Source organism: Clostridium tetani (assembly GCF_900167265.1).
Taxonomy (GTDB): Bacteria; Bacillota; Clostridia; order Clostridiales; family Clostridiaceae; genus Clostridium_G; species Clostridium_G tetani.
Genome location: NZ_FUWT01000002.1, coordinates 115,344 through 230,686 on the forward strand (window position 1 = coordinate 115,344; position 115,343 = coordinate 230,686).

Here is a 115,343-nt window from a genome sequence, read left to right on the forward strand (position 1 = left end):
ACAAATGTTTCAGATTTAAATAATGATATTGAAGAAGTTTCAGCAACTACAGAAGAACTTTCTGCTAATATAGAACAAACTGCGGCTTCAGCTGAAGAAATGTCAGCAACTTCACAGAATATAGAAAAATCTATTCAATCTATTGCACAAAAATCACAAGAAGGTGTATTTCAAGCAGGGGAGATAAATAAAAGAGCAGAAGATACAAAGAAAAATATACAGGTTTCTCAGGAAAAAGCAGAAGAAATACTTACAAATACAAAAACAGAACTTGAGAAGGCTATAGAATCATCAAAGGTTGTAGAACAGATAAATATACTTTCAGAATCTATAATGAATATAACATCACAGACAAATCTTCTTGCATTAAATGCAGCTATTGAAGCTGCAAGAGCAGGAGAAGCAGGAAAAGGTTTTTCTGTTGTAGCTGAAGAAATAAGGGAACTTGCAGAACAATCTAAGGATGCAGTAACAGAAATACAAAGTATAACAAATAAGGTAATAGAATCAGTAAAAAGTCTTTCTGATAGTTCAAGTAATCTATTGACTTTTGTGTCTACAGATATAAAAAATGATTATAAGACTATGCTAAATGTGGTAGATAAATATAATGGAGATGCTAATTTCATTGATAGTATTGTAACAGAATTTACTTCAACCTCAGAGGAACTCTTGTCATCTCTACAGGATGTACTTAGCACCATAGATGGCGTGGCACAGGCTTCAAGTGAAGGAGCTGGAGGGACTACAGACATTGCAAATAAAATAATAGAAATTAGTGATAAATCAAATGATGTTCTACAGGAGGCACTAAAATCAAAAGAAAGAGCTAATAAATTAAAAAAAGAAATTTCTAAATTTAAAATATAAGGATAGAAGATGGTATCTTAAAATCTACTTTAAGATACCATCTTTTTATATTATTATTAAAGAATATACAATGTTTTAAAAAGATTCTATAAGTACATCCATAGTTCCACCACAAACCATGCCCTCAGATTCTGCCCTATCACCTGTCATATCGAAATGTTCAATTAAAAATCCTTTATTTAACATAACTTTTTTTGAACTAGATATAACAGTTGCTTCACTACAACCACCACCTATAGTTCCTAGGGTTTTTCCATTAAAATCAACTAACATTTTTGCTCCGGCTTTTCTAGGAACTGATCCTTTAGAAGATAATATAGTTAAAATAGCCCTAGGAATTTTAGACTCGCAAGACAGTTCCATTGCTATATCCTTATCTAATTCAGGAAAGTCAAAATCTTTACCAAGTTTTTTAATAATGTCTTTATTTTTAAAGCTGATAAGTTGTGATAAAATGGAGATGGCGATTTCATCGGGAGTAATAGCAGCTATATCAAGACCTATAGGTGAGTTAACGGAATCTATTTTATTTTTAGGAAAACCTTCTTTCAATAATCTATCTAATATACTCCTAACCTTACTTCTAGAACCTATCATACCAACATATTTAACATCATAATTTAAAATCTTACGTAAAACCATTTCATCATGTTTATGTCCCCTTGTTATAATAACAATAAAATCAGATTCTCTAAAATCGATTAAATCAAATGATTTAGAAAAAGATTCACAAATAACTTTTTCTGCTTCAGGAAAACGTGATTTATTGGCAAAGGATAATCTATCATCTATAACAGTAATAGAAAATCCTACCCTAGAACTGAATTCCACTAAAGGTTTTGCTATATGACCACCACCAAAAATAATCAAGCGAGGTTTTGGAAAAAAAGGTTCAACTAAAATGGAGTTATTCTTATCTATAACAATAGTGTTAACTTTTCCAGTATTAAAAGAATCAAGAACTGTTTTGTAAACATTATCATTTAAAGAAAAAGAATTTTTCTTTAAATCTTTTTCCGTTAAAAGAATTTTGTTTGATATAGAACCATAATTATTATTGTGAAAATTAAGATAAGTTAAAACAGCAGAGTGAGTGCCTTCATTGATTTTAGCCAACAATTTCTTGTATAAGATTTCAAACATTTCATTGTCCTCCTTAGTGTGATATTTTAATTAATAAACGCTTATTATGAAAATATTATACCAAAGTTTACATTTTGTTTCCAGTAAATTACAATTAACTATTTAGAAATCCAATTTTTATATTGGACAAGATTTTAAAATTCAAATATAATTATGATTATATTGAAAGTAACGGTTACAGGTTTTAATATTACGAACTTTAACTATCCAGAAGAGGGACTTTAGCAGTTAACAAAACCTTATGTGAGTTTATACAACACTCTTGGTTTTATATAATGTTTGTATTGTAATAAATTCAGAGGTTGTATAAATGAAATATTATTCTATAGGTCAATTTTCAAAATTAATAGTAGAAATTCCTCAAACATTGAAGGGTTAGGATAAAAAGGGATTAAGGAGTTACTAAAAGATGATATTAGCAAATAAAGTCAGATTATATCCAACAGAAGTTCAAGAACAAAAACTATGGCAATCCGCTGGAACAGCAAGGTTTATTTATAATTGGACTTTGGCTAAACAAGAAGAAAATTACAAAGATGGTGGTAAATTTATTAAAGATGGTGGTCTAAGAAAAGAAATTACTAAATTAAAGAAAACAGAAGAATATAAATGGCTTAACGAAGTATCAAACAATGTAACAAAACAAGCTGTAAAAGATGCTTGTAATGCTTATGAAGGATTCTTTAAAGGGTTAGCTGATAAACCAAGATTTAAGAGTAGAAGAAAAAGCAAACCTTCATTCTATAATGATACATCAAAACTTAAAGTTAAAATTAAATCGGTTAATATTGAAAAAGTAGGTTGGATAAAAACATCAGAACAAATACCTATGAATGTTAAATATACTAATCCAAGGGTAAGTTTTGACGGAAAGTATTGGTATCTATCAGTAGGTATTGAAAAAGAAAATCCTATAATAGAACTAACTGATGAAAGTATAGGCATAAAGGATTTAGCGATATGTTCAAACGGAATGACCTTTAAAAATATTAATAAAACAAGAGTAGTTAAAAAATTAGAAAAAAGATTACGTAGATTGCAACGTAAAATATCTAAAAAATATGAGTTAAATAAAGAAGGGAGGAAGTTTGTCAAAACTTGCAACATTATAAAACTTGAAAAGAAAATTAGATTACTTCATAGAAGATTATCTAATATTAGGAACAATCACTTACATCAAGCAACTACAAAGATAGTGAAAAACAAGCCATCAAGAGTAGTTATGGAAACACTTAATATCAAAGGTATGATGAAAAATCGCAATTTATCTAAAGCTATAGCTAAGCAAGGACTATATGAGTTCAAAAGACAACTTCAATACAAATGTAAGTTCTATGGAATTGAATTTGTTGAAGCAGATATTTGGTATCCATCATCAAAAATATGTAGTGAGTGTGGATATAAAAAGACTAAATTATCGCTATCAGAAAGAACTTATATCTGTGAGGAATGTGGCGCAGTAATTGACAGAGATTTTAATGCTTCAATTAATTTAAGCAGATATTCAGCATAACTACTTAAACAGTTATGTTTGAGGTGTAGGATTCGTTGTATCCGAAGTTAAGCCCTCGGAGTGCTATACAAACCAAAGTAGCTATGGCAAAATGGAGTACATTGAACAGGGAATTAAACAAACTTATAGAGTTTTATAAGGTTTTGGCAACGGTTCAAGATATGATAACTAAGGTAGCTTCTCATAGTATGATTGGTGATCTTAATAAATATTAACAGGTGTCCATGATTGATGGTATACCTTCTGGTAAGATTAATGGAGGGGGTTTTTATATGAAAAAAATATTATTATTATCTACAGGGGGAACTATTGCTTGTTCTAAAGGAAATGAGGGACTTGCACCCTCCCTTACGGCAGAAAGTCTTTTAACCTATACTAAAGAAATACAAGATATATGTTACATTGATACTATGCAAATATTAAATATTGATAGCACCAATATGCACCCAGAATACTGGGTACATATTACTGAATATATTGAAACAAACTATAATAACTATGATGGATTTGTCATAACTCATGGAACAGATACTATGGCGTATACTGCAGCGGCGCTTTTTTATATGATACAAGATTCCCATAAGCCAATAGTTATTACAGGGGCACAAAGACCAATTACATTTAAAGAAACAGATGCAAAAAGAAATTTGGTGGATTCTATTAAATTTGCATGCAATGGAATAGGTGGAGTATTTATTGTATTTGATGGTAAAGTAATTTGTGGATCTCGTGCTGAAAAGTTAAGAACCAAAAGTTATAATGCCTTTGAGAGCATAAACTTTCCTCATTTAGCAACTATTGAAGGAAATAGAATTAAATATAATGATAAAATTTCAATTTGTAAAAAAAAGAAAGAACTTGTTTTTTATAAAACTTTATGTACTAATATTTTTTTGCTAAAACTTACTCCTGCAACGGATCCTGACATACTTAATTATCTAAGTGATAAATACTTAGGCATAATTATAGAAAGCTACGGTAGTGGAGGAATTCCTTTTAAAGATAAAAAAGACTTTCTATCTAAATTAAAGATGCTAGATCAAAAAGGAAAAATTGTAGTTATAAAAAGTCAGGTTCTATTAGAAGGCACTGATTTAAGTCAATATGAAGTTGGACAAAAGGCCTTAAAATATCCAATAATACCTGCCTATGATATGTCAACAGAGGCAATAGTTACAAAACTAATGTGGGTACTTGGACAAACAAAGGATAAAGAAAAAGCAAGGGAAATGTTTTTAACACCTGTAAAAAATGATTTAATTATTGAAAATATTCAACAAGAAATGGCTAAATAGATGGGGATGGTTAATTCATTTCTAGTTGTTTTATCGGGTAATGGTAATGGGAGGATTAAAATGAAAGAATGTACTTGCGGAAGATGCCAGCATAATATTTGTGCGAAAAAAGTTCCTATATTCTCTTCTTTGTCTGATGAAGAATTAATAAAAATTGTAAATATGACAGGACATGAAGCTTTTAAAAAAGGAGAAATTATTTGTAATGAAGGGCATAAATCAGAAACATTAATTATTATAAATGAGGGAAAAGTAAAACTTTCTAAACTTACTAAAGATGGAAAAGAACAAATAATTCACATACTTTCAAATGGAGATTTCTTTGGAGAGTTAAACCTATTTAATGATAATGAAAGTTATAATTTTTCTGCTTATGCCATATCTGATGTGAAAATATGTACCCTTACAAAAAAGAAAATGGATGAAATTTTAATAGAAAATCCAAATATATCTTTAAAAATATTGAAAGAAGTAACTAAAAGATTAGCAGAAACAGAAACTTTAGCTCAAAATTTAGCTACTAATGATGCAGACATTAGAATAGCTCATATGATATTAGAATTTGGTGAAAAATATGGAATAAATAAAAAACAAAGTATAGAAATAAAGTTGCCTATAAATAGAGAAGAAATGGCAAACTATGCAGGTGTAACAAGAGAAACTATAAGTAGAAAACTATCTAAATTTGAGGAGTTAAATATTATAGAACTTGTTGGCAATAAAATGATTATAGTTAAAGATGAAGATGCTCTAAAAGAACTTGCAGAATAGATTATTTTAAGAGAAGCTATAGCTTTAAGAAATGTAACCATAATATATTGTTTTAAAAATAAAAAGTTTAATACAATATATTGTGGTTTTTATTTTTTGTGGAGCAGATTCTTTTATTTATTTTTTAAAATTTGATTTGAATCATATTTTTAAATCCCGGTAGTTTATATAATAAAGCCATAACAAACGAGGAAATAAGTAAAATAATATAAACAATAATAAGAAATTTGGGGGTAATAAATATGATGAAAAATGTAATAATTAAAGAAAAAATTTATTTAGTAGGAAAAATTGATGATAGGGATGTACCATTTCATAGATTAACTTTAACAAAGGGAACAACTTATAATAGCTATCTTTTGCTTACAGAAAAACCTACAATTATTGATACTGTAGATATAAGTTTTGGAAGGGAATATATTCAAAGTCTAAAAAACTTAATAGATTTAGATAAAATTCAATATATAGTAATAAACCATACAGAACCAGATCATTCAGGAGCTTTAGGAAGTCTTGCTTACAATGCTAAAAATGCAACTATTGTTTGTACAGATAAAGCAGTTGATCAGTTAAAAGCTATGTATAAACTTTATAATAGAAATTTCTTAGTAGTTAAAAATGGAGATACTTTAGATATTGGTGGGAAAACTCTTGAATTTATAAAAACACCGTATCTTCATACAGAAGAAACTATGGTAACCTTCACTAAAGAAGATAAAATATTATTTCCATGTGATATATTCAGTACTCACATATCAAATTATGAATACTTTAACGATAAAGCTAAAGAGGACATATTAGAGGATTTTAAAACATATTACAGTTTAATAATGCATCCTCACAGAAGATATGTACAAAATATGATAAATAAAATAGAAAATTTGGATATAGAAATTATAGCACCATCCCATGGTTTTATATTAAGGGAAGATGTTAAAAAATTTATAAATATATATGATGAAATGAGTAAAAATACAAATATAGATAAAAAAGTTTTAATATTGTATTCTACAATGACAAACAATACTAAAAAGATTTCAGAACTAATAAAAGAACATTTTGAAAGGGATAGTATAAATACAGAATTAATTAACGTTAATAAAACATCAGATGAGGAGATATTTAAAAAAGTTAAAGAGTCAGATGCGGTGCTTGTTGGAACATCAACAAAATACGGAGATATGATAGGAAGACTAGAAGATATTCTAAAAAGTTTAAAGGATATGGATTTAGAAAATAAAATAGCAGCAGCATTTGGATCTTATGGATGGAGCGGAGAAGGTATTGAAGTTGTACAGGATTATTTAAATGAAACAAATATGAAAGTTTTAAGTACTTCATACATTATAAAATCCACAGGAATGACAGACGTGAAATTTCCAATAAGAATTAAATTTTCACCAGAAGAAAATGATAAAGAAGAAATAAAGAAAACAACTACATTTATAGTAGACTTGTTATTAAATTCAATATAAAAGTTAGGAGGAAATATTATGAAAAATATTATTAATATAAATCAAAAACTTGGAGAAGTTGTTTCTATATTTCCAGGTTCAAGTAGAATATTTAATGATGCTAAAATAGATTATTGCTGCGGTGGACATGATACTCTAGGGGAAGCTTTAAAGGGAAAAGGAATGAATTTAGATGAATTCATACAAAAACTTAATGAAGAATATGAAAAGTTTATAAGTTCTAATGAAGAGCATATAGATTGGAGAAAGGAAAAACCTGTAGTTCTTATGAGGCACATAGTAGATACTCATCATGATTATACAAAAAAGGAACTTAAAGAAATAGATGGATTACTATCAAAAATATTAAAAGTTCACTTTGAACATCATGGAGAAGAATTATTAAAAGTTCATAGACTGTTTGGACTTTTAAAGATAGAATTAGAAGAACATTTAATAAAAGAAGAAGAAAATCTATTTCCATTAATAGAAGAATATGAACTAACTAAAAATAAAAATGTAAAAGAAGAAATAGATAAATTTATAAAAGAAACAGAAAATGAACACGATGAAGCGGGAGATATATTAAAAGAATTAGAAAAAATAACAAGAGACTTTACAGTACCAGAAGGGGTTTGTACAACATTTAAACTAACCTATGATAAAATTCATGCCTTAGAAAAAGATTTATTTATTCATATATATAAAGAAAATAGTGTGTTATTTAATATGTTCTAAAAATGCTTTATGAGGAGATGATTTAGATGGATAATAAAAGAATTGAAGAACTAAAAGAAGTTTTAAAAAGTTTAAATAAGATTGGAATAACAGAAGAATTGAGAAAAGAAGCTTTGGATATAGTAAAAAATATTAATCCTATAGAATTATCTATAGCAGAACAACAGCTTATAGAAGAAGGAATGAATCCACAGGATTTAAGACATTTATGTGATATTCATATGGAAGTTTTAAAAGATGAATTAACCAAGGTAAAGGCTAGTACAAGTAAGGGACACGTGTTATACACTCTAATAGAGGAACATGATAAAATTTTAGATTTCTTAAAGGAATTGGAAGAAGTAAACTCAAATATACAAAAAACTGAAAATTATGATGAAGCTAAAGATGAAACTCATAGACTTTATAATTTAGCAGAAAGTATACTAGATGCAGAGAATCATCATCAAAGAGAAGAAAAAGTTTTGTTTTTAGAAATGGAAAAAAGAGAAATAACAGGACCTACAAGAATAATGAAAATGGAACATGATGACCTAAGAGCTAAAAAGAAAGAATTAAAAATGCTTTCTAAAAGTGTAGATACAATGGATTTTCGTGAATTTAAAAGTAAAGTGGATGAAGTATCTAAATATATAATTTTTAATTTAAGAGATCATATATTTAAAGAAAATTATATTTTATATCCATCAGCACTAGAGGCTATAAAGGATAAAGATATGTGGGATGATATGAAAAGAAGATGTGATGAAGTAGGATATTGTAGCTTTACTTTTTCAAATTAAATTTGAATGATAAAAGATTTTGAATTAAGATTCCAGTGAAAAATTTATTTTTACTGGAATCACATTTTTTTTTGTATACTTTCCTAGGCTATCTTGAACATCTAAAAAATAATATGAAATACATATATTGACTATGGGTGAAAGATATGCTATATTTATATCGATAATGATAATCAATATCATTATCGATATAAATATAGGAAAGGGAAAGGGGAGAAAAATGAATTCAAAAAAAATAATAAGTTTTATTATGACTACAATGATTATGTGTAGCACAACGGTACTTGCAGAATCCAAATCTGAATTTAAGAGGAAAAGAATTTATGGAAGCAATAGGTATGAAACTTCTATAATGGTAAGCAAAGAAGGATGGGACAAATCCTCTTATGCTGTAATTTCAAGAGGAGATAACTTTGCAGATGCCCTTTGTGCAGTACCTTTATCAAAGAAATATAACGCACCAATATTGTTAATTGGAAAGGATAAATTGAATAATAATCTTAAAAGTGAATTAAAAAGATTAAATGTTAGTAAGGTATTTATCACAGGTGGAGAAGGAGTTATAAGCAAAACACTTGAAGGAGAAATAAAAAATATACCTAATATAAAAGAAGTAAAAAGATTAGGTGGAAAAGATAGATATGAAACTTCTAAGCTTATAGCTGAGAGTGTGGGATGTAATGGAGAAATAGTAGTAACAGCAGGAACAAATTCATCAGATACTTTATCTATAAGTCCTATAGCAGCAAATAAAAATATGCCTATTTTATTAACGGCTAAAGATAAAAATTTAATGCAAAAATATTTAAAAAGCAATAAAGTCAATAAGACTTTTGTAATAGGTGGAGAAAAATGTGTATCTAAGGAAATAGAAAATATATTACCAAATGTTGAAAGAATATATGGTGAAAATCGTTATGAAACTAATGAGAAAATAATAAAGAGATTTTCTAATAGCTTAGATTTTAAAAATGTATATATAGCTTTAGCACAAAGTCAAAGGGGCGATGAATTTGCTGATGCTCTATCTTCAGCAGCATTAGCAGCACAAAAAAATAGTCCTATAATTTTAATCTATAAAGATATTTATAAAAATACAAAAGATATATTAAATACAAAATTATCTAATGAAAGTATAGTTTCAATTCTTGGTGGAGAAAAACTTATATCAGATAATATTCTAGATAATTTAGCAATTAGTAAAAACTTACAAACTAAAGATAAAGACAATAAATCATCAGGTTCAAGTAGCACATCAAGTTCAAGTTCATCAACAAAACCATCTAAAAAGGATACAGAATATAAAGTAATCGTAGAACCATCTTTTCCAGGTGCCTTTACATATGACTTAAAGGTTATTGGAGATAATGGTGAAACTCTTAAAGGGTATAAACTTTTATATGATGGCGATATAATAGCAGAAGATGAAGATAATGATGGAATGGTAAGAATTCTTACTATATTCTTTGGAAAAGACTCAGATAAAGCAAAATTTAAGATTGTAAAAGGCGAGAAAGAAATTTCATTTACTGGACTAAAGTAAATAGGAGGTAAAATAATGGAAAATAAAAAGAATAGTGTGAAAAAAAAGATATGCTCAGCAGCTATATTATCAATGATGATTTTGGGAATGTGTAGTTCGGTTTTAGCAGCACCTATATCTAAGATTCAAAATATACCTAACAATTCATTAGTGATTGGAAAATGCTTATTTAGACTGGACAAAGTAACAAGTAATGAATATAATTTAGGTTCTTTTGTACAAGCATCAAAAACAGTAGACGATAATAATGGCATTTATTACAAACACAATGGTAAATGGTATACAGATAAAGATATTAAAAATCTTGAAAGTTTAAAAAAAGCTGAAGGATTAAATGCAATTCCCAATGATATTTTAAAAATAGATGGAAAAGATGTCAAAGACGAAACCAAACTAGAACCTAAAGATGATGGTAAAGAAATCAAAGATGAAATTAAACCAGGATCTGAAAATGGAGATAAAGAAATTAAAGACGAAACCAAACCAGAACCTAAAGATGATGGTAAAGAAATCAAAGACGAAACTAAACCAGAACCTAAAGATAATGATATAAAAAAGGATTTTCATATCATAGATGCAGAACACTCATGTATAATGAATATTCACTATGTAAATTATGCCGTTGTAGTGCTTAAAGAAGATAATTTTAATGATTGTAGTTTTTATATTGATGGTAAAAAAGTAGTTCCTAAAAAAGTAAATGAAGAAGGAAATATAATAAAAATAGAATTAAAAGATAGAAAAGACAAAAGTCTCATGGTAGAAAGCCAAGGCAAAAAAGAAGAGATAACATTAAAATATAAAAATTTCTAAAAATATTAAAAAGGAGAAATATTTATGAATAAAAAGAGTAAGGGTTTATTAGCGCTGGCTACAGCAGGGTTAATTATTTGCAATTTAAGTACTGTATTAGCAGCGCCTAGTGAAATTTATGGATATAAAAGATTAGCAATATGGGACTTTCATGAAGATGATTATGATAAGTATGGAAATGTAAGAATAACACCAGATAGTACTATATTTGATACTAATGGTAAACTACCTTTTAAATCTAAAGTTGATGGAATATCTTCTTCCAGTATTCATAGAACAAGACCTATGTTAAGAAGCAAAAAGTCAGGTAATTTATTAGAAACAACTAAACATAAGAAAAATTCTAAAAAAGTAGATGCTATATCAGGTGCAACTAAACATAAAGATAAGGACAAAGGTAGTAAACCAGATGTTATATCAGGAGCATCTAATTTTATATCAGCTGATGTAGTTTATGATTTTGATATGTTATCAAATGCTGTTATTTTAAAAAATCTTGGAGTAGAAGACAAAAATATAGATAAAATAATAAATAATTGGAATACCACTACAAGAACAGCAATTACTAAACATGGTATAGGTTTAGGAGAAGGTCTTGGCATAGATTATGATGCCTATATTAATAAAGCTACAGAAGAGTATATGAATGGAAGAGATTTAAGTTTTGAAGATTTTGCTAAAAATAATAAAAATAAAACAAGACATTTACCATATAAAGCAAAATATATATTGGAGGATGGAAAGTATGGTAGACAGACCACAGTGTCTGAAATCAATGCATTAAATGCACCAAATATAAATGCTAATAATGAAAATAATATATTAGGACAAGATTTAGTATTAAACTTTGAGAATAATGAAAAATGGGCTAATGCTATTACAGATATACAAATTGGAGACCAAAATTCTAACTTCAATATTAAAACTATAATGAAAAATGATTTGGAAATAAAGAGTGATGAAATAAAAATAAAATCAAGTAACCTAAAATTAGGAGAAAATATATTAAAAATACATGCTAAGGGATATAGAACAGTTACAATAAAACAAAATATAGTTAAAGGTAAAGTAACCCCTAAGTTACAAGATAAATATTATATTAATGATTATGTTTCAATAGCTAATTTATCAGAACAATATTTAAACAGTATAAGAAATATAACTTTAAATGGAAAGATACTAGCAGATAAACAGTGGAGTGTTGACAAAAGTAAAGAAGAATTAATATTGCATAAGGATTTATTTAAAGAAGCAGGTCATTACAAGGTTAATATAGACACAAATAAGGATTTTGATGTTATATTCATTAATGTAGAAGTTAAAAATCCAAATGATACAACAACTCCAGATATTGTTGATACAAAACCAGCAGAAAAAGTATTACCAAAACTAATAGCTAAAGATACAAAAAAAGGAACAGATGATATAAATATAAGATTTAAAACTAATAAACATTGGGAAGAATCTATATATAAAGTTCAAAAGATAGACATAGCTCCAGGACTATATAAAGATCTACAGTTTATAGTAACTTCGGGTCAAATACTTGTAAAACAAAATAATGATTTTTATAAAAATGGTGAATATAGATTAAGAGTATTTGCTAAAGACTATGACCCTGTTGATGTAATTGTTAATTTATATAATTCTCATCCAGAATTAACTTTAGAATCTGTTCCAACTATGGGAAAAGTTTTTACTATAGGAATGTCTAGAAATACTTTTGATTATGATTGGATAAGTAATATTAAAGAAGTATATATAGATGGAAAATTGTTAGATCCTGATAAAGAATATTTAAAAGCAATTGAACGACTAGAAATAAAACCAGGTGCTGTTACTAAGGCTGGAAAGCATACAATAACAATAAAATCTAAAGGATTTAATGATGCAGTAAAAGAAGTTGTTTATTTTAATGAAGATGGAACAAGACCAGATGTAGGCGTTATATCAAAAGAAGAAGAGCTTTTAAAATCTGCACCAGAAAATGTAACTATAAATATAAAAGAAGTTCAAGCGGGAGGAGCTTTAGTAATTAATAATGCTTATTATGGAGATTATAAAGTTAAATCTATAACTTTAAATGGAAAGGAACTTGAATATCAAAAGGATTTTACAAGTAGTATTTTAGGCAACATTATGATATCAGAAAATGTTTTAAATAAAGTAGGAGAAAATACTATAGTTTTACATGTAGATGGTTATGAAAATAAAGAATTTAAGATAGAAGTTAAAGATAGCAATAAAAAAACAAAAGTTAATCTTGAAGACGATAATAGTAAAGAAGAAATCAGAAATGATAGTAAGACAGAAGAACCAGATGTAACTAAACCTGGAAAACCCGAAATAGAAAATTTAAAACCAGTATCTGATAGTGTGAGACTACTTGATAATAAAAATGAATTTAATATAGGAGAACAAGTAAGTATAACACTAGGATTTGATTTTGGATATAATGTATCTAGCGTCTATTTAAATGGTTCAAAATTAAATAAAGATAACTGCTCCATAACACCTTTAGGAATATCAATAAAAAATAATGTTCTAAATAAAGTTGGACAAAATACTATAGTATTAAAGGCTGATGGTTATGAAGATAAAGAATTTAATATAGAAGTTAAAGATGTTAATAGCAAAGCAGAAATAGAAAATGGTAGTAAGACAGGAGAAAAACCAGATGTAGATACAATACCAATAGAAGAAGTATCATTAAAATCTGTACCAGAGGATGTAACTTTAAATATAAAAGAAGTTCAAGTAGGAGAAGCTTTACTAATTAATAATGCTTATTATGGAGATTATAAAGTTAAATCTATAACTTTAAATGGCAAAGAGCTTGAATATCAAAAGGATTTTACAAGTAGTATTTTAGGCAACATTATGATATCAGAAAATGTTTTAAATAAAGTAGGAGAAAATACTATAGTTTTACATGTAGATGGTTATGAAAATAAAGAATTTAATATAAAGGTTAAGGATAAATCTAATAATTAATATCAGGATTTTAAAATTATTTTTATAAACTATCTTGACATTTAAATTTTAAAGATGTATTATATAAAAAACAAATTCCCAAACAAATTCTGTGAAGAGAAAAAGTAAAATATATTATTGTTCCAAAGAGAGTTGGTACTTTGCTGAAAGCCAATGTTCAAAATATATTTGAAAATCATCTCTGAGAAGTAAAACTGAATTTTTTAGTAAGTTTTACCGGAAGTTTTCGCCGTTAAAAGAAAAGCGTATTATTTAGTACGTAACTGAGAGCTATGAAAATATAGTTTATATTTATTATATATTTTTATAGAATTAGGGTGGTAACGCGATTAAACCTCGTCCCTTTTATTGGGAACGAGGTTTTTTTATATATTTTTTAAACAAAATAAATATAAGGGGGGGATTTTCAATGGATATAGAAGGAGACATTAATATTAAGGGCAAAGATTAAAAAATAATAGGGGGCTTTAAAATGAATAATTTATCAAAAAAGGACTTATTACTTATAGGGTTAATGTTATTTTCATTATTTTTCGGAGCAGGTAATTTAATATTTCCACCTTTCTTAGGTCAAGCAGCAGGGGGAAACACTTGGATAGCCATGGGGGGCTTTTTCGTTACAGCAGTTGGATTTCCTATACTTGGAGTAATAGCAGTAGCAAAATCAGGTGGACTTCATGAATTATCAAAAAAAGTACATGGAACTTTCGCAATGGTATTTACTGTTTTAATATATCTTTCAATAGGACCATGTCTTGGAATACCAAGGGCAGGAAGTTTACCTTTTGAGATGGCAGTAGCACCATTTTTACCAGAAGGATTTATATCAAATACCTTGGCATTATTTTTATATACACTTTTATTTTTCACAGTGGCATATTGGTTATGTCTGACACCATCAAAGCTTGTAAATCGTATGGGAAAAGTATTAACACCTACACTATTAACATTAATAACAGGTATATTTTTAGCAAGTTTATTAAACCCATTAGGGGGATATGGAGAAGTAACAGCAGAATACACTTCACCTCTTGTTAAAGGATTTTTAGATGGATATTTAACAATGGACACAATAGCGGCTTTAAATTTTGGTATAGTAATATCTTTAGCAGTAAAAGAAAAAGGAGTTAAAGGTAAAAAAGCCATAGTTTCAAATTCAATAAAGGCAGGACTTTTAGCAGGAACCTTATTAATAGCTATTTATTCAATGCTTGCACATTTAGGGGCAACGAGTGGTGGAAGATTTGGTCAAACAGAAAATGGGGCACAGACCTTAGCCAATATAATGTTATATATATTTGGAAAACCAGGAGTAGTACTATTAGCAGTAACATTTACTCTTGCGTGTTTAACAACCTGCGTTGGACTTATAACTTCTTGTAGCCAATACTTTACAACTATAATGCCAAAATTTAAATATATAACCTTTGTAAGAGGACTTACTCTTTCAAGCATGTTACTTGCAAACATGGGACTTACAAAAATACTCGCAGTATCTGTACCAGTACTAAACGCAATTTATCCAGTAGCTATAGTACTTATATTACTTTCCATGGTAGATTCATTTTTTCAAGAAAGTTCAGTTGTATATATTTCTACAATAGCATTTACTAGTGTTGTAAGTGTATTACATGCATTAGGTGGAGCAAGAGTAAATTTAGTATTTGTGGAAAATTTATTAAGTAAACTACCTCTTTATTCACAGGGGCTTGGCTGGGTTGTACCTTCAGTAGTAGGATTTGTTCTAGGAATAGCTTTTAAATTAGTTAAGAATACTGTTAATGGAAAGGCATTAGGTGTTAGTGAATAGCAAATAGGGACATTATATCTTATCAGTGAAAAATTGAGAAGTTTTTTTCAGTTTATATAAATGAAAAATCCACCAGTTTATTTGGTGGATTTTTATAAATTTATTTATTTTTAAAACCTTTTGCCAAATAGTATAAAGTTTTTACTGGTACTCCAGTGGCACCTTTTTGAAGATAACCATTTTTAGAAGAAAGATATGCAGTACCTGCAACATCAAGATGAACCCATGGAGTATTACCTACAAATTCTTGAAGGAACATACCAGCGGTAATAGCTCCAGCTTCTCTACCAGAACTATTTTTTAAATCACCAAAAGTTCCTTTTATAAGTTCTTTGTATTCATCATTATTTGGAAACTCCCAAACAGGTTCTCCCGCACATTCAGAAGCCTTTTTAACATTATCCATAAGGTAGCTATTATTTGTAATAGCTCCTGTATTTATACTTCCTAAAGCTGTTACACATGCACCAGTAAGAGTTGCAATATCTATTATTTTATCAGCTTTCACAACATCAACAGCATACCATAGTGCATCAGCTAGGGTTAATCTACCTTCAGCATCAGTGTTTAGAATTTCTATAGTTTTACCTGACATAGAGCTAATAATATCTCCAGGTTTATAAGCTCCACCTGAAATCATATTTTCGCAAGCTGCAACTATTGCCACCACATTAACCTCAAGTTTTGACATGGCAATGGCTTTCATTGCACCTATAACAGAGGCTGAACCTGCCATATCTGAATGCATATTAATCATGCTACTAGTAGGTTTAATAGAATAACCACCAGAGTCATAGGTTAATCCTTTTCCAACAAGGGCTAATTTTTTATCTGAATTAGAATTACCCTTGTAATTCATAACTATAAGTTGAGATTCTTCAAAGGATCCTTTAGAAACAGCTAAAAATGCTTCCATACCAAGCTCTTTTATTTTTTCTTTTCCATAAATTTTTACTTCAACTCCAAGGGACTCTAATTGGTTTTTAGCATTATTTGCAAGGACAGTAGGTGTCATGTATATAGCAGGTTCATTTACAAGATTTCTTGCTAAAAAAATACCTTCTATAAGGTTTTTACTTTCATTTATAGTATTAATAGTTTCTTCTTTTTTTTCTTCTAATATATCAAGATAAACATTTTTTATACTAGGACTAATTTTCTTTTTAGTTAAATATTTTTCAAAACTGTATTCTGATTGTAGCAAACCTTCAGTGATAGATTGAACTATACTTTCATATTTAAGGTTTTTAAACATAGGTATAGAAATTTTTATACTTGTAACTTTAAATTTCATTAATTCTTTACCAGCATTAAAGAAAGCTTTTCTAAGGGAATTAGCAGTTGTTTTTTCTTTTTCCCCAATTCCTAATAGTATAAATTTATCTTCAGAATGCGAAATGTGGGAATATACTTCACCTAAATCCCCTTTAAACAATTCTTTTTCTTTTAGATAGCTATATAAATCATTAGCTTCTTCTACTTTTTCTGCATTTTTGTAAACAAGTATTATTTTAACTTCTCCGTCTTTTCCAATATGAAACTTCATAAAATCACTCCTTTCTAGTATTTATTATAATTTTACCAAATTATGAATATAATCTCAAATATAAGGTTATATTTAAAACAAATAGTTTTCTAAATTAAAACTTTAAATATAAAATAAATTAATGTATAATAATTATTAACTGGTAATAGATATTATTTAAAATAAAAATGGTAAATATGAAAAGTTAAAGGTAGGTTTAAATATATGAATAAACAGGATATTGGATTAATTGGTTTATCTGTAATGGGAAGTAATTTAGCATTAAATATGGCAGATAAGGGGTATAAAGTTGCTATATTTAATCGTACCACTACAGTAATAGATGAAGTATTAGAAAAATATAAGCATTCTAACTTATTTGGGAAATATAGTTTAAAACAATTGATGGACTCCCTTGAAAGACCAAGAAAAATTATAATGATGATTAAATCAGGGGAGCCTGTAGATATGCTTATTGAACAAATATTACCTTATTTGGATGAGGAAGATATTTTAATTGATGGCGGAAATTCTTATTTTAAGGATACTCAAAGAAGAAGTAAATATTTAAAAGAAAAAGGAATAAAATTTTTAGGTGTTGGAATTTCAGGAGGGGAAGAAGGTGCAAGATTTGGTCCTGCTATAATGCCGGGAGGAGATTTTGGCTCTTATGAAAAAGTAAAATGTATTTTTGAAGATATTGCAGCAAAGGTAAATGGTGAACCCTGTTGCAATTATGTAGGAGAAAATGGAGCTGGACATTATGTTAAGATGGTGCATAATGGTATAGAATATGCTGATATGCAGTTAATTAGTGAAGCTTATATGCTATTAAAACATTTAGGAAAGTTTAATAATAAAGAATTACATGGAATTTTTGCAAAATGGAATGAAGGGGAATTAGAAAGTTATTTAATTAAAATTACTTCTAATATATTTACAGTAAAGGATAGAGAAACTAATAATTATCTTTTGGATATGATTTTAGATAAGGCATCTCAAAAGGGAACTGGAAAGTGGACTAATATGGAAGCAATAGATTTAGGGGTAGATGTATCCATTATAACAAGTGCTTTAAATGGTAGATTTATGTCCAATTTAAAAGAAGAAAGATTAAGAGCAAGTAAAATCTTAAATGGTAAAGTAGAAAGTTCTATTAATATAGAAAAAGAAGAATTTGCAGAACTTGTAAGACGTAGTTTATATTTAAGCAAGATAGCATGCTATGCACAAGGATTTCAATTATTAAAAGTTGCTTCAAAGACTTATAACTGGGATTTACAATATGGAAATATTGCAAGGATTTTTAGAGGTGGATGTATTATTCAAGCTAGATTTTTAAAGGATATAATTAGTGCCTATGAAGAAAATAATAATGCTTGCAATCTAATGATTACAAAGGTTTTTTCAAAGGTTATAAATGAATATGATAAGAGTTTGAGAAAGACTATATCCATTGCAATTAATCAGGGAATTCCTGTAACTGCTATGAGTAGTGCCCTAGGATATATGGACACATATAGAAGTTACAATTTAGGTGCAAATTTAATACAGGCTCAAAGGGACTATTTTGGAGCACATACTTTTCAACGCATAGATAAAGAAGGAAATTTTCATTATGATTGGGTGAATAACTATGAAAAATAAAGCCATTACCATATTTGGGGGAACAGGAGATTTAGCCTATCGAAAATTATTCCCTTCTCTATATAATTTATATATGTTAGGGAGTATTAATGATGAATATTCTATTATAGGAATTGGTAGGAGAGATTATACAAAAGAGGATTATTTAACTTATATTCAAGCAGGAGTTAAAAAGTTTGCCAGAATAAATTATAGTGATGATAAGTTTGATAAGTTTTCTAAAATTATAACCTATTATAAAATGGATATTCAAAAGGAAGAAGAATATAAGGGTTTAATTAAATATTATAAAGATAAAGATATTATTAAAAATCATATTTACTATTATGCAGTTGCACCAAGATTTTTTATTCCAATAACTAAAGGATTAAAAAATAATAAATGTTACCTTAAAGATGCAAAAGTTATTATTGAAAAGCCTTTTGGAGAAGATTTAGAATCAGCTACTTACCTAAATGAACAGCTTTCTTTTGTATTTAAGGACAAGAATATTTATCATATTGATCATTATTTAGGCAAAGAAATGATACAAAATATTATAAATATAAGATTTGCCAACGCAATATTTAAAGGAATTTGGAACAAAGATTTTATTGAGAATATACAAATTAATGCTTTTGAAAGCATAGGTGTTAACAATAGAGGTGGCTATTATGACCAAAGTGGTGCATTAAAAGATATGGTTCAAAATCATCTATTTCAATTATTGTCCATAGTAGCTATGGAAGAACCCAAAGAATTTAATAGTGATTTTATTCATGAAGCTCAACTCAAGGTATTAACTGAAATGAAGCCAATAGAGGATAGGGATATTGATAATTACTTAGTTATGGGTCAATATGAAGGATATAGGGAAGAAAAAGATGTTAATCTAAAATCAAAAACAGAAACTTATGTTGCTATGAAAATAATAATTGATAATGAAAGATGGCAAGGTGTACCTTTCTATATTCGTACAGGTAAAAAGCTAAATAAGAGAGAAACGGAAATTATAATTAAATTTAAATCAACAAATAAAAATATAGAAGGAAATTTATTAATTATAAAAATTCAACCAGATGAGGGAATTTATTTAAAATTTAATATAAAGAAACCTGGTACTGTGGATGAGATTCAAAAAGTAAGTATGGATTTTTGTCAAAGCTGTATTTTAGAGAATAGAATTAATACGCCAGAAGCCTATGAAAGATTATTAAAAGCATGTATGGATTCAGATAGAAGTTTATTTTCAAAATGGGAGCAAATTGTAGTAAGTTGGAAATATATCAACAAAGTTTTAGAAAGTTATAGATCTTATTCAAATAAACTTTATAGGTATAAGCCGGAGACAATTGGACCAAAGGAGGCAGAAGAGTTAGTTAAAAAGGATAATCATTATTGGATAAATGATGAAAGTAATAGTTGCTTAAAACAAGGAGAGGATAGTTAATGAAAATTATAGATATCTCAAAAACAATTTCAGAAGATATGATTGTTTATAAAAATAGGGATTCAAAACGTATTAAAAGAACTATAGCTATGGATTATGAAAAAGGGCATTATTATGAATCAAGAGTAGACTTTGATATGCATTGTGGCACACACATAGATGCACCTCTCCATATGATTAAAGGTGGAAATACTATTGAAAATATAGACTTATCTAAAGTTATTGGACATTGTAAGGTATTTGATCTGACTAATATTGAAAAGTATATTGTAAAAGATAATATTAAAGATTTAGATATTAAAGAAAATGATATTATTATTTTTAAAACTAAAAACTCCTATGACATAGAATATAATCCTAAATTTGTATATGTCGAAGAAGATGCGGCAAAGTATCTTGTAGATATCGGAATTAAATGTATAGGCATTGATGCTATGAGTCTTGAGAGAGACAAACCTCATCACCCATCACATAAGGTAATTTTGGAAAAAGGTATTGTTATAATTGAGGATTTACAATTAAAAGATGTGAAAGAGGGAAATTATTTTTTGAGTTGTTTACCACTTAAAATTAAGGGGAGTGAAGCAAGTCCTGTAAGAGCTGTACTAATTAAAAATTAAATAAAATATAGATAAAAGTTGTTTTAGGATAAATTAGTAATTAAAGACCATAAGTGAATTAATTTCATTGATGGTCTTTTGTTTTTTAAAACTTAAGTTGTAAACCATAATGAATAATTATGTTGACAATATTAAATTTTATATGCTAAAATTAGCATTGCTAAAAATAATTAAAGGAGATGAGAATTATAGTTATCAGTTCAAAAACAAATTCTTTAATAATGTGTGCGTTATTTGCATCACTTGTAGCTATAGGTGCATTTATTCAAGTGCCTGTTCCATTTATGGATTATTTTACTCTTCAGTTTCTATTTGTAGTTCTTGCAGGATTAATTTTAGGACCATCAAAAGGAGCTGTATCTGTAGGCATATATGTTCTAATGGGGCTTTGTGGTTTACCAATATTCGCAGCTGGAGGCGGCTTGACTTACATTGTAAAACCTAGTTTTGGTTTTTTATTGGGATTTATTTTAGCGGCATGGGTAGCTGGACTTGTGTCCAATAAACTTAAAGAATATACCTATAAAAATATGTTAATGGCATCTTTTGCAGCATTAATAACTGTATATACAGTGGGTATCATATACAAATATTTTATTCTAAATTATTATATTTCAACAAAAGTGGCATGGTCAGTGCTATTAATATCATGTTTTCCTGTTGATATTCCAGGAGATATACTTCTATGCATTTTAGGAGCATACTTGGCAAAAAGATTAAATACTATTGTAAGGTTTTCAAAATGAGTAAAGGGGTTTTTATAACTGCAACAGGTACTGATGTAGGCAAAACTTATATCTCCGCTTTGCTGGTAAAAAAATTAAAACAGCAAGGAATTAATGCTGGATATTATAAAGCAGCTTTAAGTGGAGGAGTAATGATTGATGGTAATATAGTTGCAAAAGATGCAGAATATGTTTTAAAAATGTCCAAAATAGATAAGAATCCAAATGATTATGTATCATATATTTTTAAATTATCAGCATCACCACACCTTGCTGCACAATTTGAGAATACAGAAATTTTAATGAGTAAGATTGTGAATGACTTCGAAGGTATAAAGAATGAATTTGATTATGTTACAATTGAGGGGAGTGGAGGTATCATTTGCCCCATATTTATAGGAGAAAAACCAATAATGTTAATAGACATAATAAAACAACTTAATCTTGATATTATTATTGTATCTAATTCAGAACTTGGAACAATAAACTCAACTATGCTTACAGTGGAATATGCAAAACAAAATCATATAAATATTAAGGCTATTATTCTTAACAATTTTGATTCTAATAATATAATACATATTGACAATAAAAGGGTAATAAAAGAATTAAGTAGACTTACAGTGTATACCTGCGGAACTAATGTAAAAGATTGTGAGATTTCATTAGAAGACATATTAAACTTCTATACTGATGTATAATTTAATATAGAAGAAAAGATAATGACAGTATAGTTCCTTTAATTAATATATCTATTTTAATTAAAGGAACTATAGAAAGTTAATTAATGTATTTTTGTGAGTATATTTATATAAAATGGTTTTGTATTTATCACTATTTTAGACGGATATTGTAATCTAATATACCTTTTAGCATATAGTTATCCATTTGTTTTATATCTATTGCGAAATCTGTTTCATTAAACAATAAAGCTACTGCAAATAAATTAGCTTCATACTCATTGACACCGTTATGGTTATCATTAAATTCATTAATTATTTTATTTCCATGCATTAAGGCATGGCCTAATTCATGTGCACATAAGACCTTTTGTGATTTTAAAGTAAAGTGACTATTTAACCTAATAACAGGTTTTTTTCCAATCCTTGTAGTATATGCTGCGTATATATTTGGCTTTAAGTTTGTGTAATTAATATCTATCCCAAGCTTATTGCAAATTTCAATTGGATTTGTGGTATATTGTTTTTTTAGAGATTTTGCTAATTTTATAATTTCATCTTGTCTCATAAATTTCCCCCGCAATTGTATATTAATTTTTGTTTATAGTTAATAACTATTTATTATATTTAGAACCTAAAGTCTTCAATACTCCTAATAAGTCATTTCCAAATTCAACAATTTCATCATCACTCATTTTATTTACGTCAAAACCACCAAATCCCATAATAACTGGTTGATTTAGTATGAATTGCATAGCAGATTCAGCAGTTTTAAATTCTCCATCAAAATAGTCTTCTTTAAATGAACAATGGTGTTTATCATCCCAATCAGCTAATTTATCATAATTAATTGGTTCAGATTTCATTAATTCATCTATTGTAACTTCTAATGCATTAGCTAATTTTTTCAATATTGTAATAGTTGGATTTTGTTTTTCACCTCGTTCTAATGCACTTATATAACTAGCGTTTACTCCACTAATCCTAGATAGCTCATTTACTCCCAACCCTTTTTGTTCCCTAATTCTTTTTATATTTGCATCAAACATTTTAAAATCTCCCTTGTAAACAACATATTCTATAAGTGTATTCTTATAGAATATATTATATCCTACTGGAATATAAGTCAATAGTTAAATTGGAAAATTAGACATAAAACTTGAAAATAATATATAAATTAAAGATTAAGCTGCAGATAACGAAAATAGAAATTGTATGTGCATGCATAAAAACTATAATAAAAAAGAGGATGATATTATGAAATCAATAAAAACAAGATTAATAGCTATATTTGCAGGATTAATACTAGTACTATCATTGGGATTAGGAGCTGTATCTGTTAATATTGCTAGTAAAAACTTAACAAAAAATGTCCATAAAAATTTAGAAGAAATGGCAATGAAAGAGGCAAAATGTATAAGAATAATATGTGGTGCTGAAACAGGGTATATTGATGGTATAGCTCAAAATAGCATAATTTTAGATGAAAAAGTATCTTGGGAGGAAAAGGTAAATTATTTACAAAAAGAGGCTGAAAGAACAGGTCATATAAATTTTGGGTTTATAGATAAGAATGGGAAAGCTACCGTTTTTAATAAAGAAAAAGAAAGTTTATATGTTAATGATTTAGATTATTATAAAAAAGCTATAAATGGTAATCGTTCTACATCTGATGTATTTATAGATAAATTTACTGGAAAACCTATAATAATTTTTGCAACTCCAATTAGAGAAAATGGTGTAATTAAAGGAGTGTTTTACGGCATAAGAGATGGAGAGTTTTTAAGTAGCATTGTTAGTAAATTTAAATATAGAAAAACAGGATATTCATGTATTATTAATAATAAAGGCGTATCTATAGGTGATAGAAATAAAGATTTAGCTTTAAAACAACACAATTTTATAGAAGCTGCAAAAGAAAATTCAGATTCACAACAGCTAGCAGATATTATCAAAAATAAGATGATAAGAAGAGAAGTAGGCAGTGGGGAATATTCTTATCAAGGAAAAGAAAAAATAGTAGGGTTTGCCCCTATAGAAGACACTCCTTGGATTATGGCAGTAGGATTAGAAAGTAAAGAAGTTTTCAATAGTATATATGAATTAAGAAATCTATTAATTCTATTTTCTATAATAGCAGTTGCAATAGGGATATTTATTACTTATATGGTGAGCGGAAGTATTGCAAAACCAATAACATTATTAACTACTAATATTGAAAAAGTTGCTAATTATGATTTAACTTTTGTGCAAGATGAAACATCAAAATATTTAAACAGAAATGATGAAATTGGAAAAATTGCAAGTGCTGTTACAGTTATGCAAAATAATTTTAAGTCCCTTATAAAAAATGTGGAAGAAGCATCTAACCAAGTATCTGTATCTTCTAAAGAATTTACAGCAACTAGTCAGCAAGCCTCTAATATTTCTGAGGAGATAGCTAATACAATAGAAGAAATAGCAAGAGGAGCGGCAAGTCAGGCACAAGATGCAGAACAGGGGGCTAATTCTATGGAGGAATTAGGATATCTCTTAGAGGTAGAACAAGCCTATTTGAAAGAATTAAACATTTTTGCAGATAAAGTTGTTGAACTTAAAAATGAAGGAATCAGCACTGTAGGAAATTTAGTCCAAAGTTCAAAAGACAATAGAGAAATATCAAATGAAATTAGTGAAGTGATTGTAAGCAGTAATGAAAGTGCAAAACACATACAAAAAGCTAGTGAAATGATTCAATCCATAGCAGAACAGACTAATTTATTGGCTTTAAATGCAGCAATAGAGTCAGCTAGAGCAGGAGAAGCAGGCAAAGGATTTGCAGTGGTAGCAGATGAAATTAGAAAACTTGCTGAAGATTCCAATAAGTTTACAATTGAAATTAAAGACATTGTAACTATTCTTACAGCAAAGACCGGAAATGCTGTTTTAGGTATGCACAAGGCTGAAGAAATTATAAATAGTCAAAATGTATTAGTAATGAAAACTGAGGAAAAATTTAATGGTATAGCAGATTCTATAGAAAAAGCAAAAGAAACAATAGAAAACTTAAATGTATTCAGTAGAAAAATGGAGAATAAGAAAAATGAAATGCTAGAACTAGTTCAAAATTTATCATCTATAGCTGAAGAGAATGCATCAGGAACTGAAGAAGCTTCCGCATCTATAGAAGAACAGGTAGTATCTGTAGAGGAAATAGCAACTTCTAGCCAACACTTAGCAGAATTAGCTCAAAATTTAAATCAATTGATAATGAAATTTGAAATATAAAAATTAATAGGCTATATTAAAAGGATAAAACAATTGAAAGCTGTAATGAACTTAAGCTCTAGATCTTTAAATAGATCTAGAGCTTTTTTTAGAATTTAATATTTTACCCTTATATATGGTTTTTGAATTAATCTCTATTTTAAAATCTCTTTCATATTTTTTAATTAATGATAATTCTTTATCTGTAACTATAGAAATTGCAGTACCAGTCTCTCCTGTTCTGCTAGTTCTTCCTACTCTATGAAGATATTCTTTAGGGTCAGAGGGTAAATCTAAATTAAATATATGTGAAACATTTTTAATATCTAGTCCTCTAGCGGCAATATCAGAAGCCACTAAAAGTTGAAGTTTACCACTTCTAAATCCTTCTAGAGCTTTTTGTCTATCTTTTTTTGAAGAACTTCCATGTATTCCTTCAGCTTTAATTTTATGATATTTAAGTTTAGCTGTAATGATTTCAGTTTCATCACTTTTATTTATAAATACTATAGCTTTTTCTGGATTTATGGATGCAACCAATTTTCTTAAAACTTCAATTTTATCTCTTTGATCTGATATAAAATACATATGAGTAATATTTGGATTTATTGCATTTTCAGATTTAGCTTTTATAAACTCAGCATCCTTCATTAAACCTTTGGCTACATTTAATGTTTTTTCATTTATAGTTGCAGAAAAAACCATTAATTGTCTATCTCTCATAGTGGTTTTAATGACATCTTTTATACTAGATAAATTACTGTGATCAAGTAATTTATCACCTTCATCTACTACAATGGTTTTAATAGTATGTGCACTTATTTTCTTCTTTTTTATAAGTTCCAAAATCCTCCCGCTAGATCCTACAATTACATGAGGTTTTTCTTTAAGTTTTTCAATTTGTCTTTTTACATTTGCATTTCCTATTATAGGTGTAGAAGTCACAGAAACTTTGGAGTTTCCAGATAAAAGTTGTATTTCCTTATTTATTTGCATAGCAAGCTCATGAGTTGGTGCTAATATTATTGCCTGCATCTCACGTTTTGAAGTGTCTATCTTTTGAAATATAGGAAGTAAATATGCAAGTGTCTTTCCACTTCCGGTTGGTGATTGACCTATTACGTCTTTATTTTCAAGAGCTAAAGGTATTGTTTTTATTTGAATATCTGTTGGTTTATTTATTCCCTCTTGTTTAAGTCCTTCTATTAGGTTTTGATTTAATCCTAACTTATCAAATGATTCTATCATTTTCTATCTCCTTATTATGAAATTTATTGAATAAAACTACATTTTTTAGCACTTTACTAAACTTATATAAGTTTATACGTAGTATAGTATTTTGTCAAACAAGTTATAAATATGAAACAAGCCCAATCTTTTAAATAAGAAAGGGCTTGTAATTTTTATATTGTATTTACCTAAATGAAGTATTTAATGCTTTAAGCAATACTCTTATATCATATTGATGCGGAGTAACAGGTGCTATAGGTTTATTAAGACCTAATAATTTATAGACAGCAATTCTTGCTGAACGTACTGAATACTCTTCTGTAAATACCATATCCTCAGGGATTTCACAAAATTGACCAATCATAGCAAGGTTAGTTGAACCTTTAGGAACAACCTCAGGTCTATCTTTTTTAGCACGTGGTTGGAATTGAGAATCTATATATGGCATCATACAAGGAATAACTATGGTATTTTCCATAAGTTCATCTAAATCATCTTCAAAATGTAAGTGATGTATAAGCTCATATAGTAATTCCTCACCTGTACATTCACACATTGGCTTCTTTACATAATCTCCTATATTGTTTGTATAAAGACCATATCCCCAAAGAATTGTAGTATCTTTTGGTTGATTTTTAAAGTGTGGTTGTGCAGCTACAACTATAGACATTAACCAAGATGAATCTTTAAATGTAACTAAAGCACCGCTACCTGGCTTATTACGTGTATAAGCTTCTATTCTATTAAGTAATTTAGAGCCTTTGCATGTAACGGTGAAAGATTCCCAATTTGAAAGTTCAGGGTTTCCAAAGAATGGTTCAGGATTACCAAGCCCAGGCTTCTTTGAAGCAATATTTTCCCATAGTATAGCAGATGGTCCTTTACCAAGCATGTCTGGAGCTTTATGTGTAGAGCCGATACTTGCACTATCAGTCATGCAACCATTTGTAACAAGTACAAGATCACCTTCATTTAATTTTAATACATCTGGCTTTCCATCTTTTTCATAATGGATAGCAGTAACAGTTATGCTATCGTCATCTTTAAAATCAAGATCAGTTACTGTACATTTTAAGCTAAAATCAACATGAGCCTTATCAAGATAATCTTTAATTGGTAATATTATAGATTCATATTGATTATAAGGAGTTCTTGTTACACCTTCAAGTGTTTGAATACGAGAAAATTCAAGTATCATACGAAGCATATAACGTTTAAACTCAATTAAACTGGACCACTTTTGGAATGCAAATGTTGTTTGCCACATATACCAGAAATTAGTTTCAAAGAAATGAGGAGTAGAAGCAAACCAGTCACATATACGTATATTATCTATTTTTTCTTCAGGGGTAACAATAAGTTTTAAAAGAGCCATACGATCTTCATTATTAAAGCCCATTGACATAACGTCTTGTATAGTACCATCTTTATCAATTAATCTTGCATTAGCGTGTGTTGGATTTGCATTATCGAATTCAATAATTTCATCACGTACTGACATACCTTCGCGCTCAAGTGATGGTATTGAAGATAATAAATCCCAAGTGTTTTCATAAGTTTCATCATTAAGCATTCTTCCACCACGTGCTATAAAGCCATCCGAAGGATCTCCAGCACCGTCATTACTACCACCAAGAATATTCATACTTTCAAGTATATGGATGTTTTTTCCTGGAAATTCACAATCACGAACTAGAAAAGCTGCACCAGCTAAAGAAGCAAGACCACCGCCTACAAAATAAACTTGTTTGTTTTCATATTCTTTTTTCATAGTTATTACCTCCATATAATAATTAGCATTTAGTAAAATAAAATTGTTTACTATTTTAAATAAGTCCGTTTAAACATTTTTTAGTTTGCGTTTAATATAAACTTTTATGCTTGAAACTAAGAAGTCAACTTATGTTTTTACTATATATCTTAAGGAAGTAATTTAATATAGACAATCCTAGGTGAGTGTATAAAATTTATACACTCACCTAGGATTGTCTAATAAATTTTATAAAAAAGTATTATTTTTGCTCATATTTTTTTAGAGCTTTTTCAATGTCACCTTCAATTAATGTATTTAATTTTTCAATAATAATTTCAGGAGATTCCTTCATTCCATTTTTCATCCACATTATAAGCAAGTTTACAAAAGCATAGGTATAAAAATTTGCAATAAATTTTTTATCTTCATTTAAAACATCCATACCTTCTGAAACTTCATTGATTACTTCCATAAGCAAATCAAAGGTGAATTTGTACAGAAAATTGTCTAGATGATCTCTACCAAGAGAATGAAGACTATTTATACAAAATTCTTTATTATGGATTATATACTGAAATATCATTAAAAATCCCTTTTGCCAGGTTTTATATGTTTTATATTCAGAAATACCATCTATTGCTTCAGTTTTATAAATCCAATCTAATAAATCATATATATCCTGAAAATGATAGTAAAAGGTTTGTCTGTTAACATTGCAATCAGCTGTAATATCTTTAATTGTTATTTTATCTAAGGGTTTTATACTCATTAATTTCTTTAAAGAATTGGCAAGTTCTTTCTTAGTCATTAATGACATTTATGATACCACCTTTCTAAAATATTTTTGATTCAAAAGCAAATTATAGTTATATTTAATATTATAACGATATTTCTTTACACATATATTAAGTAAATGTAAAATTAAATGAAGATAAAATTAATTTACAAAGGATGTGCAATATGGACAAAAACATGGAGATGATGAAAAAACTTATTGAACAAAAAAAGAAAAAGGGAGATAATTTTAAAAATAATAAAAGAGCTGAAAAGAGTATTGGAAAAATCTCAAAGGGAGGTAGAAGAAGTAATGGCGGGGGATTGTTTGATAAATAGTTATTTAAGTATGTAAATAGAAAAAATAGCTGCTGTAAAATTGTACAGTAGCTATTTTAACATTAACATAGAAGTAAGTGTAAAAAATTATATAGAAAATGTGAATCCATATTTAGAGCATATTTTCTTATATTCGCTAAATATGGCTTAAAATCGCCTTTATTTTAGTTGGGTAGAATGGTAGAATTATATAACGACAATTATAGTTTAGTATGGAATAGGGGGAATAATATGGACATTATATTTATTTCAGGAATAATCTTACTTATATGTGCAGTTTCCAGTAAAGTTCTATATAAATATGGTATACCTACGCTTATTATGTTTCTTGCAATAGGTATGATAATGGGATCTGAAGGACTAGGTGGCATTTACTTTGATAATTCGGAATTAGCCAATAAATTGTGCAATTTTGGTCTTTTATTCATTATGTTTTCTGGTGGATTCGAAACAAATTGGAAAACTGCAAAGCCTGTTGCCTTTGCTTCAGGAGTTCTTGCCACAGGGGGAGTTGTTTTGACAGCTTTTCTTATTGGGATTTTTGCCCATTTCATTCTTGGATTAACTTTTCTCGAAGGAATGTTGCTTGGATCAATTATTTCTTCTACAGATGCAGCTTCGGTATTTTCTATTTTGCGGTCAAAAAAACTAAACCTTAAGAATAATTTAGCACCTATGCTTGAAATGGAAAGTGGTTCTAATGACCCAGTAGCATATATGCTAACTACTATAGTTATTGGACTTATAACAGGCGGTAAGCATAATATAGTGACGCTTCTTATGACACAAATTTTAATTGGTGCATTGGTGGGGATTTTAGTAGGAAAAATTTCAGTATGGTTAATAAATAATATAAATCTTGATATTGAAGGATTGTATTCTATTCTTGCTATTAGTACTGCATTGTTATCTTATTCTGGAGCTAATCAACTTATGGGAAATGGTTTTTTAGCAGTTTATATTACTGGATTAATTATGGGAAACAGCAGGCTTGTTCATAAGATAAGTTTAGTTCGTTATTTTGATGGTTTGTCTTGGCTTATGCAAATTTTACTGTTTTTCACTTTAGGGTTATTAGTATTTCCTTCACGTTTATTTCAAGTTGCATTAAAAGGAATTGGTACGGCAGCTTTTATTATATTTATAGCACGGCCAATTGCGGTATTTTGTGTACTAACATTATTTAAACGACCTATAAAAGATCAGTTACTTGTATCATGGGTTGGATTTCGTGGTGCTGCATCTATAGTTTTTGCAACGTACCCTTTAACAGCTGGACTTACAGTTGCAGATGAGATATTCAACATAGTATTTTTTGTGGCTTTAGTCTCCGTTCTAGTTCAGGGAACTTTTTTTATTCCCATAGCTAAGAAGCTTAATTTGATAGGTGAAGAAGAAACAGTACTCAAAACTTTTACTGATTATTCGGGAGAAATTCATGCTGAATTACTAGAACTTAACATTACTGAAAATAGTGAAATGGTAGGGAAAGCTATAAAAGATATTGACATTCCAATGGGTATATTGATTGTTATGATTAAACGTAAAGACAAACTAATAACTCCTAATGGAGGAACTGTAATAAAAGCCTATGATACTATTATGCTGTCAGCAGAAGATAGAACACAGTTAATAGAAATGGATGAAAAGACAAAAATTGCATTTGAATAGAAATTGTAATATATAATAAATAAATATGATATAATAAAATTATTGTCATTAAATAATGACTAAATAAAAAGCAAAGTGAGAGTATTAAAATGAGAAATGAAAAATTAGAAAAATCAATAAAGAAAATGGATAGAGATATTGCAGCTATGAACATTGCAAAAAAATATTTATCCAATGTAGAAGAAATTAATGCCATAAGAGATGATTTAAATAATAAAAGACAATTATTAGCTGATGAATTGTACTCAGAGGATCATTTTTCTTATAGAGAGTGTTGTGAAATTATAGAAGAAATGGTAGATGAGAAATTAGAAAAGGAAGAACAAATAAAGTTACTTGAAATTATAAAAGATAAATTTGGAAGACAATCTCCAAACCCAAGTAAGAATAGCAGTGGTCTTAATGCTTGGTTAAAAGAGCTTAAGATTGAATATAATTGGATTAACAATGAAGAAAGTGACTGGGATACATTAGTTATAACTGGTTTTGGACTATATGAATAAATAGAATATTTTTGGATTAATAAAATAAACTGTAAACAAAACAAAGGTGTTTACAGTTTATTTTTACTATTAATATTGAATATCCTTTAAGCATAATCCCTTTGCAGGAAGGATTAGACTAGCATCTGCTCTTTTCTTCTCATTTAACATTTTTTCAATATCTATGGGTTTAATATTTTCCTTACCCACCTCTAAAAGAGCCCCTGCAACGATTCTTACCATATTTAACAAGAAGCCATTTCCATTAACTTCTATACTTATTATACCTTGATTTTCTGTTATGTTTATGTATTTAATAGCTCTAATAGTTGATTTAGAATTAGATTTTAATCGAGTAAAGCTTTTAAAGTCATGAGTTCCAATTAAAAATTCTGCAGCATCTTTCATTGCACTTATATTAAGTTTCTCATTGTCATGATAAGCATACTTTTTATTAAATACACTTCTAAATTTATTATTATTTATTCTATAAACATAAGTTTTTGACTTTACATTATATCTTGCATGGAATCTTTCACTGGTATCCTTCATAGTTTTTACCACTATATCTTCAGGTAAAAATTCATATAGATAATCTAACATATAATCCACAGTAAAATCACAATTAGTATGAAAGTTTGCTACATAATTTTCGGCGTGAACGCCTGCGTCGGTTCTTCCACAACCTATTACTTGAATATCTTCTCCAGTCATTTTAGATAATACAGTTTCTATTTTATCTTGTATAGTTAAAACATCTTTCTTTTGTTTTTGCCATCCTTTATATCTAGTTCCGTCGTATTCTAATATCATCTTTAAATTTCTCATTTAGACCCACCTTTAATGTTTTTAATGATTCTTTAATTATATACTATAAAGTCTATTATTTATAGATATTTTATTTATGATATAATTAAAGAATTGAAAAAAATAAATAAGCAAGGTGAAAACATCATGGATGAAAATAGATTATTACAAATATTTAACAAAGAAACTAGTGGCAATAACCATTTAAAAGGACAAAGAATTATTAACAATGATTTAGTATCTTTTTTAGATATTACTAGCGAAGATAATTTAATTTATATAAACTCTAATGTAATCTCAGAAAATCTTTTTAATGAGTACAATACAAAAATTGAGATAGATGTAAGAAATAAAAGTATTTTTTCTACCTTTTGTAGTTGCAAAGATTATGAAAAAAATGAGTTTAGAAAAAGAAATTATTGTTGTAAGCATCTAGTAGCAACTTTTTATAAGGCTCTAAGGGATTTAATAAATCATCCTCTTTTAAATGAAGAGAAGTTAAATGGGAAAAATATATTTAAAAGAAACAATAAGAATAATACTTTATCTATACTTTTAGGAGATGGAAAATATAAGAATGAAATAAAAATAGAAGTGTATATAAATAAAAATGAATGGAAACAAAATATTATAGCTGAATTTAGAATAGGATTTAAAGAAAAAGGAGTTAGCAAACTTTATATTTTAAAAGATATTAATGAATTCTTATCAGCCTATCATAATAACTTTCCTATAAAATACAGTAAGAATTTTACTTTTGATATAGGAAGCCAAAGATTAAGTACAAAGGATAAAAGACTTATTGATTTTATTGAGATGCTAAAAAATATAGAAGGAAAATATAAATATATTAGTAAAAATACAGAGAAAAATATAGAAGGAAAATATTTAAAGGTTCCTCAATATTTAGTAAGAGAATTTTTTGAAGTTATAAAAAATCATAAAGTATATTTAAATGAAGGATTTTTTTATAGGGCTGTAGAAACAGAGATTTTAGATAAAGCTCCAGATATAGATTTTGATTTAAAAAAAGTAAAGGAAAACTATATTCTTAAGGTGCGAGATGGAATGCCAATAACTTTAGATTCTAATAATAGCGTTTTTTTATATGGTACAACTATATATATTCCAAATTATGAGTTTTGTTATAAAATTAATCCTTATCTTAAGGTATTTAATGAAATGAGAATTGTTACTATGGGACAAGAAGATGAAGAAACTATATTAAGAAGACTTGTTCCAGATCTTAACTTTTTATCTAATAATGTTAGTTTATCTAGAAATATAAAGAATAAAATAGTAATGGAGAAGTGCAAATTTAATTTTTATTTTGACCAGGAAGGTAAAGAAATTGTACTTATAGTAAAAGTTAAATATGGAAACTTTGAATTTAATATATTTGAGGATTGCAAAGAAAAGATCGTATATAGAGAGTCTAAAAAGGAACAACAGGTTATACTACAATTAAAGGCATTAGATTTTGAAGAAATAAAAGAAAAATTTTATCTTAGATGTGAAGAAGAATATAAATTTAGATTTTTTAAAAGTGAAATAAGTAAGCTTCAAGAAATAGGAGAGGTATATTATTCTGAAAATTTTAAAGGGTTAAAATCTATTGGAAGCAATGGGATTTTTGGAAGTATAAAAGCGGGAAAACATGATTATTTTGAAATGGATTTTAAAATAGGAGATATATCACCACAGGAAACTTATAATATATTAAGAGCATTTAGAGACAATCTCAAGTATTATAAATTGGAGAATGGGGAGTACATTGATTTACAGGAACTAGAACTTAATAAATTTCTAAAGCTTTTAGATGTTATATCTCCTGAGGAAATATATGGAAATCATATTGAAATAGCTAAAAATAAAGGTGTTTATCTTGATAGCTATTTAGAGGGAAACAAGATTAAATACATAAAAGGGAAAAAAGAGTTAAAGGAAATAAGGGATAAGTTTAAAAATATAGAAAAGTTAAAATTTGAAGAACCAACTAATTTGAATGGTAATTTAAGAGATTATCAAAGGATAGGATATAATTGGTTTAAGACCTTAGATTACTTAGGTTTTGGTGGAATTTTAGGAGATGAAATGGGACTTGGTAAAACTATTCAAGCAATTTCCTTTATATTATCTAATAAGAACAGTAAATCCTTAATTGTAGCGCCCACGTCTTTAATATATAACTGGATAGATGAATTTGAAAAATTTGCTCCAAGTTTAAAGGTAGTGGCAATTAATGGGACGAAAGAAGATAGAGAAGATATAATTAAAAATATAGGAAATTACGATGTAGCTATAACAACCTATAATTTATTAAAAAGAGATTTAGAAAGTTATAACATCATAGAGTTTGATCATTGCATATTAGATGAAGCTCAATATATAAAGAATTTAAATTCTCAAAATGCATTGGCTGTAAAAAAAATAAAAGCAAAGACAAGGTTTGCTCTAACAGGAACACCAATAGAAAATTCCATTATGGAGTTATGGTCTATTTTTGATTTTATAATGCCAGGATACCTATATGATGAAAAAAGATTTAGCGTAAGATATAATAAAAGGCTTAAAGAAAGTCCTGAGGTTTTAGAAGAATTAAATAAACTTATAAAACCATTTATCCTTAGAAGAAGAAAAAATCAGGTTTTAGGTGAGTTGCCAAATAAGATAGAAAAAACATTAATGGTAACATTAGACAACGAGCAAAAGAAGGTTTATAAAGCCTATGCAAATTACGCAATGGAACTTATTGAAAAAAAGGTAAAGGATGATGAATTTAAAAAAAGTAAAATAGCCATACTTTCTTATATAACAAAACTAAGACAGTTGTGTTTAGATCCAACTGTAACAATGAAAGATTATAATGGTGGTAATGGTAAGATGGAAGCTTTAGTGGACCTTCTTCTTCAAAGTATAGGAGAAGGTCATAGAATACTTATTTTTTCTCAATTCACATCTGTACTTAAGAATATTGGTAAAAGAATTATTAAAGAAGGGATAGATTTTAGCTATTTAGATGGTTCCATACCTTCAGAAAAAAGAATGAATATGGTAAGAGATTTTAATGATGGAAAAAACTCAGTATTTTTAATAAGCTTAAAAGCTGGAGGTACAGGATTAAATTTAACTTCAGCTGATGTGGTAATTCACTTTGATCCTTGGTGGAATCCAGCGGTAGAAGACCAGGCTACAGATAGGGCTCATAGAATAGGTCAACAAAATGTAGTAGAAGTTATAAAAATTATTGCTAAGGGAACTATTGAAGAAAAAATTATTTTACTTCAAGAAGAAAAAAAGAAGCTTATATCAGAATTAATGGGAGATGAATTATCCAGCGGTGAAAATTTTGCATCTTTAACAGAGGAAGAGATACTTAAACTATTTGAAGTGTAATAAAAAACACCATTAAGTTATTACTTAGTGGTGTTTTTTATTAATGATTTTACTTTATTACGATAATTTTTGGGTGAAATCTCCATATAATTTTTAAAGGCTCTGCTAAAATAATGTTGGCTACTATATCCCACCATATTGGAAATATCATTGATAGTATAGTCATTATTATTGTCAGTAAGAAGTTTTTTTGCCATGTTTATTCTTAATTTATTAAGGTAATCTGTAAAGCTAACTCCTGTTTTTTGTTTAATAACTCTAGTAAGATAAGATTGACTTATATAAAATTGTTGAGCTACTAAGTTAAGAGAAATTTCGTTATTTGAAAAATTTTTTTTAATATAGGAAATTGCAAGATTACCTACATCCTTACAGCTTTCTATTTTTTCTTTTCCTTCTTTTATTTTAGAAATTTCCCACATTCTTTTTGAATAAGAATCCATTGCTTTAATAAGTATGTCTTTAAAATCACGGTAGTTAATGGGTTTTAGTAGATAGTTAAAAACCCCTAACTCCAAAGCTTTTTGAGCATACTCAAACTGACTATAGCCAGAAATTATAATAATTTTAGCATCTTTGTTTCTTTCATGAATACCTTTAATGACGTCTAATCCATTCATAAAAGGCATATTTATATCCATTAAAATAATTTCAGGATGGTATTTTTCAATAACTTTCATTGCTTCTTCACCATCTTTAGCTGTGGCAATTACTGATAAATTTAGTTCGTAGGATTCTATTAAGTTTTTTAAACCATTGCGAATGGTATCTTCATCGTCGGCAATTACTATTCTAAACATTCAAATCCCTCACTTATTAAAGGTATTCTTAACAATACCTGAGTTCCTATTTTTAATTCACTTTTTATTTCAATACTATATTTTTTTCCAAAGGCAAGTTTTAGACGTTCATTAATGTTATATAGTCCATAATGATTTGTTTCAATGGATTCCCAAAGATTTTTACGAAGAGTTCTAAGCTGTTCTACATCCATACCTAAACCATTATCTATCACTTTAATAAAAAGAAATCCGTCTTTTGAAGAAATAGATACATTAATTATACCTTTGTGTTTTTGAAGCTTAAGTCCATGATATATAGAGTTTTCTACTAAAGGTTGTACAATAAGTTTTGGAATAAGGTATTGATCAAGTGAACTATCTACATCCATAGAATAACTAATTTTATCTTTATAACGGATCTTTTGAATTTCTAAGTAATTACTAACATGTGCTACTTCATCGGAAATTGTAATAAATTCTTTTCCATCACTTAAAGAAATTCTAAAAAAATTTGATAAGTAATTAATCATATCTACAACCTCAAATGCATTGTATTCTAAAGCTTTCCACTGTATTGTATCCAATGTGTTGTATAGAAAATGAGGATTTATTTGAGATTGAAGTACCCTTAACTCTGCACTTCGTTTCTGTTTTTCAACTTGATAAACTTTATTTATAAGCCTTTTAATATCAGTGAGCATCTGATTAAAAACTTGTCCTAATATAGAAATTTCATCATTGTTTTTTATCTCATAATAGGAATCAAAGTTACCCTTGGATATTTCCAACATATTGCTTTTTAATCTATGTATAGGTTTTACAATAGAACCTGAAATAACAATAGATAATAATATAGCGGCTAGTAGTAGAATCAACCCTACAAAAAGAATTAGGTTTATTATTTGGTTGATTTGTGTATGAATTTTCTTATTTTCAACTATGATACATAAAATCCAATTTTCTGTATAGGGTACGGAAGAAAAAAATACTGTAGAATCCTTATTATGTACATTTTTTAATGCAACTGTACCTGAACTCTTATTTTTTGATTGGTTAGCAATACAAGATAATTCCTCTAAAGAAATATAGTTACTATTTAAATTTTCTTTAGTAGTAGAATAAATATCAGTATTTTTGTTCATAATCCATGCAAAGCCATTATGTATATCAATGTCATGGATAATATTAGATATCTTATCTAAATTTACAGAGCCATTAATAAAGCCTATTTTATCCTTATTATCATTTAAAATTGGATAACAGATAAGAAATATAGGTTTATTATCAGATCTTGAGACAAGGGGTTTACTTATAACATATTCAACATTCGTTGACATTGCTTTCTTAAAATATTCACGTTGAGACACATCAATTACCAAAGTATCATCTATCCATCCTTTTCCATCCAACCCTCCAAGAGCAAAGGTACCATATTGATTTCCAAATACATGATTTAATTGTGTTAAATAGGGTTTTAATTGAGAAAAGTTCATCTCTTTACAGGCAGGATACTCATGAATAATTTTAATTTCTCCAATACGATGATTGAGCCAAGCACCGATTTCATTGCTTTTAGAATCAATTAATTGTATTGTCTCATGTTCCAATTGTTTCATGTTAAAATCCTTTACCTTAGTTTGCATTATATATAATAGAGGAGAAAAAGTTAGTACAATGCATAACATAAAAGTTATGATAATTTTAAAACGTAAAGACATAGTTTTACACCTCATTGTCAAAGAAAATGGTTGATTTTAATATAATATTCATATTTACTATTACATTAATAATTATATACAATACTTATATTTTATCAAATATTGTAGTTAAAAGTACAAAAATATGCAAATAAATATAAATACTTTGTTAACATGACATGTTATATTATTGTTAATGTAGTTAATATTTTAACAATTATAATTAGGAGGTAAGAATTTTGAAAAAGTTTATAACAATTTTATTAGCAATATTTATGACCATGAGCCTTGTTGCCTGTGGTAATTCTAAGACAGCAATTCCTAATGGCAAATATAAAGGAGAGGGAAACGGAAAAGGCGGAAAAATATCTCTTGAAATAGCAATTAAAGATGATGCAATTATTGATATTAAGGTTTTAGAACAAAAGGAAACCCCAGGATATGATAGTGCTATGAAAACACTTACAAAAAATATTATTTCAACTAATAGTCTTGATATTGATGGGATTTCAGGTTGCACACTTACATCTAATGGTTTTTTAGAAGCAGTTAAAGCTGCATTAAAATCAGCAGGTGCAACTCCAGATATGTTAAAGAAACTCGAAGAAAAAGGTAAAGATAAAAGTGAAAATAAAAAAGAAGTTAGTAAAACTCATGATATAGTTGTTGTTGGAGCAGGCGGAGCAGGTCTTTGTGCTGCTATAGAAGCAAAACAAGCGGGTAGGGATGTAATTGTACTAGAAAAAATGCCTATGGCTGGTGGTAATACACTAATATCTGGTGCTGAATATGCTGCTCCAAATAACTGGATACAACAAAAAGAGGGGATTAAGGATAGTGTAGAGCAATTTACACAGGATATTATAAAAGGTGGAGATTCTAAAAATAACCCTGAACTAGTAAAGGTTGTTGCAGAAAATGCCCTTGAAGGTGCTAAATGGCTTAAAGATGAAATAGGTGTTAAATGGCAAGATGAACTTATGTTTTTTGGTGGACATTCTGTTAAAAGAAGTTTAATTCCGGCGGGAGCAAATGGTAAAGAAATTATTAATAAACAAGTGGCAAAGGCTAAAAGTTTAAATATACCTATATTATATGAAACTCCTGCAACTTCATTAATTACTGATAAAAATGGAAAAGTTACTGGTATACAAGCAGAAAGTAAAGATACAAAATATACTTTTAACACAAATAAAGCAGTTATTATAGCATCAGGTGGATTTGGATCAAATCTTGAAATGAGAGTTAAATATAATCCTGAGATAGATGAAAAGGTTCTTTCTACAAATACGGTGGGAAGTACAGGCGATGGTATTGTTATGGCTGAAAAGGTTGGTGCAGCTTTAGATGGTATGAAATATATTCAAACATATCCTATATGCGATCCATTAACAGGTACATTACTTTATTTTGGAGATGCAAGACTTTATGGACATACTATTATGGTAAACAAAGAAGGTAAACGTTTTGTAGAAGAACTTGAAAGACGTGACGTAATATCTATGGCTATTAAAAAGCAAACAGGAAGTGTATGTTATCAAATATTAGACCAAAAGGGGTTAGAAGCAAGTAAATTAGAAGAACATCATGCAGCAGAAATCGACTATTTATATAAAAATAAATTACTTGTGAAAGCGGATACATTAGAAGAAGCAGCGAAATTCTTTGATATTAACGTAAAAGAATTAAAAGCAAGTGTGGATAGATACAATGGTTATGTTAAAGCTGGTAGGGATGAAGAATTTAATAAACGTAGTATGCCATCTACTATAGAAAAAGGACCTTACTATATATTAAAAGCAGCTCCTGCTGTTCATCATACAATGGGTGGAATTAAGATTAATACTAAGGCTCAAGTAATTAATAAAGATGGTAAAGTAATAGAAGGATTATTTGGAGCAGGTGAAGTTACTGGAGGTATCCATGGTACAAATAGATTAGGAAGTAATGCACTTGCTGATATTACAGTGTTTGGTAGAATTGCTGGTCAAAATGCAGCAAAATAAGTTTGAAAAAGGAACTCTTTTAAGGGTTCCTTTTTATTAGCTTAAAGTTTCTCAATTCTAAACACATTTATAACCTCTGGATCAGGACAACAAAATGTACATTCGTTTTCATTTTTTCCTCCAGGTATACTTCCGCCATATCTTAAAATATCAATGTATGGAAAGGCTACGTGGAGAGCCATAGGGCATAATTCTCCTCTTTCTGTATCAAAATCAAAAGAGTCCCCTATCTTATGAGCATAATGACAGCCACCCTTTTCTTTCTTGCCAATTACTGTTATTTTAATTTTAGGTCTTCTTGACATAAATATATCTCCTTTAAATTAAATTATTTATTTTAAATATAACATTAAATAATAATTAGAGAAAGTGTATGGATACAAAGTAATAAATATTGTATTTGTTACCAAAATGTAACTCTATCTTATATATTTCGTAACTTCTAAAAATAGTATAAGAAGTATATTATAATTAAGAATAAAAAATATTGGAGGTAATATTTATGGGAAAATTATTATGTATGGCATTAACAGCTTCGTTAGTTGGGAATACAAGTCCTGCTTTTGCAATTAATTCAAGTAATGCTGTAAATGTTCATCCTACAACTATTTACTCTTCACAAAATTTAAATAAAGAAAGTTATAATATAAGTAGTAAAAAAATTGAATTTAAAAATGATATAATAGATGTAGATATGACTATCCCTTTAATAAATGGATTAAAGGATAAAGAAATAGAAACTAAGATAAATAAAATAATAGAAAATAGGGCCATGGATTTTAAAAAAGATATTGAAAATATGGCTAAAGAAGCTAAAAAAGAAAATGCTCTTACTAATAGTTATCAGGCTATTTTAAAATTTAAAACATCATTTAATAAAAATAATATATTAAGTTTAACTATGTGTTTTTATGAGTACACTGGTGGTGCTCATGGCTTAGGCTACAATGAGAGCTTGAATGTTGATTTAAATACAGGAGAAGAAATTTATTTAAAGGATTTATTTCATAATAAGAAAGATTATAAAAATATAATCAATGATTTTATAAGAAATGATATGACTAAAAATCCAAATAAATATTATGAAAATGCATCTTCAGATTTTTATGGTATAATTCAAGATCAGCCTTATTATATAGAAGATAGTAATTTAGTTGTTTATTTTAATCCATACGAAATTGCACCGTATAGTGAGGGGATAAAAGAATTTAAAATACCATTAAAAAGTTTTAAATAAATATAAAAATAAACTGTAAACCTATTTTCTGGTTACAGTTTATTTTTTATATTTATACTTGTCCCAAAGTCATTTGCACTAAAAAAGAAACTACAACAACCAATAAAGAAATAATAAATCCATGTACCGCTGGAGCAAAACCTGATTTTGCAAGGCTTTTAAAATTAGTTTTAAGACCTATTGCTCCCAGTGACATTACCATTAAAAATTTACTTAATTTAGAAATAAAATGGCTTATTGTGTTAGGAATTATTCCAGTGCTTTTAATGGCAACCATAACAAGAAATAATAATATAAACCAGGGAAAAATTTTTGATATATTAATTTTATCTTTATGATAAGTAGATTCATTTCCTTTAAAATTTTCATTTTTAGTTTTTCTTATAAGTCGTTCATTTATATATGAGAATATAAGCACAACAGGAACAATAGATAAGGTTCGTGTAAGCTTAACTATTACGGAGAAATTACCAGCAACATCAGAAAAGGCATAACCTGCGGCAACTACTGATGATGTATCATTTACTGCGGTTCCAGCCCAAAGTCCATAACCTAAATCAGTCATATTAAAATATTTACCTGCTATTGGAAAAAGAATTACCATAATTACATCAAATATAAACGTTGCAGATATAGCATAGGCAATATCACTATCCTCTGCATCAATAACTGGTGAAATAGCAGCTATGGCAGAACCACCACATATACCAGTTCCAGCAGATATAAGACCTGATAGTTTCCAATCCATTTTAAAGAGCTTACCAAGTAAGTATCCCCCACCAAAAGCTGTTATAAGAGTAAATACCATAACTATCAAGGAATATTTACCTACTTCTAAAACTTGAGAAAAACTCAAAGTAATTCCCATAAGTATAATGGCAAGACGTAATATCTTTTTTGATGTAAAGTTAAGACCTTTATTTAGTACTGTATATTTTGATACTATAGGATTTAAAAACATACCAATGAGTAGTGCAAAAACTCCTGCACCTATAAGTCTATAGGGAATTAGGTTACTAATGAAACCTGATATAACTGCAAGTACTGCTGTAAATAGTATTCCAACTGAATATTTTTTAATAAATAACATAAATTATTCCTCCTTAATTAACCTTCATTTTGATTTTATCACCATAAAATTATAAAATCCAATTGCAAATCATTATGTAATTATAAGAAAAAATTATATTATAATAATTTTGATTAAATATATTTAATATGAGCATATTAAATATATAGATATAAAAAGGAGGGTTTACAATGAGCTTTAAAGTAACAAATAAAGTTACTTGGGTTGGTAAAATTGATTGGGAATTAAGAAGATTTCATGGAGATGAATATTCAACTCATAGGGGGACATCCTACAATTCCTATCTAATAAAAGATAAAAAAATAGTTTTAATTGATACAGTATGGGAACCCTTTTCTAAGGAGTTTGTGGAGAACTTAAAAAAAGAAGTAGATTTAAATAAAATTGACTATATAATAATGAATCATAATGAAATAGATCATAGTGGAGCTTTGCCACTACTAATGAAGGAGATTCCTAATACACCTATTTATTGTACTGCTGATGGAGCTAAAATTTTAAAGGCACATTATCATAAGGATTGGAACTTTGTTGAGGTAAAAACAGGAGATACTTTGGATATAGGTGAAAGTAAACTAACCTTTGTAGAGGCTAAAATGTTACACTGGCCAGATAGTATGTTTACCTATATGTCAGGAGAGAATATATTGTTTAGTAATGATGCTTTTGGTCAACATTATGCCTCAGATTTAATGTATAATGACTTAGTAGATCAGGCTGAATTATATCAAGAAAGTATGAAATACTATGCTAATATCTTAACACCTTTTAATAGCTTTGTAATTAAAAAGATAGAAGAAGTTTTAGCGCTTAATTTACCACTAAACATCATAGCCACAAGTCATGGAGTCATATGGAGAGATAATCCGGCTCAAATAATAGAGCAGTACATAAAATGGGCTAATGGCTATGAAGAAAATCAAATAACCGTTCTTTACGATACTATGTGGAATGGAACAAGAAGAATGGCAGAAGGTATAGCTGAGGGGATTAAATCTGTAAATAAAGATATTACAGTTAAACTTTTTAATGCGGCGCATTCAGATAAAAATGATGTTATAACAGAAATATTTAAATCAAAAGTGCTATTAGTAGGTTCTGCAACAGTAAATAAAAGTATTATGTCTGCTACAGCAGGAATACTTGATATGATAAGAGGATTAGGATTAAAGAATAAAAAAGCAGCGGCTTTTGGAGCTTATGGATGGAGTGGAGAGGCAGTGAAAATATTAGAGGAAAAATTAAAGAATGGAAAGTTTGAAATACTAGAATCAGGAATAAAAGAACTTTGGAATCCAGATAAAGATGCTATGAATAGATGTAGACAATTTGGCAAGAATATTGTAGAAAAATTATAGAATAGATATAACGTATAATTATGTTTTTATAAGAAAACACTTAAAAAGAATGAAGTAGGGGTATAGTTTGGAGGATGGGTTTTGAAACATAAAAAATATAAAATAAATGAAGTTGCAAAAATGCACAATATATCTAAAAAAACTTTAATATATTATGATAAAATTGGACTTTTCAAGCCACAATATGTAGATGAAGAAAATAATTATAGATATTATGAAATGAAAGAACTTCCAATACTTAAGCAGATTGTATATTTAAAAAAGATTGGTTTTTCTCTAAAGGAAATAAAAAATCTTTTGGATAATAGGGAACATGATTTAGTAATAGAAGCTTTAATATCTAGAGATAAAGAAATAATGAATGCAATGGAAGAACTTCAGGAAATGCATAATAGTATTGAACATTTATTAAATTTTTATAAAAAGACAAAATATATTGATAAAAAAGATTTATATAAACCATCAGTTAAGATATTCACAAAAAGAAAAGTTTTTTATTTAAAATGTGAAGAAGAAGTTAACGAAGATAATAAAGAAGAAATAATGCTAACCTATAGGAGAGCATTAAATTATCTTCAACAATTAAACTTATTTTCTCATCAAGAGTATGGCACAATATATTTAAAACAAGGTATAAAAGAAGGCTTTAGCAAAAATGTGGGATCTTTTATAAGTATTCCTGATAAATATGATATTAAAGAACAAACCATTCTTAAAGAGGGCAAATATATTTGTATGTATAAAAATGGTGGATACTACAATGAAGGAGCAGTTAAATATCTTTTAAATTGGATAAAAGAAAATGGATATGAAGCTATAAGTGATATATATGAATATTGTCTAATTGATTATACTTTTACAAAGTCAGTAGAAGATATGATATCAGAAATTCAAGTTAGGGTGAGATAATATCTCGCCCTTTTTATGTAAATAATATACTTGACAATGACCTTGGAGTACAGATTAAAGTAAACATTGTTAAAAAAATAATAATCAAGTTAGGAGTGGATTTATCAATGTCAGAAAACAAAATTAACTCTAAGGAGTTTGTTAGTAAGATACTTACAGGCATGAGTATTGGTATTGTAGTTGCACTAATACCTTCTGCTTTATTAGGAGAACTAGGTAAAGCTCTTAATATACAAGCAATAGTAGACATTACAAAAATGGCTAGTAATTTGTTAACTGTTGTAATGGGATTTTGTATAGCTATGCAATTTAAAATGTCTCCTATTCAATCAGGAACTTTAGCCATAACTACAATGATAGGTTCTGGAGCTTTAAAAGTAAGTGGCAAGGTATTACAATTTGCAGGTATGGGAGATGTAATAAATGCAGGAATAACAGCTGCTATAGCGGTATTATTAATATTGTATATAGGAGATAAACTAAAAGCATATACCATGCTTTGTGTGCCAACATTTGTAATAACCCTTGTAGGATTTATTGGACTTCAAATACTTCCATATGTATCTTCTATAACAAGATATTTAGGAAGTATGGTAGATATGTTTACAACCTTCCAACCAGTGTTAATGGGAATATTTATATCTGTTACTTTTGCTATATTAATAGTTTCACCAGTATCAACGGTTGGAGTTGCTATGGCAATTTCATTAAGTGGAATAGGTTCAGGAGCTGCAAACCTTGGAATATGTGCAGCAGGCTTTGGTTTAGCTGTAGCGGGATTTAAAGTGAATGGAACAGGAACTTCCCTAGCTCATGTACTGGGATCACCAAAGATGCAAATGGCAAACTTTGTAAAGAAACCAGTAATGATATTACCAATAATTGCAAATGCAGCAATAGTTGGAGCATTAGGTGGAATACAAAAGATACAAGGTACACCAATGAGTGCGGGATTTGGTATTAGTGGATTAATAGGACCTATAAATCATTTAAACATAGCTGGATATAGTATAGGAAATTTAATAGTCACAGTAATAGCATTTGTAGTAGTACCACTTGTATTAAGTTTTGTATTTAAGTATTTATTTGTAAATGTATTAAAAATTGTTAAAGATGAGGATTATTTAATAGAATTTAAATAATAGAGGAGGAATGTAAAAATGAAAATTATTGCATATGCATGTAGACCAGATGAAGCCTTAGCTTTTGAAAAATTTTCTAAAGAATTAAATTTAGATGTTACTTGTATAAAAGAGGGGTTATCACCCGAAAATGCACATTTAGCAGATGGAATAGAAGCTGTTTCTATACTTGGCAACTGTAATGCTAAAAGAGAAACCTTAGAGAAATTAAGTAAAGGTGGAACTAAATATTTAGCATCAAGAAGTACTGGTTATAACAATATAGATATGGAAGCAGCTAAGGAATTTAGAATAAAAGTAAGTAATGCAACTTACTCACCAAATTCAGTAGCGGATTTTGCAACGATGCTTGCATTAATGTTAAATCGTAGAGTTATAGAAACTTTAAAAAGAAGTGTAGGCAATGATTATTCATTAGCTGGATTAATGGGTAATGAACTACACAATCAAGTAGTAGGAGTTATCGGAACAGGACGTATAGGTCAATCAGTTGTAAAAAATTTCAGTGGTTTTGGTTGTAAAATAATTGCCTATGATTTATATCCAAATGAAGAAATGAAAAAATATGTAGAATATGTGGATTTAGGTACATTATTATCAAAGGCAGACATTATAACAATACATACACCATTATTTGAAAGCAATTATCATTTAATAAATAAAGAAACCATCTCAAAAATGAAAGATGGTGTAAAGATTATAAATACAGCTCGCGGAGAATTAATAAATACCTTTGATTTAATAGAAGGACTAAAGAGTGGAAAGATTGGAGGAGCGGCTCTTGATGTTATAGAAAATGAATTGGGGATACTTCACAATGACTGTCGTTTAAAAATCATAAATCATGATGAATTTGCAATACTTAGAAATTTACCTAATGTAATATTAACTCCTCATTTAGCATTCTATACAGATCAGGCAGTTAGTGATATGGTAGAATGTGCATTAAGAAGTTTACATTCATTTTTAACAAATGATAATAGTTCTTGGGAAATTATTTAATGAAGCACCTATATAAGTTTGTAAAAACCAGTAGATTTATAATAAAGTCTATTGGTTTTTAGTTTTTAACAATCTAATATAAGAATAATTAAAGATAAAATGAAAGATAAATAATAAATTTTCTCATTATATGTTAATAATCAACAAAAATCTACGAAGAATAATATAGACAATATGACATAATACGACTTAAATTTTATCTAATAAGGGGCGAGAAGAATGGCTAAAATCAAATTAAACAAAAAAAAGAATAACAATAATATTAAAAAAGAAAGTGAAAGTGGTAAAAAGAAAATAAAAAGTATTAAAACAAAGCTAATTGTAGCGACATCTTCTATAGTTGTTTTTAGTTTATTAATGTTAAGTTTTTTATTATATCAAAAATCTTATAAAATCTTAAAAAATGAACTTATGGATACCACGGCTCAATTCTCAACCCAAGTTAATTATAGTATAACTACATTTTTTGAAGGAATGGAAAATAGCTTAAAAGTGGCTAGTGAAAATCCTACTCTAATAAATTTTGATATTAACAATAAAGAAAGTTTAGATAGTTTAAAGTATTTCTTAAGAACGATTAAAAATAGTAGTCCAGATATAGCATATGCACATTTTACAGATGTAAGTGGGGTTATAGTTGAATCTGAGGGAAAGGTTATCAAGCCTTCTAATAAATATGATGCAAGAAATAGAGAGTGGTTTAAGGAAGCCAAAAGTAATCCTAATAAAATATTTTTTTCAAAATGCTATGATGATTTATATGGAGAAAAGATGATATCCATATCAAAGACTGTCAAAAAACAGGAGAAAGTTATAGGAGTAGCTTGTATTGATGTAAGTTTAAAAGCCTTAATGAGGCAAACATCAAGAACTAAATTGGGAAAGGAAGGATATTTAGCCATAGCTGACGCTGAAGGAAGAATTTTAGTACATAAAGATAGTGAACTTATAGGTACTATTTTAAAAGAAAGCTTTTGGAATCAAGTTTCAGGCAATGATAAGGGAGTTTTTCAATATAAATACAAAGATAAGTCAAAATTCGCAGGTTTCTATACTAATGAAAAGACAGGATGGAAGCTTATAGTTATATTAGATGAGGAAGAGGTATCAGAAGATATATACTCTATTAAGATATTCTCTTCCATAGCTACATTGTTAGGATGCGTAATTAATATTTTGTTAGCTTATTGTATAGGCAACAATTTATCAAAATCCCTTACTAATCTTAAAAATGTAATAATAAAATTTGGACAAGGTAATCTAAAAGTACAAGCGCCTAAAAAGCTTAAGGAAAGAAATGATGAAATAGGAGAAATGGCAAACTCCATAGATAAATCTATTAAAAATATAAAAGAAATGATGATTTCATTTAAACAACATTCATCTAACATAAGTGAAGAAGCTGCTAATTTAAGCTCAATTTCAGAGGAAATGGCATCACTTTCAGGAAGTGTTTCAGAAACTATTCAAGACGTGGCAAAAGGTACCCAGGGGCAATCAATGGATTTAATTAAAATAGCGGAAATAAGTCAAAATTTCTCTAATAAAATAGATAGTATAGTTAAAGAGATGATGGAAGTGATGGAAGGCTCTGAAGATATAGATAAGCTATCTACAGGAGGAATCCAAGGTATGAAGATACTTGTTAAATCAACACAAAAGGTTAGAGATTCCTTCAAAGAATTTTCACAAGAAATAGCCAAATTAGCAACAGGTATAAATGAAGTAAATGAAATAACAAATCTTATAAACAGTATAGCAGAACAAACCAATTTATTAGCATTAAATGCGGCTATTGAAGCTGCAAGAGCAGGAGAAGCCGGAAGAGGATTTACGGTGGTTGCAGATGAAATAAGAAAGTTATCAGAGCAAACTAAAAATTCTTCAAAGAACATAAATCTAATAATAAAATCCATATCTAATAAAACAGATAAGATAATAGATGATACTAAAATTATAGATAAGGAAATTGAAAAGGCAGTTGAAACCATTAATGGTTCTATGATTCAATTTACATCTATAGCAAATGGTGTTCATCAAGTAGTGCCAAGAATAAATTCTGCAAATTGTATTGTGACAGAGTTAAAGGAAAGCAAGAATGAGATAATAGATAAAATAGAAAGTACATCTTCTATATCAGAAGAAGTATCTGCATCTTCACAAGAGATAGCAGCTTCTTCAGAAGAGATGACTGCATCTTGTGAAGAGGTAGCCTCTTTTGCTGAAACATTAAATAATATGACTGACGAAATGGAAAGGCACATAAATAAATTTAAATTCTAAAAGGTATTAAAGAAACACTCATGTAATTATTTCAAAAGTGTTTATTTTATATGGAGGAAGGTGTAGTGGACAGATCTAAATTGAGAAAGATTTTATACCTTTATTCTATTGTAATAGTAATGATTTCAGTAATAATTTTAACTACTAATCAATTGAAGAATATAGAAATAATGTATAAAAAAGATGTAGAATCTTTATATAACAATGCTATTCAATTAAAGAAAAAGCATATTAAAAATATAATTGATATTACTGTTAAACACATAGATAGAGAAAGAATAAATGTTACAGATCAATTTGATAATAACATAGATTATATTATTAATTCATTACAATTTCATATAAAAGAAGATGAATTAAATATTGAAAATATATTAAAAACCAAAGATAGAAATGAATATGATTTACTGGTTTGGGATAATAACAAAAATAAGCTAAATTATATATCAGATAAACTTTTATTGAATAAATCCATAAAATCAGAAGAGGAATTTATTAATTATATTAAAAAATACAAAGTTAATAGATACAAAAGTTTACAAAATAAAATTATTGCTATAGTAGTTAGAGAAGATACTATAGAAAAAAAAGTTCAAAATATAATTATGGATTATGTGAGGAAAACTGAACTTTCGGTTAATGAATATATGTGGATTAATCAAGCTTTAGATGATCTTATGCTTAAAGGTGAAGTTATAAGCTTAAAAAAACATTTTCAAAAACAGATTATAAACTCCATAATTATAGCTATTAGTTTAATTTTAATATTAATTTTAGTGATTTTTGTTTTCGAGAAAAGATATTATAAAATTATAAATAAATATTACAATACAATTATTAGAGAAAAACAAGAATTGGTAATGGAAAAAACTAAAGTGGAAAATGAATACAAAAGATTAGAAAGTATTGCAATTACAGATCCATTGACAAATTTATATAATAGATATTTTACTATGAATTATCTTCAATCACAATTTTTAAGATTTCAAGAGAAAGAAGTTAATTTTAATTTGGCAATGGGTGACATTGATTATTTTAAAAATGTAAACGACACCTATGGTCATGAGGCAGGAGATTATGTACTAGAAGCTGTAGCTAAATTACTAAAAGGTAATATAAGAAAAACGGATTTAGTTGCCAGATGGGGCGGCGAAGAATTTATTATAATATTTCCGAATATTTCAGGAGAAGAAGTAATTAAAAATCTTAACAATATAATATATAAAATTGAAAGACAAGACATTGAATATAAGGGAGAGACTTTAAAAGTTACTATATCATTTGGAGTTTCACATTTTTTGAAAAGTGACAATCATTATCAAGAAGCTTTAGTAAGAGCAGATAAAGCTCTATATAATAGTAAGAGATCTGGAAGAAATCAAGTTAAATCAAACTTTTAATTTATTTGCAAACTCCTTAAATTAATATTAAAATAGTTAGAGTAAATAAAGGGTTAAGGAGTGTTTGAATTTGGCTAAGGTAATTATTGCGGAAAAACCATCTGTAGCTAAAAATATTGCAGATGCTTTAAATATAAAGACTAGAAAAGATGGTTATTTTGAAGGAAAAGAGTATTTAATTACTTGGGCCTTTGGGCATTTGCTTCAATTATATGATGCTAAGGATTATAATGAAATTATGAAGGGATGGAGATTAGAAAAGTTTCCTTTTATCCCTATGAATTTTAAATATAAAATAAAGCAACAGAATAACAACAAAAACATTACAGATGAAGGTGCAGAAAAGCAAATTAATATAATAAAGTCTTTAATTGAAAGAGAAAATGTGGAGGCTATAATATCTGCTACAGACTTGGACAGAGAAGGTCAAATTATTGGAGATGAACTATTTTCATATTTACAGATTAAAAAGCCAATTTATAGATTGTTATTAAATGAATGGACACCAGATGAAGTTAAAAATGGAATGAAAAACTTAAAATGTAATGAAGATATGAAATTTCTTCGTGATGCAGGTATAAGTAGGCAGTGGAGTGATTGGATTATTGGTATTAATTTAACTTCTGTAGCTACTCTGAAATACAATATAGAAGATAATAAAATTTTAAATATTGGAAGAGTGATATTGCCTACCCTTAAAATAATTTATGATAGAGACAAGGAAATTGAAAACTTCAAAGCTACTACTTATTATAAATTATTAGCTAATTTTAAAACTAAAAAAGATAAAGAATTTGAAGGCACTTACTATGAGAAAAACTCAGAAAAATTTCAGGACAAAAGTTATTTAAAAATTATTGAAGATTTATTAAAGAATAAAACTTATAATATAGTAGATAAACATGTGGAAAAGAAGAAGGAGTATGCTCCTTACCTATTTAATTTGTCTAATCTACAAGGTTATGTTACAAGTAAGTATAAAGGATGGACTTCTGATAAAGTGCTAAAAGTAGCTCAATCTTTATATGAGAAAAAATTTATAACTTATCCTAGAACTTCTAGTAGTGTTTTAGATGAAAGTTTAGAGGGGAGAGCTAAAAAGGTTTTAGAAACTTTAAAAAAAGGTCTTTCTTATGAAAATCAAATAAGGTTTAATAAATCTAAAAGGATATTTGATAGTTCTAAAGTAGAAAGTCATAGTGCTATAACACCCACATATATTAAACCTTCTAAATTAACAAGAGATGAGGAAATAGTATATATTGCTATAAAAAACAGATTTATAATGCAGTTTATGCCCATAGCTGAATTTGAGGAAACTAAAATTACAATTAAAGCTAATGATGAAGATGTTAAGGGAGAATTTCTATCTAAGGGAAAGGTTCAGATTGTAGAAGGATGGAGAATAGTAGAAAAAATAGAAACTAAGGATACTATTCTTCCATTGGTAGAAGTTAAAGAAAAGGTAGACGCTGTAAACAGTAAAATAAAAACTGTTACTAAAAAACCTCCAAAGCATCATACAGAGAAAACTCTACTAAGGGTTATGGAAACCTGTGGAAAAAGCTTTAAAGATGATGAAAATTCTGAAGAAATGATGAATGCTATTTTAAGTGGATTCAGCATAGGAACTGCAGCAACTAGAGCGGATACCATTAAAAAATTAAAGGATATAGGTTACATAGAAGCCAAGGGAAAAAGTCTTATATGTGCACCACTTGGAAGAACTATGATTGAAATATTTCCCGTAAAAGAACTTTTAGACCTTGAGTATACAGGAAAGCTTGAGAAAACTTTATCGGACATAGAAAAAGGTAAGTTTGGAAAAAAGGAATTTATGGACTTAATATATGAATTTACAAACAGGGCTGTTGAGCTTATAAAAAGTGATAATTCTATGTTAAATAAAATAAAAATAAATCTACCAGAGGGAGTAGAGAATTTGGGTAAATGCCCTCAATGTGGGAATCCTGTAATAGAGGGAAGTAAAGGCTATGGTTGTAGCAATTGGAAAAATGGATGTAAGTTTACCATTTGGAAAAACGATAAATATATACAGTCCTTTGGAAAAAAGGTGACTAAAGATATGGTTAAAATCCTTTTAGAAAAAGGAAGAGTAGGTTTTAGAAATCTTAAAAGTAAAAAAGGGAATGTATTTACAGCCTATTTCACTTATGAAAACAATAAGGAAAAGGGATATTATAGCTGGAAAATGCATTTTATAAATTAATAGAAAATTAAAGCCCGAGAATTATTAAAATTCTAGGGCTTTAATTGTATGCATAAGAAAAATATATAGTTAACATTATGTAAAATATTACGATAATGTAATTGATATCATTTACATAGCATAAAATCATAATTAGGAGGAGATTTATGACAAAGCATAACAAAGGGCTAGATAAAAGACTTTTTAAATCATATCTTGGAATATTTATTTTATTTTTTATTTCAATTTTAGCTGTTGTTTTAGTTTCATTTATAGGTGCTAAAGGAACGTTAGAAAAATTAGGGGAAGAGGCTCTAAAAAACAAAATAAATATGGGGATAGAAATGATGGATATGCTAGAAACTCAAGTTAAAAATGATAACTTAGCAAAAGAAGAAGCACAAGAGATATTTAAGAACAAAATGTTAAATGAAAAAGGGAACGACGGTAAGACTAGAGGATTAAATAAAAAATTAGAGCTGGGTATTGAGGCTTATATGTATGCTATAGATAGCAATGGAATTGAAAAAATGCACCCATTTAAAGAAGGAGAAAATATCTCCAATCTAGTGGATAATAAAGGTGAGAATGTTACTAAACTTATTATTAAAGAAGGTAAAAATCCTGAAAATGGCGGGTTAATAACATTTTGGTGGAAGAATCCAGATGAAAAACAGACAAGAAAGAAAGTAAATGCAGTAGCTTACTATGAACCTTGGGATTGGTATTTAAATGTAGGATGTTACTACGAAGATTTTTATGGAAATATTGTAGATACATTTCGTAATATATTGATAGTAGCTATACTTATATTAATAATGAGCATATTGTTAATAAGACTTATGATATCTAAAAAAGTAGAACCATTAAATAAAGTTATTGAACTTATAAAAAAAATAGGTGAGGGAGATTTAAGTTCTAAAGTTAATATTAATTCAAAGGATGAAATAGGCTATATGGCTAGCACGTTGAATAATGCTTTAGATGAAATAAAATCAATGGTTGTAAGCCTTAAAGAAACTTCTGAGAAAATAAATGAGAAAATAAAATATGTAAATGAGGTTACTAATACTACTTCTGAAACATCCCAAAATATAACAAAGGCTGTAGAAGAAATAGCTTGTTCAGCTACAGATACTACAAAAGATATGGAAATAAGCTTTGATGCAGAAAAGGATTTAACTGATAATATTGCTTTAATTAAAGATACAAGTTTACTTTTACAAAATGAAGCTATGAATGCTAGTAAATTAAATTCAAATATATTAAACGTACTAAAAAATCTAGAGGATAAGAGTATTGAAAATCTTAACTTATCAGAAGAAACATCTAAAAATATGAATATATTAACAGATAAATCAAATACTATTATAAAAATAGTAAATACTATAGAGAATATATCCAAACAGATAAATCTATTAGCTTTAAATGCATCTATTGAATCATCAAAAGCAGGAGTAGCAGGGAAAGGATTTGCAGTAGTGGCGCAGGGAATAAAAGAACTATCTGAACAAACAGAACAGTCAACTAATCATATAAATCAACATGTAAATGAACTTATGAAATCTATTCTTTATTCAGAAGAAAGTGTAAATAAAACAAAAAAATCTTCGGAAATTCAAAGAGATACTATAAAGAAAACTCAAAACATTTTTATGGAAGTTATAAAATTTATAGAGGAAGTTCCAAAATACATAGAAAATAATGTTATTAGAATAGAGGAAGTATATAACAAAAATGATACAGTAAATAGTTCTATGGATGCAGTATTAGGTTTAATGCAAGGTATATCATCAGCTACTGAAGAGATAACTTCATCAATGACAGAAGTAAATAAAAGCATATTAGAAATAAATGATATGATAGATGAATTGGGTATTAATGCTAATGAATTAAATGAAAAGTCACAAAAATTTAAAATAAAATGATAAAATAGAAATTAGAGATGAGATTTACACCTCATGTCTAATTTTTATTTTATTATTAAAGTTATATTTTACATTGGGCGCATATTGATTTGTAAAAAACCGTCTTAAATTTACTTCGTAGGAGTTATATATTAAATAAATAAGAAAGGAAGATAAATAATGAAAGTAATTGATTTAACTCATATATTTCAAAGTAATATATCTTTATTTCCAGGGGATGAAAATCCTATTATAGAAGAAGTTTCAAATGTAAAAGAGCATGGATATAAGACTACAAAGATAAATATGACAACTCATTTAGGAACTCATTTAGATTGCAAATCTCATGTATTTGAAAATGGATTTACTACATCAGATGCTAATCTAAATAAATTTTTAGGACAGGGAATTGTTATAGATTGTTCTATGGTCAAAAAAGGTGAAAAAATAGACGTTAATATATTAAAACAATATGATTTATCATGTAAAGATTTTATTTTAATATATACTAATTGGAATAGTTTTTGGAAAAATGAAGAGTATATTAAAGATTATCCAGTGTTATCAGAACAAGCGGCTAAATACTTAACTTCTTTTAATATTAAGGGTATAGGTTTGGATACTATTTCTATAGATAGTATAGATAATGAAGAACTAACTAATCATAAAATATTATTAGGAAAAGATGTTGTAATTATAGAAAATCTTAAAAATTTACATAAGTTGTTAAATAAAGAATTTCAGTTTTCAGCATTACCATTAAAAATTAAAAATGGAGATGGATCTCCTGTAAGGGCTGTAGCTATAATAGATTAGATTATGAAGTGAAACTTTATATTGATATTGAAAAGAGAAGGCAGTATATTGTAGTTTTAAGGTGATTATGCGGTTTTATTTGGATATAAAGAGTAAATATGAATTAAAATGATTAGATATAAAAGATTAATATTGTTTATTTTATAGCAGTATGCTAAAATCTAAATAATATAAAATAAAAAATATATATCTAAAGGGGTGGAGGATTACATGAAAAAATCATTTGCGATTTTTCTATCAACAATTTTAACTGCTGGCATGTTAACAGGATGTGCTTCACAAAGTAAACCATCAAAAGATGGGGGGAAAAGTGACAACGTAGCAAAGGAAGTAACCATATCAAAGATAGGACTTGCACATAGTACATCAATTAGCGAATCTAAAGACCTAGGTGTAGATAAAAATGGTAAAGAAGTACTTCCGGTGGCACAAGCTGATGAGACTATAGTTGCAGCAGCTTTTGATAAAGATGGAAAGGTTGCCAAAGTAACTATAGATACTGCACAGACTAAAGTTAAATTTGACAAAAACCTTAAACTTACATCTGATCTAAATGAAAAAGTAAAAACTAAGCTTGAACGTGGTGAAGAATATGGAATGAAAAAAGTTTCTAAAATAAAAAAAGAATGGAACGAACAAATTGCTGAACTTGAAAAATGGATGATAGGTAAAACAGTAGATGAAATTAAAGGAATGAAGGTTAAAAAACGTGATGATAAGCACGTATCAATACCAGATGCAGAAGAACTTACATCCCTTGTTACTATTAGTGTAGAAAAATATATTGCAGGTGTTGAAAAAGCATACAAAAATGCTGTTGAAGTTAAGGAAGGTGCTGTAAAGCTAGGTTTGGGCACAGAGGTATCAATTGGTAATTCAAAAGGTCTAGGAGTAGATAAGAATGGAAAAGAAGTTCTTCCAATGGCACAAGTAGATACTACAATGGCTGCTACAGCTTTTGATAAAGATGGCAAGGTTGTAGGTAATATAATAGATACTGCACAAACTAAAGTTGAATTTGATAAACAAGGAAAAGTAACTACAGATAAGAAAGGCGAATTTAAAACTAAAACTGAACTTGGTGAAGAATATGGTATGAAGAAACGTTCTAAAATAAAAAAAGAATGGAATGAACAAATAGCTGAATTCGAAAAATGGACAGTAGGTAAAACAGCAGAGGAAATTAAAGGAATGAAGGTTAAAAAACGTGATAATAATCACGTGGCAATACCAGATGTAGAAGAACTTACATCCCTTGTTACTATGACAGTTGAAGATTATATTGAAGCTGTAGTAGAGGCAAATAAAAACGCAAAATAAAAATTTTAAATAAAACTCCCTCACCAAAAGTGAGGGAGTTTTATAATAATTATAAGTTGAGAGGTATAAAATGAAAAAAACAGTAAAATTACTAAGTATACTTTTTTTAGTTATATTAATTTTTGTAGGTTGTAATAAGGTTAATGAAAATTCATATGAAAAATATACTGATAGCTTTTTTGATACTTTTGATACCATGACAGTAGTGGTAGGTTATACTAAAAGTGAAGAAGAATTTAATTCATATATGGAAAAAATTCATTCCCGTTTTCAAGAACTTCATAAATTATATGATATATATAATAATTATGAAGGTATAAACAATATAAAGACAATAAATGATAACGCTGGTGTAAAACCGGTAAAAGTAAGTAAAGACATAATAGATTTAATTGTTTTTTCAAAGAAGTGGTATAAGTTAACGGAAGGAAAAGTAAATATTGCTATGGGGTCGGTTTTAAGCATATGGCATGATTACCGTGAGGAAGGAATAGATAATCCTGAAAATGCAAAGTTACCACCTATGAAAGAGCTTTTAGATGCTTCTGAATATACGAATATAGACAAAGTTATAGTGGATACTAAAAAAAGCACAGTGTATCTTGAAGATAAAAGAATGAGTATTGATATAGGAGCGGTTGCAAAGGGATATGCAACTGAAATTGTAGCAAAAGAAATTATAAATGAAGGGTTTAAATCAGGAATTATAAGTGCTGGGGGAAACGTAAGAGTATTAGATAAACCACTTGATGGGGTTCGTAAACGTTGGGGGATAGGGATACAAGATCCTAAAAAATCCATAGTTTCAGATAAGGATAAGAATATTGATACAATTTTTATTAATAATGCATCTGTAGTTAGCAGTGGAGACTATCAAAGATACTATGTGGTAGATGATAAAAAGATTCATCATCTTATAGATACTAAAACACTTATGCCAGGAGAGTATTATCATGCTGTAACCGTGGTAGCTAAAGATTCAGGACTAGCTGATCTTTTATCCACAGCTGTATATTTAATACCCTATAATAAAAGTCGTAAACTTGTAGAAAGTTTAGAAGGTGTTGAAGCTATATGGGTTATGCTTGATGGAAAAATAGAAGCAACAGAAGGTATGAAAAAAATAATGAAAAGTAATGGTGCATCAGGTGCAAAATCAAATTAAATAGAGTGAAATATGAATAATATAATTCTAAATAAATAAACTTTGAATTATATATTATATTGTATTATAATAAATGTGGGAAATATTGAGAATTTTAACAATATATCTTTCAATGTATATTCAATTAAATTTTTAAAAATAATTAGAGAGTAGGGATAGGAATGGTAGAAAAAAATAAAATATTAAAATGGCAAGAAGTTGTGAAAGATAAAGTTAAACCGGCATTTATGGCTCCATGGCAAGATAGTACAATGGAAGAAGCTTTTAAAGATGTAGTTACAGAAACATTACACAATATTAATTTGTTAAAGGGAAGTAAAGAAGATAAAAAATGTTTTTTAGGAGAACCTACTTGTTGCATCGGAAATGAAAAGGATATCAATGAAGTAAAATTTGTAGCGAAAGTTCCCGAAGAGGCAACTCCAATGAAAGAAGTTATGAAGGAAGTTATTCCTTATTTTAATGGAATGTTTAACTGGGTTCATCCTAAAGCTATGTTTAATGTAACGCCACCTGCTGCTATTCCATCTATAATGGGAAACTTAGTTGGATCTATGTTTAATCCTAACTTAGTAGAACAAGAATACTCAGGAAATATAGCAGCCTTGGAGATTGAAGTTACGTCTATGATTTCAAAACTTATAGGATATGATTCTGTTAATGCAGCAGGACACTTCACTTTTGGAGGTACCGGGGCATATCTTTTCGCTACTAAATTGGCTTTGACTAAATGCCTTGGAAAAGAAAGTAGATTTGATGGTATTAGAGAAGATGCACAATTATTAGTTTCTAAAGTTGGTCATTATGCTGCAAAGAATTGTACTGATTGGACAGGCTTAGGGATGAATAACATAAAAGCTATAAATCTTAATGAAGATAATTCTATGGATCTTAAACATTTAGAACAGGTTATGGAAAAATGTCACGAGGAAGGAAAACCTATAGCTATGATTGTAGCAACAACTGGAACTACAGATGCCTTTGGTGTTGATGATATAAAAGGAATAATAAAGGTTTGTGATAAATTTGTAAAGAAACATAAACTAAAAAGAAGACCTTTTATTTATGCAGATGCAGTTATAGGATGGGCATGGACTGTATTTAACAGTTATGATTTTATAAATAATCCTATGGAATTTTCAGAGGAAGCATTAAAAGCCATAGAGGAATGTAAGGAAAAAATAAAATATTTAAGCCTTGCAGATGCGGTGGGTATAGATTTTCATAAAACAGGATTTACCTCTTATAATTGTAGTATGATATGTATGAAAGATAAGAAAGATTTAAAGTTATTGACTAGGGATAAGGATGAAATGGCTTATTTATATCAATTTAGTGCATATACTCCAGGAGAGTACACATTAGAATGTTCTAGAGGAGGTAATTATGCTCTAGCAGCTTGGTGTAATTTAAAATACTTTGGTTTAGAAGGATATAGAGCTATATTAGGTAATTTAATAGAATCTGAAAAATCATTGCGTAAAGTTATAGAAAAAGAGCCTTCAATGGTTTGTGTAAATCCTAAGGATCATGGATTTGTTACTTTATTTAGAGTTTATCCAAAGGATTTAGAGGGAAGTTTTGATTGTGAAAATTTTGCAAAGGAACAATATAAAAGAGAATTTGAGGATGAAATATATAAGGATAATTTAAAGAAATACAATGATTATCAATTTAGAGTATCAGAAGAGCTTCAAAGAATGTTATTTGAAGAAAATGGTCCTGCATTAAGCTTTACAAGTGAATTTAGATTAAATTCTTATGGAGAACCTATAGCTGCTATAAAGTCATATCCAATGTCACCTTATATGGCATGCTGTAAAGAGGAACTTAAACAGGATATAATAAATTATGTTTTAAGAGCCGCAGAAAATGTAGATAAGCAGTAGAAATATTAATATGGAGTTAACTAAGATATAATATCTTAGTTAACTCCATATTAATATCTAGTTTAGATTTTTATTAATATAAATTATAAAAATTTAATTATAATTGGTATTAAAAATGAAGTTATAAGACCTGAAATACCTATAGCAAGTCCACTCATTGCCCCTTCAGTTTCACCCATTTCTATAGCTTTTGTAGTACCTATAGCGTGGGAAGCCGTTCCAATAGATATTCCAACAGCTACTTCATCTTTTATATTAAAGATTTTACAGACTATAGGAGATATAATAGCTCCAATTATTCCTGTTATTATAATAGCAGAAACTGTAATTGAAGGGATTCCACCAATTAATTTTGAAACTTCTATGCCTATAGGAGTGGTTATAGATTTTGGAAGAAAAGAGTAAGTTAATCCTTCTGTAAGACCAAATAATCTGCAAAGATAGTAAACACTTACTATAGATGTAATACATCCTACTGTTACCCCCAGTAAAATAGGTATAAAGTATTTTTTAACTAAATCTATTTTATTATATAAAGGAACAGCTAACACTACCGTAGCAGGTGCTAAAAAGAAGGATATCAGCTCACCGCCTTTATTAAAATCTTTAAGATTTATATTTAGAAAAAACATTATGAATATAATCAATGGAACACATATTAAAAGTGGATTTAAAAGTGAAATTTTAGTTTTCTTGTTTATATATAATCCAATTTCAAAACAGATTATTGATATGATTATACTCATCATTGGAGAATTTGTAAGATCTCTCATTTTCTATCAACCTTTCTTATATAGGCTTGTATCGTCCAGCCAGTTACTCCTATTACAATTATAGTAGATATAATACATATTACTAAAAAAGCTAGCCATTTCCCCTTTAGAAAAGGCATACAAGATAAAATACCAACTCCTGCTGGTACGAAGAAAAAAGCAAGGTGATCTAAAAGAAAGTTAGTTATTTGAGATATCATATCTACTTTAATTACTTTAAAATACAAAAGTATAAAAAGAAGTATCATACCTACTACATTTCCGGGAATGGAAAGTTTAAAAATTGAATGAATAACTTCTCCTAAAACACATATTAATAAAACAATGCCAAGTTCTCTCAAAATTTTCAAAGTTACACCTCTTTCGTCATAGTTATAGTATTAACAATAATTATTTTAGTACCTTTTTAATGAAAATACCATAGCTAGAAGAAAGTTATAATCTTCAAAAAATATTCATTATTTTTGATATATAACTAAAGATATTCAAGCTTGAATATCTTTAGTTACTTTAATTATTGGGAAAATATTAGGGTGTAGATTATTACACATACTTTTAAAAATGGTGTGTTGTTACCAGCGAATCATCTCTTTCATCATAACATATTGAAATCTGTATAATTCATCATCAGGGCTTAAGTCATAGGCTTTTTTCGCAAGGGAAAAAGCAAGGCTGAAATTTTTCATGTTTTCATAAATTAAAGATTTTTCAAAATAAGCTTCACTTTTAGATGAATCCAAATTAGTAGCTTTAGAACAAATTTCTAAAGCTTCTTCATATTTTTCTAAGGAATTTAAGAGACTTCCTTTAAGACAAAGGGCTTTATAAAAATTAGGATTTAATTTTAGACAATTATTACAATAATATAGAGCCTCCTCTGTATTACCTAGCATATTTAAAATATCTGCTTTTTTAAAATGCAGTTTATAATTGTTATTGTCTATACTAAGAAGCTTATCACAATAATAAAGAGCTTTTTCAAAATATCCTCTTTCATCATTAATTTTCATTAAATTTAAATATGCTCTTTTATCATTAGGAAAAAAGTTTAAATATTTATACATACACTCTTCGGCTTTATCCATTTCGTATATAAGCATATAAGCTTCACCTTGTATAAGATAAGTTTTAGGATAATTAATATTCAAATTAAGAGCTTTATTAAATTTTTCAAAAGCATTTTTAATTTTTTTATTTTTTAAAAGAATTTCTCCATCTTTAAGTAAAGAATCTATTTGTTCTTGTAAGCTATTAACTTCAATATTATTTTCCATAAAATATCTCCTCCAATAAGTAAAAGTTTTTAGTTTATCTTAATTATTGACATATATTACAAATCATATACCTAAAAATATAATTTGAATTATATATATTTTAGTGTGAAATTTGAATTTTTTTAATTTTGTAGTATAATACTATACTTGGGAGGCTTGATATATTTGGTTATTCGAGGTGCAAAACCTGAAGATGCAGAAAAAGCTGCTGAATTGATTTCAATGGCATGGGACGAGCTTGCTTGTATATTTGCTGGATCAAAGGATAAAAAAGAGGTGAATAAAGTAATTAGTACTTTTTGCAAAGAAAAAAACAATAGGTTTAGCTATGAATACATTGATGTAGTGGAGTCAGAAGGAAGTATTGCAGGATTAGTTTTAGCATTTCCAGCAGAAAAGGAAATGAAATTAAATGTGCCAATTATGAAGAAATTACCGTCACTGTATAAAAGAAAAATTTCAACATATAAAGAAGAAGTCATACCTATGCTAAATTCAGAAGAGGCAAAACCAGGAGAGTATTATATAGACTCTATTGCTGTACATCCCGATTATAGGAAAAAAGGCTTGGGTAAAAAGCTTTTAATGACTGCAAGGAAAAGGGCATTAAAAAGAGGATTTAAAAAGGTTTCTCTTATAGTAAAGCCTAAAAATAAGGGGGCTATAAAATTATATAAATCTTCTGGATATAATATGGCTGGAACAGTAGACATGCCTGGTACGGACTATTATAGAATGGTAAAAAAATATACTGTATAAGTTTAATGATAAAAAATACCTCTCTTGAATAACATTTATAAATGAGAATGTTATTTGGGAGGAGTATTTTTAATGGATATATTAATGCCTATATATGCTAATAGAGAAATTATATTAGATTTATATTCTATAATTATAGATGGATATTTAGAGAGTGTTTCCATAAAATGTGTAAAAGATAAATCAGATAATTTCAGAGTACAAAATGGTGGGAAAAATGTAGAAAGTAATGATTCTAAAGAAGCATATACAAGTAAGGATAAAATAAGCATTGTAGAAGATAAGTGCATAGATAAATATAGAGATTTTAGTGGTACTATAGATGATAGAAACAGTATTAGAGATGAAATAAGCGTAAAAAGAATATACACTAATTTTCATATTTTAAATAAATTAAAAGATGTTATGGTAGAAGAAAATATGCTTAAGTATATAAAAAAAGGAGAGATTAGTTCTGAGAATATAATTCACGGAGAATATATAGAAGTGGATGGATATATTTCTCCAATTTCACCAATAACTGAGATAAATACTATGATAGATATTATAGAAACCTATGATGATAAAGAATTAAATAAATTGCTGAAAAATAAACAAGATAGGGAAATATTTATGGATTATTCTATTATATTAAAACATTTAAAAAATCTAAATAAGCAATTAAGTGCCCATAATACTACTAATATGATAATAGACTGTGAATATTCTAAGGTGGTTTTGAATATAAATACAAATAATTTTTCTGATAAAAATGTATATATGTATGATAATGTACATTGTGATTGCAAAATTTTATGTAAAGTCATAAGAGTTGTGGATGAAAATGAACATATAGATTTACTATGTAAAACTTGTATGAGTAGTTATTATAATGAACTATTCAAAAGTATTGGAACTAATTTGGATATATTAAGAGAAAACAGTATTATAGTTCCAAATAATATTACAACTGAAATAAAAGGACCGGCAATTCAAGCAATACCAATTGCTATATATGTGTAAGGCTTAGAAGTGTTACTTATAGAAAGATAACCCTAAAGGATATATTTTAAATATCTTTTAGGGTTATCTTTTATTACAAATTTGTAAGAATTATATTGTATATGTAAGTTAATAGTTATTGTTATAAATATATAAGGAAAATATAATAAAGTCATAGATTAAAACATGTAAAGAGAGGTATAGATATGGAAATATTAAAAGTTGAAAACTTATCAAAGATTTATGGAGAAGGGAATAATAGAGTAGAAGCACTTAGAAATGTATCATTTGCAATAGAAAGAGGGGAATTTGTTGCCATAGTAGGGGCATCTGGTTCAGGAAAAAGTACCTTACTTCATATGATAGGCGGACTAGATAAACCAACTTCAGGAAAAGTTTATATAGATGGAGAAGATATATATAAATTAAAGGAAGATAATTTAGCCATATTTAGAAGAAGAAATGTTGGATTTGTATTTCAGTTCTTCAATTTAATACCTGTGCTAAATGTAGAAGAGAATATATCCCTACCAGCTTTATTGGATAAAGATAAAATAGATAAAGCTTATTTAAAAGAAGTAGTAGAGATGCTTGGATTAAAAGAAAGAATAACACATCTTCCATCTGAATTATCAGGAGGACAACAACAAAGGGTTTCCATTGGAAGAGCCTTAATAAATAAACCATCTATAATCCTTGCAGATGAACCTACAGGAAACTTAGATAGCAAAAATAGTAAAGAAGTAATAGAACTTTTAAAATATTCTTCTAAAAAATATAACCAAACCCTTATAATTATAACTCATGACATGAATATAGCAGAACAGGCAGATAGGGTAATAAATATAGTGGACGGTGAAATTAAATCTGATAACAAAATAAGATAGAAGGAGAAAGGTAATGAAAAGCTATAAAGAGATAACAGGTAAATATTTAAAACATAATAAAAAAAGAAGTATATTAACTATTTGTGGAATAATACTTTCTGTTGCGCTAATTACTTCTATAGGTTTATTTATAAAAAGTATGCAAAATACTTTTCTTCAGGAGGCAATTTCAGAAAATGGTTCCTATCATATATCAATTTATAAGGAAGATAATGAAGTATATGATAAAATTCACAACAATCCTAAAATAGATAAGGTTGGATTAAAGGAAAGTGTGGGTGATGTTTACTTAAGAGATGAGAAAAAAATAAATATTACCAAATTTAATGAAAATGCTTTGAGGCTCTTACCATATAAAGCAATTAAGGGAGAACTTCCTAAAAAACATGATGAAATAGCTTTGGAAAGTTGGATATTAAGCTATATGGATGGAACTCCAAATGTAGGAAGTATAATAAAAATAAAATTAAATAATAGAGAAGAAAAAGAATTTAAAATAACAGGATTAATTAAAAACAATTCCAGTAGTCAGTTAGAAGGAAGAGGATTAGGAATAGTTTATTCGGATAAGTTTAATATAAATAATTCTATAATATATGCAACTATATCAGAAAAAGCAGATATTTCAGATACAATTAGTGAATTAAAAGGTAATTTTAAAGAGTTTAAAAGTAACGAAGAGGTATTAAGACTTATGGGAGAAGGGCAGAATGAGAATATAAATAAATCTCTTTACCAGATTGCAAGTATAATAATTGGGGTAGTTGTTATAGCTACTATAGCGGTTATATATAATTCTTTTCAAATAAGTGTGGTAGAAAGAATAAAGCAATTTGGTCTTTTAAGAGCAGTAGGTGCTACTCAAAAACAAATTAAAAAAATAGTATTAAGAGAAGCTACTTTAATAAGTTCAATTGGAATTCCATTAGGACTATTCTTTGGTGTAATAGCATTAAAAATAGTAGCAGAAATTTTTAAGATGATGTCTAGCTCTGCTTTTGGAAATTTAAATGTAGTTATATCTTATAAAATATTAGCTATTAGTGCGTTAGTTGGTTTATTTTCAATATATATATCAGCACTTATACCAGCAAGATTTGCAGGGAAAATATCACCTTTAGTTGCTATTAGTAGTAGAGCATTAATAGTAAAAGAAAAGATAAAGAAAAATAGGGGGAGAATAGCAAAAAAGATTTTAGGCATAAATGGTTTAATGGCTTTTAAAAATATAAAAAGAAATAAAAAAAGATTCAATATAACAGTTTTTTCAATAACTATAAGTGTAACCTTATTTATATTTTTTACAACTTTTATAAATATGCTTAACTTTTTTAATACCCCAGAAACAGAAAGTGATATATCTCAATTTTCAGTAGTTGGAACAGTAGACAATAAAGGAAAAAGCTCTTTAAATAAAAATATAATAGATCAAATAAAGAATAATAATTATACTAATGATGTATTTGTACATTATATAAATTATTCATCAAAATCAGTGATTTCAATTGATAAGAAAGAACCAAATTTAGAAAAAGTTGCACCTGATATATATGAAAAAATAGATTTAGATGGAAAAGAAATGATTAAATTAGGTGTAGCCTTTGATGCTTATGATGAAAATAAACTTAAAAATAGTTCTAAATATGTAGTTAGCGGTAAAATAGATATAGATAAAATGAAAAAAGAAAATGGAGTTATATTAGTAAAAAATCAGCTGATAGCGGATAAAGGCGGACATTATAATGGTTCTTTTACAAAACTAAAAGTTGGAGATAGCTTTTATGTGAATAAGAATATTTTAAGAGATGATTTAATAGGAAAAAATAATGAAAAAGAGAATAAACTTAATTTTAATAAAGAAGATATGGTTAAGGTTAAGGTAGTTGCCATAGTAAATACTCCACCCTATGGATTCTTCGTTAATCCAGAACATTTAAAAATAATAACCACAAAGGATGTTTTGGGGAATATAGCGGGAAAAGATATGAATAAAATACTTTTAGATCAAATCCAAAGTGCTGAAATAGACTTGAAAGATAAAGGCGCAGGGGATGAATTTCAGAAATGGATTCAACCTTTGGGAGATAGATTTGGAATAAGAGTTATAAATCATGTGCAACAAATGGAGGAACAAAAATCAAGTGGACTTCAAATTAAAATATTAATGTATGGATTTATAGTTGTTGTTTCTTTAATAGGAGCAGTAAATATAATAAACACTATAACTACTAATTTAATTTTGAGAAAAAAAGAGATTGCATCCTTAAGTGCAATAGGCATGACTTATAAAAATATAAAAAGAATGATTTTAACCGAAGGAATTCTTTATGGAGTATATGGATCAATTTATGGAGTCATTGTGGGAACATTCTTATCTTATGCTATGTTTTCTAATATGACAAATATAATGAAGTTTAAATGGCCAATACCTTGGCAAAGTATATGCATTGCAGTGGGAACATCAATATTTATAGGATTAATATCAGTAATACGTCCATTAAATATGATAAAAAAATCTAATATTATAGATGTAATAAAGGCAGAAGAATAATTAATAAAGTTCAGGTGAATTTAAGTTTCATCTGAACTTTTATTATATAATTAATTTAAATAGATAGTTGAAGGGAAGGTAAAATATGAATAGAATATTACTTTTAGAAGATGACGAAGCCTTGGCTTTAGGAATTGAATTCACCCTTAAAGATGAAGGGTTTAATGTAACAAGGTGTGCATATGTAGAAGAAGCAATAGATATTTTTAATAAAAATAAATTTGATTTACTTATATTAGATGTAATGCTTCCTGATGGAAATGGATATGATGTTTGTAAATATGTAAGAGATATAAGTGAAGTGCCCATAATATTTTTAACAGCCTGTGATGATGAGGTAAACATTATATTAGGTTTAGATATTGGTGCTGATGATTATATAACAAAACCTTTTAGGGTAAGAGAACTTATATCTAGAATTAAAGCTATTCAAAGAAGATTTAAAAGTAGTGAAAATAATAAAAATATATTAAAATGCGGAGATTTGATATTAAATACAGAAACTGCAAAACTAGAAAACAAAGGAGAAGATATCATTCTTTCTGCACAAGAATATAAACTTATTTTAATATTTATGACAAATGCTAAAAAAGTAATGAGTAGAGAAGAAATTCTTAATAAATTAATTGAGGGGGAAGGTTCTTATTTTGATACCAATACTCTTTCTGTGTATATAAAAAGGATTAGAGATAAAATAGAAGAGGATTCCTCAAATCCTGAATATATTAAAACTAAAAGAGGAATTGGATATGAATGGAGCTTAGAAGTTGAAAAGGAGTAACATATTATGAATAAATACTTTGATAATCCAGAACTTAAAAAAAGTTCATTAATTATTCTGTTTTTAGCACTTATAACTTTAATTACTTCCTTTTTCATTATAGAAAAAAGCTATGATAGAATAAAGAGAAGTTATATAGAAAGTAACATGGCTTTAGTTGGAGAGATAGCTAAAAGTCATCCAAATCTAAAGGATGAAGTAGTTAAAACTATAATAAGAGAACCTAATGAGAAAAGTATAGAAGAGGGTAGAAGTATATTAAAAGAATATGGTTTTCATGAAAATTTAGAAATAGAATTTATTCCTACCATGGAATCTAATTATTATAAAGCTTTAAAAACCATATTAGTTTTTTTATTTGTCTTTTTTGTTGTTATATTCATACAAAATGCTTTTCAATATATAAAAATTTATAAAAGATTGGAAAGACTAAGGTTAGCAGCACAAAATATAGTAGATCAAAATTTTAACATTGGAATATATGAAAATGCGGAGGGGACTTTTGCAAAACTTGCCTATGTTTTTAATAATATGAGGACAGTTATGAAAAATAATTTTTTATCAATAGAAAGAGAAAAGGAGTTTTTAATAAATTTACTTTCAGATATATCTCATCAATTAAAAACCCCTATATCATCTTTAATAATATATAATGATATATTATTAAACAGAACTATAGATGAGGATAAAAGAAGAGAGTTTTTAGAAAATAGTTCAAAGCAATTAAACAGAATTGAATGGCTTATAAAAAGCCTTTTAAAACTTGCAAAACTTGATGCAGGAGCAATAAAATTTGAAAAAATAAATAGTGATATAAATAAAACTGTAAAAGAAGCTATAGAAGCTCTTAGGGCAAAGGCTAAATATGAGAAAGTGGATCTAAGATTTCACAGCAAAAATTCAAATATTATAATGGAACATGATTCTAATTGGGTAAGTGAAGCTATTATAAATTTAACTAAAAATTCTTTGGAACATACTAAAGAAGGGGGATTAGTAGAAATTATCACCGAAAAAACGTCAATATTTACTAGAATTATAGTTAAAGATAATGGAGAAGGCATTTATAAAGAAGAGATACCACATATTTTTGATAGATTTTTCAAAGGAAGAAGAAATAAAAATGTGGAATCAGTAGGAATTGGGTTAGCTCTTTCAAAATCCATAATAGAAGCACATGATGGAATGATAGAAGTAGCAAGTAAGGTGGGATTCGGAACTACTTTTACTATTACTTTTCTTGGAAATTAAATATAATTTAACTAAGGTTGAGTTATATATATATTTCATATGACAATATTCATTTAACTTTCGTATTTTTTAAGGACTTTTGGAGTAAATATGCTAGAATAGCTATTGATAGTGAAAACATATTGATTATAGATGAATGTAGATGGTTTGACTTTCAGCACTATGTGCTAAAATATGTTCGAAATAATAGAGAGTTTGAGAGAAAATTAAGGATAGCAGAACAATACACTTATTTTGGAGGGATAATAGATGACTCCTTATTATAAATATAAAAAAGAAAAGTTTTTAGAAAAATACAAAAGTGAAATTTTTATGGAAGTATAGGGAAATACCTATACTTTTTTTATTTTCAAGAGAATTCTTTTTGTTATTCGTTATATTGTATGAAGGGAAATTTATAGAAAGGAGAATATAAATGCATATTGATAGAAATAACTTTTTGGACGAGATAAGAAAAGGAAATACAAAAGCATTAGATTACATAATGGAAACTTATTCACCATTGGTAAAAGGTATAGTAACCAAAGTATTATACACATTAGGGAATAATGGTTTAGTAGAAGAGTGCATAGCAGATGTTTTTATCTCTGTATGGAAAAATAATGTAAGCTTTACCGGAGATGGTTTAAGTTTTAAAAAATGGATAGCATGTATATCTAAATATAAAGCTATAGATTATTATAGAAAAAATAAAAATAATCTAGAAATGTATGATATAGATGAGTGTATAGAAAAATCATCTTATGATTTAGAAGAAGAGATTATAGATTTAGAGAATGAGGATAAATTATTAAAACTTATAAATAAATTGGAGGAAACCAATAGAAGTATATTTATTATGAAATTTTTTCTAGGAATGAGTTCTAGCGAAATAGGTAAGAAATTAAATTTAAGTTCTAATGCTGTAGATAATAGAATTTTTAGGGAAAGAAAAAAACTTAGAAATAAATTTTACAAAAATGAAAAGGAGGAAATTTTATATGAAAACAATATATGATTTACTTAATGACATTGATTTAGATATAGATGAATATGAGAAGATAGAGTTAAATGATATTGAAATGAAGAAATTAAAAGATATGGTTTATGATAAAATAAAGCGTAAAAACAAATATAAAAAGTGGCAAAAATCAATTGCATCTATGGTTATAATATCTATTATAGGTATATTTCTAGGGAAACCTATACTTGCAAGAAGTGTAAATACATTAAGTGGAATAATAGAAAAATTAAATTACGATATGAAATATAAAGATTTATCGGATTATACAACTACTTTAAATAAAACCGTAACGGATAAAAATGTTTCCATAACCTTAACGGAGATTTTAATGGATGATAATCTTTTACAAATAGCATATAAAATACATTATCCTAATGTAAAAAATGATGAGTCAAAACTAAGTGACATATTTTTAGGATTAGGTGTAAATATAAATGGAGAAAAATTAAATGCAGGTAGGAGTGGCAATACAGACTTTATAGATAATGATACTGTTGAAGTTCTTCAAATATTAAATATTGCTAATAAGAAGATTCCTAAAAGGATGGATATGAAAGTTTATTTTAAAGAAATGTTCGGAATAGCTGGTAATTGGGAATTTAAATTTAAAGTATCAAAAGAAAAAATATATAAAAAAACTAGAAATATTTCTATAAATAAATATGTGGAATTGGATAATTGCAAAATTAATGTAGAAAGGATAGCTATAAGCCCTATATCTACAACATTAATTTTTAAAGGACATGGAGAGAAAAAAGAGTCTATATTGGGATTAGGCTTTAATATATTTGATGACAGAGGAAAAGAAATACCTACAACTACTGCGGGATTATCCTATGATCCAGAGAAAAATAATAAGATAGAAGGAGTTGTTAATTACAATGCATTATCAAATAAAAATATAAAAAATATTACTATAGTACCCAAATACCAGAATCATAATATAAAACCAAACAAAAGTAATCCAATAGATATAAAAGAAAAATTACCAATAATTTTACAACAAAATGAGAAAAATAAATTGATTATTAAAGATATAGAGTTTAAAGAAGATAAAATTATAGTAAACTATAAAGCAGAAGGTATGAGCCCTATAAATCAGTCACATAGGTTATATATTTATGATGAAAATAATAAAATGTTAGATGAAATTTTAGAAGATAGAGGCAAACTTTTGAGTAATTATTATAAAACAGCCATTTTCACAAAAGTTTTTAAATTAAATAATAGTAAAAAATATTATATAGGTACAGATGATATGAATGATATAAAATTTTATGATAAAGAAAAAAATATTATCAATATAGAATAAAATAATAAATCCCAGTATATGATTTTATTTATGGTGTGCTGGGATTTATTGCTAATTACAGACAATATAAAATAATAAAAACTTCTAATAAATATTTATTTCTTTAAACACTTCCCCATCTAAAGTTTTTATTATAAATGTATTATTTTCTAAAATACCATAACAATGAGGTGTATTTTCTTTTGGAAAAGTAATAGAACCAGGATTTATTATAAATATATTATTTATCCTTTTAGCGAGGGGTACATGAGTATGACCATATATAAAAACATCACCATTACTTATAGTAGGTAAGTTATTTTTATTATATATATGTCCATGAGTTAAAAATAATCTTCTATTATTATATAAAATTATAGAATAATCACTCATAATTGGATAATTTAAAACCATTTGATCCACCTCACTATCACAATTTCCTCTTACTGCTATTATCTTATTTTTATATTTATTTAGAATTTCAGCAACCTTTTTAGGGTTGTATTCTTTTGGTAGAGGATTTCTTGCACCATGATAGAGTTCATCTCCTAATATAACTAAATAATCAGCCTTTTCCTTTTCATATATATTAATAACTTTTTCTAAATAGTAGGATGAGCCATGTATATCAGATATAAAAAATAATTTCATAATATTTCTCCTTCCTTATAGTAGATTAAAAACTTTGTATTTATATTAATTATACTAAAAAAGAGATATAGAACATATAGGCAAACTATCTCATATTATAAGTATATATAATTAATAAAGGGGTATGGTATTTTAGTATGTATTCTAAATTTTATAATGCTGGAGCTTCTATATGTAATAAAGGGAGAGCAAAGGTAATCGGTGTTGGAAGCTTGAAAGTTCAACCAGATATGGCAATTGTAAGCTTGGGAATAATAACGGAGGATAAAAGTTTAGAAAAAGCTCAAAGGGAAAACGCAAAAATAAGTGACAGGGTTATAAGAGAACTTCAGAACATGGGTATTGATAGAAGAGATATAAGTACTGCTAATTATAATATAGAAGCACAATACGATTATGTTGATAATAAACGAGTATTTAGAGGTTATAGAGTAACAAATATTTTAAGTGTAAACATAAGGGATATAACGAAAGTAGGAGAAATAATTGATGCATCAGTAAAAAATGGAGCAAATAATGTGGGAAATGTAAGCTTTACTATATCTAATCCAAAACATTATAATAATAGAGCCTTAAAGTTAGCAGTAGAAAATGCAGTGGAAAAGGCCATGGTTATCGGTAACACTTTAAAAGTACAAGTAAATACAATACCATGTAGTGTAAAAGAAGTAAGACCTACAGAAAAATTTAGAGAGAATACAGCTATGTTTCAAGCTACAGCAACTACTCCTATAATGCCAGGGGAATTAACAATAAGTGCCACAGTTGAGGCGATTTTCGTATATTAATAATGGTTTTCTAATAAACTAAAAAGGAGAGGGTTTAAATGCCCTCTCCTTTTTAGTTTATTAGTTAGCAGTAATTTGCTTTTTAAACTTATCTGGTTTATCAGATTCACTTTCTTCCATACCTTCTTTAGAAGCTTTCTTCATAGTTTTTTCTATTTTTCTTTTTTTACCATCTGTCTGAACTAATACTATGGAACCCATAATCATAAACATTCCTATTAATTGAGGAATTTCAAATATTTCTCCAAAGATTATGAAAGCTAATATAGATGCTACAACAGGTTCTACACTGGCTATAATACTTGCTTTACTTGATTCTACATATTCAAGAGATTTAACAATTGCTATAGTAGGAACAAGGGTGGATACTATGCCTAGTGCTAAAACGTTTAAAATTGAAATTGTAGGTTCAGTATTTTTAATTAAAGATACTAAAGACCAAGGTGGTTCAAAGAACCATAAAAATATTGCACCGAATAAAAGAGAATAAGTTAAGTGAGTTTTTTGAGAATATCTTTCTGTTCCTATTCTTCCTAAAATATTTTGAAGTGCCATTGCAAAACTAGATATTATTCCCCAAAATACTCCAATAAGATTTACTTTAAATGCAGCAGGATCATAAGCTTTTACTACCAAGCAACATCCAACTAAAGTTAATACTAAAGCTATAATTTTGTTTACAGTAAATTTTTCCTTAAATAAAAAGTAGGATAGAATCATTACAATAACAGGATTTACAAACAGTAATACGGAAGCTGTAGCTACTCCTGTATACTTTACAGCATAACTAGAACCTATAAACATTCCATCTAAGGCAAAGATACCATAAGCGGCAAATAAAAGTAATCCTTTTAAATCCGTTTTAAAACATTCAGGGTTTTTAATTAAATTTATGATGATATAGGGAATTATAGCTATAGTAGGTCTAAAAGAAGATATAACCATTGGACTAAAGCCAAGTTGTTCTAGATTCTTAACAAAAATCCCCATAGCACCCCAAGAAGCACCAGCAAGCAGGGCTAAAAGAATACCTTTTTTACTTTCCTTTGAATTAGTCATAAAAGAATCTCCCTTCTAAAATATTGTCATATCAATCTGATTAAAAATAAAAAGAGAACAAACCCCAAGGTTTGTCCTCTCTGTTAAAAAAATAAAGAGAGAACAAACCCCACGTTCGCTCTCTCTCTGTTTACTTTCCAGAGTCTATCAAAGTATAATTCTTTTGCCTGAGAATTTCTCTATGTTTTATTGGGATAAACATAGATTGTCCCTTCGGCGTCCTTTAAAATAGGATCTCTCTTATACTCTTCAACTAGAATACATTTTTATTTAAATGTTTACAATATAATTAAATTTTACAATATAAAAATAACAATGTCAATAAATTGTTAGAATAATCTACCAAGTTTTTTTATAAACCTAAACCGTAGATTTTAGCAATTGTATCTATTACTGAAAAAATTACTACAGCAGCTAAGTTTGCAGTAACATGACCCTGATCAAATCTTGGTGAAACTTCTGCTATATCAAAACTTATTACTTTATTAGATCGTAGTATATATTTAATAAATCTTACTACAATTTCAGGATCCAATCCAAGAGATTGTGATGCACTAACTCCTGGAGCAAAAGCTGAAGAAAATACATCAGAGCACACAGTTACATATATATAATCTTGAGCTTTCATAAAGTCATCTAAAGATTCAAATACTATCCAATTGTCTCCATAAGTTATATTTTTGGCAAAAACATAATTAGCTCCTAATTTATCAGCTGTTTTAAATAATTCTAGAGTATTACTATGCTTTTGAACACCCATACAAAGATAAGAATAATTTAAATCTTCTTTTTTACATATATCAGATATTTGTCTGAACATAGTTCCTGAACTTCCCATGCCTTCAGTATATGGTCTAATATCTAAATGAGCATCAAAGTTTATAATACCTATATTAGGTTTAGAGTTAATAGTTTTTAAATGGCTTAACACTCCTAAATAATTACCAAAGGCAACCTCATGTCCACCACCTAGAACTATAGGAAATAAATTTAAACTTAAAATCTTATTTATAGCTTTAGATAATAAATCTTGACCTTCTTCTAAAGATATATTTTCGACTAATATGTTTCCTGCATCGAAAAGTTTTACCTCATCTGTAAAACAGCAGGGGAGATTAGCCATTTCTTCTCTTATAGTTTCGGGTCCCTTGGCAGCACCGGTTCTACCCTTATTTCGTCTTATGCCCTCATCACAGCAAAAACCAATAAATGCAAAGCCTAATTTTCCGGTAAAAGGAGATAAATCATCTTTATTTAAATTGATAGGCTTTATCCATTGATGCCATCTAAAGGCTAAAAAGTTTTCCTCGCTATCAGTACGACCTTGCCAAAAGTCTTCATTACAAGGCTTATAGTTTATTCCAAGCACTGTACCAACTCCTCATTTGTAACTTTTAAAATATTTTCCATATATAATTATAAGTTTATTGCTTATATTTATCAATATATGCGAAAAAATGATATAATGTCATCATGAATATTTTAGAAAGGAGAATTCTAATGGATACATTAAAAAAATTTACAGTTTATTACAAGCCCTACAAGGGTATGTTTTTCATAGATATGTTTTGTGCCCTTACCTTATCTATGATAGATTTAATATTTCCCCTTATAGTGAGATATTTATTAAATGATATATATGTAAATAAAAGTAGCAGTGAGATAATTTATTTTGTAGGATTAATAGGACTTGGTTTGTTAATCATGTACGTAGTTAGATACTTTTGCCAATACTATATAAGTTCTTGGGGACATATTATGGGAGCTAGGATGGAAGCGGATATGAGGGAAGATATATTTTTACATCTTCAAAAACAATCTTTTTCATACTATGATAATACAAATACAGGGCAATTAATGTCTAGGATAGTAAATGATTTATTTGATATTTCAGAACTTGCTCACCATGGACCGGAGGATTTGTTTATTTCTCTTTTAAAAATATTGGGTTCTTTTATAATATTAATGAATATAAACGTTAAAATTACTAGCGTATTATTTTTTATAACTTTATTTATGATATATTTTTCATATTTTTATAATAAAAAGATGAAGTATATATTTAAAAAAAATAGAGTGAAAATAGCTTCAGTAAACTCCCAAATACAAGATAGTTTATCAGGAGTTAGAGTTGTTAAATCTTTTTCTAATGAAGAGCTAGAAGTAGAAAAATTTAAAAAAGGAAATAATGAGTATTTAAGAACTAAGGAGAAAGGCTATTTTATTATGGGAAAATTCTTTAGTGGAAATGGATTTTTCCAAGGAATGTTATATCTTTCAGTAATTTTAGTGGGAGGAATACTTATAGGAACTGGTAAAGCACAAGCATCTGATTTAGTGGTGTATATTTTATACATAAATATATTTTTAAATCCTATAGAAAAACTTGTAAACTTTACTGAGCAGTTTCAAAAAGGAATAACTGGATTTGAAAGATTTTTAGAGATTTTAGATTCCGAACCAGAAATAGAAGATAAACTTAATGCTATAGAGCTAAAAAAACCAAAAGGAGAAATAGAATTTAAAGATGTAACTTTTAGTTATGATGAAAGATCTACTGTATTAGAAGGCATAAACATAAAAATAGAAAATGGTAAAACTGTGGCTTTGGTTGGTTCCTCTGGAAGTGGAAAAACTACCTTGTGTAATCTTATACCAAGATTTTATGAATTAGACAGTGGATTCATTAAAATAGATAATAAAAACATAAGAGATATAACACTTAGATCCCTAAGGGATTCAATAGGTGTAGTTCAACAAGATGTTTATATGTTTGCAGGAACAATAAAGGAAAACATAGCCTATGGTAAGCCGGAAGCTACAGACGAAGAAATCTACATGGCGGCAAAGAGAGCTAATGCTCATGATTTCATAATGAATTTAGAAAAGGGATACGATACCTTTGTAGGAGAAAGAGGAGTAAAACTTTCAGGAGGACAAAAACAGAGAGTATCCATAGCAAGAGTTTTTCTTAAAAACCCACCTATTTTAATATTAGATGAAGCTACATCAGCATTAGATAATGTAAGTGAAAAGTATGTACAACAATCTTTAGATGAGCTAGCTAAAAATAGGACAACCTTAGTTATTGCTCATAGATTAAGTACAATAAAAAATGCAGATGAAATACTTGTGTTAACAGAAGATGGAATACAAGAAAAGGGCACCCATGAAGAACTTATAGAGAAAAAAGGTATATATGAATCCTTATATAATATGCAGTTTAAAGAAGTTTTATAAGCAAAGGCTATGGTTTTTTAAAACCATAGCCTTTTGAGTGTTTTTTACATAACTCTTCCAGGTAAAAAAGCATCTATTATTCCAACTACTAACGCTGCTAAAATAGCACCTAGCCAAGAAACATTCATATTAGGAACAACAAATTGAGTTGCATATATTATTATAGCTGCAATGACAAATCCTTTAAATCCTTTACCAAAGGGTGAAGCATCCGCTTTAAAGAAACTCTCCACAATGGCATCTACTATGGTTATAACAACAGCTGCTAAAAGCATTGACCAAAGTCCTACTATTGAAAAACCAGGAGTTAAAAAAGAAGTTACAGCTAAAACAAGAGCTGTCAATAAAAGCCTTATAACATAATGTCCTATACTAGATCTATTTTCTTCTGTTCCTTTATCCATATATGAGTCCTCCTTTTAAATTATTTTTGAAAGAGACTTAATTTTGTTAAGTTCTTCATCATTTTCTACAAGTTCTAAAGCTTCATTACCGTTTATAAAATTAAATTTATATACTTCTATCTGAGATGTATCTACCTGGGGAGACATTAGTATATACTCATTTTCATTGAGAGAAAGATACTCCTTTACTACGTATTTAACTAAATTTCCTTGCTCATCCCTAAAAGAATAAGTTCTACTAGGCATAAAAAACACTCCTTTGCAAAAGTTCTTAATAATATATTGTGTAAAATAAAAGTTTTAATACTATTTTTTAAAAAAAATTTATAATATAATGTAAGTACTTTGATTATTAAAATAAAAATTTTACCAACGAAAATTTTTATTTTAACAATAATGAACAACTAATAGTGAATAATGAATAATTATAGATATTTTCTTTCGCTTTGCTACGAAAAATTTTAATTTTATGTAAGAAAAACTTCTTGCTATTAGTAAAGATCTGTTATTAAAACTTGGGAGGCGATCCAACAGTTAAAGAAAAGTTATAAAAGTCTATTATTTTTCAGTAAATTATTAAATTATCTAATAGAATCACCTCAAAAATATTATATAAAAGAAATTATTTAACATAATGACATAATAAATATTAAAAGTGAGGTGAAACACATGATAAAAGCATTAAATATAAGGTTATATCCAACACAAGAACAAGCAGCTTTAATGTATAGGCATATAGGGTGCATGAGATTTGTTTATAATTGGGCGTTAGCCAGGCAAATAGATAGCTACAAACATAGTGGTAAAAAGCTTTCTATTGCAGAATTAGGTAAAGAATTAACTGTTTTAAAGAATACCGAAGGTTATGAATGGTTATATGAAGTGTCTAATGCAACACTTAAAGAGGGTATTAGGGATTTAGACAAAGCATATGGAAATTTCTTTAAAGGTAGAGGTTTTCCTAAATTTAAAAGCAAGAAAAAATCAGAACCTAAATTTTATAGTAGATACGAAAAAGCTTATTTCAAAGATAACCTTGTTAATCTTGAAAAAATAGGTAAGGTAAAATGCAAAGTAGATTATGATATTGACTTAACTACTATAAAAAAGTTTAAAAATCCTAGGGTTAAATTCAATGGCAGAGTTTGGGTACTTTCAGTAGGTATTGAAATACCAGCTAAAAAAGTTAAATTAAATGATTTTAGCTTAGGAGTAGATCTTGGAATAAAACAATTAGCAATAACTAATATAGACAATTTAGATACTTTAAATATTAATAAAACAAACAAAGTTAAAAAGCTAAATAAAAAGTTAAAAAAACTTCAAAGACAATGTTCAAAAAAATATATTATAAATAAAAAAGGAGGGAGTTACCAAAAGACTAAAAACATTGGAAAACTTGAATTAAAGATTAAAAAACTTCATAGTAAACTTAAAAATATTAGGCTAAATCATACACATCAAACTACTTCTAAAATGGTGAAAGCCAAGCCATATAGGGTAGTTATGGAAGATTTAAAAGTATCTAATATGATAAAAAATAAACACTTATCAAAGGCAATATCAGAGCAAGGATTTAATATATTTATAAATCAAATGAAGTATAAATGCCAAAAGTACGGTATTGAATTTATACAAGTATCTACATTTTATCCTTCAAGTAAGACTTGTAGTCATTGCGGTACTATTAAGAAAGATTTAAAACTTTCAGATAGAACATATAAATGTGATTGTGGTTTTACTTGTGATAGGGATAAAAATGCTTCATATAACCTTGCAAATTATGGTTTAGAAATATCAATTTAGAAAGATATTCTAAATTGGGTAATCGTTACAACCCATTACCTTGCTAGGTAACAAAGCCTATGGAGTGTTATAGCAAACGAAAGTAGCTTAGGCAAAATCGGATATTATGAAGTAGGAAAGAAACAAAAATCTTTAATTTATAGATTTTTATAGGTTTTTGGTAACGGAATAAATATGTATGATGTGATTATAATAGGAGCAGGTGTAGTTGGAGCCAATATTGCAAGAGAGCTTTCTAAATATAAACTTAATATATGCTTACTAGAAAAACAGGAGGATGTAAGTTGCGGCTGTTCTAAAGCTAATAGTGGTATTGTACATGGTGGATATGACGATGAACCAGGCACAGAAAAGTCTAAATTTTGTGTAAAAGGGAACAGAATGTATGAACAACTAGAAAAAGAATTGAATTTTGGATACAGAAAAACAGGATCTTTAGTACTTGCTTTTTCAGATGAAGAAAAAAAAGCATTAGAAGAACTTCATAAAAGAGGACTAGAAAATGGGATAGAAGACTTAGAAATAATAGATGGAAATAGAGTTAGAGAACTAGAACCTTATGTTAGTATTGATGTAAAATGGGCTCTTTATTGTAAGCATTCAGGAGTATGTTCTCCTTATGAATTTACTATAGCTCTTGTGGAAAATGCGGTGGAAAATGGTGTAGAATTAAAACTTTTTAATGAAGTAATAGGAATTAAAAAAGAAGATGATATATTTAATGTAAAAACTACAAAAGGAGATTTTAAGAGCAAATATATTATAAATGCAGCTGGAGCTTATAGTGACAAAATATCAAAAATGGTTGGAGTAGATGATTTTTATATAATACCTAGAAAAGGAGAGTATATATTATTAAATAAAGATCAGTCCTATTTAGTAAATAGAGTTATCTTCCAGGCACCTACAGAAAAAGGAAAAGGTATTTTAGTAACTACTACTTATCATGGAAATCTTATGATAGGACCGGATGCTCAAAGAGTAGATGATAAAGATGATGTATCAACTACAGAAGAAGGTTTAAGATATATAATAGAAACTGCTAGAAAATCCGTAAAAAATTTTGATATTAAAAAAACTTTGACTTCCTTTGCAGGAATAAGACCTACAAGTAATACAAAGGATTTTATAATAAAAGAAACAGAAGTAAAAGGGTTTATAAATGTAGCAGGTATAGATTCACCGGGATTAACTTCATCTCCAGCTATAGCCAAAAAGGTTGTGGAAATACTGAAGGATTCCGGACTTGGATTAGAAAACAAAGATAATTTTAAAGCCTATAGAAAGTCTATAATAGTTAAAAAGGATAATAATTTCCAAGGAGATATAAATGCAGAAGATCCAAAAAAACACATAATTTGTAGATGTGAAAAGGTTACAGAAGCTGAAATCATAGATGCATTAAATAGAAAAATAGAAGTAAAATCTATAGATGGTATTAAAAGAAGAACAAGAGCAGGTATGGGAACTTGTCAAGGAAATTTTTGTGGATCTAGAGTTAGGGCTTTAATTGCTAAAGAATTAAATATAAAGGAAGAAGAAGTTACTGAAAGAGGAGCAGGTTCTTCTGATATTCATAATAGGGTAAAAAGAATAGATATAATGAAAATGAAATAGATATTATTAGTTGGTGATTATATGATAAAGGATTTAAAAATAAATAAAAAAGAAGTATTAAGATATTTATGTTGTAATGGAGAATTTAAAGATGAAAAATTAGAAGCATTAATTAATTCCACCGTAGATGAAGTTAAAAAAATTATAAAACCTAAATATATATATGATAGTTTTAAAATAGAAAATACTAAAGAAGGAGTAAAATTCTTAGGAACTAATTTAAGATTAGAAGGAGAAGATATAAAAAAACATCTTTCTCTTTCTAAAACTTGTGTTCTTATGGCAGCTACTTTAGGTCATGATTTAGACAGAAAAATTAGTTTGTATGAAAAAACTAATATGACTAAAGCTATAATTATGGATGCTTGTGGTACAGCTGCCATAGAAGAACTATGTGATAATATAGAAGGTTATGTAAAAAAAGAAGGGGAAAAAAAGAATTTAAATATAACCTACAGATATAGTCCAGGCTATGGTGATTTAGATTTAGATGTGCAAAGAGAATTTTTAAATATTATACAATGGGTTAAAAATATAGGTATAACTTTATCTTATAATAATATAATGGCACCTAGAAAATCAGTTACTGCCATTATAGGATTTGTTCCAATAAATAGTAGATTAGAAAAGAAGAGTTGTATTCAATGTAATAAGTATAATGAATGTATTTATAGAAAGTTAGGTGGAACTTGTGAAAATTAAAGATATATTAGGCAAGGAAATATTAATATTTGATGGAGCTATGGGAACAATGCTTCAAAAATATGGATTAGCAGTTGGAGAAATTCCTGAGATATTAAATATAAAAGAGAGGGAAAAGATAATAGAAATACACAAAAAATATATAGAGGCTGGAGCTAATATAATAACTATAAATACTTTTGGAGCTAACGATAAAAAACTACTTAACACTGGGTATAGTGTAGAAGATATAATTGAAGCGGCAGTTGAAAATGCAAAGATAGCGTCTAAGGAAAAAAACATAGCAATAGCACTAGATATAGGACCTATAGGAGAGTTAATAGAGCCTATGGGAACTTTAAGCTTTGAAGAAGCCTATAATATATTTCAAAAACAAGTACTTCAAGGGGTAAAAAGGGGAGTAGATTTAATTTTAATAGAGACTATGTCAGATCTTTATGAAACAAAAGCTGCTATACTTGCAGCAAAGGAAAATTCTAATTTACCTATATTTTGCACTATGACCTTCGAAGAAGATGGAAGAACCTTTACAGGCTGTAGTATTCCCTCAATGGTTACAGTGCTTCAAGGGTTAGGAGTAGATGCATTAGGAGTAAATTGTTCCCTAGGACCTTTAGAGTTAGAAAGTATAGTAAAAGAAATGCTTAAATATTCTCAAATACCAGTAATGGTACAGCCTAATGCAGGTCTTCCTAAAGTTATAGATGGAAAAACTTTATATAAAATTACTCCAGAAGAATTTTTACAAGCACAAAAGAGGATGGTAGACAATGGAGTAGCTATAGTTGGGGGATGCTGTGGAACAGACAACAATTTTATAAAATTAATAGCAAAAGAATTTAAGGGTAAAAAAGTTATAAACAAAAAAGTAGAAAAGAATACCATGATATGTACGCCTTCAAAGGCAGTAATTGTAGATGAAATAAAAATAGTGGGGGAAAGAATTAATCCTACAGGAAAAAAATTTTTAAAAGAGTCTCTAAAAAATAAAAATATGAACTATGTTTTAAAAGAAGCAATAAACCAGGTAGAAGAAGGAGCGGATATACTAGATATAAATGTGGGACTTCCAGACATAGACGAAGGGAAAATAATGGTAAAGGTTATTAAAGAAATACAAAGTGTATTAGATATACCTCTTCAAATAGATTCAAATGATCCAGAGGTAATAGAAAAAGCATTGAGAGCGTATAATGGAAAAGCCATAGTAAATTCTGTAAATGGAGAAGAAGAGAATTTAAATAAGATACTTCCTATTATAAAAAAATATGGAGCTTCGATAATTGGTCTTACATTTGATGAGAAAGGAATACCTCTTAGGGCAGAAGAAAGATTTCATGTGGCAAAAAAAATAGTGGATAAAGCCATGGAATATGGTATAAAAAGAGAAGATATAATAATAGACTGTTTAACCTTAACAACATCGGCTCAACAAAAGGAGGTTTTAGAAACCTTAAAAGCCTTAACTCTAGTGAAAAAAAATCTAGGTGTAAAAACTACATTAGGAGTCTCAAATATATCCTTTGGTCTTCCAAATAGAGAACTTTTAAATAGAACTTTTTTAAATATGGCTCTTTTTGCGGGACTTGATTTACCTATAATAAATACAAAAAACAGAGAAATGGTAGATACTATAAAGGCATTTAAAGTTTTAAGTAACATAGATATTGGCGGAGAAAAGTTTATAAAAGAGTATGGAGGTGTAAAAAAAAATAAAGAAAAAGTAGATATAGTAAAAGATGAAGAATTAAAAGAAATAATTATAAAGGGCTTAAGAGAAAGAGCAGTTTATGCAACAAAAGAACTTTTAAAGAAAAAAACTGAAATTCAAATAGTAGAAGAAGATTTAGTTCCTGCGTTAGATATAGTTGGAGATAGATATGAAAAAGGGGAAGTATTTTTACCACAATTAATTCAATCAGCAGAAACAGTACAAAAGGCCTTTGAAATATTAAAAGAAACCCTAACATTAAAGGATAAAAAAAATATAAGCAAAGGAAAAATAGTTTTAGCTACTGTAAAAGGCGATGTTCACGATATCGGAAAGAATATAGTAAAGACTCTATTGGAGAACTATGGATATACTGTAATAGATTTAGGAAAAGATGTATCTAAAGAAAAGATAGCCGAAGAAGTGAAAAAAAATGAAGTGAAACTTGTAGGATTAAGTGCATTAATGACTACTACTGTTAAAAGTATGGAGGAAACCATTGAAATGCTTAAAAATGAAGGATTAGATTGTAAGATTATGGTAGGGGGTGCTGTGTTAAATGAAGAATATGCTAATATGATAAAGGCTGATTATTATGCAAAAGATGCAAAAGATGCAATAAAGATTGCAAGAAAAGTAATATAAAATATATTAGAGTTAGAAATTAGTATAGAATTGGGCGTGACATATATGGAAGGGTTAAGCAATGCAAATGTCTTAATAGTTGAAGATGATAAAGAGATAAATAATTTAATAAGTAAAGCTCTAATTAAAGAAGGATTTAGTGTAGTGCAAGCATTTGAAGGTATAGAGGGGTATTCAAAATATAGGAAAATAGATTTTTCTATTATAATTTTAGATATAATGCTCCCATATTTAAATGGTATAGAAATCATGAAAAAAATAAGGGAAGAAAGTGTAGTTCCAATTATTTTAATATCTGCTAAAGATGAAGAATATGATAGAATAATAGGACTTGAATTAGGAGCAGACGATTATATAGTAAAACCATTTTTTGTAGGGGAATTAGTAGCTAGAATTAAATCACAGCTTAGAAGATATATTGATTTTCATAAAAATGATGAAGTGATAAGTAGAATACAAAAGGGGGACATAATTTTAGATTTAAATAATTATTGCATTTATAAAAATGGAGAAAAAATAGACCTTACTGCTAAAGAATTTGGATTATTAAAGCTATTTTTTACAAATCCCAATAGAGTATTTACAAAGATGCAGATATTTGAAAATGTTTGGCATGAAGAATATAGGGGTGATGATAATACTATAATGGTTAACATAAGAAGGCTTAGAAACAAGATAGAGGATGACCCTAATAACCCAGAATATATTTTAACAGTATGGGGCATTGGATATAAATTAGGTGATATAAAATGAATTATGTAATACTAATAGATATTATATTTATTTTAGTTGCAGTCATTATAAATTTAAATAAAAAAATACATAATATTTCCCAAGCAATAAAAAATATTGAACAAGGAAATTATAACGAAAGAATAAGAATGCAAAATAGTAATAAAAACTTAAATAATTTAATAGAGAGCATAAATGGTTTAGTAGACAAATTTCAAAATTCTATGAAGTTAAACAAAGAATATGAAGATGAAAGAAGAAATATGATAACAAACATATCCCATGATTTAAGAACTCCACTTACTTCTTTATTAGGATATATAGAATTTATAAAAGATAATAAAAATCTAAGTGAAGAAGAAAGAGAAGAGTATATAAATATAATTGAAGAAAAGGGTAATAATTTAAGAAATTTGATGAGTGAGTTTTTTCAACTATCTAAGCTAGAGGGAAATGATATTAAACTTAATATAAAAAAGATTAATTTATCAGAAATTATAAGGCAAAGTATAATTTTATTTTATAATGATTTTAACAATAAGGAAATAGAACCAGTTATAGACTTACCTAGTAAAGAAATATATGTAATGGCAGATAAAATAGCAGTAGAAAGAGTCCTTAATAATCTTATATCCAATGCTATAAAATACGGCTATGAGGGAAAAAATATAGGAATTAATTTGGAATATAACAAAAAAAATGTACAAGTTACAGTATGGGATCAAGGTAAAGGGATACCAGAGGAAGAACTAAAATTAATTTTTGAAAGACTATATACATTAGAAAAGTCTAGAAATAAAAATTTTCAAGGTAGTGGTTTAGGACTTACTATAGTTAAAAAGCTTATAGAGATGCAAAAAGGAACTATAACTGTAAAAAGTATTCCCTATAAGAGAAATGAATTTATATTTACCTTACCTTCTCTGTGAATAATTATTATGTAAGAAAAGTATAAGTACTATGTAAGATTTATGTAAGGATTATGTTCTATTCTTAGAACATAGTCTTTTTATTTTTCAAATTTTACAAGGAGGGATTTTGTGGAGTATGTACTTAGAACTTATAATTTGACTAAAACTTATAAGAATGTAAATGTAGTGGATAATTTAAATTTAAATGTAAAGACAGGAGATATATACGGATTTATTGGTAAGAATGGAGCAGGAAAGACCAGCACTATAAAAATGGTTATGGGGCTTTCTAAGGCAAGTTCTGGAGAAATAGAATTATTCGGGGATAAAATTTTAAATAACAAATGCTATGGAAGAATAGGTTCATTAATAGATTATCCAGGTTTTTATTTAAATCTTACAGGAGAAGAAAATTTAGAAATACATAGAAGAATGATGGGGTTTACAAGAAAAAATAGTATAAATAAAGCCTTAGAAATGGTAGGGCTTAAAAATATAGAAGATAAAAAGGTTAAGAATTTTTCATTAGGAATGAGACAAAGACTAGGAATAGCAAGGGCACTTTTACATCATCCAGAATTTTTAATATTAGATGAACCTACCAATGGATTAGATCCCATTGGAATTAAGGAAATAAGAGAGTTAATACTTGATTTAAATCAAAAGTTTGGAATTACAGTACTTATTTCCAGTCATATTTTAAGTGAAATACAGCTTTTAGTTACCAAAATAGGAATAATACACAAAGGAAGACTAATTGAAGAGATAAGTTATGATGAACTTAAAAAAAGAAATAGACACTATATCCAATTAAAAGTAGATAATGATAAAAAAGCTTCCTTTATACTGGAGAAAAAGCTGGATATAAGAGACTATGTAGTATGGGAAGATGGGATAATACGAATATATGAAAAGTTAAATGTAGTAGGAAATATAAATAAAATTCTAGTATCAAATGATGTAAGAGTAGATGAGATATACATAAACTTAGATAATTTGGAGGATTATTTTATAAGATTAACAGGGGGTAAAATAGATGTATAATGTACTTTATTCTGAATTTTTAAAGCTAAAAAAATCACCTATTTTTTTACTGTTAATAATAGGAGCAATAGCAGAACCACTACTTATGTTTTTTGGTGAACTTTTTAGGGGAGATATAGTGGAATGGGAAAGATATATGGGAAATATACAAGCTATGACATTTTTGATTGTAGGATTGCTACTCTTTACTTTAATAGCTTCTTATATTTATGCAAGAGAGTTTACAGAAAAGGTTGTATATACAGCATATTCATACCCAGCAAGTAAAACTAAAATATTTATATGTAAATTAATAACTGTAATTTCTTGTATTGCTTTTGTATATGTATTGCAGTTTATAACTATACTTATTACAGGAAGTATTATAGACCATGAACCCTTAACTATGGATTTTTTAATATTAAATATAAAAATATACTGCTATTCACTGCTATTTCAATTTGCAATAGTACCTTTGGCAATATTTATAGCAAGTATAAGTAAAAATTTAATAGTTCCTATGGGTTATAGTGTCATAGGAACTATAATTACTATATTTATATCAGGTCTTAAAGAATATAGTGCATATTTCCCTTTGTATTATCCCGCTATGCCTGTGTTATCAGTTGTGAAAAAGGAAATGAAAGTAGCTATTCATAGTCATAGTATAGTTATTGCAATAATGTTTTTTATAATAACTTCTTTACTTTGTATAATTTATTATGAGAGACATGATATTTGCTAATGAGTATAAATATGGTATTATAAATTTTAGGGGGATGATAATATGAGAAAGTGGAATATCTTGATTGTATCAATATTATTTATTGTAAGTATTGTATTTTCAGGATGTAAAAGTAAATATGCAGCTAATCCAGAAAATAGGGATGAAAAATGGGTAAAGGATATAGAATATTTATCTAAACAGTTGCCCCAAAAACATAAAAATTTATTTTTTACTTTAAAGGAAGAAGAATTTAATAAAGAAATAGAAAAACTTAAAGAATTAGTACCAAAAATAAATGATAATGAAGTAAAAGTTGGTATATATAAAATACTAGCTAATGTAAAAGATGGACATACCTCAGCTTATTTAGACTATGATAAAATCTATCCTATAAATTTATATTGGTTTAAAGAAGGTATGTATGTAATAAATACAATACATGAATATAAACATATAATGAATTGTAAATTAATTAAAATTAATGGAAAAAGCATAGATAAGGTAGAAGAAGAAGTTGCTAAGGCTATATCCTATGAAAATAATGCTGAACTTAAAAATATGATTCCAAGATTTATAACTAAGCCTGATATACTTAATGGATTAAAAATAATAGATAATACAGAAAAGATTACATTTACATTTGAAGATTCTCAAAACAAAATTGTTAATGTGGATATAAAAGAAATGAAATATAATGATATAAATAAAAATCTTGTTATAGATAATTATAATGATAAAAATATTCCTTTATATATGAAAAACAAGAATAAAGAGTATTGGTTTGAATATTTAGAGGATAAAAATATATTATATTTTAAATATAATTCATGTATGGAAATGAAGGATAAACCATTTAAAGAATTTTCAAAGGAATTATTAGAAGTATTAGATAAAAATAATGTGAAAAAGTTAGTTGTTGATATGAGAGATAATGGTGGAGGAAATTCATCGATACTAGAATCCTTTATAAAAGAAGTAAAAAAACGTGATATAAATAATAAAAAAAGATTGTTTGTTATAGTAGGCAGAAAAACATTTTCATCAGCAATATTGAATTCCATAGATTTTAAAAATGAAACTAATGCAACTTTTATAGGAGAGCCAACAGGTGGGAAACCAAATCATTATGGGGAAGTAAAATTCATTAAGCTTCCTAATACTAAAATGGAAGTTAGTTATTCAACAAAGTATTTTACCAGTTCAAAAGAGGATACACCATCTTTTATACCTGATGAAATAATAGAGCCATCTATTCCTGATTTTTTAAATAAGAAAGATTCTATAATGGAAAATATATTGAGAAGATAAAAAGTAGGCTTTTGCCTACTTTTTTAATTAATAGCTATTATCCATTTACTAAATAATTATCTTGTAATTTTTTAGGATGGGAAAATCTCTTTTTAAATACTAAGTATATAGCTATTCCTTGAAAAGCCCATTGACCTGCTGTAATCCACCAATTGTAGTGTACGGAGACTTTTAGATGACCTATAAAATAGAGCATAAATGGAACTCTAATTGCCCAAGCAGCTATAAGAGAAATATAAAAAGGAGTTTTTGTATCCCCTGCTCCCTTCAATGCTCCACCGAAAACTAAATAAAGAGCCATAAAAGGTTGCTCTGCGGCCGCTACCATAATACATAGCATTCCTAATTTTATAACCTCAACTTCATTTTTATTAATAAATAGTGAAACTATAAATTTAGGAAATATTAAGAAGGTAGCTGAACAAAGGCTCATAAATATAAGACTTAAGAAAGCACAGGTTTTAGCATATTCATTAGCTTCTTTAAACTTTCCTTCTCCTATTTTATGACCAACTAATGCGGTACAAGCTACTCCAAATCCAGTTCCAGGCATGTAGGATATGGATTCAACAGTTGTAGCTATTTGGTTAGCGGCAAAAGAAGCTTCACCTAATCCCATCATTACAAAAATCCCCCATATTCTTGCTATACTATAAGCAGCTTCTTGCAAAGAAGATGGAATTGATAGTTTAATAAGATTTTTTAATTTTGGTAGTGACATATTCTTTATATGTATAAGCCTAGGTTTTAAGGGAGAATACTTAAATGTATATATAACGATAAATAAAAATCCAGTAAAGTGTGCTATGGATGTAGCTATAGCAGCACCCTTTACACCAAGCTCTGGAAAACCAGCTTTCCCAAATATCATAGCCCAATCTAGAAATATGTTTACTACGTTTACAATAGCCGAGGCAAATAAGGGAGTTTTAGTATTTTTTGTTCCCCTTAATACAGAATTTAGAACATTCATAAGCATATTAAAAAATAAGCCTATAGAGGTTATTCGTAAATATACTATACCTAAACTCAATACCTGATCTTTAGCTCCTGCAAAATGCAAAAGTTTAGGTGCAAATGTGTATGCCATTGTAGAAATTAAAAATGAGAGCATAATGCCTATAAAAAATGAGATAGATGTATACTCTTCTGCTAAATCAAAGTTATTTCCACCTAAGCTTCTAGAAATTAAAGATATAGACCCTACACATATACCAAGTATTATAAAAATATTAATAATACCAGCCATCATTTCGGAGCATAATCCAACAGTGCTTACAGCAACCTGTCCACCGTATTTACCTACCATAGCGGTGTCGAAAAACCAAATCATTACATAAAGAAACATTTCTCCAACAGCGGGCAAAGCTATGGAGAGTACTTCTTTAATAGCTTTTTTATTCAAATATCAATCACCCTTTACTAATAAAATAATATATAAATTTCTGCAACAAACCTATAATAACATAAAATGAATGAAAATTGCATATTTTTAAATGGAAATGAATAAAGAAATGCAAATTAATCTAAAAATGTTGCTTTTCTTTTATTAAAATTAAAATAATCCATAAGTTTTTCGGGTCCTTTAATAATTTTACGATCTACAAATAAAGCGCCATTTGAATTAGCAGATATAGACCATTTTACAAGACAAATCTTACTGGACTCTATTTCTATAGAGGTAACAGAATATGGATGAACACAACTACCATCGTTAAAATATGGCACTTCGTTAGGCATAGGAAAGTAAGGTTTATGAGTATGACCAGCTATAATTACACATCTATTATCTTTTGCCCATTTTATTATTTGCTTTTCTACAAAATTTTTTTTGGAATAATTCTTGGCAGGACTCGTAGGATCTTTAAACCCGAAAGAGCCTTCTAGTATACTCCAAATATACCTTACGGCAAATCTAGAAAATTTCCAAAATCTATCGTTTATAAAATCTCCTTGATGACCATGAATAAGCAATATTTTGCTATTAGAAGGTATATGTTTTAAAACTAGTGCTTCATGAACATCTATATTATCAAATAATAGTTTACCATGTAATAAATTTTTATAATATGAATGTCTACTTATACAGAGCTCATTTTTGTGCATATACTTTTTATCCTTTTTAATAATATCATGATTGCCAAATATTAAATATAATCTTTTATCTATATGAAATTTATATAGGAGTTTAAATATTTCTTCATGAGCATTCAATATATTTATAAAATTTCTATTTTCCCATAATTCATCTCCATCTCCTAATTCTATATAAGTAAACCCATTATTATAATAGTATTGTAATGCAGAAAAATATATATTTCTATTACGAGCTAAATTGTCTTTCCAACTGCCATCACCTCTGTGGCAATCACTCATAAAGACTATTTTTGAATTGTCATCAAAAGAAAGTTTTTTAGAAGTTTTGTATAAATGATTCAATTTTGAGGATACGTACATATTAAAATTCCTTTAAAATTGATATATTAATATAGATATGTTGGAGTAAAATAAATGTGTTTGTATAATTAATAGTGAATAAATAATAGTTATTTATTAAAAAAGGGGAGATATTATTGGATAAAAAGGTTATATTAAAAACTATGGAAAATAGCATAAAAAATAATAAACCTATTATTGGAGTAGCTATAGGTTCAGGTTTTTCAGCTAATCAAGCATCTAAAGGTGGAGCTGATTTCATATTAGTATTAAATGCAGGGAAATTTAGAAATTCAGGGATAAGTTCTCTTGCTTGCTTATTACCCTTTGGTAATAGCAACAATATGATGTTTGAAATGGGGGAAAGAGAGATACTTACTAAGAAATTAGGGAACCCTATTATATTTGGAGCATGCGCTTCAGACTTAACTATTAGCAAGGATAAATTAATAGACAATATAATAGAAGCAGGATTCCATGGAGTAAATAATTTTCCAACAGTGGGTATAATTGATGGAAGTTATAGGCAAGCACTAGAAGAGGATGGTATGGGATACTCTGAAGAGGTTGAACTTATGAAAAAAGCTGTACAGCGTGGGCTTTTTACAATAGCTTTTGTTTTTAATGAAAAACAAAGTGAGGAAATGACTAAAGTTGGAGTGGATGTTATATGTGCACATCTAGGCTGGACTTTAGGTGGAGATACTAATGTGAAAAATAGAACTACCTTAAAAGAAGATATAAATTTAGTAAATAATATATTTAAAGCTTCAGAAAAGTACAACAAAAATATAATAAAAATGGTCTATGGTGGAAAAATTGAAGATGCAGACATGGCAGGATATTTTTATGATAATACAGATGCAGTAGGATACATAGGAGGATCTAGCTTTGAGAGGATTCCTTCTGAAAGAATAATAAAATCTGTAACTCATGAATTTAAAAACTTTAATAAATTAAATAATGATAAGATCGGATTTAAAGAAATGATAGGTCAAAGTAATAGTATGAAAGAATTATATGAGTTAATAGAAAAAGTAGCGGATAAAAATGTGAATATAATGGTAACTGGAGAAAGTGGTACGGGAAAAGAATTAGTTGTAAGAGCATTGCATTATGGAGGGGAAAGAAGAGATAATCCTTTTGTTAAGGTAAATTGTGCTGCTATGCCTAAGGATATATTAGAAAGTGAGTTGTTTGGTCATGAAAAAGGAGCCTTTACTGGAGCGGATAAAAAGAGAGTAGGGAGATTTGAACTAGCTCATAAAGGAACTTTATTTTTAGATGAAATAGGGGATATGGATTTATCCATACAAGCTAAATTCTTAAGGATAATACAACAACAAGAATTTGAAAGAGTAGGTGGGAATAAAACCATTAAGGTTGATGTAAGAATAATTTGTGCAACCAACAAGGATTTAAAAAAAGAGGTTAAAGAAGGCAGATTTAGAGAAGACTTATATTATAGACTTAATACCATAACCCTATATGTACCACCTCTAAGGGAAAGAAAAGAGGATATTCCTTTTTTAATACATCATTTTCTTAAAGAAAAAGGTAAAAAGTTTGATAAAATTGCTCCAAAAATTTCACCAGAAGTTTTTGATGCTTTAATGGAATATGATTGGCCAGGAAATGTTAGGGAATTAGAAAATGCTATGGAGAGAGCCATAATTTTATGTGGGAAAGATTTAATAAGGCTTAACAATTTACCTATAAGTATAGTAAAGAATAATAAAGAATTTGATGAAAGTAAACATGTTACTCCTATAGATATTAAAGAAATAACTATTAGAAATATGGAAAGAGAAATAATCATAGAAGCATTAGAAAAATGTGACTGGAATAGAACCAAAACATCTAAAAGTTTGGGAATATCTAGAAGGACTTTATATAACAAAATGAAAGAATTTAATATAAGGTGAAAATGGCAGGTCATTTAATAACTTAGCGGGAAAAAATATCTCAACTAGAAAAACTATGAGAAAAAAATTCCCATATGTATTTATTTCGAGAAAAATACTTCTCAAAATGTTCAAATAACAGCTTTTGGGGTTGGCATGGTAATTGCTTTTATAATTAGTGTAACCGATTAAATTTATAATAATAAAAGGAGGGTACAGGTTGAATAAAAAAATAATAATATTGGGAACTTTGGATACTAAAGGAGAAGAATTCAAATTCATAAAAGATATTATAGAAAAAGAAGGATTAGAAACTATAGTTATAGATGTAGGAGTAGTTGGAGAAGCAAAGCTTAGACCTAATATAGATAAAAAAGAAGTTGCCATAGTTGGAGGAAGCTCTATAGAAGATCTAATAAAGAAAAAAGATAGAGGATACGCTATGGAAGTAATGATGAAAGGATCTGCAGCTATAGTTAAAAGACTTTCAAAAGAAGAAGGTATAAGTGGAATAATAAGTTTAGGTGGATCAGGTGGAACTAGTATTGCAAGTTATGCTATGAGAGCCTTAGAAGTAGGTATACCTAAAGTTATGGTTTCAACGTTAGCATCAGGAGATACCAGACCTTATGTGGGAGAAAAAGACATAACTATGATATATTCTGTGGTAGATATAAGTGGAATAAATACACTTTCTTCAAAAATACTTTCTAATGCAGCTTATGCATTAATAGGTATGGTGAAAGGAAAGGCACCAGAATTAAAAGGAGAAAAACCATTAATAGGTGCCACTATGTTTGGAGTAACTACTAAAGGAGTTAATATAGCCAAAGAATACTTAGAGAATAATGGGTATGAAGTTTTAGTATTTCATGCTACTGGTGCTGGTGGAAGAGCTATGGAGGATTTAATAAGATCAGGATATATAAAAGGAGTTTTAGATATGACTACCACAGAATGGTGTGATGAAGTAGTAGGTGGAGTTTTAAATGCAGGACCTAATAGACTAGAAGCTGCTTCAGATATGGGAATACCTCAGGTTGTAGCACCAGGAGCATTGGATATGGTTAATTTCGGACCAATAGAAACAGTACCAGAAGAGTTTAAAAAAAGAAATCTATATAAACATAATGCTACAGTAACCTTAATGAGAACAACTAAAGAAGAGAATATTGAAATAGGAAAAGTTATAGGAGAAAAATTAAATAGAGCTAAAAAAGATACTGCATTATTTATACCATTAAAAGGAGTTTCAGCTATAGATGCTGAAGGTGAAGTATTTTATGGATATGAAGAAGATAAAGCTTTATTTAATACATTAAAAGAAACAGTGAATAAAGATAAAGTTCAAATAGTAGAAATGAATAATAATATAAACGATGAAGAATTTGCTATAGCTATGGCAAAAAAATTAATAAATATGATGGAGAAATAAGAGGAGGAGTTTTTTATGGCATTTACACGTGAACAAATATACGAAAATTTAAAGAAACAAATAGAAGAAGGTAAGAGTTTAGTAGGAGCAGGAGCAGGTACTGGTATATCAGCTAAATGTGCTCAAGCAGGTGGAGTAGATTTAATTATAATATATAATTCAGGAAGATATAGAATGGCAGGAAGAGGATCTTTAGCAGGACTTATGCCTTATGGAGATGCTAATGCAATAGTACTTGAAATGGCAAATGAAGTTTTACCTATAGCAACAGAAACACCAGTATTAGCTGGAGTTTGTGGAACAGATCCTTTTAGATTAATGGATAAGTACTTACAAAGTCTTAAAGATGTAGGATTTTCAGGAGTGCAAAACTTCCCAACAGTGGGACTTATAGATGGAGTATTCCGTCAAAATCTAGAAGAAACAGGAATGGGTTATGATTTAGAAGTAGAAATGATTAAAAAAGCTCACGAAATAGGATTATTTACAACTCCTTATGTATTTAATGAGGAGGATGCAAGAAAAATGGCAAAAGCAGGAGCAGATGTTCTAGTTGCACATATGGGACTTACTACAAAGGGAAGCATAGGAGCACAAACTGCATTAACTCTTGATGATTGTGTAGAAAGAATACAAAATATAGCAGATGCTGGTAGAGAAATAAATCCAGATATTATGGTTATATGTCATGGTGGCCCTATAGCAGAACCAGAAGACGCTAAATATATAATAGAAAAAACTAAAGGAATTAATGGTTTCTTTGGAGCTTCAAGTATAGAAAGAATACCAACAGAAAAAGCTATAAAAGAACAAGTGCTTAATTTTAAAAAGATAGAAATTAAATAATAATAAGTTGCTACTTTCATAATAAAACAAATAAAAAAGAATGGTATTAAAGCCATTCTTTTTTATTTGTTTACTTCATCATGTAAAACATGATAATATAGAGAAAAATATACATATAAGGAGAATGATTAATGATAAATAATCACATTGAAGATAAAAAGCATACTCACGAAAGTGAAGCACACCTACACGGCGGGAATTATGTAGGAGAGAAGAAAGATGGAAAAGCTCATGGAGAAGGAACATATTTATATAAAGATGGAAGCAAATATGTAGGACAATGGGAAGATGATAAGATGCACGGAGAAGGAGTTCATACATGGGCTTGTGGTGAAAAATACATAGGACAATGGGAAAATGATGATAAACATGGGTATGGCATATACACTTGGCCAGATGGTGAAAGCTATGTAGGACAATGGAAAAACGGAGTAAAACATGGAGAAGGAATATATACATTTTCAAATGGAGAAAAGTATATGGGTGAATGGAAAGATGATAAAATCCATGGAGAAGGAATGCATATTTGTACAGATGGAGAAAAATACATTGGAACTTGGGAAGATGATGAAATGGTATCTTCTAAGGATATGCAGTTTTAACTAATATTAAATAAAAAAGGTGAGGATTTTTTCAAAGAAAACCCTCACCTTTTTTATTTTGAAACTTTTTACACTACTGAAACATCTAACTTACGTATAAATAAAAATGCTGGGCATTTGAAAGGGGTGCAGGATGAATACAGAAATACTAGTTAAAAAAAGTAAAAAGGGAGATATTTCTGCATTTATGGAGCTTTTAAGGGAAAAGCAAGAACTGTTTTATAAAATTGCTTTTACATATACAAAGAATTCATATGACGCAGAAGATTGTATATCAGAATCTGCTATAAAGGGATATGAAAAAATAAAACAATTAAAAAAGTGGGAGAAGTTTTATAGTTGGTTTACGTCAATACTCGTAAATATATGTAGAAAGCAGTATAGAGAAAAATTAAATTTTTCATCAAAAGAAACATTAAAAGATATAAAGGATTCATTCTCATACAATTCCGTAGAAGACAAAATTATTATTGAAGAATTACTAGAGAAATTAAAAAAAGATGAAAGAGAAATATTAGTGCTTAGGTATCTAAAAGATTATCCTATAAAAGATGTAGCATTTATAATGGACATACCTGTAAATACAGTAAAGACAAAAATTTATAGAAGCCTTAAGTTTTTAAAAAGTAAAACTGAGGAGGTAAAAAATGAATACAGATAATATTAAAGTACCAGAAAACTTAATGAATAATGTTGAAAAAGAGCTTAGAAAACATGTGAAGGATAAAAAGAAAACAATATACAAGCGTATAATAGCGGCTGTTCTATCTTTAGCTGCTATTATTCCAGCTTCTGTTTATGCTTATGATAAATACTATAAGGATATAATATTTGAACAAGAAATAGATTTAGCAAGACAAAATAATAATGTTACAAAAGTAAATAAAGTTTTTAAATATAAGAATGTAGAATTTAATTTTAAGGAAATTATTGCAGACGAGACGGGAATAGAAATTATTTATGATGTATCTGATCCTAGATATTCCATAGCCACGTTTTCCTTAAGTCTAAGAGATGCAGAGGGAAATAGTAAAGAACATGAATGGAATTTGGGATATACAATGCCACAATCAAATCCAGAAAATAAGGAAAAGGTGGTGTATATTAATACCAATAGTGATGCAATAAATTATATGAAAAATAATCCTGTTACTTTAAATATCCATAAAATTTCATATGATAATAGTAATGATAAGATTAAATTAATTAAGAATAATAAATATGAAGTTAATTGGAACTTAAAAATGAAAGTACCAATACAAAAAGTTGAAACAATTCCAATAAATAAGGAATATAAAACTGATATAGGTACATTGAAACTTAAATCATTGAAAAAAGGAGCATTAAAAAGTATTATTCTATATGATATTAATTTCAATCCATCAGTTAAAGATGTAATGATGGTTCAGCCTTTATTTTCAATAAGATTAGATAAAGAGTATACAAGTAATTTAGATAGAGCTATAGAAAGAGATTTTGAAAGATCATATTGTAATTTTGGTAATTTAGAAGAATTCAGATCTATATATTATGAAAATATAAATGAGATAGGAATCAGATTAGTAGGATTAAGGGTAGAATATTCTTTTTTTGAACCTAAAAAATATAAAGTTATTGAAGATAAGCTTCCTATGGAATTTGATTTTAATGGAGAAAATTTTAAAATTATTTCTGTAGAAGATAAGAAAGATCATAAACAATATACAGTAGAGTATCAAAAAGAGAATAGAATTTATAACAAATTTGAAGTCAGTTTTGGAGGAGGAGGACGATTCGAATACGAAAAAGTAACATTCAAAGATCAAGCACACAGAGATAAAATTTATAATAGTTTATCCCAGAGAGTTCCTAATTTAGATTCAATTTATAATCCATCTATACCAGATGTCCGCATTGGCATAGATACAGGAGTAGTAGAGCAAAAGGCTAATGTTCAAAATAAAAATAGGACAGAGTTTGAAATTGAATATGCAACTAGAACTTTTCTTTATGATACTAATGAAATAATAATTAAACCATAAACAGATAACTGCTGATAAAATATAATTGTCAGCAGTTATTTTTATTTTGTCAGAAAATCCAATATAGCTTCGTACTATATTATGAAGAAACTCCTAAACCTGTACAGTAATAGGAATAAATCACTTAATGCTATCCAAAGGAGGGCAAGAAATGTGAATATAAATGAGCAAAATTTTATAAAGGAAATAAGAAAAAGAAACACAAGAGCATTAGATTATATCGTTGATAATTATAGTAACTTAGTTTTTAAAATTGTAGGTAGTGTTTTAAATTCCAGTTTTTATTTTCAACATGTAGAGGAATGTGCCAATGATGTATTTTGGTCTGTGTGGAACAATATTGAGAGTTTTGATGAAGACAAAGGAGAATTTAAGCATTGGATTGCTGCTATATCAAAATATAAAGCTATAGATTATAAAAGAAAGCTTTTTAAAGAAAGTATTGTTGAAGATATAGATGATTATTATAATTTATGTGATGAAATTAGCACAGAGAATACAGTATTATCAAAAGAAAATAGAAAAGAAGTTTTAAATGCAATAAATAATATGAAGGATGAGGATAGAGAAATATTTATAAGGAGATATTTCTTATATGAAGGAGTAGAAAATATAGCTAAAATCTTTGGAGTAAACAGAAATTCTATAGATAAAAGACTTTCAAGAGGACGTAAAGTATTAAAAAAAGATCTTATGCACTTGAAAGGAGAAATATTATAATGAAAAATAATAATTTTAATTTAGAAGAAAAAGATATATATAAATTGTTTAATGGAATAAAAATTGAGGAAAGTGAGTTTGAGGACATGGATAGAGAAATATCAACTATTGAGAAAGAAAGAATAAAGAAAAACTTAAACAAAAAAATAAAGAATAAGAAGAATCTAAAGACAGTAAAATATGGTTCTATAGCAGCAGCTGTTACATTAGCTTGTACAATAGGATTAGGCACAGCTTATCCAACCTTTGCTAAAGATATACCAGTTTTAGGCTCCATAATTCAAACGCTTAATGGAAGATATGGAGATTCTGGTGAGTATGAGAAGTATTCTGAGGTAATAGATAAATCCATTACAGATAAGGGCATAACAGTTACTATAAATGAGGTATTAGCTGACGATTATAAATTAATTATAGGATACACTATAAAAAGTGATGAAAAAATTAAAGACTTAGAAGTATTTAATCTAAATAGCTTTTTAAAGATAAATGGTAAAGGTTTTTGTGGGTCAGGTAGTGCCACAGGAAAATACATTGATGACTACACTTATGTTGGTAGTGAGGAAACTAATATTAATTTATTTAAAGCACCTAAGAATTTCAATGTGGATTTAAAGATTAGGGATATATTAGGTAAGAAGGGGAAATGGAATTTTGCCTTTAGTGTTTCAAGAGAAGACATAGTTAAAAATAGTATAACATTTAACCCTAATAAAAAAATTGATTTTCCAGATGCTATTGTAAATATAGATAAAACGGTATTTTCTCCTGTAGGTACTTATATTTCATTAAGTGGAAATTATAAGGATGAAAATGGAGGACAAAATCCTAGTAATATATTTGAATATGATTATTGGATTGCTTTTGATGATAAGGGAGTGGAACTTGCACCAATTGGCATAGGTGGTGGAACTAGTAATAATAAGAATTTTAACAGTCAAATGAACTATACAAAGGTAAAAGATATTCCAAAGTATTTAACTATTATTCCTTGTAAAATTACTCCTTCTGCTGGAGGTGGTGTAAGTGTAGATAAGGATAGTAAGGAAATACACCAAACTATAAAAACAAAAAAGCCTAAAGAAATAAGTAAAATTATAGATGGAAAGTATCCAATAGAACTTAATCAAGGCAAATTTGGAAAACTTGTAATAAAAGAAATAAATACAAAAGGTGATACCACTACAGTTAAATTTATAGCTCTTGGTAAAACACCTCATTTTCAAGCAGGAAGTCTTTATATAAAAGATGAAAATGGAGAAAGAATTAATTTTAAAGACCATTATGATATAAGAAGAAATGAAGAAAATCCTAACGAATTCGAAATAGATTTTGAAGCATTAGATAAAAATAAAAAATATAGTATTTGTACAGATGACTTTAGCAATGTGGAATTTAGGGAAGATTTAAAATTTAAAATTGAACTTAAATAATAAAATAGGGCTAACTCAGAATTTTATTTTGAGATAGCCTTCTTTTATTATAAAAAAATTTTAAATTTTTAAAAGAAACTTGATAGAAAACCTATGTTATCATCGTATTAATTAGTAAGAAGCTTCTTAGGGGAGGTAAAAAATGAAAATAGATGAAGAGAGCTTTATAAAAAAGCTTAAAGAGAAAAATACAAAGGCATTAGAATTTGCACTAGATAACTATGGAAATCTAGCATATAAAGTAGTTTATAGTGTTTTAGGGGCTGGATTTGAAAGGCATAGCATAGAAGAATGTGTTAATGATGTGTTTATGGTTGTTTGGAATAATATAGATAGTTTTAGAGAAGACAAGGGAAGTTTTAAGTCTTGGCTTATAGCTATATCTAAGTATAAAGCCATAGATTATAGAAGAAAATTAGCTAGAGAAAATAACTTAGAATATTTAGATGAAATAATAACAAATGAAGGAAATAGTACTGAAAATATTATAATAATTGAAGAAAATAGACAGGAAATTTTAAGTGCAATTAATGAATTAAAAGACATAGACAAAATTATATTTACAAAAAGATATTTATTAGAAGAAGATATAGAAATTATAGCAAAGGAACTTGGAGTAAATAGAACTGTTATAGATAATAGGTTATCTAGAGGAAGAAGGAGTTTAAAGAAAAAACTCACATTTTTAAAGGAGGAAATAGTATGAATAATAAAGATATATATGAAACTTTTAATTATATGAACTTTGATGAAAAGGAATATGAAAATATCCCCATTGAAATGAGTGAAATTGAGAAAAAAAGAATAAAGAAAAATCTTATAAAAAATATAAAAGAAAATAAAGGTATGAAAAAAACTAAAATAGCTATAACCGCAGCAGCTATTACTTTAGTATGTGGTGTGGGAATAGTTGGAGCAGCACCAGATACTTTGAAAAGTGTTCCAATATTAAATTCCATAGTTCAAAAGTTAAATGACCAAAGTGGATATAAAGGAGATTTTCAAAAGTATGCTCAAGCAATAGGTCAAACAGTAAAAAATAATGGCTTAGAAATTACTATAAATGAAGCCCTTTGCGATGATTCTAAGCTTATTATAGGATATACTGTAAAAGGCAATAAAAACATGAAAAAGGTTGTAAACAATGGAGTAGACATGCCTTTTTTAGGAAATAATATTAAAATTAACGGAAAAGAAGAACATTTTGGTGGAGGACTTAGTATTGATTACTTAGATGATAATAGTATTATTGCAGTTTGTGAAATGGATTTAGAAAATAAAAAATTACCTAAGAATTTTAATGTGGATTTAAATATAAAAGAAGCATTTAATATAAAGGGAATTTGGGACTTTAGTTTTTCTGTTTCTAAGGAAGATGTGGAAGCTAAAACCATCACATTTAAACCTGGCACAAAAGTTAAGCTCCCAGGAGCCAATATAAAAATAGATAAAGTAATGTTTAGTCCTATAAATACATCTATATTTTTGAGTGGAAATTATACTAATGGAAAGGGACTTATGGAACACGAAATGGGGATATTTCCTTATTCAGATTGGTTTGTTTTTGATGATAAGGGTGTTGAAATAGCGTGGAAGGGTGCAGGCGGAGGAACGAAAGGACTACTACCTAATAAATTTAATTATAAATATGATTTTGAAGTAGTAAAAAATATTCCCAAACATTTAACTGTTATTCCTTTTAAATATAATGGATATGGGAAAGAGAAACCAGAATATGTAACAAAGTCTTTAGATTCAAAATATCCAATAGAACTTAATCAAGGTAAAATGGGTAAACTTATAATAAAAGAAGTACAAAATAAAGAAGATAAGACAATAATAAAATATAGAGCAGAAGGAAAAGCACCATATTTTCAAGCGCAAAATCTTAGTGTAAAAGATGAATTAGGGGAATATATAAAACCCTATGAAGGATACTATACACAAAGGGATAAAGATAATCCAAATGAATTCACCTTAATATTAAATAAACTTAAACCTAATAAAAAGTATTTTATAAACACTACCATATTAGATAAATATGAAATTAAAGATGAATATTCTTTTAGAATACCATTACAAAGATAAATATTTAATTGCACACAGAAAAGTGTGCAGTTTTTTTGTGTATAAAATCATCTAACTATGTATTAATATGGACAAATATGTTAAAATTATGTTAAATAAAAGGAATAATTTTCATAAAAAAGTGGTGGTAGTTTGAATATTAAAGAAAATTATAAAGAAAAACATAAAAAAAGTAGTATAGCTTCTATTATAGAAGCTATAAAGATTCCTCTTATATATTGTATAGTAGGAATGACTTGGTTGTTTTTTTTCCATAACCCTGTACAGAAGTACTACATGAATAATTATGGCAAAATGCATAAGTATAAAGACATGATATATATAACTATAACAACCATATTAATTTTTATTTTGAATTATAAAAGAATCAATGCCAATAAAAGGGCGAAAAAAAGAGCAGAGGATAGCTATAAAGAACTTATGGCTATTCATGAGAATTTACTGTTTAAGAAAGAATTATTAAAAAATCAAGTAGAGCTTGAAGAAGACCTAAAGATGGAAAAGGCATTTTCTGAAAATGTCATAAATAATGTAAATGCGATAATAATTGTATGGAATGTGAAAGGTAAAATTAAAACTGTAAATTCTTTTGCACAAACCCTTTTAGGATATACTGAAAATGAATTAAAGGGTAAGATTTGGGTAGAAGTACTAATTCCTAAAGCAGATAAAAAAGAGTTATATAACATATACAACAGGGTAATTTCAGGTGAAATAATAAAAAACTATGAAAGTAAATTAATAACTAAAAGTGGAAATATTATAGAGGCTTTATGGAATAACACCATGATTAAAGATAATGTAAGAAATATATCTGAAGTAATCTCTGTAGGTATGGATATTACCACTTTTAAAGTCATGGAAAGAAATATATATGATTTAGCTTATTATGATTCATTAACTAGACTTTATAATAAAAGTAAAATAAAAAAAGAAGTGGAAAGATTAATAAAACAAAAAGATAATTTTAAATTTGCATTATTATACATAGGTATAGACGACTTTAAACATATAAATGATAGTTTAGGACACAGTAATGGAGATAAACTATTAATAGATTTATCCCAATTATTAAAAGATATTTTCTCTTCATCAAAAATTATAGCCAGAACAAATGGAGATGAATTTGTAGTTGTGTTAGAATATGAAGAGGATGAAAATTACATAATAAGAAAAATAAATGAATTTTTAAATAAAGTTAAAATGCCTTGGGAAATTAAAGACAAAGAATTGCAAATTACTGTTAGTGTGGGAATAGCTTTATATCCGTACAATGGAGATGAATTTACAACCTTATTTGAAAAAGCATATACATCTATGCTCTATAGAGAAAGAAAATTGGGAAGAATGGATATGCTTTCTATTCTTATGAAATAGATGAAAATAACTTAAACTATATAAATACAGTTAATGAACTTCGAAGAGGTATAAAACATAAAGAGTTTACACTACTTTATCAGCCCCAAGTAGATTTAATAAAAGGTGGAATTATAGGAGTAGAGGCGTTAATTAGATGGAAACATCCTAAAAAAGGAATTGTTCCTCCTAATGATTTCATTCCACTAGCAGAAGAAATTGGATATATACAGGATATAAGTAAGTGGGTTATTAAGACTGCTTGTAAGCAGAAAAAACGGTGGCAAGAAAAAGGATTTAACAATTTAAAAGTGTCCATCAATGTTTCAAACAATTGCTTAAAAGAAGAAGGTTTTTTAAAAGAGTTTGAAGAAATATTAAAACAGTGTGATGTGGATAAAAACGGCATAGTGGTAGAGATAACAGAAACATCTATAATGCACAATTTAGAAGAAGGTATGAAAATGTTAAGTAAATTAAGAGAAAGTGGAATAAAGATTGCGTTAGATGATTTTGGAACAGGATATTCTTCTTTAAATTATTTAAGAAAATTACCTATAGATATTTTAAAAATAGATAGAGATTTTATAAAAGACATAAAATATGAATTACAAAATGAGGTTATACTCAAACATCTAATTGAAGTAGGTCATGCATTAGGTTTAGAGATAGTGGCAGAGGGAATAGAAAGTCTACAACAACTATCACTATTAAATACATATGAATGTGATATTGGACAAGGGTATTTATTTAGTAAGCCTTTGGAAGTTGAAAAGTTGGAAGAACTTTTAGAAAGATTTTAATTACCTTTAGAATAAATTCCATGTTATGGGAATATAAATTAAGTGTAGATATTAATAATATCTACACTTAATTTTTATTTTAAGGAGGTAAATTGAATGCAAAATTTTGATACTATAATTAAAAATGGAACCATAGTAACGGCTTCAGACACCTATAAGGGGGATATAGGTATAAAAGATGGTAAGGTAGTTCAGATAGGTCTAGATTTGGAAGACTCAGGGAAAAAGATAATAGATGCAGGGGATAAATATATATTCCCAGGAGGAATAGATCCACATACTCATATGGATATGCCTTTTGGAGGAACTTTTTCCAGTGATGACTTTTTAACGGGGACTAAAGCCGCTGCCTGTGGAGGAACCACTACCATAGTAGATTTTGCAGTACAACCTAAGGGTAAAACCTTAAAAGAAACCACAAAAATATGGAGAGAAAAAGCGGATAATAAAGCTTGTATAGATTATGGTATTCATATAGCAATTACAGATATGAATGATGAAATCTTAGAAGAAATGGAAGAAGTAATAAAAGAAGGATATTCTAGCTTTAAGCTATTTATGACTTATGAAGGTATGAGAGTAGAAGATGATACCCTAATGAGAGCTCTTATGAAAGCTAGAGATAAAGGTGGAGTTATTTGTGTACATGCTGAAAATCATTATGTAATAGATTATTTCATAAAAAAGCTACTGAAGGAAGGAAAAACAAAACCTAAATATCATGCTATTTCTCGTCCAGAATTATGTGAAGGAGAAGCAGCGGGAAGGGCTATAAAATTAGCAGAAATTTGTGGAGCTCCTTTATATATAGTACACAATAGTTGTGAAGCCTCTGTATCAGAAGTTGAAAGGGCTAGGAAATTAGGATATCCAATAATGGGAGAGACTTGCCCCCAATATTTATTATTATCCTATGAAAACTATGAAGAAGAAGGGTTTAATGGAGCAAAATATGTAATGTCACCTCCCCTAAGAGATAAAAAGAATTGGGAACATATATGGAAGGCATTATCAAAAGATACTCTACAAGTAGTAGCGACAGATCATTGTCCTTTCTTTATGGAGCAAAAGAGAATGGGAATAGATTCCTTTAATAAAATTCCAAATGGAGCGCCAGGAGTAGAACTTAGAATGTCACTTATGTATACTTATGGTGTTTTAGAAGATAGAATTTCTCTTCAAAGATTTGTAGAGGTAACTTCCACAAATGCTGCTAAAATATTTGGAATGTATCCTCAAAAGGGTACTATAGCAGTAGGTAGTGATGCAGATTTAATAATATTTGATCCAAACAAAGAAATAGAAATAAAAGAAGAAAATTTAAATGAAAATGTGGACTATACACCTTATGAAGGCTTTAAATTAAAGGGATATCCAGTAATGACTTTATTAAGAGGAGAGGTTATTGCAAAGAATGGAAAATTTGTAGGACAAAAGGGAGTAGGCAAGTTTGTAAAGAGAGGTAAGGGAGATATAATATAGTTATGAGTTCTTTAATAGCATTATCTATTACTACGGCTATACTTTGTGCAATATGGACATATCTAAGTGGGGTAATAGGTATACTAGGTTGGATTGGATTTGCTGGGTGTACTAGCTTTTTTGCAGCAGGAGGTAAAAAAGAAGGCTTTAAAGCTTCTATAGTTGCAAATATAAGTGGTGTATTTTGGGCAATGATAACTATAAAGCTTTCGAGCATTTTAAACTTTAATTCAGGAGCAGCTATAGCCACAGGATTAATAACTTTTGTAATGTGTGCACAAGCTAAAAATAAATATTTAGCTTTTATACCAGGAACTTTTTTAGGAAGTTTTTCTACCTTTGCAGCATCGGGGGATTGGAAAGCTGTATTATCAGGATTAATATGCGGGGCTTTTTTAGGATATGCTTGTGAATGGACAGGTAATAAGCTTTATGAAAAGGTAGAAAAAGAGTAAGTCAAATTAGGGAATTTTTGTTTTAACAAGTATTCCCTAAAAATTTTATATTCTTCTTCTAAGTTTCCCAATTACAAATATTGCAACTGGAATTACAAGACCAAATAAAATGTTACCAGGAGATGCTATTTTACTAGAGAATGCTTCAAGCTCAAATTTACTATTGCATAGTAAAAGAGCCAAGAAACATATGAAAATACCATACATATTAATAAATGGCTTTATACTTTTAAGATTAAAAAAGGATTTAAGCATATTTAATGATATATATATAAGTGTTGATATAAGAATAAAATCTGAAGCTACCCATAAAACAACTAAAATAGAGTGTATTCTTCCAAGACTTTCAAAAACCGTTATTAATTTTGATACAGATAAAAAGGGTAAGGGAGCACGTTCCACAACGGAATAGCCTAAGGTGCCAATACAAGTTGCTATGAGTGCAGGTGTAATTACTCCTAAAAATATTACGATTTTTAAGCCTAATTTTTTTATTTTTTCTTTATCTTTTATTTCATCTCCTACAAAAAATATATAAATTAAATAGGACCATATAGATGTAACTGGAACACTTCCTTTTAATATAGGGATTATATCCATAGGACTTATAGGAGTTAAATTTGATATTTGAATTTTAGAAATAGATAGAAACACAATAGATAAAAAAGAAATTAATATTATTACAAATATTATTTCATTCATTCTAGCAATAACAACTATTCCTGAAGGAAGTATATAAATAACTAATAAAAGTAATAAAATTAAGAATAGTTCTGTGCTTACATTAGGAAAAATACTTGTTAAAATTCTTTCAACATAATATCTTAGAAATAATGCAATGGGTATTTGAAACCATGTTATATAAAGAGCAAGCAGTATTTTACTTATAGTTTTACCTGTAATGTTATACATTATATCTATAAAAGACGTAGAATGTTTTTTGTAAATATTATTTAGCATAAGTATAAATAATATTAGAATAACTAAGGAAGGTAATGGTGTAAGCCATGCTGCTTGATTTGCTTTTGCTGAAGTAACACTTGGTATAAATCTTATTGAAGAACTAAAGAGTATATTTAAAAATAAAAGTAAAGCCTGCCTTAAAGATATCTGATTTTTATTAGTTAACACAGCTGTACCTCCTAGTATTTAATCCCAAAAAAAGTGAGGATAATATCTGCAAAACCTCTTCTATATGGATTGGATATATATAAATATCCTAAAGAAAGAGTTGTTAAAGTCAATAATATAAATACTTTCAATTCATTTTTAAGATCATTTTTAAGCATTATTTTAATCTCAAATATACTTAAAATCAAAATGAAAATTGTAAACAAAATCATTTAGAAGCACCTTCTTTATTTTTACTATCTGTGGGCTTTCTTATCTCATAGGATCTATTAATTAAAGAGTTTACTTCTACTTTTATATCTATTTCTGGAAAGATCTTATCCCATTCCTTTTGTATGGTTTGCCATTTCATAGGATATTTACGAAATATAGCTCCATTTATATCAAATATATCTGAGTTGTTTTTATTAGAAAAATCCATTGCACTTTCTATTTCAGATTTTACTATATTATTTTGTTCTCTTTCTAAATAGGAAAAATAGTCTTTAGTAAAGATATCTTCTCTTCCAGTGATTTCTGCAATATTACTAGAAGTATGTACCTTTATTAAAATTGAAAGTTTTTCCTTTGAAGATTGTGGAATGATTTTTGAACTAGCTTCGGTTATTTCTAAAGCAATGTTATCCCCATGAATGTCCTTTACTATAAGTACTCCTGATTTAACTTTCTCAATTGCCCAATTTAATCCTCTAGCTTCTTTGTCTGCAAGATATCCAATGAGCTTAGCTTTTTTGAAAATAGCATATCCATTTAAGTTTATAGAAAATTGGTTTATAGTTGTATCATTACTGTCTCCAATTACTAAGAATGGAATATAAGGAGATAAAAATTTATTATCAAATTTATGCATTAAATCAGATAATTCAATTTCTGATGATATTGAGTTATTATCTACATTTGATAATAAACTTTTTAGATAATCAGATAGAATCATATTAGAATTACTTGCTCTCTCTAAGATTTCTTTAGCAGTACAACCTTTAGTAACAAAAACTTTAATATTTAATCTAAATTCATGGTCTCTTGAAAAATAATCTAAGTATTTAATTATATCTTTTTTTGCTGCTTCTTCACCGATAATAACATGTTCAACGTTTCCTAAAAATGGTCTAGTATCTGAAGCAGTTGAAATTTTTCTAACTGCTTCAAATATAGTATCACCTTCAGAATTTATTATATAGGATTTACTTTCTACATTAGAGTTGTTTTCAGAAGTACTTGCAACTTTAGGACATATGGTTACAAGTACTTTGCCTTCAGGAGACACATCAATACCAACTACACTTATAAGCATAGTTTTATCAATGTCTTTTCTTTCTATCTTGTAATTTTCACAGGATGAAAAGCTTAAAGAAAAAACTAATAAAATAAATAAATATATTTTTTTCATGAATTATCACTTCCACTTTAACCTATTCTTTTTCTATATAAAGTATTTAAATTTAATGGACGATTTTTAAAAAAATATACAGGTAATCTAAATAATGTGTCTCCGAAGTCTTCATTTTTCCCTGAAACAAAAGGGGAAAGATAAGGAATTCCAAAACATTCTATACTGCATAGGTGGTAAAGAAGAATTAAGCTTCCTATACTTAAGCCCATTAAACCTAATATACTACTCAGAATAGCTATGATAAATCTCCATAATCTTAAAGCATTTGAAAGATCTTGATTTGGCACTGTATAATTTGCCATTGCAGTAACAGCAATGGTAATAACAACAGCTGGAGAAACAAGTTTTGCCTCAACAGCTGCCTGCCCTACAACTATTGCTCCAACTATAGAGACGGCCTGCCCTATTGACTTAGGCAGTCTAAGTCCAGCTTCCATAAGAACTTCAAAGGCTATAAGTAAGAGGATAACTTCAATAAAGGGTGGAAATGGTACACCCTTATCAGAAGCACTAATAGACAATGCAAGTTCAATTGGTATCATTTCATGATGAAAAGAAATAATTGATATATAAAACCCTGGCAATAATAGAGTAGTAAACATTAGGATTACACGCATAAATCTTAATATGGAACTTATAATATAATTTTGTGAATAATCCTCTGTAGCTTGAATAAATTGAACAAGAGTTCCTGGAATTATAATGGATATAGGTAGACCATCTATAATCAGTCCAATTCTTCCTTCTATTATATTTGAACAAAATTTATCTGGTCTTTCAGTGTTGATTAATTGAGGAAAAGCTGAAAGCTTTTTATCAATAATATAATCCTCAATAGAATTAAGTGATAAGATAGCATCAACATTTATTTTGTCAAGTCTTTTTTTTAACTCTTTAAGTAATTGTTCATTTGCAATATTGGACATATAAATAATGCTAATAGATGTTTGAGTTTGTTTACCTAATATAATTTCTTCAAATACTAAATTAGGAGATTTAATTTTTCTTCTAACAGTTGCAGTATTTACTCTCAAGGTTTCTACAAACACATCTCTGGAACCCTTAATTACATTTTCATCTGTAGGCTCAGTTATATTTCTTTTATCAAAACCCTTAACATCAAATACAAAAGCTATATTTTCACCAGGAAATAAAAGAGCTGCATTACCTCCTAATATGCCGTTAATTACATCTTTTAAAGTATTTTTTTCAGTCTGAGATGAATAAGTTAAGGCACCTTCTCTAATAAGGTTTATAACTTCTATTTCTGTTTTTGATTCTGTAAATCTAGGCATTTGGGTTAAAGGCTCAATTATATATTCACTTATTGATTTAGAGTCTACAAGACCATCAATGAAAAATAATGTTCCCTTTAACTTTTTATTAATACTAATTTCCCTTAAAAGAACATCATCACTTTTCATTAATATATTCTTTAAATTATCTATTGTAAGTTTAGAATTTATATCATTAATGTTTTCTTTTTCATCCTTTTTAAACAAACGAGTTTCCCTCCTTTATTTGAAAATATTATTTACTAAATATGCTATATTTATTCTTTTAAAAATTATTTTATAAAATTAAAGATTTTCTCTAGCAAAGCGGAAGAAAATCCACCTAAATTGTTCATTATTCATTATTCCTTGTTCATTAAATAAAAGTTTTGCTTCGCAAAATTTTTATTTAATGTGTTATAATTAAGAAAACTAATTTAATAACTAGAAAGGGTTGTATAGATTGAAAAATTACAGAAGGAAAATAAAGCATTTTGATTTGATAATATCCGTAATATTAATTTATATAATTATAAAATTAATAAATAATTATAAAACTTGGTTTGATATATTTGGGAACATTATGACTATAATTTCTCCTTTTATATTTGCAATTATTATTGCATACATATTAAATCCTTTTATGAAATTCATAGAAAGAAAATTTTCTTTAAGTAGAAAGCTAAGCATACTGTTTACATATGTGTTTATAATATTCTTTATAAGTATATTTATTATATATTTATTACCTAAAATCACATACAACATTATAGATATCGTAAAGAGTATTCCTCAATTTGCAAATGATGCACAACGATGCCTAAATAAAATTATTATAGAACATAATTTAAAAGAAGTTATAAATTCTAGTGGAATGAATAATTTAAAACCAGATTTTATAATAGGTAAAACCAGTGAATTTGTAGTACAAATTCTAGATAAACTTTTATCAAAAACTTGGTCTTTTACAAATTCATTTATAAAATGGATATTTGGATTTATAGTATCCATATACGTTTTATATGATAAAGAAAAATTTATAAACATAGGTAAAAAGATTATATTTATAACTTTTAATGAAAAGAATGGATCAAAGATAATAGAGTTTTTTAAAAATTTACATTATATGATAGGACTTTATATAGGAACTAAGGCTCTAGATTCTACAATAATAGGTGGGATAGCCTTTATTGGTCTTACCATATTAAAATCTCCTTATCCTCTTTTAATCGCATTAATTGTAGGAGTAACAAATATGATACCTTATTTTGGACCTTTCATAGGAATGGTAGTGGCATTTACAATAAATATATTTTTTAGTTTATTTAAAGCCTTTGCAGTTTTAATATTTTTATTTCTACTACAACAATTTGATGCTTGGTATTTAGATCCTAAATTAATAGGAGGTAAGGTTGGGTTAACACCATTCTTAGTAATATTTGCTGTAACTTTAGGAGGAGGTCTTTATGGACCTGTAGGAATGATATTAGCGGTGCCAATAATGGCAGTTATAAAACTATATGCAGATAAAGCTATAAAAAGATATGATAATAAAAGAATACAACAAGAAAAAAATTCACAAAATACAAATGAGGAGTGATAAATTTGGAGCAGAATTTAGATAGTAAAATGTTAGATAAATTAACTAAAGTTTGTATTTGTAAAGCTATAAATAGAACTAAAATAAAAGATGCTATAAGAAAGGGTGCTAAAACCATTGAAGAAGTGAACGAGATCACTGGTTCAGGATCTGGTGGTTGTAATGGAACTAGATGCAAGGGTAAAATAGAAGAACTTTTAAAGGCATACAAAGAAGGTTTGTGGAAATAACTAACAACTAATAATGAATAACTATGGTTGATTTTCTTCCTTAGATCAGAAAATCTTAATTCTTCACTAAAACAAGCGATGTTCAGCGAAGCAAACGAGCCTACGAAATAAAATATAACATTTTCTGTAGTAAAACGGAAGAAAATCCACCTAAATTGTTCATTATTTAAAGGCTGTGTCACAGCTTTTTTCTTTTCACAATTTTATTTCCCGGGTTATATATATCTTTATAAATAAGTTCCTTAGAAATTTCTTTACCATTTTCATAGGCTACTAAGAATACATTTACCCTACAACCAAAGCTTCCATTCTGAGAAATTTTTTCTGAATTTAAAGGTAAGTTATCATCTTTTTCATAAACTGTTTTAAAAGGAATTTTGTCATGGACTTCACTGATTAGATCGTATTTTATTTTATTTAATGAAGAATTAGAGTATATATTAAAAGTTACTTTCTCATTATTAGCAATACCTTCTATATAAATAGGATAGGTCAAAGTATTTTTAAATTTATAATCTATATTTCCATAGCTTACAGTGGAATCCAATCCAGGTTCTACATAAGAGGGTATTATAGAATGATTTTTTCTCTCTAAAGATTTTATATTACTTCTTATTATAGAATTGTATAAAGTAGTTGATACCTGACAAAGTCCCCCACCAACACCTTTTTCCAATTTATTGTTTACTATGATATTAGATTCTTTGTATCCTTTTTCTGTAGTTGGATTACCTACAACTTCATTAAAGCTAAAAACATCTCCAGGTAATAATAAAGTTCCATCTATAGAATTTGTAGCTAATTTAATATTATTTTTTCTTTCTTTAGATGAATTTTCATAGGTTGTGGAAAAAGAAGATACTAAAGAATTTATCTTTCTAAGGTTCTTATCATTAATTTTAGGTGGATAAGTATCTACTTTTAGTTTAATTTCTACTATGGAATTTGGATTTTGTAAAGTGCTTAAATTTCCATTTATTTCCTCTAAGAGATCTTCCTTATTTAATCTATGACCTTCAACACCGGGAGTAAAAGATAATACACCACTTGTAATGCCATTGATTTTAGCATCTATGGCATTTTTATTTATCTCCTTTTCTATGGAGAAAATAGAATTTTGAAGTTTATTTTTATTATATAATACTTTAGAAGATATATTTACAGGTTTAGAATTCATTAAAAGAGAAAATTTCTTAAAGGATGAAAAATTTTTTCCATAGGAGAAGGCTTCTTCTACTGTTGAATTTAAATCATGCTTTAAATTTAAATCCTCAAAAGAAACTACATAAGTTTTATTAGAACTTTTTAATTTAAAAGCACCCTTAATATTATTTGTTAAACTTTTTTCTATTATAGAAGCTGCTTCTTTTTTTGTTTTACCTGATAAATCTATATTATTAACAGAGACACCTGGATATATTTTATCATTTAAATTTTTAACAGTATAAAGTAAAAATATATAAAAGCCCAAGGAAAAAAATATTAAGATAAAAATTAATATATGCCATATAGAAAGTTTTTTCATTCCACATACACCTCCGATGCATATATTTTTTACTAAATACATAAAATTTATTTATAAATTGTCTTTATATGATATAATTAAATAAACAACAACCAAAATTTAGTGGAGGGCTTAATATGATAGAGGATAAAATGAGAAGCTTAGTAAGCTTATTAAATAAAGATAATGTATACAAAATAAAAAAAGATTTAATTAAATATCTGGATATACTAACTCTTTCATTAGATGAAAAAGATGAAGAGCTTTCTACAGAAAAAATAAATAGAATATATAATATTATGGAAAGAAGAAAAAATTTTAGAAGTGAAAATAAGATAGGCACAAATTTAATTCTGTTCAATGAATTTATAGATAAATTTTATTCTCTATTAGATGATATAAAAGGTAAGGGATATCTACAAGACTCTGTAGAAATAGCCTCAGATTTTTTAAAAGGCATAGGAGGAATTAACAGGGAATTTAAATTATTAGTTATCCATGAAAAAAGTGAAGAATATGTATATTCAAAGAATCATCTATATGATTTAAAAAAAGAAATTGAAAGTCTTTTATATGAGAAAGTACACTATAGTATATATGAAGAAATATATACTATAGTAGGATTAACCTACTCTATAAGATTTGACCTAGAGGAAAAATGCAAAGAATATGGCAGAATAGTATTATCTCTTTTGGAATTAGAAGATGAAATATCTAAAGAAGAACTAAAGAAAGTATTACATAACGAATATGCATTAGAACTTCAAAGAAGAATGTATTATTGGGATGAGATAACAGTTGGTCTTAAAAATCATTACTATATAGAAAAGTTATATGAAAATATAGAAGATATGTAATATCAGATGTATTATACGTGTTACTGAGTTATATCAGGCATGAGTTATAGAAAGTATTATTGAATACTTTTATGACCCATGCTTTTTTACTACTATAAAAATAAAAAAATATTTTTATAATTTATGGATATAATTTAATAATAAAAGGAGGAGTTAGTTTGTTGAAAGGAATTAGTGCTTCAAATGGAATAGCTATTGGGAAGGCTTTTATATTAAAAATTGGTGATGTTGAGATAATAAAAGAAACAATAAAGGATGGGGAAGAAGAAAACCAAAGATTTATAACTGCTTTAGAAAAGGGAAAGAAACAGCTCTCTAAAATTATGAAGGACGCCAAGGAAAAATTAGGAGAAGAAAAATCTAAAATATTTGAAGCTCATTTATTTATGTTAGATGATCCGGAATTTACAGGACAGGTATCAGAAAAAATATTAAAACAGAAGATAAATGCAGAATATGCCCTAAAAAGTACATCAGAAGAATTAGTAGCTATATTTGAACAAATAGAAGATGATTATATGAGGGAAAGAGTAGCAGATATTAAAGATGTAACTAACAGAATTTTAAGGATATTAACTGGTAATGAAGGCATATCCATAAGTGAAATAGAAGAAGAAAGCATATTAATAGGATATG

Annotated in this window: 100 protein-coding genes, 1 riboswitch and 1 other annotated feature (2 of these 102 cut by a window edge); of the genes, 74 read left to right on the plus strand and 26 right to left on the minus strand. The window is 27.9% G+C overall.

The genetic code is table 11. The features are described from left to right. Window positions 1-870: the 3' portion of a methyl-accepting chemotaxis protein gene (locus B5D21_RS00575; RefSeq protein WP_011100056.1), read on the plus strand. It extends 840 nt beyond the left edge of the window; only the last 870 of its 1,710 coding nucleotides appear in the window; its start codon lies beyond the left edge, outside the window; its stop codon occupies window positions 868-870. A gap of 75 nt (window positions 871-945) precedes the next feature. On the opposite strand, the gene B5D21_RS00580 is transcribed toward B5D21_RS00575, so the two are convergent. After that, window positions 946-2,013 (minus strand): XdhC family protein, encoded by a 1,068-nt coding sequence (locus B5D21_RS00580; RefSeq protein WP_011100055.1) that lies wholly within the window; start codon window positions 2,011-2,013, stop codon window positions 946-948. A gap of 409 nt (window positions 2,014-2,422) precedes the next feature. On the opposite strand from B5D21_RS00580, the gene B5D21_RS00585 reads away from it, so the two are divergent. The 11 genes from B5D21_RS00585 (at window position 2,423) to brnQ (ending at window position 15,726) form a co-directional block, all read left to right on the plus strand. Beyond that, a complete protein-coding gene (locus B5D21_RS00585) occupies window positions 2,423-3,526 on the plus strand; it encodes an RNA-guided endonuclease InsQ/TnpB family protein (protein ID WP_011100054.1) in 1,104 nt (367 codons plus the stop codon). Window positions 3,527-3,561: 35 nt separating this feature from the next. After that, window positions 3,562-3,741, plus strand: coding sequence for a hypothetical protein (locus tag B5D21_RS00590; protein ID WP_035125032.1), 180 nt, complete (start codon window positions 3,562-3,564; stop codon window positions 3,739-3,741). Window positions 3,742-3,798: 57 nt separating this feature from the next. Further along, a complete protein-coding gene (locus B5D21_RS00595) occupies window positions 3,799-4,821 on the plus strand; it encodes an asparaginase (protein ID WP_035109300.1) in 1,023 nt (340 codons plus the stop codon). A 60-nt stretch (window positions 4,822-4,881) separates the two neighbouring features. Then, the gene (locus B5D21_RS00600; protein WP_035109303.1) at window positions 4,882-5,592 is read left to right on the plus strand and encodes a Crp/Fnr family transcriptional regulator; all 711 of its coding nucleotides are present in this window, start codon (window positions 4,882-4,884) and stop codon (window positions 5,590-5,592) included. Between the two features lie 242 nt (window positions 5,593-5,834). Further along, entirely contained in the window at window positions 5,835-7,067 is a 1,233-nt protein-coding gene (locus B5D21_RS00605; RefSeq protein WP_035109305.1) for an FprA family A-type flavoprotein, read from the plus strand. Between the two features lie 18 nt (window positions 7,068-7,085). After that, complete coding sequence (ric, locus tag B5D21_RS00610) at window positions 7,086-7,784, plus strand: iron-sulfur cluster repair di-iron protein (protein WP_011100050.1); 699 nt, start codon at window positions 7,086-7,088, stop codon at window positions 7,782-7,784. Between the two features lie 26 nt (window positions 7,785-7,810). Continuing rightward, window positions 7,811-8,566, plus strand: a complete 756-nt coding sequence (locus B5D21_RS00615; RefSeq protein WP_011100049.1) for a DUF438 domain-containing protein — start codon at window positions 7,811-7,813, stop codon at window positions 8,564-8,566. A gap of 220 nt (window positions 8,567-8,786) precedes the next feature. Further along, window positions 8,787-10,109, plus strand: coding sequence for a cell wall-binding repeat-containing protein (locus tag B5D21_RS00620; RefSeq protein ID WP_052042376.1), 1,323 nt, complete (start codon window positions 8,787-8,789; stop codon window positions 10,107-10,109). Between the two features lie 15 nt (window positions 10,110-10,124). Further along, complete coding sequence (locus tag B5D21_RS00625) at window positions 10,125-10,922, plus strand: hypothetical protein (RefSeq protein WP_011100047.1); 798 nt, start codon at window positions 10,125-10,127, stop codon at window positions 10,920-10,922. Window positions 10,923-10,946: 24 nt separating this feature from the next. Beyond that, window positions 10,947-13,916, plus strand: coding sequence for a DUF1533 domain-containing protein (locus B5D21_RS00630; RefSeq protein WP_011100046.1), 2,970 nt, complete (start codon window positions 10,947-10,949; stop codon window positions 13,914-13,916). A gap of 82 nt (window positions 13,917-13,998) precedes the next feature. After that, window positions 13,999-14,263 (plus strand) — a binding site (T-box leader). A gap of 125 nt (window positions 14,264-14,388) precedes the next feature. Then, a complete protein-coding gene (gene brnQ / locus B5D21_RS00635) occupies window positions 14,389-15,726 on the plus strand; it encodes a branched-chain amino acid transport system II carrier protein (RefSeq protein ID WP_011100045.1) in 1,338 nt (445 codons plus the stop codon). A gap of 100 nt (window positions 15,727-15,826) precedes the next feature. Here the strand turns inward: brnQ and B5D21_RS00640 are convergent, their stop codons facing one another. Further along, a complete protein-coding gene (locus B5D21_RS00640) occupies window positions 15,827-17,272 on the minus strand; it encodes a leucyl aminopeptidase (protein WP_011100044.1) in 1,446 nt (481 codons plus the stop codon). Between the two features lie 204 nt (window positions 17,273-17,476). Between B5D21_RS00640 and gndA the strand changes: the two genes are divergently transcribed. The 5 genes from gndA to bioD all read left to right on the plus strand — a co-directional run bounded on the left by gndA (window position 17,477) and on the right by bioD (window position 22,373). Beyond that, window positions 17,477-18,898: an NADP-dependent phosphogluconate dehydrogenase gene (gene gndA / locus B5D21_RS00645; RefSeq protein WP_011100043.1), complete on the plus strand. Its 1,422-nt coding sequence runs from the start codon at window positions 17,477-17,479 to the stop codon at window positions 18,896-18,898. Then, entirely contained in the window at window positions 18,888-20,327 is a 1,440-nt protein-coding gene (gene zwf, locus B5D21_RS00650; protein WP_011100042.1) for a glucose-6-phosphate dehydrogenase, read from the plus strand. The genes gndA and zwf overlap by 11 nt, the downstream gene beginning before the upstream one ends. Next, window positions 20,327-20,947, plus strand: a complete 621-nt coding sequence (locus B5D21_RS00655; protein ID WP_011100041.1) for a cyclase family protein — start codon at window positions 20,327-20,329, stop codon at window positions 20,945-20,947. The genes zwf and B5D21_RS00655 overlap by 1 nt, the downstream gene beginning before the upstream one ends. A gap of 179 nt (window positions 20,948-21,126) precedes the next feature. Beyond that, window positions 21,127-21,693 (plus strand): biotin transporter BioY, encoded by a 567-nt coding sequence (locus B5D21_RS00660; protein ID WP_046655491.1) that lies wholly within the window; start codon window positions 21,127-21,129, stop codon window positions 21,691-21,693. Continuing rightward, window positions 21,690-22,373 carry a dethiobiotin synthase gene (gene bioD / locus B5D21_RS00665; protein ID WP_011100038.1) on the plus strand — a complete coding sequence of 228 codons (684 nt, stop codon included), beginning with the start codon at window positions 21,690-21,692 and terminating at the stop codon, window positions 22,371-22,373. The genes B5D21_RS00660 and bioD overlap by 4 nt, the downstream gene beginning before the upstream one ends. Before the next feature lie 133 nt (window positions 22,374-22,506). Here bioD and B5D21_RS00670 read toward each other — a convergent pair whose 3' ends face one another. Both B5D21_RS00670 and B5D21_RS00675 read right to left on the minus strand, forming a co-directional pair. After that, window positions 22,507-22,920 (minus strand): ImmA/IrrE family metallo-endopeptidase, encoded by a 414-nt coding sequence (locus B5D21_RS00670; protein WP_035109316.1) that lies wholly within the window; start codon window positions 22,918-22,920, stop codon window positions 22,507-22,509. Between the two features lie 46 nt (window positions 22,921-22,966). Next, complete coding sequence (locus B5D21_RS00675) at window positions 22,967-23,401, minus strand: helix-turn-helix domain-containing protein (RefSeq protein ID WP_035109319.1); 435 nt, start codon at window positions 23,399-23,401, stop codon at window positions 22,967-22,969. Window positions 23,402-23,609: 208 nt separating this feature from the next. Here B5D21_RS00675 and B5D21_RS00680 point away from each other — a divergent pair, with 208 nt between their 5' ends. Then, window positions 23,610-25,619 carry a methyl-accepting chemotaxis protein gene (locus B5D21_RS00680; protein WP_035125035.1) on the plus strand — a complete coding sequence of 670 codons (2,010 nt, stop codon included), beginning with the start codon at window positions 23,610-23,612 and terminating at the stop codon, window positions 25,617-25,619. A 66-nt stretch (window positions 25,620-25,685) separates the two neighbouring features. Here the strand turns inward: B5D21_RS00680 and B5D21_RS00685 are convergent, their stop codons facing one another. The 3 genes from B5D21_RS00685 to B5D21_RS00695 form a co-directional block, all read right to left on the minus strand. Continuing rightward, the gene (locus tag B5D21_RS00685; protein ID WP_011100034.1) at window positions 25,686-26,846 is read right to left on the minus strand and encodes a DEAD/DEAH box helicase; all 1,161 of its coding nucleotides are present in this window, start codon (window positions 26,844-26,846) and stop codon (window positions 25,686-25,688) included. Window positions 26,847-27,012: 166 nt separating this feature from the next. Further along, on the minus strand, window positions 27,013-28,614 hold the full coding sequence (locus B5D21_RS00690) for an oleate hydratase (RefSeq protein WP_011100033.1): 1,602 nt from the start codon (window positions 28,612-28,614) through the stop codon (window positions 27,013-27,015). A 226-nt stretch (window positions 28,615-28,840) separates the two neighbouring features. After that, window positions 28,841-29,398 (minus strand): TetR/AcrR family transcriptional regulator, encoded by a 558-nt coding sequence (locus B5D21_RS00695; RefSeq protein ID WP_011100032.1) that lies wholly within the window; start codon window positions 29,396-29,398, stop codon window positions 28,841-28,843. Between the two features lie 143 nt (window positions 29,399-29,541). Here B5D21_RS00695 and B5D21_RS14125 point away from each other — a divergent pair, with 143 nt between their 5' ends. From B5D21_RS14125 to B5D21_RS00705, 3 genes are all read left to right on the plus strand, one after another. Then, entirely contained in the window at window positions 29,542-29,694 is a 153-nt protein-coding gene (locus B5D21_RS14125; protein WP_023438777.1) for a hypothetical protein, read from the plus strand. Window positions 29,695-29,925: 231 nt separating this feature from the next. After that, the gene (locus B5D21_RS00700) at window positions 29,926-31,365 is read left to right on the plus strand and encodes a potassium/proton antiporter (protein ID WP_035109323.1); all 1,440 of its coding nucleotides are present in this window, start codon (window positions 29,926-29,928) and stop codon (window positions 31,363-31,365) included. An 89-nt stretch (window positions 31,366-31,454) separates the two neighbouring features. Then, window positions 31,455-31,868: a hypothetical protein gene (locus tag B5D21_RS00705; protein ID WP_011100030.1), complete on the plus strand. Its 414-nt coding sequence runs from the start codon at window positions 31,455-31,457 to the stop codon at window positions 31,866-31,868. A 69-nt stretch (window positions 31,869-31,937) separates the two neighbouring features. Here B5D21_RS00705 and truA read toward each other — a convergent pair whose 3' ends face one another. Continuing rightward, complete coding sequence (gene truA, locus B5D21_RS00710) at window positions 31,938-32,675, minus strand: tRNA pseudouridine(38-40) synthase TruA (RefSeq protein ID WP_011100029.1); 738 nt, start codon at window positions 32,673-32,675, stop codon at window positions 31,938-31,940. A 126-nt stretch (window positions 32,676-32,801) separates the two neighbouring features. Here truA and B5D21_RS00715 point away from each other — a divergent pair, with 126 nt between their 5' ends. Next, entirely contained in the window at window positions 32,802-36,050 is a 3,249-nt protein-coding gene (locus B5D21_RS00715) for a DEAD/DEAH box helicase (protein ID WP_035125037.1), read from the plus strand. Between the two features lie 20 nt (window positions 36,051-36,070). Here B5D21_RS00715 and B5D21_RS00720 read toward each other — a convergent pair whose 3' ends face one another. After that, window positions 36,071-36,850: a response regulator transcription factor gene (locus B5D21_RS00720; RefSeq protein WP_011100027.1), complete on the minus strand. Its 780-nt coding sequence runs from the start codon at window positions 36,848-36,850 to the stop codon at window positions 36,071-36,073. Beyond that, a complete protein-coding gene (locus B5D21_RS00725) occupies window positions 36,838-38,448 on the minus strand; it encodes a sensor histidine kinase (protein ID WP_158001427.1) in 1,611 nt (536 codons plus the stop codon). The genes B5D21_RS00720 and B5D21_RS00725 overlap by 13 nt, the downstream gene beginning before the upstream one ends. 320 nt (window positions 38,449-38,768) lie before the next feature. Here B5D21_RS00725 and B5D21_RS00730 point away from each other — a divergent pair, with 320 nt between their 5' ends. Then, window positions 38,769-40,535 (plus strand): flavocytochrome c, encoded by a 1,767-nt coding sequence (locus tag B5D21_RS00730; protein WP_011100025.1) that lies wholly within the window; start codon window positions 38,769-38,771, stop codon window positions 40,533-40,535. A gap of 41 nt (window positions 40,536-40,576) precedes the next feature. On the opposite strand, the gene B5D21_RS00735 is transcribed toward B5D21_RS00730, so the two are convergent. Then, complete coding sequence (locus B5D21_RS00735; RefSeq protein WP_035109330.1) at window positions 40,577-40,840, minus strand: TIGR04076 family protein; 264 nt, start codon at window positions 40,838-40,840, stop codon at window positions 40,577-40,579. 197 nt (window positions 40,841-41,037) lie between these two features. On the opposite strand from B5D21_RS00735, the gene B5D21_RS00740 reads away from it, so the two are divergent. After that, window positions 41,038-41,772, plus strand: coding sequence for a DUF3298 and DUF4163 domain-containing protein (locus B5D21_RS00740; protein WP_035109332.1), 735 nt, complete (start codon window positions 41,038-41,040; stop codon window positions 41,770-41,772). A gap of 52 nt (window positions 41,773-41,824) precedes the next feature. Here B5D21_RS00740 and B5D21_RS00745 read toward each other — a convergent pair whose 3' ends face one another. Then, entirely contained in the window at window positions 41,825-42,862 is a 1,038-nt protein-coding gene (locus B5D21_RS00745; RefSeq protein WP_011100023.1) for a YeiH family protein, read from the minus strand. A gap of 170 nt (window positions 42,863-43,032) precedes the next feature. On the opposite strand from B5D21_RS00745, the gene B5D21_RS00750 reads away from it, so the two are divergent. The 12 genes from B5D21_RS00750 to B5D21_RS00805 all read left to right on the plus strand — a co-directional run bounded on the left by B5D21_RS00750 (window position 43,033) and on the right by B5D21_RS00805 (window position 60,262). Then, window positions 43,033-44,220, plus strand: coding sequence for an anaerobic nitric oxide reductase flavorubredoxin (locus B5D21_RS00750; RefSeq protein WP_011100022.1), 1,188 nt, complete (start codon window positions 43,033-43,035; stop codon window positions 44,218-44,220). Window positions 44,221-44,301: 81 nt separating this feature from the next. Beyond that, on the plus strand, window positions 44,302-45,129 hold the full coding sequence (locus B5D21_RS00755) for a MerR family transcriptional regulator (protein WP_011100021.1): 828 nt from the start codon (window positions 44,302-44,304) through the stop codon (window positions 45,127-45,129). A gap of 107 nt (window positions 45,130-45,236) precedes the next feature. Beyond that, complete coding sequence (locus B5D21_RS00760; RefSeq protein ID WP_035109337.1) at window positions 45,237-46,271, plus strand: PTS sugar transporter subunit IIC; 1,035 nt, start codon at window positions 45,237-45,239, stop codon at window positions 46,269-46,271. 18 nt (window positions 46,272-46,289) lie between these two features. Further along, window positions 46,290-47,273, plus strand: a complete 984-nt coding sequence (locus tag B5D21_RS00765; RefSeq protein ID WP_011100019.1) for a D-isomer specific 2-hydroxyacid dehydrogenase family protein — start codon at window positions 46,290-46,292, stop codon at window positions 47,271-47,273. Between the two features lie 219 nt (window positions 47,274-47,492). Then, on the plus strand, window positions 47,493-49,556 hold the full coding sequence (locus B5D21_RS00770) for a methyl-accepting chemotaxis protein (protein ID WP_011100018.1): 2,064 nt from the start codon (window positions 47,493-47,495) through the stop codon (window positions 49,554-49,556). A 65-nt stretch (window positions 49,557-49,621) separates the two neighbouring features. Further along, complete coding sequence (locus tag B5D21_RS00775; RefSeq protein WP_052040989.1) at window positions 49,622-50,956, plus strand: GGDEF domain-containing protein; 1,335 nt, start codon at window positions 49,622-49,624, stop codon at window positions 50,954-50,956. Window positions 50,957-51,026: 70 nt separating this feature from the next. Then, a complete protein-coding gene (locus B5D21_RS00780; RefSeq protein WP_035125039.1) occupies window positions 51,027-53,186 on the plus strand; it encodes a type IA DNA topoisomerase in 2,160 nt (719 codons plus the stop codon). 146 nt (window positions 53,187-53,332) lie between these two features. Beyond that, window positions 53,333-55,093 carry a methyl-accepting chemotaxis protein gene (locus B5D21_RS00785; RefSeq protein WP_011100015.1) on the plus strand — a complete coding sequence of 587 codons (1,761 nt, stop codon included), beginning with the start codon at window positions 53,333-53,335 and terminating at the stop codon, window positions 55,091-55,093. 159 nt (window positions 55,094-55,252) lie between these two features. Further along, the gene (locus B5D21_RS00790) at window positions 55,253-55,888 is read left to right on the plus strand and encodes a cyclase family protein (protein ID WP_011100014.1); all 636 of its coding nucleotides are present in this window, start codon (window positions 55,253-55,255) and stop codon (window positions 55,886-55,888) included. A 210-nt stretch (window positions 55,889-56,098) separates the two neighbouring features. Further along, window positions 56,099-57,208, plus strand: coding sequence for a hypothetical protein (locus tag B5D21_RS00795; RefSeq protein WP_035127644.1), 1,110 nt, complete (start codon window positions 56,099-56,101; stop codon window positions 57,206-57,208). Between the two features lie 70 nt (window positions 57,209-57,278). After that, on the plus strand, window positions 57,279-58,373 hold the full coding sequence (locus B5D21_RS00800; protein WP_011100012.1) for an FAD:protein FMN transferase: 1,095 nt from the start codon (window positions 57,279-57,281) through the stop codon (window positions 58,371-58,373). 161 nt (window positions 58,374-58,534) lie between these two features. After that, window positions 58,535-60,262 carry a pyridoxal phosphate-dependent decarboxylase family protein gene (locus tag B5D21_RS00805; RefSeq protein ID WP_011100011.1) on the plus strand — a complete coding sequence of 576 codons (1,728 nt, stop codon included), beginning with the start codon at window positions 58,535-58,537 and terminating at the stop codon, window positions 60,260-60,262. Between the two features lie 83 nt (window positions 60,263-60,345). Here B5D21_RS00805 and B5D21_RS00810 read toward each other — a convergent pair whose 3' ends face one another. The 3 genes from B5D21_RS00810 to B5D21_RS00820 all read right to left on the minus strand — a co-directional run bounded on the left by B5D21_RS00810 (window position 60,346) and on the right by B5D21_RS00820 (window position 62,309). Beyond that, window positions 60,346-61,035 (minus strand): LrgB family protein, encoded by a 690-nt coding sequence (locus tag B5D21_RS00810; protein WP_011100010.1) that lies wholly within the window; start codon window positions 61,033-61,035, stop codon window positions 60,346-60,348. Further along, window positions 61,032-61,385, minus strand: coding sequence for a CidA/LrgA family protein (locus B5D21_RS00815; RefSeq protein ID WP_011100009.1), 354 nt, complete (start codon window positions 61,383-61,385; stop codon window positions 61,032-61,034). The genes B5D21_RS00810 and B5D21_RS00815 overlap by 4 nt, the downstream gene beginning before the upstream one ends. 222 nt (window positions 61,386-61,607) lie before the next feature. Further along, window positions 61,608-62,309, minus strand: a complete 702-nt coding sequence (locus B5D21_RS00820) for a tetratricopeptide repeat protein (protein ID WP_011100008.1) — start codon at window positions 62,307-62,309, stop codon at window positions 61,608-61,610. 165 nt (window positions 62,310-62,474) lie between these two features. Between B5D21_RS00820 and B5D21_RS00825 the strand changes: the two genes are divergently transcribed. The 9 genes from B5D21_RS00825 (at window position 62,475) to B5D21_RS00860 (ending at window position 71,834) form a co-directional block, all read left to right on the plus strand. Next, window positions 62,475-63,068, plus strand: coding sequence for a GNAT family N-acetyltransferase (locus tag B5D21_RS00825; protein ID WP_035125042.1), 594 nt, complete (start codon window positions 62,475-62,477; stop codon window positions 63,066-63,068). Window positions 63,069-63,140: 72 nt separating this feature from the next. Next, entirely contained in the window at window positions 63,141-64,070 is a 930-nt protein-coding gene (locus tag B5D21_RS00830) for a DUF6414 family protein (protein WP_035109348.1), read from the plus strand. A gap of 185 nt (window positions 64,071-64,255) precedes the next feature. Then, window positions 64,256-64,936, plus strand: coding sequence for an ABC transporter ATP-binding protein (locus B5D21_RS00835; RefSeq protein ID WP_011100005.1), 681 nt, complete (start codon window positions 64,256-64,258; stop codon window positions 64,934-64,936). A 13-nt stretch (window positions 64,937-64,949) separates the two neighbouring features. Further along, window positions 64,950-67,487 (plus strand): ABC transporter permease, encoded by a 2,538-nt coding sequence (locus B5D21_RS00840; RefSeq protein ID WP_011100004.1) that lies wholly within the window; start codon window positions 64,950-64,952, stop codon window positions 67,485-67,487. A gap of 85 nt (window positions 67,488-67,572) precedes the next feature. After that, on the plus strand, window positions 67,573-68,268 hold the full coding sequence (locus B5D21_RS00845; RefSeq protein ID WP_035109352.1) for a response regulator transcription factor: 696 nt from the start codon (window positions 67,573-67,575) through the stop codon (window positions 68,266-68,268). 6 nt (window positions 68,269-68,274) lie between these two features. Next, on the plus strand, window positions 68,275-69,519 hold the full coding sequence (locus B5D21_RS00850; protein WP_011100002.1) for a sensor histidine kinase: 1,245 nt from the start codon (window positions 68,275-68,277) through the stop codon (window positions 69,517-69,519). Between the two features lie 17 nt (window positions 69,520-69,536). Then, window positions 69,537-69,785 (plus strand): hypothetical protein, encoded by a 249-nt coding sequence (locus B5D21_RS13875; protein ID WP_128993695.1) that lies wholly within the window; start codon window positions 69,537-69,539, stop codon window positions 69,783-69,785. Window positions 69,786-69,934: 149 nt separating this feature from the next. Then, window positions 69,935-70,516: a sigma-70 family RNA polymerase sigma factor gene (locus B5D21_RS00855; RefSeq protein ID WP_011100001.1), complete on the plus strand. Its 582-nt coding sequence runs from the start codon at window positions 69,935-69,937 to the stop codon at window positions 70,514-70,516. Next, window positions 70,500-71,834 carry a DUF4179 domain-containing protein gene (locus B5D21_RS00860; RefSeq protein WP_035109356.1) on the plus strand — a complete coding sequence of 445 codons (1,335 nt, stop codon included), beginning with the start codon at window positions 70,500-70,502 and terminating at the stop codon, window positions 71,832-71,834. The genes B5D21_RS00855 and B5D21_RS00860 overlap by 17 nt, the downstream gene beginning before the upstream one ends. Window positions 71,835-71,918: 84 nt before the next feature. Here B5D21_RS00860 and yfcE read toward each other — a convergent pair whose 3' ends face one another. Beyond that, window positions 71,919-72,464, minus strand: coding sequence for a phosphodiesterase (yfcE, locus tag B5D21_RS00865; protein WP_011099999.1), 546 nt, complete (start codon window positions 72,462-72,464; stop codon window positions 71,919-71,921). Between the two features lie 137 nt (window positions 72,465-72,601). Here yfcE and B5D21_RS00870 point away from each other — a divergent pair, with 137 nt between their 5' ends. Then, window positions 72,602-73,252 (plus strand): SIMPL domain-containing protein, encoded by a 651-nt coding sequence (locus B5D21_RS00870; protein ID WP_011099998.1) that lies wholly within the window; start codon window positions 72,602-72,604, stop codon window positions 73,250-73,252. A gap of 60 nt (window positions 73,253-73,312) precedes the next feature. On the opposite strand, the gene B5D21_RS00875 is transcribed toward B5D21_RS00870, so the two are convergent. After that, complete coding sequence (locus B5D21_RS00875) at window positions 73,313-74,311, minus strand: DMT family transporter (protein WP_011099997.1); 999 nt, start codon at window positions 74,309-74,311, stop codon at window positions 73,313-73,315. 145 nt (window positions 74,312-74,456) lie between these two features. Continuing rightward, a riboswitch (glycine riboswitch) is annotated at window positions 74,457-74,564 on the minus strand. Window positions 74,565-74,663: 99 nt separating this feature from the next. Beyond that, entirely contained in the window at window positions 74,664-75,680 is a 1,017-nt protein-coding gene (hutG, locus tag B5D21_RS00880; RefSeq protein WP_011099996.1) for a formimidoylglutamase, read from the minus strand. Window positions 75,681-75,811: 131 nt separating this feature from the next. Here hutG and B5D21_RS00885 point away from each other — a divergent pair, with 131 nt between their 5' ends. Next, complete coding sequence (locus B5D21_RS00885) at window positions 75,812-77,551, plus strand: ABC transporter ATP-binding protein (RefSeq protein ID WP_035125045.1); 1,740 nt, start codon at window positions 75,812-75,814, stop codon at window positions 77,549-77,551. Window positions 77,552-77,595: 44 nt separating this feature from the next. On the opposite strand, the gene B5D21_RS00890 is transcribed toward B5D21_RS00885, so the two are convergent. Further along, window positions 77,596-77,955, minus strand: a complete 360-nt coding sequence (locus B5D21_RS00890) for a phage holin family protein (RefSeq protein WP_011099994.1) — start codon at window positions 77,953-77,955, stop codon at window positions 77,596-77,598. Between the two features lie 15 nt (window positions 77,956-77,970). After that, window positions 77,971-78,201, minus strand: coding sequence for a DUF1292 domain-containing protein (locus tag B5D21_RS00895; RefSeq protein ID WP_023438733.1), 231 nt, complete (start codon window positions 78,199-78,201; stop codon window positions 77,971-77,973). A 423-nt stretch (window positions 78,202-78,624) separates the two neighbouring features. On the opposite strand from B5D21_RS00895, the gene B5D21_RS00900 reads away from it, so the two are divergent. The 9 genes from B5D21_RS00900 (at window position 78,625) to B5D21_RS00940 (ending at window position 89,137) form a co-directional block, all read left to right on the plus strand. Beyond that, complete coding sequence (locus tag B5D21_RS00900; RefSeq protein ID WP_035125047.1) at window positions 78,625-79,761, plus strand: RNA-guided endonuclease InsQ/TnpB family protein; 1,137 nt, start codon at window positions 78,625-78,627, stop codon at window positions 79,759-79,761. Window positions 79,762-79,935: 174 nt separating this feature from the next. Then, window positions 79,936-81,378 (plus strand): NAD(P)/FAD-dependent oxidoreductase, encoded by a 1,443-nt coding sequence (locus B5D21_RS00905; protein WP_011099992.1) that lies wholly within the window; start codon window positions 79,936-79,938, stop codon window positions 81,376-81,378. A gap of 21 nt (window positions 81,379-81,399) precedes the next feature. Beyond that, a complete protein-coding gene (locus tag B5D21_RS00910) occupies window positions 81,400-82,080 on the plus strand; it encodes a methionine synthase (protein ID WP_011099991.1) in 681 nt (226 codons plus the stop codon). Further along, entirely contained in the window at window positions 82,070-84,436 is a 2,367-nt protein-coding gene (locus tag B5D21_RS00915) for a homocysteine S-methyltransferase family protein (RefSeq protein WP_035125049.1), read from the plus strand. The genes B5D21_RS00910 and B5D21_RS00915 overlap by 11 nt, the downstream gene beginning before the upstream one ends. Before the next feature lie 45 nt (window positions 84,437-84,481). Then, the gene (locus tag B5D21_RS00920; RefSeq protein ID WP_023438728.1) at window positions 84,482-85,189 is read left to right on the plus strand and encodes a response regulator transcription factor; all 708 of its coding nucleotides are present in this window, start codon (window positions 84,482-84,484) and stop codon (window positions 85,187-85,189) included. Then, window positions 85,186-86,097, plus strand: coding sequence for a sensor histidine kinase (locus B5D21_RS00925; RefSeq protein WP_011099988.1), 912 nt, complete (start codon window positions 85,186-85,188; stop codon window positions 86,095-86,097). Before B5D21_RS00920 ends, B5D21_RS00925 begins: the two co-directional genes overlap by 4 nt. A gap of 111 nt (window positions 86,098-86,208) precedes the next feature. Continuing rightward, a complete protein-coding gene (locus B5D21_RS00930) occupies window positions 86,209-87,123 on the plus strand; it encodes an ABC transporter ATP-binding protein (RefSeq protein WP_011099987.1) in 915 nt (304 codons plus the stop codon). Further along, window positions 87,116-87,847, plus strand: coding sequence for an ABC transporter permease (locus tag B5D21_RS00935; RefSeq protein WP_011099986.1), 732 nt, complete (start codon window positions 87,116-87,118; stop codon window positions 87,845-87,847). The genes B5D21_RS00930 and B5D21_RS00935 overlap by 8 nt, the downstream gene beginning before the upstream one ends. Before the next feature lie 42 nt (window positions 87,848-87,889). Beyond that, window positions 87,890-89,137, plus strand: a complete 1,248-nt coding sequence (locus B5D21_RS00940; protein WP_011099985.1) for a S41 family peptidase — start codon at window positions 87,890-87,892, stop codon at window positions 89,135-89,137. A 37-nt stretch (window positions 89,138-89,174) separates the two neighbouring features. Here B5D21_RS00940 and B5D21_RS00945 read toward each other — a convergent pair whose 3' ends face one another. Beyond that, window positions 89,175-90,542 (minus strand): MATE family efflux transporter, encoded by a 1,368-nt coding sequence (locus B5D21_RS00945; RefSeq protein WP_011099984.1) that lies wholly within the window; start codon window positions 90,540-90,542, stop codon window positions 89,175-89,177. A 116-nt stretch (window positions 90,543-90,658) separates the two neighbouring features. Then, complete coding sequence (locus B5D21_RS00950; protein ID WP_338133598.1) at window positions 90,659-91,513, minus strand: metallophosphoesterase; 855 nt, start codon at window positions 91,511-91,513, stop codon at window positions 90,659-90,661. A 197-nt stretch (window positions 91,514-91,710) separates the two neighbouring features. On the opposite strand from B5D21_RS00950, the gene B5D21_RS00955 reads away from it, so the two are divergent. The 14 genes from B5D21_RS00955 (at window position 91,711) to B5D21_RS01020 (ending at window position 106,718) form a co-directional block, all read left to right on the plus strand. Beyond that, on the plus strand, window positions 91,711-93,498 hold the full coding sequence (locus B5D21_RS00955) for a phosphoenolpyruvate hydrolase family protein (protein ID WP_011099982.1): 1,788 nt from the start codon (window positions 91,711-91,713) through the stop codon (window positions 93,496-93,498). A gap of 199 nt (window positions 93,499-93,697) precedes the next feature. After that, window positions 93,698-94,912, plus strand: coding sequence for a Tm-1-like ATP-binding domain-containing protein (locus B5D21_RS00960; RefSeq protein ID WP_035109370.1), 1,215 nt, complete (start codon window positions 93,698-93,700; stop codon window positions 94,910-94,912). A 15-nt stretch (window positions 94,913-94,927) separates the two neighbouring features. Further along, window positions 94,928-95,758, plus strand: a complete 831-nt coding sequence (locus B5D21_RS00965) for a phosphoenolpyruvate hydrolase family protein (protein WP_011099979.1) — start codon at window positions 94,928-94,930, stop codon at window positions 95,756-95,758. A gap of 131 nt (window positions 95,759-95,889) precedes the next feature. Then, on the plus strand, window positions 95,890-96,360 hold the full coding sequence (locus tag B5D21_RS00970; RefSeq protein ID WP_011099978.1) for an MORN repeat-containing protein: 471 nt from the start codon (window positions 95,890-95,892) through the stop codon (window positions 96,358-96,360). A 133-nt stretch (window positions 96,361-96,493) separates the two neighbouring features. Further along, window positions 96,494-97,021 carry an RNA polymerase sigma factor gene (locus tag B5D21_RS00975; RefSeq protein ID WP_011099977.1) on the plus strand — a complete coding sequence of 176 codons (528 nt, stop codon included), beginning with the start codon at window positions 96,494-96,496 and terminating at the stop codon, window positions 97,019-97,021. Next, entirely contained in the window at window positions 97,008-98,381 is a 1,374-nt protein-coding gene (locus B5D21_RS00980; protein ID WP_011099976.1) for a DUF4179 domain-containing protein, read from the plus strand. Before B5D21_RS00975 ends, B5D21_RS00980 begins: the two co-directional genes overlap by 14 nt. A gap of 153 nt (window positions 98,382-98,534) precedes the next feature. After that, window positions 98,535-99,101 carry a sigma-70 family RNA polymerase sigma factor gene (locus tag B5D21_RS00985; RefSeq protein ID WP_035109374.1) on the plus strand — a complete coding sequence of 189 codons (567 nt, stop codon included), beginning with the start codon at window positions 98,535-98,537 and terminating at the stop codon, window positions 99,099-99,101. Further along, window positions 99,101-100,534, plus strand: coding sequence for a DUF4179 domain-containing protein (locus B5D21_RS00990; protein WP_011099974.1), 1,434 nt, complete (start codon window positions 99,101-99,103; stop codon window positions 100,532-100,534). Before B5D21_RS00985 ends, B5D21_RS00990 begins: the two co-directional genes overlap by 1 nt. Window positions 100,535-100,676: 142 nt before the next feature. Next, the gene (locus tag B5D21_RS00995) at window positions 100,677-101,240 is read left to right on the plus strand and encodes a sigma-70 family RNA polymerase sigma factor (RefSeq protein ID WP_011099973.1); all 564 of its coding nucleotides are present in this window, start codon (window positions 100,677-100,679) and stop codon (window positions 101,238-101,240) included. After that, entirely contained in the window at window positions 101,237-102,622 is a 1,386-nt protein-coding gene (locus B5D21_RS01000; protein ID WP_011099972.1) for a DUF4179 domain-containing protein, read from the plus strand. The genes B5D21_RS00995 and B5D21_RS01000 overlap by 4 nt, the downstream gene beginning before the upstream one ends. A gap of 132 nt (window positions 102,623-102,754) precedes the next feature. Next, a complete protein-coding gene (locus tag B5D21_RS01005) occupies window positions 102,755-103,999 on the plus strand; it encodes a sensor domain-containing diguanylate cyclase (RefSeq protein WP_011099971.1) in 1,245 nt (414 codons plus the stop codon). 20 nt (window positions 104,000-104,019) lie between these two features. Further along, window positions 104,020-104,781: a putative bifunctional diguanylate cyclase/phosphodiesterase gene (locus tag B5D21_RS01010; RefSeq protein ID WP_078688057.1), complete on the plus strand. Its 762-nt coding sequence runs from the start codon at window positions 104,020-104,022 to the stop codon at window positions 104,779-104,781. A gap of 96 nt (window positions 104,782-104,877) precedes the next feature. Next, on the plus strand, window positions 104,878-106,263 hold the full coding sequence (gene hydA, locus B5D21_RS01015; protein ID WP_011099969.1) for a dihydropyrimidinase: 1,386 nt from the start codon (window positions 104,878-104,880) through the stop codon (window positions 106,261-106,263). A gap of 2 nt (window positions 106,264-106,265) precedes the next feature. Further along, window positions 106,266-106,718, plus strand: coding sequence for a DUF1097 domain-containing protein (locus B5D21_RS01020; protein WP_011099968.1), 453 nt, complete (start codon window positions 106,266-106,268; stop codon window positions 106,716-106,718). A gap of 45 nt (window positions 106,719-106,763) precedes the next feature. Here the strand turns inward: B5D21_RS01020 and B5D21_RS01025 are convergent, their stop codons facing one another. From B5D21_RS01025 to B5D21_RS01040, 3 genes are all read right to left on the minus strand, one after another. Beyond that, complete coding sequence (locus B5D21_RS01025) at window positions 106,764-107,849, minus strand: GerAB/ArcD/ProY family transporter (protein ID WP_011099967.1); 1,086 nt, start codon at window positions 107,847-107,849, stop codon at window positions 106,764-106,766. Between the two features lie 208 nt (window positions 107,850-108,057). After that, a complete protein-coding gene (locus tag B5D21_RS01035) occupies window positions 108,058-109,239 on the minus strand; it encodes a Ger(x)C family spore germination protein (RefSeq protein ID WP_011099966.1) in 1,182 nt (393 codons plus the stop codon). Window positions 109,240-109,256: 17 nt separating this feature from the next. Further along, window positions 109,257-110,744 (minus strand): spore germination protein, encoded by a 1,488-nt coding sequence (locus B5D21_RS01040; protein ID WP_011099965.1) that lies wholly within the window; start codon window positions 110,742-110,744, stop codon window positions 109,257-109,259. 235 nt (window positions 110,745-110,979) lie between these two features. On the opposite strand from B5D21_RS01040, the gene B5D21_RS01045 reads away from it, so the two are divergent. Beyond that, window positions 110,980-112,116 (plus strand): AI-2E family transporter, encoded by a 1,137-nt coding sequence (locus B5D21_RS01045; protein ID WP_035109387.1) that lies wholly within the window; start codon window positions 110,980-110,982, stop codon window positions 112,114-112,116. Continuing rightward, entirely contained in the window at window positions 112,113-112,346 is a 234-nt protein-coding gene (locus B5D21_RS01050) for a (2Fe-2S)-binding protein (protein WP_396336532.1), read from the plus strand. Before B5D21_RS01045 ends, B5D21_RS01050 begins: the two co-directional genes overlap by 4 nt. 178 nt (window positions 112,347-112,524) lie before the next feature. Here B5D21_RS01050 and B5D21_RS01055 read toward each other — a convergent pair whose 3' ends face one another. Further along, complete coding sequence (locus B5D21_RS01055) at window positions 112,525-113,871, minus strand: VanW family protein (protein ID WP_052040334.1); 1,347 nt, start codon at window positions 113,869-113,871, stop codon at window positions 112,525-112,527. Window positions 113,872-113,987: 116 nt separating this feature from the next. On the opposite strand from B5D21_RS01055, the gene B5D21_RS01060 reads away from it, so the two are divergent. Both B5D21_RS01060 and ptsP read left to right on the plus strand, forming a co-directional pair. Beyond that, window positions 113,988-114,707 carry a hypothetical protein gene (locus B5D21_RS01060; protein ID WP_011099961.1) on the plus strand — a complete coding sequence of 240 codons (720 nt, stop codon included), beginning with the start codon at window positions 113,988-113,990 and terminating at the stop codon, window positions 114,705-114,707. A 158-nt stretch (window positions 114,708-114,865) separates the two neighbouring features. Continuing rightward, on the plus strand, window positions 114,866-115,343 hold the 5' end (the start) of the coding sequence (gene ptsP, locus B5D21_RS01065) for a phosphoenolpyruvate--protein phosphotransferase (protein ID WP_011099960.1). It continues 1,238 nt past the right edge of the window; 478 of the gene's 1,716 nt are visible here — the first part of the coding sequence; it begins with the start codon at window positions 114,866-114,868; its stop codon lies beyond the right edge, outside the window.

What these genes read in the sequence shown, in the direction of transcription:
- B5D21_RS00910 (WP_011099991.1), top strand. Translation starts at nt 81,400, where the DNA reads ATGATAAAGGATTTAAAAATAAATAAAAAAGAAGTATTAAGATATTTA.
- B5D21_RS00950 (WP_338133598.1), bottom strand. Translation starts at nt 91,513, where the DNA reads ATGAGTGATTGCCACAGAGGTGATGGCAGTTGGAAAGACAATTTAGCT.
- B5D21_RS00935 (WP_011099986.1), top strand. Translation starts at nt 87,116, where the DNA reads ATGTATAATGTACTTTATTCTGAATTTTTAAAGCTAAAAAAATCACCT.
- B5D21_RS00990 (WP_011099974.1), top strand. Translation starts at nt 99,101, where the DNA reads ATGAAAAATAATAATTTTAATTTAGAAGAAAAAGATATATATAAATTG.
- hydA (WP_011099969.1), top strand. Translation starts at nt 104,878, where the DNA reads ATGCAAAATTTTGATACTATAATTAAAAATGGAACCATAGTAACGGCT.
- B5D21_RS01055 (WP_052040334.1), bottom strand. Translation starts at nt 113,871, where the DNA reads ATGAAAAAACTTTCTATATGGCATATATTAATTTTTATCTTAATATTT.
- B5D21_RS00830 (WP_035109348.1), top strand. Translation starts at nt 63,141, where the DNA reads ATGGATATATTAATGCCTATATATGCTAATAGAGAAATTATATTAGAT.
- B5D21_RS00940 (WP_011099985.1), top strand. Translation starts at nt 87,890, where the DNA reads ATGAGAAAGTGGAATATCTTGATTGTATCAATATTATTTATTGTAAGT.
- B5D21_RS00805 (WP_011100011.1), top strand. Translation starts at nt 58,535, where the DNA reads ATGGTAGAAAAAAATAAAATATTAAAATGGCAAGAAGTTGTGAAAGAT.
- B5D21_RS00975 (WP_011099977.1), top strand. Translation starts at nt 96,494, where the DNA reads ATGAATACAGAAATACTAGTTAAAAAAAGTAAAAAGGGAGATATTTCT.
- bioD (WP_011100038.1), top strand. Translation starts at nt 21,690, where the DNA reads ATGAGTAAAGGGGTTTTTATAACTGCAACAGGTACTGATGTAGGCAAA.
- B5D21_RS01020 (WP_011099968.1), top strand. Translation starts at nt 106,266, where the DNA reads ATGAGTTCTTTAATAGCATTATCTATTACTACGGCTATACTTTGTGCA.
- B5D21_RS00760 (WP_035109337.1), top strand. Translation starts at nt 45,237, where the DNA reads ATGTCAGAAAACAAAATTAACTCTAAGGAGTTTGTTAGTAAGATACTT.
- B5D21_RS00875 (WP_011099997.1), bottom strand. Translation starts at nt 74,311, where the DNA reads ATGACTAATTCAAAGGAAAGTAAAAAAGGTATTCTTTTAGCCCTGCTT.
- truA (WP_011100029.1), bottom strand. Translation starts at nt 32,675, where the DNA reads ATGAGAAATTTAAAGATGATATTAGAATACGACGGAACTAGATATAAA.
- B5D21_RS00995 (WP_011099973.1), top strand. Translation starts at nt 100,677, where the DNA reads ATGAAAATAGATGAAGAGAGCTTTATAAAAAAGCTTAAAGAGAAAAAT.
- B5D21_RS01000 (WP_011099972.1), top strand. Translation starts at nt 101,237, where the DNA reads ATGAATAATAAAGATATATATGAAACTTTTAATTATATGAACTTTGAT.
- B5D21_RS00810 (WP_011100010.1), bottom strand. Translation starts at nt 61,035, where the DNA reads ATGAGAGATCTTACAAATTCTCCAATGATGAGTATAATCATATCAATA.
- B5D21_RS00745 (WP_011100023.1), bottom strand. Translation starts at nt 42,862, where the DNA reads ATGTTATTTATTAAAAAATATTCAGTTGGAATACTATTTACAGCAGTA.
- ric (WP_011100050.1), top strand. Translation starts at nt 7,086, where the DNA reads ATGAAAAATATTATTAATATAAATCAAAAACTTGGAGAAGTTGTTTCT.
- B5D21_RS00655 (WP_011100041.1), top strand. Translation starts at nt 20,327, where the DNA reads ATGAAAATTATAGATATCTCAAAAACAATTTCAGAAGATATGATTGTT.
- B5D21_RS00965 (WP_011099979.1), top strand. Translation starts at nt 94,928, where the DNA reads ATGGCATTTACACGTGAACAAATATACGAAAATTTAAAGAAACAAATA.
- B5D21_RS00715 (WP_035125037.1), top strand. Translation starts at nt 32,802, where the DNA reads ATGGATGAAAATAGATTATTACAAATATTTAACAAAGAAACTAGTGGC.
- B5D21_RS00980 (WP_011099976.1), top strand. Translation starts at nt 97,008, where the DNA reads ATGAATACAGATAATATTAAAGTACCAGAAAACTTAATGAATAATGTT.
- yfcE (WP_011099999.1), bottom strand. Translation starts at nt 72,464, where the DNA reads ATGAAATTATTTTTTATATCTGATATACATGGCTCATCCTACTATTTA.
- B5D21_RS00685 (WP_011100034.1), bottom strand. Translation starts at nt 26,846, where the DNA reads ATGATAGAATCATTTGATAAGTTAGGATTAAATCAAAACCTAATAGAA.
- B5D21_RS00705 (WP_011100030.1), top strand. Translation starts at nt 31,455, where the DNA reads ATGAGAAATGAAAAATTAGAAAAATCAATAAAGAAAATGGATAGAGAT.
- B5D21_RS00895 (WP_023438733.1), bottom strand. Translation starts at nt 78,201, where the DNA reads ATGCCTAGTAGAACTTATTCTTTTAGGGATGAGCAAGGAAATTTAGTT.
- B5D21_RS00850 (WP_011100002.1), top strand. Translation starts at nt 68,275, where the DNA reads ATGAATAAATACTTTGATAATCCAGAACTTAAAAAAAGTTCATTAATT.
- B5D21_RS00920 (WP_023438728.1), top strand. Translation starts at nt 84,482, where the DNA reads ATGGAAGGGTTAAGCAATGCAAATGTCTTAATAGTTGAAGATGATAAA.
- B5D21_RS01060 (WP_011099961.1), top strand. Translation starts at nt 113,988, where the DNA reads ATGATAGAGGATAAAATGAGAAGCTTAGTAAGCTTATTAAATAAAGAT.
- B5D21_RS00695 (WP_011100032.1), bottom strand. Translation starts at nt 29,398, where the DNA reads ATGTCATTAATGACTAAGAAAGAACTTGCCAATTCTTTAAAGAAATTA.
- B5D21_RS00580 (WP_011100055.1), bottom strand. Translation starts at nt 2,013, where the DNA reads ATGTTTGAAATCTTATACAAGAAATTGTTGGCTAAAATCAATGAAGGC.
- B5D21_RS00630 (WP_011100046.1), top strand. Translation starts at nt 10,947, where the DNA reads ATGAATAAAAAGAGTAAGGGTTTATTAGCGCTGGCTACAGCAGGGTTA.
- B5D21_RS00615 (WP_011100049.1), top strand. Translation starts at nt 7,811, where the DNA reads ATGGATAATAAAAGAATTGAAGAACTAAAAGAAGTTTTAAAAAGTTTA.
- B5D21_RS00595 (WP_035109300.1), top strand. Translation starts at nt 3,799, where the DNA reads ATGAAAAAAATATTATTATTATCTACAGGGGGAACTATTGCTTGTTCT.
- brnQ (WP_011100045.1), top strand. Translation starts at nt 14,389, where the DNA reads ATGAATAATTTATCAAAAAAGGACTTATTACTTATAGGGTTAATGTTA.
- B5D21_RS00925 (WP_011099988.1), top strand. Translation starts at nt 85,186, where the DNA reads ATGAATTATGTAATACTAATAGATATTATATTTATTTTAGTTGCAGTC.
- B5D21_RS00735 (WP_035109330.1), bottom strand. Translation starts at nt 40,840, where the DNA reads ATGTCAAGAAGACCTAAAATTAAAATAACAGTAATTGGCAAGAAAGAA.
- B5D21_RS00660 (WP_046655491.1), top strand. Translation starts at nt 21,127, where the DNA reads ATGAGAATTATAGTTATCAGTTCAAAAACAAATTCTTTAATAATGTGT.
- B5D21_RS00905 (WP_011099992.1), top strand. Translation starts at nt 79,936, where the DNA reads ATGTATGATGTGATTATAATAGGAGCAGGTGTAGTTGGAGCCAATATT.
- B5D21_RS00720 (WP_011100027.1), bottom strand. Translation starts at nt 36,850, where the DNA reads ATGTTTAGAATAGTAATTGCCGACGATGAAGATACCATTCGCAATGGT.
- B5D21_RS00800 (WP_011100012.1), top strand. Translation starts at nt 57,279, where the DNA reads ATGAAAAAAACAGTAAAATTACTAAGTATACTTTTTTTAGTTATATTA.
- B5D21_RS00890 (WP_011099994.1), bottom strand. Translation starts at nt 77,955, where the DNA reads ATGGATAAAGGAACAGAAGAAAATAGATCTAGTATAGGACATTATGTT.
- B5D21_RS00900 (WP_035125047.1), top strand. Translation starts at nt 78,625, where the DNA reads ATGATAAAAGCATTAAATATAAGGTTATATCCAACACAAGAACAAGCA.
- B5D21_RS00750 (WP_011100022.1), top strand. Translation starts at nt 43,033, where the DNA reads ATGAGCTTTAAAGTAACAAATAAAGTTACTTGGGTTGGTAAAATTGAT.
- B5D21_RS01035 (WP_011099966.1), bottom strand. Translation starts at nt 109,239, where the DNA reads ATGAAAAAAATATATTTATTTATTTTATTAGTTTTTTCTTTAAGCTTT.
- B5D21_RS00770 (WP_011100018.1), top strand. Translation starts at nt 47,493, where the DNA reads ATGGCTAAAATCAAATTAAACAAAAAAAAGAATAACAATAATATTAAA.
- B5D21_RS00620 (WP_052042376.1), top strand. Translation starts at nt 8,787, where the DNA reads ATGAATTCAAAAAAAATAATAAGTTTTATTATGACTACAATGATTATG.
- B5D21_RS00845 (WP_035109352.1), top strand. Translation starts at nt 67,573, where the DNA reads ATGAATAGAATATTACTTTTAGAAGATGACGAAGCCTTGGCTTTAGGA.
- B5D21_RS00785 (WP_011100015.1), top strand. Translation starts at nt 53,333, where the DNA reads ATGACAAAGCATAACAAAGGGCTAGATAAAAGACTTTTTAAATCATAT.
- B5D21_RS00725 (WP_158001427.1), bottom strand. Translation starts at nt 38,448, where the DNA reads ATGAAACAATTGGAACATGAGACAATACAATTAATTGATTCTAAAAGC.
- B5D21_RS00835 (WP_011100005.1), top strand. Translation starts at nt 64,256, where the DNA reads ATGGAAATATTAAAAGTTGAAAACTTATCAAAGATTTATGGAGAAGGG.
- B5D21_RS00765 (WP_011100019.1), top strand. Translation starts at nt 46,290, where the DNA reads ATGAAAATTATTGCATATGCATGTAGACCAGATGAAGCCTTAGCTTTT.
- B5D21_RS00640 (WP_011100044.1), bottom strand. Translation starts at nt 17,272, where the DNA reads ATGAAGTTTCATATTGGAAAAGACGGAGAAGTTAAAATAATACTTGTT.
- B5D21_RS00970 (WP_011099978.1), top strand. Translation starts at nt 95,890, where the DNA reads ATGATAAATAATCACATTGAAGATAAAAAGCATACTCACGAAAGTGAA.
- gndA (WP_011100043.1), top strand. Translation starts at nt 17,477, where the DNA reads ATGAATAAACAGGATATTGGATTAATTGGTTTATCTGTAATGGGAAGT.
- B5D21_RS00860 (WP_035109356.1), top strand. Translation starts at nt 70,500, where the DNA reads ATGAAAACAATATATGATTTACTTAATGACATTGATTTAGATATAGAT.
- B5D21_RS00680 (WP_035125035.1), top strand. Translation starts at nt 23,610, where the DNA reads ATGAAATCAATAAAAACAAGATTAATAGCTATATTTGCAGGATTAATA.
- B5D21_RS00870 (WP_011099998.1), top strand. Translation starts at nt 72,602, where the DNA reads ATGTATTCTAAATTTTATAATGCTGGAGCTTCTATATGTAATAAAGGG.
- B5D21_RS00840 (WP_011100004.1), top strand. Translation starts at nt 64,950, where the DNA reads ATGAAAAGCTATAAAGAGATAACAGGTAAATATTTAAAACATAATAAA.
- B5D21_RS00700 (WP_035109323.1), top strand. Translation starts at nt 29,926, where the DNA reads ATGGACATTATATTTATTTCAGGAATAATCTTACTTATATGTGCAGTT.
- zwf (WP_011100042.1), top strand. Translation starts at nt 18,888, where the DNA reads ATGAAAAATAAAGCCATTACCATATTTGGGGGAACAGGAGATTTAGCC.
- B5D21_RS14125 (WP_023438777.1), top strand. Translation starts at nt 29,542, where the DNA reads ATGGACAAAAACATGGAGATGATGAAAAAACTTATTGAACAAAAAAAG.
- B5D21_RS00795 (WP_035127644.1), top strand. Translation starts at nt 56,099, where the DNA reads ATGAAAAAATCATTTGCGATTTTTCTATCAACAATTTTAACTGCTGGC.
- B5D21_RS00885 (WP_035125045.1), top strand. Translation starts at nt 75,812, where the DNA reads ATGGATACATTAAAAAAATTTACAGTTTATTACAAGCCCTACAAGGGT.
- B5D21_RS00855 (WP_011100001.1), top strand. Translation starts at nt 69,935, where the DNA reads ATGCATATTGATAGAAATAACTTTTTGGACGAGATAAGAAAAGGAAAT.
- B5D21_RS00625 (WP_011100047.1), top strand. Translation starts at nt 10,125, where the DNA reads ATGGAAAATAAAAAGAATAGTGTGAAAAAAAAGATATGCTCAGCAGCT.
- B5D21_RS00670 (WP_035109316.1), bottom strand. Translation starts at nt 22,920, where the DNA reads ATGAGACAAGATGAAATTATAAAATTAGCAAAATCTCTAAAAAAACAA.
- B5D21_RS00740 (WP_035109332.1), top strand. Translation starts at nt 41,038, where the DNA reads ATGGGAAAATTATTATGTATGGCATTAACAGCTTCGTTAGTTGGGAAT.
- B5D21_RS00585 (WP_011100054.1), top strand. Translation starts at nt 2,423, where the DNA reads ATGATATTAGCAAATAAAGTCAGATTATATCCAACAGAAGTTCAAGAA.
- B5D21_RS00605 (WP_035109305.1), top strand. Translation starts at nt 5,835, where the DNA reads ATGATGAAAAATGTAATAATTAAAGAAAAAATTTATTTAGTAGGAAAA.
- B5D21_RS00600 (WP_035109303.1), top strand. Translation starts at nt 4,882, where the DNA reads ATGAAAGAATGTACTTGCGGAAGATGCCAGCATAATATTTGTGCGAAA.
- B5D21_RS00820 (WP_011100008.1), bottom strand. Translation starts at nt 62,309, where the DNA reads ATGGAAAATAATATTGAAGTTAATAGCTTACAAGAACAAATAGATTCT.
- B5D21_RS00790 (WP_011100014.1), top strand. Translation starts at nt 55,253, where the DNA reads ATGAAAGTAATTGATTTAACTCATATATTTCAAAGTAATATATCTTTA.
- B5D21_RS00690 (WP_011100033.1), bottom strand. Translation starts at nt 28,614, where the DNA reads ATGGAGGTAATAACTATGAAAAAAGAATATGAAAACAAACAAGTTTAT.
- B5D21_RS00675 (WP_035109319.1), bottom strand. Translation starts at nt 23,401, where the DNA reads ATGTTTGATGCAAATATAAAAAGAATTAGGGAACAAAAAGGGTTGGGA.